Below are 115,343 nucleotides of genomic sequence, written 5' to 3'. Positions count from 1 at the left end.
AAACGCCTGGTACAGGGTGAACAGGTGCGAGTTGTCCGGGTCCTTGGCTTCGCCGGGCGCGCGGGAGTCGGTGACGATCCGCGAGATGGCGTCCTTCATGTCCTTGGCGCTGGTGAACAATGGGATGGTGTTGTCGTAGCTCTTGGACATCTTGCGGCCGTCCAGGCCCGGCAAGGTGGCGACGCTTTCTTCGATCAACGCCTCGGGCATGGTGAAGAACTCTTTACCGTTGCCGAAGAGATGGTTGAAACGCTGGCCGATGTCGCGGGCCATTTCCACGTGCTGGATCTGGTCGCGGCCCACCGGTACCTTGTGCGCGTTGAACATCAGGATGTCCGCCGCCATCAGCACCGGGTAGCTGTACAAACCCATGCTGATGCCTGCATCCGGGTCTTCGCCGGTTTCCACGTTCTTGTCCACCGAGGCCTTGTAGGCGTGGGCGCGGTTGAGCAGGCCCTTGGCAGTCACACAGGTCAGCAGCCAGGTCAGCTCGGGAATTTCCGGAATGTCTGACTGACGATAGAAGGTCACCCGGTTCACATCCAGGCCACCGGCCAGCCAGGTCGCGGCGATTTCCATACGCGAGCGCTGGATGCGCTGCGGGTCATCGCATTTGATCAGGGCGTGGTAGTCGGCCAGAAAGTAGAAGGAGTCGGCATTGGCGTCCTGGCTGGCAAGGATCGCCGGGCGAATCGCACCGGCGTAGTTGCCCAGGTGCGGCGTGCCAGTGGTGGTAATGCCGGTGAGGATGCGGGTACGAGTCGTCATGGGTATTCGCTTATCAGACTGCTATCAATTGGAGAGACGCGGTAGCACCAGACCCTTGAGGTCGGTCAGCTTGCCATGAAAAAAGTGTCCGCATTCTGCCACTTTCAGCAGCTCATGGGGGCGATTCAAGGCGGCGGACCAGTCGTAGACGGTCTGCGGGTCGACCACTTCGTCGGTTTCCGGCTGGATCAGGGTCAGCGGGCAGCCTTGGGGCAGCACATCGGTATCGCGCAGGCGCATCACCGCGGCGGCGACCATGAACAGGTGCGCGAGCTTTTCGCCCTTGGCTTCCAGACGGCCACCGAGGCTGGCGGCCACATAGCCACCGAAGGAGAAACCGAGCAAGGTGATCGGCAGATCGGGGTGTTTTTCCCGCAACCAGGTGGCGGCCGCTTCGGCATCGTCCACTTCACCGGTGACCATGTCGTGGCTGCCGGCACTGGCGCCGACGCCACGGTAGTTGAAACGCAAAGTGATCAAACCGGCATCGCGGGCGGTGCGTTGCAGGGTCGAAACGACTTTATTGAGCATGGTCCCGCCCTGCACCGGGTTGGGGTGGCAGATCAGCGCCAGGCCACGTGGCTCGGGGTGATCCAGGTACAGGGCTTCCAACTGGCCCACCGGGCCATCGATCAAAACGGGGGTTTCACGCATGAGCAAGAGATGAACTCCGTGACCTCTCAAAGGGTCGACTCGTCTAGCTAAAAGTCTGTGCATGGCATCATTGCGAGCTTAATCGCGGTATACAGCGCAGGTCCGAGCCGTTAACGTAAAGCAAAGCCGTTTATAGAGGAAGGACTCGTGGAACACTCGCTCTTAGTTTGGTTGTTGCCGACTCTTGCCCTGGTTGCCGGTGTCGCCATTGGATTCCTGGTTGCTCGCCTGCTGCCGAATGCCGCGCCTAACCGCACGCAGCGTCAGTTGGATGACATTCAGGAACGTTTTGACAGTTATCAGAACGAGGTTGTTACCCACTTCAACAGCACCGCGACCCTGGTCAAGAAGCTCACCCAGAGCTACCAGGACGTACAGGATCACCTCGCCGATGGCGCCAATCGCCTGGCCCTCGATGACATTACCCGTCAGCGCCTGCTGGCCGCGTTGCATTCCGATGCACCGCAAACGCCACGCGAGCGGCTGACCCCGCCCCGGGAAAACCAGGAACCGCCACGGGACTACGCGCCAAAAACGCCAAACGCCCCGGGCATGCTGGATGAGCATTACGGCTTGAAGAAGTAAGTCGCTTCAAGCAATCAAAAAGCCCGGCTGATCGATGATCAGCCGGGCTTTTTGTTGAGTCTCAGGCCACAGGCTGCTCCTGCAACCACCCACCCTCGATGCGCACATGCCGCCCATGGAAACGCTTGAGGCTGCTGCGGTGCCCGACACTGACGATGCTAAGGCCCGGCAGCTCATCGATCAGTGCCTGGTACAACGTCGCCTCATCCTCCTCGTCCATGGCCGAGGTGGCTTCGTCCATGTACAGCCATTGCGGCGCGAACAACAATGCGCGGGCAAAGGCCAGGCGTTGTTGCTCACCCGGCGAGAGCATGCGTTGCCAGTGGTTGGCCTCATCGAGACGCCCCACCAGGTGCGCCAAGCGGCAGGTCTCCAGAACCTGTGCATAACGTTGCGCCGGGTACACGCTCTCGTCTTGTGGATAACTTAATACTGCCGCCAACGTGCCAATCGGCAGGTACGGCTTCTGCGGCAGGAACAGGTAACGCGCCGCCGGCAGGCGAATGCTGCCGTGGCCCGCCGGCCACAGGTGGCCCATTGCACGCAGCAAGGTGCTTTTGCCGCTGCCGGAGCGACCACTGAGCATCAGGCGCTGGCCCGGCTCGACAATCATGTTGGCGTCGGTAAGCAAGTGACGGCCATCGGACAGGTTCATGCCCAACCCCTGCACCACCAGGCGCTCGCCTTGCGCACTCACATCGATGGCCGCCGGGCGTTGCTCGTTGTCAGTCATGGCCTGCTGAAAACTCAATAGACGGTCGCTGGTAGCGCGCCAGCCGGCCAGGTCGGAGTACGCACTGATAAACCAGCTGAAGTTGCCCTGCACGTTGCCGAACGCCGAGTTGATTTGCATCAGCTCGCCCAACTCGATCTTGCCGGAGAAATACCGCGGCGCCGCGACAATAAAGGCGAAGACGATCGCAATCTGTTCGTAGCCCGCAGTGAAGAATGTCAGGCGCTTGGAGACTTTCATGATGTCCCAGTAGTTATGCCAGACCTTACCGAACCGTGCGCTCAGACGCTGATTCTCGTTTGGCTCACCGTTGTACAGGGCGATGCTCTCGGCATTTTCCCGCACCCGCACCATGGAGAAGCGCAAGTCCGCTTCGAAACGTTGTTGCTGGTTGCTCAAACCGATCAAACGGCGACCGATCAGGTGCGTCAGCCAACTGCCGACGGCGGCATAGAGCAACGCACACCAAAACATATAGCCTGGGATGGTGATGCCGAACACCTCAACGCTGCCCGACACCCCCCACAGGATGACGGAAAACGACACGAGGCTGACGACATTACGCAGCAACCCAAGGCCGAGGCCCAACGTGTTCAGGGTAAAGCTGTTGAGGTCTTCGGAAATTCGCTGGTCCGGGTTATCGGTGTAACCGCCCTGCTCAAGCTGGTAGTAGTTTTTGTTGCCAAGCCAGCGTGCAAAGTACTTTTCGGTGAGCCACGCCCGCCAGCGAATGGTCAGCATCTGGGTCAGGTAGAGGCGGTAGACCGCGCCGAGAATCGCCACCGTCGCGATACCGCAGAAATAGAGGATCTGCTGCCAGAAGGCTGCGGTGTCCTTTTTCTCCAGGGCGTTGTAGAAGTCCTTGTACCAATGGTTGAGCCACACGGAAATTGCCACGCTGAACAGCGACAGGCCGATCACCACGGCGAGCAACAACCAGGCCTTGCCCTTCTCTTCGCTGCGCCAATAGGGTGTGATCATCGTCCAGGTTCGGCGAAAAAATTGCCCACGCACCGCGTCGTTGACCGCGGAGTACTCAGCGTTCTGATTCATCGTTCAGGCTCGGTAGGAAAATTTTACAAGCGTATGAACCGATCATAGAGGGTCGGTTCAGGTGTCCGTGCGGCCTGAAGCAGTCTGTTCAGCTTAGGTTCAGCGCGAAACAGAACGCTTTGAATAGCTTCGGCGGGGCCTATAGGAAAAAAGCTCAAAATCAATTGAAAGACTAAAAAGGATGACAGCGATAGTGGAACCTCTCTTACGTCGCGACCACACAGGATAGGAATATCCATGTCGCACATATAGAGATGTCTTTTATGCAAATAGGCCCTCCATTTAATTCCCCTTACACTGCATTGCCCAGACATCAGCGGTCACCCAGCAACGACAGCCAGCAACAATCCAATGCAAACCAGCGCCATAGACGCTCAATTGATCCCAAGCCCCCCATAGAGCAAGAACTGGTGCAGCAGGTTGTGCCGGACCCCCAATCACCAGGCGATTATAGGGAGCAAAGCGTTAACCCGGATCCGGGCAAAAAAGTTGGGCAGGGGCAAAAAAATATAATACCCACAGACATAGGTCCTAATATCAATGTTGACCCAGTCGTGCAAAAAATTTCCGATTCGTTCAAATCAGTCACGCAAGAAGCGTCTATTTTCTTGAAGAAAAAATTTGCCGAAATGGCAGAAAAAGCCAAGACACCCGCCGAGAAAGAAAAATGGAACATAGATCCCGATAACACCTACCTCGTAACATTCGATTACAACACCACCGGCGAAAAACCCTATCCTGCGAAAGTCATCAAGAGAATCTCATTAACCGAGGCGCTCATCACCAACGCACAAGACACGCCAAAAGGAAAAGGTTATCCAATACCCTTCTTTTCAGGCGGCCCCAACGTCATCGTCAAGCCCGACTTGAAGGCGCATAAACCTGGCATTTTCGATTTCTCCAGTCGCTTCAGTCCATACAATGAAAAAGCCGACATCACGCATACTTATCAGGGGATCTACAAAGAATCCGACACATCGTCGGCGACCGTTTACAACGAAAAAAACCAAAGTTCAATCACGCCTGCGCAGTTCAAGGAACTGATTTGGAAAGCCGACTATGAAAAGCCCTACGGAAAATTCCTGGATGATTTCTGGAGCAGCCACAAGGAGAAGTACCCGACGCTGGCCAAAGCGTCGCTGGTGAAATCAGCCATGGCCCAGCATCAGGAAGGCAGCCTGACTGCGCAGGGCCGCGAGTTGATCATGCGGGCCGCCGGCTTGGCAGGCCATCAGGAATCCTGGCCGGATATCACATACGAGTCCCTTCAAAAGAACCCGCCGAAAGATCCCACTATTGAAGTGGGGCTGCTCAAGCTCGGGCATTATCAATCCACCGACCTTATGTACATAACAGATACCAAAGTTAAGTTCGATGCGCAGGGTAATAAGGTTCCTCCGCTCACCCTGCTTTATATACCCGGCAATAGCTCGCCCATTCATACCTTCAAGAGCCAGGCCGAAATGAAGGACTGGCTCGCCAAGCAAATGGCTGACCCCGCCAAACGTGCTGCGTTGGCGGGGCACTTCCCCCAGAAAGATAAACCTAACGGGTACGCGCGGGCCGGTATAGACGAGACGCTGACTGGACTTGGTACCTGGCCTGAGAAGCGTGAAATTCCAGGAGGACTATTTTCCTATAATAATCGGGCTTTCAGCGGCTATTGGAATCCGCAGGAATTTATTACTACAGAACCCACTAAATTGCCGTTCGATGAAATCACCAAACGTCAAAAAGAGCGCTCTTATTCGGATGCTACCGTCACCATAACCAGTGACGCAGATGTCACCAAAAAAACGATCCTCTCCGGGCTGGAAAAGGCTGCCAAAGTGGCAATGTTCCTGACTCCGCTGGCTCTTGCGATGCCTGAAGTGGCGCTGGCGCTGGATGCTTTTTACCTGGCCAGTGGAGTCACCGAAGCAGGCATCGGTGTCGACGACGCCATAAAAGGCAAACCGCAAGGCACCGAGCGAATAGTATTCGGCCTTTTCAATGCGGCGCTGGTGGTGGCCCCACGCATCTTGAAGCCAGCAAGTAAGGGCGAAGGCATCGCAGAAGAGATCGAGCCTACTGAAGTCGGCACTCGCGATGATCCCGAGCCTGCGAACGAACCCGTCGCCGCTGAAGATGAACCTGCGATTGAAAGTTCGCAAACCGAGCCTGGAAACCCACTGCGACCCAGCCAAGCCGGGAATATCAGCGCCTATGCCATAGCCGATGGAAAAAAGTTGATCAGTACGGCTACACGCAACAGCAAAGGCATTTATCAGGTCAAGGGCGGCGAGGGAGACAGATGGTTCATCACATTGAAGGATGATAAAAACGTCGAGCGCGTATTTGAAATAGACAGCCGTTTCAAGCTAAGTGACGATTATGTTCAAATCATAGACCCAGCGACTCGAAAACCAGCGGTGACGGCGCATTCGACCCACGCTGGAAATTGGACATTAGTCAACGGCCCAGGCGGTATCAACCTGCCCTGGGGCCGAGCGGCGGTTGCGAAAAAACAACTGAATGAAATGATCAAGAACATCGAGACCCCCACGGAGTCACTCTCTGAAGCCGACAGAAAGAAATTCTCTGATGAGCTAACCGATTTGATACAAAAGTCCAAGGCCGAAGAATATCAGAGCTTGTCCGAGTACACAGAGGCGGGTTCCGATGAGATAAACGATGTCCTTCGAAAACAAACAAACCCCGATCTGTACCCGCAGAATGTAAAAGAGTTTTTATCCGACTTTGCCAAGCAAAGTGACTATAACGGCGTGTCTTATCGTTACGCCCATGTTTCCCCTGAAGGTGCAAAAAGCCTGAAATCGGGCGTAGGGAAAGTGTTCCGAGACACTGGCGTGCAATCGGCGTCGACCCAAGCGAGCAATGCCAAGGATTGGAATATCTGGGCGGACAACATTAAACCCGCCGAAAAAACCATACCCGTCGTCTACATATTTGACGAATATATCCCCAAGAAAAACTTGTCCAACTCCATGTTGCCGGATCATGTAGCGGTTCCACCTGACACTTCGCTCGAAGTGCTGGCAACCAAGGAAAAAAATGGCGTGCTGTATGTGTACTTTGGAGGACCTACCAAAATGCCCAAGCAACGATACAACTTGTTTGACGGCAGCGTTGCATGGCCGTTCTGAAACGGCCATCAAAACCTGTAACGGGCCACCGACGAGGGCGATAGTCTTGCAATAACGAATGCACCCAACAATAAAAACGGCGCGGCCTTTGTAAATCCGCGCCTTTTGTCGGGCGTAGTTCTCAGCCCTTTAGAGGGCTCAACGCCGTACCGGGCGTTTCTGCAACTTGCGCTGCAGGGTGCGGCGGTGCATGCCCAGGGCACGCGCGGTGGCGGAGATATTGCCTTCGTGTTCGGTCAGCACGCGCTGGATGTGTTCCCACTGCAAGCGGTCTACCGACATCGGGTTTTCCGGCACCAGGGTGTCGAGATCGGCGTGCTCGGAAAGCAAGGCGGCCAGTACATCATCGGCATCCGCCGGTTTGCACAGGTAGTTGCAGGCGCCACGCTTGATCGCCTCGACAGCGGTGGCGATGCTGGAGTAACCGGTGAGGATCACCACGCGCATTTCCGGGTCGAGCTCCAGCAGCTTGGGCAGCAGCACCAGGCCGGAGTCGCCGTCCATTTTCAGGTCGAGTGCAGCGTAGTCCGGCAGGTCGGCCTGGGCGATGGCCAGGCCCTCTTCGGCGGAGCCTGCGGTGCTCACGCGAAAACCGCGACGGCTCATGGCGCGCGCCATCACGCGGGTAAAGGTGGCATCGTCATCTACCAGCAACAGGTGCGGCAGTTCTTCGCCTTCGACTTGGATCTCGTCACTCATCGATATCTCCTCGTGCGACACGGGGCAGGCGCAGCTCGGTGAGCGTGCCGCCTTCCTCATGACTATAGAGCTTCACTGAGCCGCCCGCGCGGGTCACGCTGGCCTTGCTCAAAAACAGGCCGAGGCCGAAGCCTTTGCCTTTGGTGGTAAAGAACGGTTTGCCGATCTGCTCGGCAATGGCCAGCGGCACGCCCGCACCGTGGTCACGAATACTGATGGTGACGTTTTCCAGGTCCCAGTCCAACTGCACGCCCAGGCCTTCGGGGCAGGCGTCGGCGGCGTTATTGAGCAGGTTGAGCAGCGCCTGGGTCAGATCCGGGGGTGGCGCCATGCGCGGCACAGTGCCCTGCCCCAACAGGTGGAAACGGTAACTGGCTTCGGGGCGCATCAGGTGCCAGCGGTTCAGGGCTTCGTCGAGCCAGCGGGTGACGTCCTGCATCTCGACCGCCAGGCGGCGATTGGCTTCGGCGGCGCGCACCAGCTGCTGCAAGGTCTGCTTGCACTGCTTGACCTGTTCGCGCAGTACGCCGAGGTCTTCCTGCAGTACAGGGTCGTGATGGTCCTGAGTCATTTCGTTGAGCAAAACGCTCATGGTGGCCAGCGGCGTGCCCAACTCATGAGCGGCCCCGGCGGCCTGGGTGGCAACGGCCAGCAGTTGCTGGTCACGCAAGCCTTCTTCACGGCGAATGGCGCGCAGCTCTTCCTGTCGGCGCAGCTCTTCGGCCATGCGTGCGGCAAAGAAAGTGATGACCGCCGCAGACAGCGCGAAACTCAACCACATCCCATAGATCTGCAGGTTTTCCCGCGCGATGGGAAAGGTCTGCAAGGGATAGAACTGCGCCAGCAGCAGGGTGTACAGCGTCAGGGCGATGCCCGACAGCACCACCGAATAGCGCCACGGCAAGGTCACCGCCGCGATGGTCAGGGGCACCAGGTAATAAGAAACAAACGGGTTGGTGGAGCCGCCGGAGAAATACAGCAACACACTGTGGATAAACAGGTCACAGGCCAATTGCAGCGCGTATTCCAGCTCGGTCACCGGCCACGTGGTGCGCAGGCGAATGGCGGTGAACGCACAGAGAACGATGGAAAAACCGAGGGTCACGCCCAGTTGCAGCCAGGGCAGCGGCAACAGGTCGAACCAATAGGCAAGGCCAACCGAACCGGCCTGCGCGGCCAGTACCAGGGTACGAATGAACGTCAGTCGCCAAAGGTTCTGGCGGGTGGCGGAAGTCAGTTTTACGGCGGCGAGCATGAGCTCTCCCGGTGAGCGCTGCAGGCGGATCGGCAGGAGTATAAACGAAGCCGACCGGCTCACACGGCGCGTGTGGCTCTTTGACGCAGGCCGGCTGAATAACCGTTCGTCGGACGCAAAACAACATGTAGAGAATGTGTAAACCCGAAGAACCTGCCACCACCGTCTACAGTCTTACCGAACACGACTATCTCAAGGAGCTCTCATGTCTCGTTTCACTCGCAGCGCAGCCCTCATCACACTCGGCGCAAGCACCCTGGCCAGCCTCCCGGCCATCGCCGCCGATGAGTTGCATTACAACCAGATCGCCCTGCGCGCCGAAGTCAGCCAGGAAGTGGCCCGCGACAAGATGATCGTGACGCTCTACACCGAATCCCAGAACGCCGACCCGGCCAAGCTCGCCGCCGAAATCACCACCACCATGAACCAGGCCCTGGGCCAGGCCCGCGAAGTCAAGGCCGTGACCCTGCGCCAGGGCAGCCGCAACAGCTACCCGATCTACGACAACAAGAACCAGAAGATCACCGGCTGGCGCGAACGCGCCGAACTGCGCCTGGAGAGTGCGGACTTCCCGGCGCTGTCCAAGCTCACCGGCGAGTTGCTCAATACCCTGAAAATGCAAAACATGGACTTCGCCATCGCCGACACCACGCGCAAGTCCAGTGAAGATGCGCTGCTCAAGGAGGCGGTCGCCGCGTTCAAGGCGCGCGCCCAACTGGCCACCGATGCGTTGGGTGGCAAGGGTTACAAGATCGTCAACCTGAACTTCAACACCAATGGTTATCCACAGCCATACGCACGCGGTGGGATGATGATGAAAGCCGCCATGATGGATTCAGCGCCGGTGCCGGAGGTGGAAGCCGGTACCAGCCAGGTGAGCATGAGTGCCGACGGGGTGATCGAAGTGCTGCAATAAACACTTCACTCGACCAACAAAGGCGCAGCCCTCAAGGGCTTGCGCCTTTTTTATGCTTCATCCACCCGGCTACGTCATATCAAGCGGCATATTCGGTGGAATCAAACACGCGGTTTTCGTTACGAAAATAGCGCCGCGGCTAACAGGGAGTGCTGTGTCGGTATCTATTTAATTCACGAGAACTGCGAATATGAGCCTATCTCCCAGCAGTACCCCCGCCCCTCTTCAGCAACACACCCACCTATTCTCGAACAGCCCGGCAACACAGACCGAGCAGCCCCCCACCAAGGCACCCAACGACACGCCCGCCCCCCAAGCCTCCCCCCACGAGGCAGCGCTGCTTGACGCCTACCTCGCAGCGGTGCAGACCAAAGTGCAGGGCAAGACGCCCAAGCTTGTAAAGGTGCCGCCCGAGAGCACATTGGGCCAATGGCTCGAGGTGTATCGGGCGCAATTGGAGCATCCGGTCGTTCAAGCGTGGATGCGCGAGCAGAAGATCGACCAGACCCCGCTTTTAACCGTCAACCCCCGCACGGGCGCACTGACCGCCAACGTAAGGGGCGAGACGAAAACCTTCACCCTCACGGACAACTCGGGCTGGGGCCAGGTCAGTGGCCCGCTTGTAGCGGCAGCCAAAGTGATCGCTCCGGGCAATGTTGAAAAGTTGCAGATGCGCTTTGGCGATGACTACACCGTGGTCCGCGCGGGCGTGGTCGCCAACTTCTACGGGGAACGCCTTCCCACGTCACTGGCCGAAGCTCGAACACAGATCCGGCGACTGGAACACAACCAAGCCTTCGACCCCATCCCACCGGATGATCGTTTGCGCTCTGCCAGCAGCCGCTCGGCCCAGTCCCTCGAACAGCTCAAGTTGAACGCCGAGACGTTCTACACCCAGGCACCTCAAGCATTGGCGTATAAACGCCTGGCGATGGAGGTTGCTGACGAACTGCCAAATGTGCGCGCGCAGGCAAAACTCTGGGCGGAGTCGGTCATTTTCAAACTGACCGGCAAGCAGGTGGATGCCGATACACTTTATTTGAACCGTTTCAGTGGTTCACAAAGCGCATCAACCGCTACCGGGTGGGAACACGTGAACGAAGAGCCTGCGTCCTCCCTGCGCCTGCCGGATGCATTGCTGAAAAACTTCTCCGAACACGATTGGGTCCCAGGCAATCTGGACGTGGAAGCGGGTATCTACACAGACGGCCCGGGTCAGAGCCAGAAGGACGGATACGGCGCACATAACCAGTTCCCGCTGGCGCCATCGGCTCTTATGCACGCGAGTTGGAAAACCGACTTTCAAACACAGATGACCCAGAAAATCGACAATTTCTGGAACGCCCACGGCGATGATTACCAGACGGCAATCAAAGGCGAGTTTACTTATCAAGCTCGAAAGCAACTGAAGGCCTCAGAAGCGAGGCTGCCTGCAGAACAAGCACTGCAAGCCCCCGAACATCGATTCAGCCGGGAAGACTATCGGTTGGTCATGGCTGCGGTGCCCAATCTTCCACTTAACGAAAATACACCGCTGAGCATTGAACAACTCAAGGCCAAAGCCCCGCTCAACGGCGATGTCCAGGTACACGCTTTCAATATCAAAGGCTTCTTGTCCAACGACATCGTGCGCTTCAGCGCTGCCGACGGTGGTCGGCAGGTCCTCTATATCCCTGGTGCCGAACCGGCATTTCTAAGGTTCGATTCCCTGGAGAAGCTGGATCAGTGGGTGATAGACCAAACCAAGGACCCAAAAAAGCGCGAGGCCCTGCTTGCTCATTTTCCATTGATCAGCCGCCAGGACCATGAACCGGGCAAGATTGAACGCTTGACCAAGGTGTTCATGCCCGTTTTGTGGTTCACGAATGCCGGCACCAAAACAGACGGTCTGGACACGATCACCAAAAACCTCGCCAGCGGAAAAGCCAAAGACCCGACGTTCGATGGCGACGGGTCGCACATCAAGGAGGACGTCTTCTCTGCCATGGCATCGGCCAGTAAAGCGCGCATGACCAGTGATGCCGACGTCATGATCAAATCCAACAGCGAGGTGACGCGCGACACTTGGCTTAACGATATTACTGTCGCTGCGGGCCTGCTGACCAAGCTTGCCCCGATTGCGGCGCCCGTTGCGGTCGCGGCAGCCGCTACCGGCTTGACCGAACTGGCACTGGGCGCGGAAAAACAGGCATCCGGCGATACGCTCGCCGAGCGTAACGACGGCGCCTCCAAGGCCTTCGACGGTTTACTGAACACCTTGTTCTCGGTGGGCGCCAGTGCAACGGCCGACGACCCGTTCACCCCTCCTGGAGAATCCTCGGCCGCCCCCAAACCCGCCGCCGAAACGTTTCCCATCGAAAACCCGGGAAACGCGAGCGTCATCAACCGTCTGCGGCCCAGTCAGGTGGGTACTATCAGCCAATACGCGGTGCCGAACGGGGAGCAGCTCATCGAAAATGCCACCCGCAACGCGAAGGGCATGTACCAGGTTAAAAATGCCGCCACCGACACGGACCAGTGGTTTATCCGCTACACCGACGCCACCGGCGTTCGCCAGGTATACGAGATCAAAAGCGACTTCAAACTGAGCGACGACTATGTGCAGATCATCGACCGCGACACAGGTAAACCGGTGTTGACGGTACACGCCGACGGCAACGGCGAGTGGGTACGTGCCTCGGCCAGTGGCGGGCTGAAGTGGCCATGGCAACGCTCCGATTCGCCGACGTCGGGCAGTGAATCACCGAGTGCAAGCCGGATCGCGCAGCGCTTTCTCCAAGCCGACGGGTCGAGCGCCGAAGGCGCGGAGAAGTTCGACGATTACCTGAACCTGAACGAAGGCACCGACTATGTCTTCAACAATACCCTTTATCAGGATGGCCCGACCGTCAGGCGCAAGCTCATCACTTCGTGGCAAGTGGACGATGGCGCGTTCAGTGTTTCCGAGGGTGAAAAGGCCCAACCGAGCACGTTCTCCAACGATGACTACTCCTCCAGTTTTGCACCTGATCTGAATCGTGAGCGCTACAGCGTGGTCACCAAGCAACCCGGTGGAGACGTGCGCACCAAGCTCGACTATCGCGGTGACACATTCGAGGACACCATCGAACACAGGATCGCGACCTTTGAACGAACCATTCCTGATCCAGCGCTACGTGCGCGTATCTCTGAAGTTGCCCACCAGGGCAGTTCGTTCCCGGCCCTCATGGAGTTATCGCCACCGGCCCTCAAAGAAGGGTATGCCGTGAACGCCGGGGAGAAAAGCTTCGTCATCACCTATGACCCCATAGGCAAGGTTCATACAGTGAAGGCCTCAACCCAATGGCAATTGCGGCAGATCACGGATGACGGACTGATCAACGTCAGAGACCTGGATATTGTCAGTACCAGGACCTTCACACTACGTGAGAGTAACGAATTGAACAGTGGCGGCTACAGCATCGACCCCACTGCACCGACCAAGATAGAGGTATCAACGCCCTCTGTAGTGTAGGCAGCGGAACCTGTGCAGATAGCGATTCGTCCTACCTGATGCCCCACAAACGGCGGTAACCTCGGTTATCGTCGTTTTTTGTTCGGGCAGCTTTACTGCCTGCCACCTCAGGGGTCTCCATGGAAAGAATCGCCTTAAAACCGCTCCTCCTCACCGCGGGCCTGCTGGCCGTTATGCCGATGGCCCAGGCGGCCAGCACCCTGGTCTATTGCTCCGAAGCCAGCCCCGCCGGCTTCGACCCCAGCCAGTACACCAGCGGCACCGATTTCGACGCCTCCGCCGAAACCGTGTTCAACCGCCTGACCCAGTTCAAGCGCGGCGGCACCGAGGTCGAACCGGGGCTGGCGACGCGCTGGGACATTTCCCCTGACGGCCTGAGCTATACCTTCCACCTGCGCGAGGGCGTCAAGTTCCACACCACCGATTTCTTCACCCCGACCCGCGACTTCAATGCCGACGATGTGCTGTTTACGTTCAATCGCCTGATGGATGCCCAGAGTCCGTTCCGCAAGGCCTACCCTTCCGAGTCGCCGTATTTCACCGACATGGGCTTGAACACCACGATCAAGAGCGTTGATAAAGTCGACGAGCACACCGTGCGTTTCAACCTGAACAACGTCGATGCCTCGTTCGTGCAGAACCTGGCCATGAGCTTCGCCTCGGTACAGTCCGCCGAGTACGCCGCGCAGTTGTTGAAAGAAGGCAAGGCCGAGGACATCAACCAGAAGCCCATCGGCACCGGGCCATTCGTGTTCAAGCGCTACCAGAAGGACTCGCAGATTCGCTACGTCGCCAATAAACAGTATTGGAAGCCCGAGGACGTAAAACTCGACAACCTGGTGTTCGCCATCACCCCGGACGCCGCGTCGCGCCTGCAAAAACTCAAGGCCGGTGAATGCCAGGTCAGTGGCTACCCGCGCCCCGCCGATATCGAAGTGATGAAGCAGGACCCGAACCTGCGCGTGCTGCAGCAAGCCGGCTTCAACCTGGGCTTCCTGGCCTACAACGTGACCCATCCACCACTGGACCAACTCAAGGTGCGCCAGGCCCTGGACATGGCCATCGACAAACCGGCAATCATCAAGGCGGTGTACCAGGGCGCCGGGCAATTGGCGCAGAACGCGCTGCCACCGGCGCAGTGGTCTTATGACCCGACAATCAAAGATTCCCCGTACGACCCGACCAAGGCCAAGGCGCTACTAAAAGAAGCAGGAGTTGCACCTGGTACCACCATCAATCTGTGGGCGATGACCGTCCAACGCGCGTCCAACCCGAATGCGCGCATGTCGGCACAAATGATCCAGCAGGATTGGGACAAGGTGGGCATCAAGGCCAATATCGTCAGCTATGAGTGGGGCGAATACATCAAGCGCGCCAAAAATGGCGAGCACGATGCGATGATTTATGGCTGGACCGGCGACAACGGCGACCCCGATAACTGGCTCGGCGTGCTCTACAGTTGTGCCGCGGTCAAGGGCAGCAACTACGCCAAATGGTGTAACCCGGCCTATGACAAACTGGTACAGCAGGCCAAGGTCAGCAACGACCGCGAACAGCGCATCAAGTGGTATCAACAGGCACAAAAAATACTTAAGGAACAAGTACCTATAACGCCTATTGCGAACTCGACGGTTTTCCAGCCACTGCGCAAGGAAGTCCACGATTTCAAGATCAGCCCCTTTGGGCTGACGCCGTTCTACGGCGTGAGTCTAGATAAGTAACAGCAACGCCCCAACCGAGTGCGCCAGACGCCTCGGTCGGGCTTTTTTGGTGCGCTCGCCGCACCGAAAAAAACCTCTAAATCAATGCAAATATGTCTAAACTTTCATAATTGCGACATTCATGTACGTTCGTACCACTCTTTCCGCCTTGCAGTGGTTCAGCATCTTGCAATGGGTATGGCGCCTGCATAAGTATCCGCAGGCCGACTCACGAGGTCGCCCTCACCACCAAAAATGACAACAAATCATGAGGCCAACATGCTTAAACACGCAGTCCTTCCGTTATTAGTGAGCGCTGGCCTTATGGCCGCCGCCCCTGCAGCCCTCGCGGCAACTAACCTGGTGTTCTGCTCCGAAGGGAGCCCGGCCGGTTTCGATCCAGGCCAGTACACTACCGGAACAGACTTCGATGCCTCGGCCGAAACCATGTTCAACCGTCTGAGCCAGTTCGAACGCGGCGGCACCGCCGTGGTTCCTGGCCTGGCCACCAGCTGGGACGTGTCCCCGGATGGCCTGACCTACACCTTCCACCTGCGCGAAGGCGTCAAGTTCCACACCACCCCGTACTTCAAGCCCACTCGTGAATTCTCGGCTGACGACGTACTGTTCACCTTCAACCGAATGATCAATAAAGACGATCCATTCCGTAAGGCCTACCCCACCGAGTTCCCGTACTTCACGGACATGGGGATGGACACCAATATCAAGAACATCGAAAAGATCGATGACCACACCGTCAAGTTCACCCTTGGCACCGTGGACGCCGCCTTCATCCAGAACCTGGCAATGAGCTTCGCGTCGATCCAATCGGCCGAATATGCCGCCCAACTGCTGAAGAACGGCACCCCGCAGGACATCAACCAGAAGCCGATCGGCACCGGCCCGTTCGTGTTCAAGAGCTACCAGAAAGACTCGAACATTCGCTACACCGGCAACAAGGACTACTGGAAACCTGAAGACGTGAAGATCGATAACCTGATCTTCGCCATCACCACCGACCCATCGGTGCGTATCCAGAAGCTGAAGAAAAACGAATGCCAGGTCACCCTGTTCCCACGCCCTGCCGACCTCAAGGCACTGGAAGCCGATAAAGACCTGAAACTGCCGCACCAGGCCGGTTTCAACCTGGGTTATATCGCTTACAACGTCATGGACAAGGTCAAGGGCAGCGACCAGCCGAACCCGTTGGCCGACCTGCGCGTGCGCCAGGCACTGGACATGTCGGTGAACAAGCAGCAGATCATCGACTCCGTCTACCAGGGCGCCGGCCAACTGGCCGTCAACGCCATGCCGCCGACTCAATGGTCCTACGACACCACCATCAAGGACGCCAAGTACGACCCTGAAAAAGCCAAAGCGCTGCTCAAGGAAGCCGGCGTCAAGGAAGGTACCGAGATCGTCCTGTGGGCCATGCCGGTTCAGCGTCCGTACAACCCGAACGCCAAGCTGATGGCTGAAATGCTGCAGAACGACTGGTCCAAGATCGGTCTGAAGGTCAAGATCACCAGCTACGAATGGGGCGAGTACATCAAACGCTCCAAAGGCGGCGAGAACCAGGCCATGATCATTGGCTGGAGCGGCGACAATGGTGACCCGGACAACTGGCTGAACGTGCTGTTCGGCTGCGATTCGCTGGCCGGTAACAACTTCTCCAAATGGTGCGACAAGAAATTCGATGGCATCGTGAAGGAAGCCAAGGCCACCTCGGATGTCGCCAAACGCACCGAGCTGTACAAGCAGGCGCAACATATCCTCAAAGACGCAGTCCCGATGACACCTATCGCGCACTCGACGGTGTATCAACCCATGCGCAACACCGTACAGGACTTCAAGATCAGCCCGTTTGGCTTGAACTCCTTCTATGGCGTGAGCGTAAGCGGCAAGTAAGGATCGATAACGGCGACGTCTCAACACGTCGCCGTTATTACATCCACCAGACCCGTAGGAAACAGCCCACGCTCGCAGTCGTTGCTTCTTACAGCAACGAACTGCGATACGCAGCTCCATTGCCTACAGGGTCAATCCGATTTGGCGCATTTACTGCGAAGTCCGCGACCCATAACGTCGTAGGACAGCAGACGCCGCCATTTGGGAAATGCACTTGCTGTGCGTGGGATCAGTGATGTCCCCCTGGCCGCAAGCCAGGGTGATTGCTCGCTGATGACAACTACAAACAAGGATCGGGATCGTCATGCGCCATACCACCGTTCTATCCGCTATTTTTGGCACCAGCCTGTTGGCTGCGGCCACGATGAGCCAGGCCGCCGACAAGAAGAGCCTGGTGTTCTGCTCCGAAGGCAGCCCGGCGGGGTTTGACACCGCGCAATACACCACCGCCACTGACAACGATGCGGCCGAGCCGCTGTACAACCGCCTGGTTGAGTTCGAAAAGGGCGCGACCAATGTGGTACCAGGGCTGGCAACTAAGTGGGATATTTCCGAAGACGGCCTGACCTATACCTTCCACCTGCGCGAAGGGGTGAAATTCCACAGCAACAAGGAGTTCAAGCCGACCCGGGACTTCAACGCCGACGACGTGCTGTTCACCTTCAACCGCATGCTGGACCCCGAGCACCCGTTTCGTAAGGCTTACCCTACCGAGTTCCCGTATTTCAACGGGATGAGCCTGAACAAGAACATCGCCAAGGTCGAGAAAACCGACCCGCACACCGTGGTAATGACACTCAACACAGTCGACGCCGCGTTCGTGCAGAACATCGCCATGAGCTTTGCCGCCATCCTGTCGGCCGAATACGCCGAGCAGTTGCTCAAGGAAGGCAAGCCCAGCGACATCAACCAGAAGCCGATCGGCACTGGCCCCTTTGTCTTCCAGCGCTACCAGAAAGACTCACAGATCCGCTATGTGGGTAACAAACAGTACTGGGACCCGAGCAAGGTCAAGCTGGACCAGCTGATTTTTGCCATCAACACCGACGCCTCGGTGCGCGTGCAAAAACTCAAGGCCGGCGAATGCCAGATCACCCTGCATCCGCGCCCGGCCGACGTCGACGCGCTCAAGGCCGACCCGAAGCTGCAACTGCTGACCAAGCCCGGTTTCAACCTCGGCTACATCGCCTACAACGTGCGCCACAAGCCATTCGACCAGCTCGAAGTGCGCCAGGCGCTGGACATGGCGGTGAACAAGCAGAGCATCCTCAACGCCGTGTACCAGGGCGCGGGGCAGTTGGCAGTCAATGCCATGCCGCCGACCCAATGGTCCTACGACGACAGCATCAAGGACGCCGCCTACAACCCGGAAAAAGCCAAGGAACTGCTCAAGGCTGCCGGCGTGAAGGAAGGTACCGAGATCACCCTGTGGGCGATGCCGGTGCAACGTCCGTACAACCCCAACGCCAAGCTGATGGCCGAGATGCTGCAAAGCGACTGGGCCAAGATCGGCCTCAAGGTCAAGATCGTCAGCTACGAGTGGGGCGAATACATCAAGCGCACCAAGAACGGTGAGCACGATGTGAGCCTGATCGGCTGGACCGGCGACAACGGTGATCCGGACAACTGGCTGGGCACCCTCTACAGCTGCGACGCCATCGGCGGGAACAACTACTCCATGTGGTGTGACCCGGCGTACGACAAGCTGATCAAGCAAGCCAAGGTCGTGACCGACCGAGAACAACGGACTGTTCTGTACAAACAGGCGCAGCAACTGCTCAAGCAGCAGGTGCCGATCACGCCCGTCGCCCACTCAACGGTCAACCAGCCGTTAAGCGCCAAAGTCGAAGGCTTCAAAGTAAGCCCCTTCGGCCGCAACGTATTCTCGGGCGTCAGTATTACCCCATAAGAAAATAACCGGATTGCAGAGAGCGAAGTTGGCTCTCTCGCAAACGCGCAGCCTTTTGTTGGGATTTTTCCTACAGCAAACGTTTGCACCAGCTTGATCGAGTTACACACCCAATAGCCGGATCACCAAAAAAGACCGGCATTAAAAAGAGAACCAAAGGAGCTTCAACCCATGAAACTGAGCAGCAAAGCGCTTCTGGCCTTGGCCATCAGCAGCATCACCGCAACCGCCTTCGCTGAACCCGCCAGCCAGGACTTCGTTCCAACCACGTTGGCCGGCACCAGCGCCCAAAGCGAGGCCAAGGGATTTATCGATGGTCAAAGCCTGGGCGGTACCACGCGTAACTGGTACTCCAGCGAACAGCGCTTCCGTGGCCAGAACTTCAGCTACACGAAACACGGCCAAACCCTCACGGATTCGCGCCGCGAGAACTGGGTACAAGGCACCATCCTCAACTACTCCTCGGGCTTCACCCAAGGCACCGTGGGCGTGGCGACCGAAGTCGCGGCCTACAATGCTCTGGTCCTGGACCGTAGCAAGCGCGACATCAAGGGCGGCTCCAACCGTACCTTGGCCGACTCCAATGGCGATGCAGTAGACCAATGGAGCAAGCTGGGCCTGGCCAACGTCAAGTTCCGTGTCTCGAACACCACCTTGACCGCCGGTCGCCAGAACTTCAGCAGCGGCATCGTCGACACCATCGGCAACCGTGCCCTGCCGTCGAGCTTCGAAGGCGTGAGCTTCAACAGCGAAGAGCTGAGCAACCTGTCGTTCCAAGGCGGTATTTTCGATCGCGTTTCGCCGCGTACCGAGCAGAGCCTGACCAAATTCGTATCCGAGTACGGCAATGGCCAGAAAACCGACAAGGTCAAAACCCTGGGCTTCAACTACCAGCCGTTCAAGAGCCTGAAGACCAGCGTTTTCGCCGCTAACGTCGAAGACTTCTGGAACCAGTACTACTTCGGTGCCACCCACGAATTGGGTGATGCACAGACCCTGGCACTGACCACCGGCCTGAACTACTACAAGACCACCGACACCGGCAGCAAGAAGATGGGCAACATCGACAACGACACTTACTCGTTGTCCCTGGGGCTGACCCACCAGGCTCACAGCCTGACCTTCTCGTACCAGGAAGTTAACGGTAACGAGTACTTCGACTACCTGCACGAAACCAACGGCATCTACCTGGCCAACTCCCTGACGTCCGACTTCAACGCCCCGAACGAGAAGTCCTTCCAGGTCGCCTACGGCATCAACATGGCCGAATACGGCGTGCCAGGCCTGAAGTTCAACATCTACTCGGCACGCGGCTGGGGCATCGACGGTACCCACTACACCGGCACGGCCTATGGCACCGCTGGCAAGTCCCGCAGCGACCTGCGTCTGATGGACGGCGAGAAGCACCAGGAATACGGCGTTGGCACCTCCTACGCGATTCAGAGCGGCCCACTCAAGGCCACCACTATCCGTGGCACCTACGTGACTCACCGCGCCAGCGCAGAACAGCCTGACGGCAACATCAAAGAGTTCCGTCTGGTCACCACCATCCCGTTCAACATTCTTTAATTAGCGCCAGGTAGACGGCGGGCTCAGGACGAGCCCGCCGTTTACGCTTGTCTGGTCCCATCGATTGCAGAGGGCTCTGAATGAAAATGCTCCCGCTACAAGCTGCTGTTGCCGCTGCGCTGTTAAGCGTGGCTATCGGCGTATCGGCCAAACCCCTGGTGGTCTGCACCGAAGCCAGCCCGGAGGGTTTCGACCCGGTCCTGTACACCACCGCCGTCACCGCCGATGCCGCGGCTGAAACCATGTTCAACCGTTTGGTGGACTTCAAGCCCGGCACCACCGAAATCGTGCCAGCGCTCGCCACTTCCTGGGAAATCAGTGACGACGGCCTGACCTATACATTTCACCTGCGCGATGACGTCAAGTTCCACACCACCGACTACTTCAAACCCACGCGCAACATGAATGCCGACGACGTGCTCTGGAGCTTCCAGCGCCAGCTGGACCCGAAACACCCGTGGCACAACAAGTCCAGCGTGGGCTACCCGTACTTCGAGAGCATGGGCTTCAAGGAACTGCTCAAGAGCGTAGAGAAAACCGACGATCACACCGTCGTCTTTACTCTGACCCGTCCTGAAGCACCGTTCCTGGCCGACCTGGCCATGGCGTTCTCCTCGATCCACTCCGCCGAATACGCCGATCAATTGCTCAAGTCCGGCAAGACCGATGACCTGAACGCCAAGCCGATCGGCACCGGCCCGTTTATCTTCACCCGCTACGCCAAGGACGCCCAGGTGCGCTTCAAGGCCAACCCGGACTACTTCCGTGGCAAGCCGCCGGCCGACCCGCTGATCCTGGCGATCACCACCGACAACAACGTGCGCCTGCAGAAGCTCAAGGCCAACGAGTGCCAGATCGCGCTGTACCCCAAGCCCGATGACGTGCCGAGCATGAAGGCCGACCCGAACCTGAAGGTCGCGGAACTGGCGGCGATGACCACCGCCTACACCGCGCTGAACACCACCCACAAGTACATGAGCGACGCGCGGGTGCGTCACGCGATCAACATCGCGTTCGACAAGAAGGGCTACAACGAATCCCTGTATGGCAAAGGCAACGCCGTTGACGCCACCGGCCCGTACCCACCGACCCTGCTGGGCTTCAACGACAAGCTGAAGAACCCGCCACGCGACTTGGACAAGGCCCGCGCCCTACTCAAGGAAGCCGGTGTACCGGAAGGCACCGAGTTCACCCTGTTTACCCGAAACGGCGGCGGCCCGACCAACCCCAACCCGATGCTCGGCGCCCAGCGCATGCAGGCGGACCTGGCGCAGATCGGCCTGAAGGTCAATATCAAGGTCATGGAATGGGGCGAGATGCTCAAGCGCGCCAAAGCCGGTGAACACGACATGGTTTCGGCCGGTTGGGCCGGCGATAATGGCGACCCGGATAACTTCCTCACCCCAAACCTGAGTTGCGATGCAGCCAAAAACGGCGAAAACTACGCGCGCTGGTGTAACAAAGAGTTTCAGGACTTGATCGACAAGGCGCGCGCCGATGCTGAACCCCAGCAACGGACCGCACTCTATGAACAAGCACTGGACGTTTTCGCCAAGGACCAACCGTGGATTCCCATGGCTTACCCGAAAATGTTCACCGCCATGCGTAAAAACGTCGAGGGTTATACCCAAAGCCCTCTGACCACCAATAACTTCGCCACCACCCAGGTGAAGTAAATAAGAGAAACGCTCGGCACCGCCCACCAGGACGGTGCCGAACCTGCCTAACCGGCTGATTGAGGTACACACCAAGATGTTTAGTTTTATTGCCCGCCGACTGGGGTTATTGATCCCCACGTTCTTCGGCATCACGTTGCTGACGTTTGCGTTGATTCGCATGATCCCCGGCGACCCCGTCGAAGTCATGATGGGCGAACGACGAGTCGACCCCGAGATGCACGCACAGGCAATGGAACGCCTTGGCCTTAACAAGCCGCTGTATGCGCAATACCTGGACTACGTCGGCAAGCTCGCCCACGGCGACCTTGGCGAATCGCTGCGTACCCGCACCAGCGTGTGGACCGAATTCACCGCCCTTTTCCCGGCGACCCTGGAACTGTCCATGGCCGCCCTGTTGTTCGCCGGTATCCTGGGCCTGCTGGCCGGGGTGATCGCGGCCTTGAAGCGAGGGTCCCTGTTCGACCATGGGGTCATGGGCATCTCCCTGGCGGGCTATTCGATGCCGATCTTCTGGTGGGGCCTGATCCTGATCATGTTCTTCTCCGTAAGCCTGGGCTGGACCCCGGTTTCCGGGCGGATCGACCTGCTCTACGACATCGAGCCGCGCACCGGCTTCATGCTCATCGACACGCTGCTGGCTGACGAGCCGGACGCGTTCTTCGACGCCCTGCACCACCTGATCCTGCCGGCCATCGTGCTGGGCACTATCCCGCTGGCAGTGATCGCGCGGATGACCCGCTCGTCGATGCTTGAAGTGCTGCGCGAAGACTACATCCGTACCGCCAAGGCCAAAGGCCTCTCGCCAGCACGCGTGGTGTTCGTACACGGCCTGCGTAACGCGCTGATTCCGGTGCTCACCGTGGTCGGCCTGCAAGTCGGCACCCTGCTGGCCGGCGCGGTCCTGACCGAAACCATCTTCTCGTGGCCCGGCATCGGCAAATGGCTGATCGAAGCCATTGGCGCGCGGGACTACCCGGTGGTGCAGAACGGCATCCTGCTGATCGCCTGCCTGGTGATCCTGGTGAATTTCGTGGTGGATATCCTCTACGGCTTCGCCAACCCACGCATCCGTCACCAGCGCTGAGATCATGACCATGACCACACCTACACAAGCGTCGGCAGTCGATCAAAGCCTGCTGTACCCGTCCCCGTACAAAGAATTCTGGCAAGCCTTCTCCAAAAACAAAGGCGCGGTTGCCGGCCTGCTGTTCATGCTGCTGATCGTGTTCTGCGCGATCTTCGCCCCGTGGGTGGCGCCGCATAACCCCAGCGAGCAATACCGCGACTTCCTGCTGACCCCGCCGTCGTGGCTGGAAGGCGGGCAGATCCAGTTCCTGCTCGGCACCGATGAACTGGGCCGTGACCTGCTGTCGCGCCTGATCCAGGGCTCGCGCCTGTCGCTGCTGATCGGTTTGTCGTCGGTAGTGATGTCGCTGATTCCGGGCATCCTCCTGGGCCTGTTCGCCGGGTTCTTCCCGCGCCTGCTCGGCCCGACCATCATGCGCTTGATGGACATCATGCTGGCCCTGCCGTCGCTGCTGCTGGCCGTTGCCATTGTCGCGATCCTCGGCCCTGGCCTGATCAACACCGTGATCGCCATCGCTATCGTCTCGCTGCCGTCCTACGTCCGCCTGACCCGTGCCGCGGTGATGGGCGAACTGAACCGCGACTACGTGACCGCCGCGCGCCTGGCCGGTGCCGGCCTGCCGCGCCTGATGTTCATCACCGTGCTGCCCAACTGCATGGCACCGCTGATCGTTCAGGCCACCCTGAGTTTCTCGTCGGCGATTCTCGATGCCGCCGCACTCGGCTTCCTTGGCCTTGGCGTGCAACCGCCAACCCCGGAGTGGGGCACCATGCTGGCTTCGGCCCGTGACTACATCGAACGCGCCTGGTGGGTGGTAAGCCTGCCGGGCCTGACCATTTTGCTCAGCGTGCTGGCAATCAACTTGATGGGCGACGGCCTGCGCGATGCGCTGGACCCGAAACTCAAGAACGCCGCCTGAGGAGATTCCCATGTCACTGTTAGAAATCAAGAATCTCAACGTCCGCTTCGGCGACAAGACCGCCGTGCCGGTGGTCGATGGCCTCGACATTTCTGTCGACAAAGGCGAAGTCCTGGCGATCGTGGGCGAGTCGGGCTCGGGTAAATCCGTGACCATGATGGCGCTGATGGGCCTGATCGAGCACCCCGGCATCGTCACCGCCGATGCGCTGAACTTCGACGGCAAGAACATGCTCACGCTGAGCAACCGCCAACGCCGCCAGATCGTCGGCAAAGACCTGGCGATGGTGTTCCAGGACCCGATGACCGCGCTGAACCCCAGCTACACCGTGGGTTTCCAGATTGAAGAAGTGCTGCGCCTGCACCTGAAAATGTCCGGCAAACAAGCGCGCAAGCGTGCCATCGAGCTGTTGGAAAAAGTCGAAATCCCCGGCGCCGCCAACCGTATGGACGCTTACCCGCACCAACTGTCCGGCGGCATGAGCCAGCGTGTGGCAATCGCCATGGCGATTGCCGGCGAGCCCAAACTGCTGATCGCCGATGAGCCGACCACCGCGTTGGACGTGACCATCCAGGCGCAGATCATGGATCTGCTGCTGGCCCTGCAAAAGGAGCAGAACATGGGCCTGGTGCTGATCACCCACGACCTCGCGGTCGTGGCGGAAACCGCCCAGCGCGTATGTGTGATGTATGCCGGCCAAGCTGTGGAAGTCGGCCAGGTGCCACAACTGTTCGACATCCCCGCACATCCTTACAGCGAGGCGCTGCTCAAGGCGATCCCCGAGCACAGCCTTGGCGCCACACGCCTGGCCACGCTGCCAGGTATCGTGCCCGGCCGCTATGACCGCCCGCAGGGTTGCCTGCTGTCGCCGCGTTGCCCGTATGTGCAGGAAAGCTGCCGTCAGACCCGCCCGGGTCTGGACCCTAAATCCAACAGCCTCGCGCGCTGCTTCTACCCCTTGAACCAGGAGGTGGCGTAATGGCCGTCGTTCTTACCGCCCGCGACCTGACCCGTCACTACGAAGTGTCCCGTGGCCTGTTCAAGGGCCATGCGCTGGTACGCGCGCTTAATGGTGTGTCGTTTGAACTGGAAGCCGGCAAGACCCTCGCGGTTGTAGGCGAGTCGGGTTGCGGCAAATCAACCCTGGCCCGCGCACTGACGCTGATTGAAGAGCCGTCGTCCGGTTCCCTGAAAATCGCCGGCCAGGAAGTTGCCGGCGCCGACAAGGCCCAGCGCAAGCAATTGCGCAAAGACGTGCAGATGGTGTTCCAGAGCCCGTATGCCTCGTTGAACCCACGCCAGAAGGTCGGCGATCAACTCGGCGAGCCGCTGCTGATCAACACCAACCTGTCCGCCGCCGAACGCCGCGAGAAAGTGCAGGCGATGATGAAGCAAGTGGGCCTGCGCCCCGAGCACTATCAGCGCTACCCGCACATGTTCTCCGGTGGCCAGCGCCAGCGCATCGCCCTGGCTCGCGCCATGATGCTGCAACCCAAGGTGCTGGTGGCGGATGAGCCGACCTCAGCACTCGACGTGTCGATCCAGGCCCAGGTGCTCAACCTGTTCATGGACCTGCAGCAGGAATTCAACACCGCCTACGTGTTCATTTCCCACAACCTCGCGGTGGTGCAGCACGTCGCTGACGATGTGATGGTGATGTACCTCGGCCGCCCGGTTGAGGTCGGCCCCAAGGAAGACATCTACGCACGTCCCCTGCACCCGTACACCCAGGCGTTGCTGTCGGCCACCCCGACCATTCATCCGGACCCGAACAAACCGAAGATCAAAATCGTCGGCGAGTTGCCTAACCCTTTGAACCCGCCGCCCGGCTGCGCCTTCCACAAGCGCTGCCCGTACGCGACGGCACGCTGCAGCACCGAGGAGCCGCAACTGCGCGCCTTGGACAACCGTCAGGTGGCTTGCCACTACGCGGAGCAGTTTGTGGCCTGATCGCCACAAAAAAGGCTCCGGGTTTCAATCCAGAGCCTTGCTTGAGTTCTACAGCCCTTCCCATCAGGTTGCGCATCAGCCTGGCGGGAGGGGCTTTCTTTTGGTTCTTCACGGAATCCCGGGAAACACAGAAACAAGAACGCCGATTTGATGGATGATGTTCGTGCGAGCAAACACATCTAAAAAACCGGCGTTCTTATGCGCGATATTAATACTTTCCTTCCCTTTTGGGAGGGCTTTTCTGTCGTCGCGATCAAACCTGACGGCGATGCCCTTCAAATCGACCTGATCCCCCAGGCCACGCGATTTCCCACCTGTGGTGGCTGCCAAAAGCTCTGTCCAACAACTCATGAATACTGCGATCGAGTCGTGCGTGACTTGCCGATTCTCGGTCGCGCAGTCCGCCTCAACGTGCAACTCAGGCGTGTTGGCTGCCGTGATTGTGGCAAGCGCATGGAGGTCGTCAGTTGGCTGGATCGCTATGCCCGCATGACGCGCCGGCTGGCAGAGGCCGTTATTCAAGCCTGCGAACGCCTTCCTACACTGCATGTTGCGCAAATGTTCGGGCTGCACTGGGACACCGTTCGGTTGCTGGAGCGGCGCGCTCTGCAAGCGGCGTTGAGTGCCTTACCCAAGGCCCAGCCACGGCGCTTGATAATGGACGAGTTCGCGTTATTCAAAGGTCATCGCTACGCCAGCGTGGTGTTGGACGCTGATACTCGGCGAGTGCTTTGGATCGGCGAAGGCCGTAGCCGAGCGGCAGTCAGACCGTTTTTCGAAGAGCTGGGGCCAGAAGGGTGCGCCCGAATTGAAGCGGTAGCGATGGACATGAACACGGCTTATGACCTGGAGGTTCGCCAACACTGCCCAAAAGCACGGGTGATTTATGACCTTTTCCATGTGGTCGCCAAATATGGCCGAGAAGTGATTGATCGTGTTCGCGTTGACGAGGCGAACCGACTGCGCCATGACAAGCCCGCTCGAAAGGTCATAAAGCAAGCGCGATGGTTGCTATTGCGTAACCCGGAGAACCTGAAAAAGCCGGAACAGCAGGTTCATTTACAGGATCTGCTGGCCGCTAACCAATCGTTAATGACGGTCTACTTGATGAAGGCCGAGCTCAAAATGCTCTGGGCGCCGAGCGATGCCTGGGACTGGAGATCAGCCTGGAAGCAGTGGCTGCGTCACGCTCAAGAAAGCGAAATACCCGCACTGATCCAGTTCGCAAAGCGACTAAAGGGCTACTGGCGGGGCATCGTGAGCCGGGTACGCTGGCCAATGCACACTGGTCAGTTGGAAGGAATAAACAATCGAATAAAGGTCATCAAACGAATGGCGTACGGTTACCGGGACAGCGAATTCTTTTTCATGAAGATCAAGAGCGTCTTTCCCGGCAATCCGTGAAGAACCTTTCTTTTTTGGCCACTCCTGAGCCTCGTGAAGATCAACAATGAAACACTGACACGCCCCGCCACTTGCTCACAAGGGATCTTTATGCGTAAGGACTACCTGGCCTTTTTCACCTCGCTGTTTCTATCGAGGCTGGCGGATCAAATTCTGTTGTTTATGGTTCCGCTGGTGGTGTTCCAAACCACCAACAGCGCTTCCTGGGCCGGACTGGCGTTTTTCGTCGAATCCCTGCCGCGATTTCTCGCGTTTCCGTTGTGCGGCGCCCTGTGCGACAAGTACTCGCCTATCAGGATCCTGCATATCAGCCAGATCTACCGGGCGTTGCTTTGTGTGGTGGCGATGGTGCTCTATGCAGTATCGGGTGGCATCGCCTGGTTAGTGGTGCTGTCAGCATTGTGCGGGGTGCTGACCACGCAAGGCATCATGGCCCGCGAAGTGCTGATGCCGTCTATTTTTGAACACTACAGTTACACCAAGACCCTGTCCTACTCCCAGATTGCCGACCAGACCGGGCTGGTGCTCGGGCCGCTGGTGGCGGCGCTGATGCTGGAGGTATGGGCTTGGCACTGGGTGGTGCTTTGGATCGCCGGGCTGTTCCTGCTGGCAGACCTGAGCATGCTCGCGTGGCAACGCCTCAGCCGCATTACGCTGCCGGTGTTCGAGCAACATCAAGACCTCTGGCTGCAACCTTTGCGTATCGCTTTCGCGCATATCCGTCATTTGGCAGCATTGAAAAAGATCATCGTTCTGGCGGTCGGAGTCAATCTGATCGTCGGCGTCACCTTGGCCACTTCGGCGGCGATGGTGATCGGCCAGTACAGCGCCGGCAAGGATGCCTATGCGGGATTGCAAGCGGCCGGCGCAGTGACAACGATCCTGATCCTGTTTTTTCTCGCTCGGGTGGATCTGCCTCTACGGGTCTTGGGCTGCATCGGCTATTCATTGATTGCCATAGGGGCATTCATTAGCGCCCTGAGCCCGAATTTGATCGGCTATGTGCTCGGTTTTTTGTTGATTGTTGGCTTCGATAAAATGTTCAACGTCTACATGCGCACTATCCGGCAGCGGGTGATTCCACCTCAAGACTTCGGCAAGACCGTCGGCGTGATCACGTTGCTGAACAACATCTCGCAGCCTTTGGCGGGTTTGCTGGTGGCATTGCTGGCAGCACCTTTGGGCACGCAGCCGGTGATCCTGATCCTGGCTGTGCTGACAACCCTGCTTGGGGCAGCCACGTTGTGGTGGTTTGCAACAAAAACGAAGCCCACCCCCGAACTTGATTGTTGAGGCTGAGCAGGAATCGGCCTTTTATTGCGCCAGGGGATAAGGTGAAACTCATTTCGTAAAAAAGGGCGAAGCCATCACAGCTTCGCCCTTTTCTGTACCGCTCAGACCTTAGTGGTGTTCACGGGTCGCACGGAATTTCACATCCGGCCAACGCTCTTCCATCAACGCCAGGTTGACCCGGGTCGGGGCCAGGTAGGTCAGGTGACCACCACCGTCCACCGCGAGGTTTTCCACAGCCTTGTTGGAGAACTCTTCCAGCTTCTTCTTATCGCTGCACTCGATCCAGCGCGCGGAGTACACGGTGATCGGCTCGTAGGAGCATTCGACCTTGTATTCCTCTTTCAGGCGGCTGGCGACCACATCGAACTGCAGCACACCGACGGCGCCGAGGATGATGTCGTTGCTGCGCTCGGGGAAGAACACCTGGGTGGCGCCCTCTTCCGCCAACTGCTGCAACCCCTGGCGCAGTTGCTTGGATTTCAGCGGGTCGCGCAGGCGTACGCGGCGGAACAGTTCCGGGGCGAAGTGCGGGATGCCGGTGAAGCCCAGGGTTTCGCCTTCGGTGAAGGTGTCGCCGATCTGGATCGTGCCGTGGTTGTGCAGGCCGATGATGTCGCCGGCGTAGGCCTCTTCGAGCTGTTCACGTTCGGAGGAGAAGAATGTCAGCGCGTCGCCGATGCGCACGTCCTTGCCGGTGCGCACGTGGCGCATCTTCATGCCTTTTTCGTAGCGGCCGGAGCAGATGCGCATGAAAGCGATACGGTCGCGGTGCTTGGGATCCATGTTCGCCTGGATCTTGAACACGAAGCCGCTGAACTTCTCTTCCACCGGCTCCACGGTGCGCTCGTTGGCCACGCGGGCCAGCGGGCGCGGGGCCCAGCCGACCACGGCGTCGAGCACGTGGTCCACGCCGAAGTTGCCCAGGGCGGTACCAAAGAACACCGGGGTCAGTTGGCCGTCGAGGAACTCCTGCTGGTTGAACTCATGGCAGGCGCCCTGCACCAGTTCCAGTTGGTCGACAAAGCGCTCGTACTCGTCACCCAGGTGGGCGCGGGCTTCGTCGGAGTCGAGTTTCTCGATGATTTTCACATCGGTGCGTTCGTGACCGTGGCCGGCGGTGTAGACAATGATGTAGTCGTCGGCCAGGTGGTACACGCCCTTGAAGTCGCGATAGCAACCAATCGGCCAGGTGATCGGCGCGGCCTTGATCTTCAGCACGGCTTCGATTTCATCCAACAGCTCGATCGGGTCGCGGATGTCGCGGTCGAGTTTGTTGATGAAGCTGACGATAGGGGTGTCACGCAGACGGCACACATCCATCAGGGCGATGGTGCGCGGCTCTACGCCCTTACCGCCGTCGAGGACCATCAGGGCCGAGTCCACCGCGGTGAGGGTGCGGTAGGTGTCTTCGGAGAAGTCTTCGTGGCCCGGGGTGTCGAGCAGGTTGATCATGTGATCGCGATACGGGAACTGCATGACCGACGTGGTAATGGAAATACCCCGTTGTTTTTCCATTTCCATCCAGTCGGAGGTGGCATGGCGGTCGGATTTGCGCGACTTCACCGTGCCGGCCACTGCGATTGCCTTGCCCATCAGCAACAGCTTCTCGGTGATGGTGGTTTTACCGGCATCGGGGTGGGAAATAATGGCGAAAGTGCGGCGTTTCGCGACTTCGGCGGCCTGGTGGGTCATGGGAAATCGCCTGGCAGGTGAGTCAAAAAAGGGCGGCGAGTATAGCGCAAACCCAGGGAGACGGACCACCGTTCACCCCATCGGGGGTGGCTAAATGCAGCCAAGTGTGGAACCTTTTAAAAGGTAGAGACGTCCACTCCCCTGCTATCGCACTCGGAACAGGGGCTGATAAATCAGCAAGTTAGCCTGACGAGGCTGCGCTTATGGCTCGAACTCATGCCGCTTTTGACGGCATTGGCGAGCTGCATTTCGCGACCACCTTTCGCTGACAGCCAGCAATGGCATGCCACGCGGGGATGTGTTCGTCGACAAAAAAAGGAGTCCGCCTGTGGCTATCCGCTATGGCAAAGGGCTTATGGGAGGTGCGGTTGTCGTCGCGCTCCTGGCCCTGCTGATCCACTGGATCGGCATCAATACGATTGAACTGTACCGCGACGATTTGTTGTTTTACCTGCAAGCTCATCTGATCCTCGTTCTTGTCTCCATGCTGGCTGCCCTGATTGTGGGCATACCCGCGGGTATCCTGCTGAGCCGACCGAATTGGGTCGGGCGCGCAGAACGCTTCATGCAGATCTTCAATATCGGCAACACCGTCCCTCCTCTGGCCGTATTGGCCATCGCCCTCGGCGTCCTCGGCATCGGCAGCGGCCCGGCCATCTTCGCGCTGTTCCTCGCCTCGTTGTTGCCCATCGTGCGCAACACCTACGAAGGCCTCAAAAACGTTCAAGGCTCACTGAAAGAAGCCGCCACCGGTATCGGCATGACGCCGCGCCAGGTGCTGTTTCGCGTCGAGTTGCCCAACGCCGTGCCGATCATCATCGGCGGTGTGCGCGTGGCCCTGGCGATCAACGTCGGTACCGCGCCGCTGGCGTTCCTGATTGGCGCCAACAGCCTCGGCAGCCTGATCTTCCCCGGCATCGCCCTGAACAACCAGCCGCAACTGCTGCTCGGCGCCGCGTGCACCGCGTTGCTGGCACTGCTGCTGGACGGCCTGGTGACCATGGCCAGCCGCCTTTGGCTGGAACGCGGGTTGCGTCCGTCTTAAGGCTCGGTAAGGAATCGACATGAAAAAACTAAGCTTGATATTAGGCTGCATCCTGCTGTTTGCAGGTATTGCACAAGCCGCTGAAAAACCGGTGATTCGCATCGGCGCGCGGGTGTTCACCGAACAGACCCTGCTGGCCGAAATCACGTCCCAGTACCTGCGCGCCAAAGGCTACGACGCCCGGATTACCGGCGGCCTGGGCAGCAACCTGGCACGCAGTGCCCAGGAAAGCGGGCAACTGGACCTGCTCTGGGAATACACCGGCGTATCGCTGGTGGCTTATAACCACATCGACGAAAAACTTAACAGTGAACAGTCCTACGCACGAGTGAAAGAACTCGACGCGAAAAAAGGCCTGGTCTGGCTATCGCCGTCGCGCTTCAGCAACACCTACGCCCTGGCGCTGCCCGAAAAGGTGGCCGAGGAGCATCCTGAGATCAACAACATCAGTGATCTCACCCAAGCCATGGCGCAAGACACCCGGGAACACCGCCTGGTGGCCCTGGACACAGAGTTCGCCAACCGTTCCGACGGCCTGGCGGGCATGGTCAAGCTGTACGACATGAACCTCACACGCAAAAACACCCGGCAGATGGACGCCGGCCTGGTCTATACCGCCCTGCGCAATGGCCAGGTGTTTGCCGGTTTGGTCTACACCACCGACGGCCGCCTGAATGCCTTCAAATTGAAGCTGCTGGAAGACGACAAGCACTACTTCCCGGACTACACCGCCGCGCCGGTGATCCGCCAGGCGTTTCTCGACCAGCATCCGCAACTGGCGGCCGAACTCAAGCCGCTCGCCGATCTGTTCGACGACAAAACCATGCGCGAACTGAATGCGCGGGTCGACGTCGAGCATGAAAGCCCATCCGCCGTGGCCGCCGACTTCCTGCGCCAACACCCCATCAACTGAAGAGGAAAAGACATGGAATTTTTAAACGCCTTTTCCCATCTGGATTGGGCCCAAGTCCTGCACCTGACCTGGCAGCACATCACCCTGGTCGGTATCGCGGTGATCCTGGCGATCTTTATCGGCGTGCCCCTGGGCATCCTGATGACGCGCTTCCCAACCCTCGCCGGCCCCCTGCAAGCCAGCGCCACGGTGCTGCTCACCGTGCCGTCCATCGCCCTGTTCGGCCTGCTGCTGCCGTTCTACTCCAAGTTCGGCCAGGGCCTGGGGCCGATGCCGGCGATCACCGCCGTGTTCCTCTACTCCCTGCTGCCGATCATGCGTAACACCTACCTGGCCCTCACCGGCGTGGAACCGGGCATCCGCGAAGCCGCCAGAGGCATCGGCATGACGTTCGGCCAACGCCTGCGCATGGTCGAACTGCCGATCGCCGTGCCAGTGATCCTCGCCGGGGTGCGCACCGCCGTGGTGATGAACATTGGTGTGATGACCATCGCCGCCACCATCGGCGCCGGTGGCCTGGGTGTACTTATTCTGGCTTCCATCAGCCGCAGCGACATGTCGATGCTGATCGTCGGCGCCGTACTGGTCAGTCTCCTGGCCATCTTCGCCGACCTGCTTCTGCAATGGCTGCAACGCTCGCTGACGAGTAGGGGGTGTTCGCCGCAAATGGCGGGCGCGCCGTCGCCCCACAAAGCGCAAGACTAAGCGCGAGGAGAGAGATTTGGTTTCTTCAAATGAACGACGAGCAACGACGTATTGCGCTTTGTGGGGCACGGCCCTCCGGGTTGGAGCTGTGATCCCGCCGGGCTGCGTTGTGGGACTTGAAAAGGAAACGACATTTCCTGCGTCCCACGCCTTGCCCGGCGGGATCACAGCTCCAACGCGCTCCGCCATTTGCGGCGAACACCCCCTACTAGGATTGCTCAAATGATCGAACTTCAAAATCTGTCCAAGACCTTTCAAAGCAACGGCAAGACTGTGACTGCCGTCAACGATGTCAGCCTGACCGTCAATGAAGGCGAGATTTGCGTATTCCTCGGCCCCTCGGGCTGCGGCAAGAGCACCACGCTGAAGATGATCAACCGTCTGATCAAGCCCACTTCGGGCAAGATTCTGATCAACGGCGAAGACACCACCGACCTCGATGAAGTGACCCTGCGTCGCAACATCGGCTATGTGATCCAGCAGATCGGCCTGTTCCCCAATATGACCATCGAGGAAAACATCGTGGTGGTGCCCAAGCTGCTCGGCTGGGACAAACAGAAATGCCACGACCGCGCCCGTGAGCTGATGAGCATGATCAAGCTCGAACCCAAGCAGTATTTGCACCGCTACCCGCGTGAATTGTCCGGCGGCCAGCAACAGCGCATCGGCGTGATCCGCGCGTTGGCGGCCGATGCGCCGCTGCTGCTGATGGACGAACCGTTCGGCGCGGTCGACCCGATCAACCGCGAGATGATCCAGAACGAGTTCTTCGAGATGCAGCGCGCGCTGAACAAGACCGTGATCATGGTCAGCCACGACATCGACGAGGCCATCAAGCTGGGTGACAAGATCGCGATCTTCCGCGCCGGCAAGCTGTTGCAGATCGACCACCCGGACACACTCTTGGCGCACCCGGCCGACGAATTCGTCAGCAACTTCGTGGGCCAGGACAGCACGCTCAAACGCCTGCTGCTGGTGAAGGCCGAAGACGCGGCAGACAACGCCCCGTCGGTCAGCCCGGAAACCCCGGTGGCCGATGCCCTGGAGCTGATGGACGAACATGACCGCCGCTATGTGGTGGTCACCTGTGCCGAGAACAAGGCCCTCGGTTATGTGCGACGTCGTGACCTGCACCGCCAGGCCGGTACCTGTGGCCAGTACCTGCGCGAGTTCAACGCCACGGCGGCGTATGACGAACACCTGCGCATCCTGTTGTCGCGCATGTACGAGTTCAACCGGTCGTGGTTGCCGGTGATGGATGCCGAGCGCGTGTTCCTGGGTGAAGTGACCCAGGAGTCGATTGCCGAGTACCTGAGCTCCGGTAAGTCCCGTGGCGGCAAGACCAGTATTGTGTCGCCCGCGGAAACCGCCCTGGCTTGATCTGACACCACTCAGCTCAAACTGTGGGAGCGGGCTTGCTCGCGAATACGCAGTGTCAGTCACTGAATATATTGACTGATACACCGCTTTCGCGAGCAAGCCCGCTCCCACACTTGGCTCTGATGTACCAGGGAAATCCCACCGATTAGCCTCAACCGGGGAACATCATTCCGTCACACCGGTCGGTTACATAAGTAGCTGCACGCGGCTCTGCGACGAACGCGTGCAAAAACGCGACATTTTTAGTTGATCTCAAGCCCCTCACGCCCTAAAGTTCGCGCCGAACGTCCATGCTGGAAACGATCCATCCGGCTCAAGTACTGACGACGAGACAGCAAGGCCAAGGGCAGCTTTACGCCCATGGCCTTTTTGCTTTCGGCGACATGCCTTGGGAAGTAGGCGAACCAAAGTGGGGATACGGAGGACGTTCATTTGCACCCATTGCTAATTTCAGTTTGCCCTTAGGAGTTCCCAGCATGTCGATCAACGTCGAAGATTATTTCGCGCGCGCCACTTTTGACAAAATGAAGGCGTTCGCCGACAAACAGGAAACCCCGTTCGTGGTGATCGACACCGCGATGATCAGCCAGGCCTATGATGACCTGCGCGCCGGTTTCGAATTCGCCAAGGTGTATTACGCGGTCAAGGCCAACCCGGCTGTCGAGATCATCGACCTGCTCAAGGACAAAGGCTCGAGCTTCGACATCGCCTCGATCTACGAGCTGGACAAGGTCATGGACCGTGGCGTCAGCGCCGACCGTATCAGCTACGGCAACACCATCAAGAAATCCAAGGACATCCGCTACTTCTACGAGAAGGGCGTGCGCCTGTTCTCCACCGACTCCGAAGCCGACCTGCGCAACATCGCCAAGGCCGCACCGGGTTCGAAAGTGTATGTGCGTATCCTCACCGAAGGCTCGACCACGGCCGACTGGCCTTTGTCGCGCAAATTCGGCTGCCAGACCGACATGGCCATGGACCTGCTGATCCTGGCCCGCGACCTGGGCCTGGTACCGTACGGCATCTCCTTCCACGTCGGCTCCCAGCAGCGTGACATCAGCGTGTGGGACGCGGCGATCGCCAAGGTCAAAGTGATCTTCGAGCGCCTGAAGGAAGAAGACGGCATCCACCTCAAGCTGATCAACATGGGCGGCGGCTTCCCGGCCAACTACATCACCCGCACCAACAGCCTGGAAACCTACGCCGAAGAAATCATCCGCTTCCTCAAGGAAGATTTCGGCGACGACCTGCCGGAGATCATCCTGGAGCCGGGCCGTTCGTTGATCGCCAACGCCGGCATCCTGGTCAGTGAAGTGGTGCTGGTTGCACGCAAATCCCGCACCGCCGTCGAGCGTTGGGTATACACGGACGTGGGCAAGTTCTCCGGCCTGATCGAAACCATGGACGAAGCCATCAAGTTCCCGATCTGGACCGAGAAGAAAGGCGAGATGGAAGAAGTGGTCATCGCCGGCCCTACCTGCGACAGCGCCGACATCATGTACGAAAACTACAAGTACGGCCTGCCGCTGAACCTGGCGATCGGTGATCGCTTGTACTGGCTGTCGACCGGTGCCTACACCACCAGCTACAGCGCGGTTGAGTTCAATGGCTTTCCGCCGTTGAAGTCGTACTATGTTTAAAAGCAGCGGCAAGCTTTAAGCGACAAGCGACAAGAAAAGCCCACGACCTGTCGTGGGCTTTTTTGTGCGTAAAAAGGAATGCTTCTCGACAACTCCGGGCATAATGCGCGCCTTGGCATTCATATCCAGATAGACGAGGCAGCCCGACGTGTTGAAGAAAACCCTGTTCCAGTTGCACTGGTTCTTCGGCATCACTGCCGGGCTGGTGCTGGCCTTGATGGGGATCACCGGGGCTGCGGTCTCGTTTCAGGATGAAATACTGCGCGCGCTCAACCCCGGCGTATTGAGTGTCGAGAAACGCGCAGCCGGCGTGCTGCCGCCCGCCGAGCTGGTGCGCAAGCTGGAAGCTACCGAAGGCAAGACCGTGTCCATGCTGTGGGTAGAGCGCGAAAGCGGCAACGCCGCGCGCGTGATCTTCACCCCACCGCCGGGTGAGCGACGTGGCCAGATGCGCTATTTCGATCCCTACACCGGCGACTACATGGGCGATGCCGTCGGCGAGGATGTGCTCGACTTTATCCTGCAATTACACCGTTTCCTGGCCATGGGTGAAACCGGTCGGCAAATCACCGGGGCCTGCACGCTGATCCTGGTGTTCTTCTGCCTCTCGGGCTTATACCTGCGCTGGCCGCGCCAAGTGGCGAACTGGCGCGTATGGCTGACCCTGGACTGGCGCAAAAAGGGCCGCAGCTTCAACTGGGATCTGCACTCGGTGTTCGGCACCTGGTGCCTGCTGGCGTATCTGTTGGCGGCGCTGACCGGCCTGTATTGGTCCTACGACTGGTACAACAGGGGCCTGACCCAACTGCTCTCCGACGCCCCGCAAAACGAGCGCATGCGCAAGCGTGTCCCGGCCCCCGAAGGCCCGGCGCCGGTGGCCAACTACGAGGCCATCTGGAGCAGCATCTACAGCAACGCCGGCCCCGGCTTGAGCACCTACAACATCCGTATGCCAGCGGTGGCCGGGCAGCCCGCCATCGTCTACTACCTGCTGGAAAACTCGCCCCATGACCGCGCGCTGAACCAGATCAACCTGGACCCGGCCACTGGCGAGGTGCATTCCCACGATCAGTACGCCAGCAAACGCTTCAAGTCACAGTTGCTGACCAGCCTCTACGGGCTGCACACCGGCAGTTACTTCGGCCTGATCGGGCGAATTGTCCTCACCTTCAGCTCAGTGCTGATGCCGCTGTTCTTTATCACCGGTTGGCTGCTGTACCTGGACCGGCGGCGCAAGCAGCACCAGATACGCGACGCCCGCAAAGGCCTCGCGCCTCACCACGGCGATGCGCCAGCCTGGCTGATCGGCTTTGCCAGCCAGAGCGGTTTTGCCGAACAACTGGCCTGGCAGACCGCCGGGCAATTGCAGGCGGCCGGCTTGCCGGTGAAGGTGCGACCTCTGGGGAGCGTCAGCCAGGACGACCTGCGCCGGGCGCACCATGCACTGTTTGTGGTGAGCACCTTCGGCGACGGCGAAGCGCCCGACAGTGCCCGTGGTTTCGAGCGCAGCGTGCTTGGCCAAAACCTGTCCCTCAAAGGCCTGAACTACTCAGTGCTGGCCCTGGGTGATCGCCAGTACGAGCACTTCTGCGGCTTTGCCAGGCGCCTGCATTTCTGGCTGACCAACCAGGGCGGCAACCCGCTGTTCGCCCCGGTGGAAGTAGACAGCGGCGACACCGCCGCGCTGCTGCACTGGCAACAACAGCTGGCGCAACTGACCGGCCACGCGCCCGCAACGGCATGGCCCACCGAGCAGTACGAACACTGGACGCTCAGCCAGCGCCGCCTGCTCAACCCGCACAGCAGCGGCTCGTCTGTGTACTTGCTGGGCCTCGCCCCGCCCACGCCGCACACCTGGCAAGCCGGTGACCTGGTGCAAGTGCTGCCGCGCAATAGCCTGTGGGCCATCGAGCACTTCCTCGAAGGCATGGGCCTGGCCGGCAGCGACGGCGTGCTGATCGATGGCCTGGCGCAACCCCTCAGCCAGGCCCTCGCCAACCGTCAACTGCCGGACAACCGCACCCATCTGGTCGGCCTGCACGCCCAGGCGCTGGTGAACGCCCTGGTGCCGTTGGGCATGCGCGAATACTCCATCGCCTCGATTGCCAGCGACGGTGTACTGGAACTGATCGTGCGTCAGGAACGCCACCCCGACGGCAGCCTCGGCCTGGGGTCGGGTTGGCTCACCGAATACGCCGCGATCGGCTCGGGCGTCAGCCTGCGCCTGCGCCGCAACAGCGGCTTCCACCTGCCCGACGCGCCGGTGCCGTTGATTCTGCTGGGCAATGGCACTGGCCTCGCCGGCCTGCGCAGCCTGCTTAAGGCACGCATTGCCGACGGCCAGCAGCGCAACTGGCTGGTGTTCGGCGAACGCAATATCGCCCACGACTTCCTGTGCCGGGATGAGTTGCTAGGCTGGCTGGCCAGTGGTGATCTGGCGCTGCTGGATCTCGCATTTTCCCGGGATCAGGAGGAGAAAATATACGTGCAGGATCGGCTGCGCGAATCCGAGGATGTACTGCGTAAATGGCTGGCCGATGGCGCGGGGATTTATGTGTGTGGGAGCTTGCAGGGGATGGCGACGGGCGTGGATCAGGTGCTGCGCGATGTGCTGGGCAGCGAAGCGGTGGAGCGCTTGATCGAGCAAGGCCGTTACCGTAGAGACGTGTACTGACGCGATTGATCGTTCCCACGCTCTGCGTGGAAATGCCGCCCTGGACGCTCTGCGTCCGCTCTTAGAGGCACGACGCGGAGCGTCACAGGATGCATTCCCACGCAGAGCGTGGGAACGATCGTCTATTTCAGGTCATACCGGTTGCAGTTTTTGTTCGAATACCGAGACCCCATCCAGGTCGCGCAAAATCACAGTCAACTCCGCCGTCTGCCCATCAATCTGCACCTCGCCAAAAAACTGAAACCCGGCAAACGGCGAGGTGTTCTGCGCCGGCGGGGCCTTCTCGAACACCACTTGCGGGCCAAAGGTTTTATCCAGCGGATTGGGGCCGAAGCTGCCCGCATTCAGAGGCCCGGCGACAAACTCCCAGAACGGTTCGAAATCCTGGAACGCCGCACGATCCGGGTGGTAGTGATGGGCCGCGCAGTAATGCACATCCGCCGTCAGCCACACATGGTTGCGCACCTTTTGCGCGCGCAGAAAGCCCAGTAATTCGGCGATTTCCAGCTCGCGGCCTTGCGCCGGGCCTGGGTCATTGTTGGCGACGGCTTCCCAGCGCGGCACGCCGGGGCTGACTTCGCCGTCGGGCACGCCGAGGCCGATGGGCATGTCGGCGGCGATCACCTTCCACTGGGCCTGGGAGGCCTTGAGTTCGCGCTTGAGCCAGTCCAACTGCTCGCGGCCAAGGAAGGGTTTGGCGCCACCCAGGTTGTCATCGTTGCCGCCGCGATAGCTGCGCATGTCGAGCACGAACACATCCAGCAACGGGCCGTAGCTGAGCTTGCGATAAATCCGCCCGCCGCCGTCGGCGCTCTGCCGGCGCATGGGTGAATATTCCAGCCAGGCCTGGCGTGCACGGCCGACCAAGGCATTGATGTCCTTGGTCTGGTAGCGCTCATCGAGCTGCTTGCTGGGCGACCAGTTATTCACCACTTCGTGATCGTCCCACTGCCAGATCTGCGGCACTTCGGCATTGAAGCGACGCACGTTTTCATCCAGCAGGTTATAGCGGTAGTTACCACGGTATTCGTCGAGGGTTTCGGCGACTTTGCTCTTGGCTTCGGTGGTGATGTTGCGCCAGATGCGCCCGCCCTCGGTGGGCAATTGCGCGGGTACCGGGCCATCGGCGTAGATGGTGTCACCGCTGTGGATAAAGAAGTCCGGCAAGCGCAGGCGCATGGCTTCATAGATACGCATGCCGCCAATGTCCGGGTTGATGCCGAAGCCCTGGCCAACGGTGTCGCCACTCCACACAAACCGGATGTCGCGACGCTGTTGCGGCACGCTGCGCAGGTGGCCGAACCACGGCTCGCTGGCGGTGCCGCTCTGAGCGTCTTCGAAGTGCACGCGGTAGAAAATCGCCTGGTCGGCGGGCAACCCGGTGAGCTCGACGCGGGCGGTGAAGTCGGTGCGGTGGTCGGCCAGGGGCGAGACGAATCGGCGCGGGTTGCTGAATACGCTGCGGGTGTCCCACTCCACCACCATCCGCGCCGGGCGGTCGCTGCGACTCCAAATCATGGCGCGGTCGCCAAGCAGGTCGCCGGACTGCACACCGTCGGTGAGTTGCGGCCGGTCCTTGACCGACGCGATCACCGCCGGGGCCAGGCCAGGCAGTAAAAGGCCGGCGCCCACGACTTGCATCACGCGGCGACGGCCCAGATCGAAGTGGCTCATGCAGGTGCCCTCTTGAGAACCAAAAGGGCACTACACCACGCGCTTATGACACCGGTGCGACAGCCAGGTCAGCCGCTTCCGGTCGCTTGATCAGGGCGTACACCAAACCGGTCAACAGGCTACCGGCGACGATGGCCAGCAAGTACGGCAGCGGGTGGTTCATCGCATTCGGAATCACCAGCACAAACAACCCGCCATGGGGCGCCGCCAGCACACAGCCGAAATACATCGACAAGGCACCGGTCAAGGCGCCGCCGGCGATGCTGGCCGGGATCACGCGCAGCGGGTCTTTGGCGGCAAACGGGATCGCCCCTTCGGAGATAAAACACAGGCCGAGAATCATCGCGGCCTTGCCCGCCTCGCGTTCGGTCTGGGCGAATTTGCGTCGCGCCAGAAACGTGGCGATGCCCATGCCAATCGGCGGCACCATGCCGGCCGCCATGGTCGCGGCCATCGGCGCGCCGCTCGACGCCGCCAGCAAGCCGACCGAGAACGCGTACGCCGCCTTGTTGATCGGCCCGCCGAGGTCGACACACATCATGCCGCCCAGCAGGATACCCAGCAGCACCGCATTGGTGGTGCCCATGGTACTGAGGAAGTCCGTCAAGCTGGTGAGCATGCGCGCCACCGGCGGGCCTACCAGATAGATCATCGCCAGGCCCGTGAACAGGCTCGCCAGCAACGGGATGATCAGGATCGGCTTGAGTGCCTCCAGGCTTTGCGGCAATTGCACCGCGCGGGTGATCAACTTGACGCAGTAGCCCGCGAGAAAACCGGCCAGGATGCCACCGATAAACCCCGCGCCCAGCGTCCCCGCCAGCAGGCCGCCGATCATGCCGGGCGCGATGCCGGGACGGTCGGCAATCGAGTAGGCGATGTAGCCCGCCAGCAGCGGCACCATCAGCATAAATGCACGGTCGCCGACGGTTTTCAGCGCCGCCGCCAGGGTGCCTTCCTGTTCAAACGCATGAATGCCGAACACGAAGGACAAAGCGATCAACAGCCCCCCGGCCACCACCATCGGCAGCATGAACGACACACCGGTGAGCAGATGCTTGTAGACACCGGTCTTTTCCTTCTTGGCCACCGCGCCGCTGGCCGCACTTTCCACCGCGCCTTCGGCCAGGGCCTTGTTCAGGGTGGCTTCGGATTGCTTGAGGGCAATGCCGGTGCCGCAGCGATAGATCTTCTTGCCGGCGAAGCGCTCGGTGGCAACTTCGATGTCCGCCGCCAACAACACTACGTCGGCGTCGGCGATGGCCTGCGGACTCAATGGCGTGCGTGCGCCCACCGAGCCTTGGGTCTCGACCTGCAAATCGTAACCCAGGCGTTTGGCCGTTTGCTGCAAGGCCTCGGCGGCCATGAAGGTGTGAGCCACGCCAGTGGGGCAGGCGGTAATCGCCACGATACGCGGGGCATTTTTTGTCGTCGTCGGTGTTTGGCTGGCCACATACACCTGAGCCTCTTCGGCGCCGCGGCGCAATACCGCTTCGACATCCGCCAGCGCCTGAGCCGGGGTACTCTGGAACACACGCTTGCCGACAAACCGCTGCATATCCACCGGGGTGCTGCTGACCAGCAATACCCACTCGGCATCGTTGAGCGTCGCCTCGGACAATTGGCGTTCCGGATGCTGCACATCCACCACTTCGACGCTGGTGCTCCATCCCTGGCGCTGCGCAGCGGCGTCCAACAAGCGGGCGCACAGCACACTGGTGACCATGCCGTTCGGGCAGGCAGTAACAATGGCTAACTTCATCACAATCCCTCTTATTGTTCTGTCAACGTGCGTACAGCAACGCCGCTTTCGAGACGCGCCAACTGCGCGTCGTCGCTGATACCAAAACCGATCTGCGTCACCGCCATCGCGGCAATCGCCGTGGCGCGGCGCAGGGTCTGCTCCGGCGTATCGCCACTGAGCAAACCATGGAGCATGCCGGCCAGCAGCGAGTCGCCGGCACCGACGGTACTGGCCACCGTCACCTTGGGCGGCGTGGCATGCAGCGTCGCACCCGGGCCGTACCAGCTCACGCCGGCGGCACCGTCGGAGACCACCACGTGCTCCACACCCATTTGATGCAGCTGACTGACAGCATCCGAGGCATTGTCCAGCGCATCGGCCAGCTCTTCGGTATTGGGCTTGACCATCCACGGGCCCGTCTGCAAACCGGCGCGCAGCGCCTCGCCGCTGGTGTCCAGGGCGACTTTCAAGCCAAGGTCTTTCAATTCCAGCAGCATGTTCTGAAACCACTGCGGGCTGACGCCACGTGGCAAGCTGCCGGCCACCACCACCGCATCGAATTCGGGGCCGATGATTGCGATCATCTTGAGCAAATCTTTTTGCGCCTGCTCACTCACCATTGGCCCCGGCGCATTGATATCGGTGACCCGGCCATCCTGTTCAGCAATCTTGATATTGCTGCGGGTTTCGCCCAGCACGCGCACGAACGCGTCGCCAAACCCACGGCGGGCGATCAGCGCCTCGAACGCCTCGGGGTTCGCCGCACCGAGAAAACCGCCCACGCTCACCTGATGGCCCAAATCGGCCAGCACCTGCGCCACATTCACACCCTTGCCGGCGGCGTGGGTGAGCAGGGTTTCGCTGCGGTTGACTTCACCCGGTTGCAGGCGCGTCAGGCGTACCGTGAGGTCCAACGCCGGGTTCAGCGTCAGGGTTAGAATCCTTGCCATTTACACGGCCTCCACTAGGGCTCGCACTTCGGCGGGCGAACCCACCACAAGGGCTTTTTGCGCCAGGCCCTGGGCCTCGCTCAGACTGAACTCGCGCACCCGCGCCTTCACTTCAGGAATACTGCGCGCCGACACGCTCAACTCGTCCACACCCAGGCCGATCAGCACCGGCACCGCCAGCGGGTCCGCCGCCAGCTCGCCGCACACACCGACCCATTTGCCATGGGCATGGGCCGCGCGCACGGTGATGTCGATCAGTTGCAACACCGCCGGGTGCAGGCCATCGGCCTGGGCCGACAAGGTCGGGTGGCCACGGTCGATGGCCAGGGTGTACTGGGTCAGGTCGTTGGTGCCGACGCTGAAGAAGTCGACTTCCTTGGCCAGCACCGGCGCCAACAGCGCGGCGGACGGTACTTCGATCATGATGCCCAGTTGCAGGTCGGCCACGGGGATTTCCAGGCGCAGGCGCTCGGTCATGTCGCGGGCCGCGCGCCATTCATCCACGCTGCCGACCATGGGAAACATGATACGCAGCGGGCGGCTGTCGGCAGAGCGCAACAGCGCGCGCAACTGCGCTTCCATGATCTGCGGGCGCTGCAAGGTCAAACGAATGCCACGCACGCCAAGGAACGGGTTTTCCTCCTCGGCGATCGGCCAGTAAGGCAACGGCTTGTCGCCCCCCACGTCGAGGGTGCGCACCACCAGCGGGCGCCCGCCGAGGCCGTCGAGGACGCGGCGGTATTCGGCTTCCTGGGTGGCCTCATTCGGGGCTTGGGAGTGGGCCATGAAAATCAGTTCGGTGCGCAGCAAACCGATGCCTTCGGCGCCCTGCTCCACGGCGTTGGCGACACCGGCGCTTTCGCCGATGTTGGCGAACACTTCAACGGCATGACCGTCACGGGTCAGGGCCGGCTCGTGGCGCTGGGCCGAGGCGGCTTGCAAGCGTTGCTCGCGGGTGTCGCGCTCGACAGTGGCGCGTTGCAGAGTGGCGGCGTCGGCGTCCACATGCAGGCGGCCGCGCTGGCCGTCGAGCAACAGCGGCGTGCCGGCGGCCAGCAGCAACACGGCCGGCCCGGCCCCCACCAGCGCGGGGATGCCCAGGGCACGGGCGACGATGGCGCTGTGGGCGGTCGCCCCGCCACGGGCGGTGAGGATACCGGCGACGCGGGCCGGGTCCAGGCGCGCAACATCCGAGGGGCCGACCTCGTCCATCACCAGGATGTAGGGTTCGTTCGGCTCCTGGGCGGTGTCGACACCGCACAGTTGCGCCAGTACACGACGGCCGATATCACGCAGGTCGGCGGCGCGCTCGGCGAGCAAGGCGTCCTGCAGCGACTCCTGCTGCCTGGCGGCGGCTTCGATCACGCTCATCCACGCCGCTTCGGCGCTTTCGCCTTGTTTGAGACGAGTGTCGACTTCGTCGGTCAGTTCCGGGTCGTCGAGCATTTCCTGGTGGGTGATGAAAATCTCGCGGATGGCTTTGGACGTGCTGCGTTCGATCAGACCCTGAATATCACCGCGCACCTCGGCCAGGGCCGCGTGCAGGCGCTGGCGTTCGACCGCAGAGGACTCGCCGCGCAAGGGGTAGTCGAATACTTGCTGGACCTGGATATGCGCCGGGCCGATAGCAATGCCCGGCGCGGCGGCAATGGCCTGGACCTGGCTGCCGGACGCCGGCGCGCTGAGCACGGGTTCGATATCCGGCACCGCCGCCTGAGCGCTCACGGTCGGCAGCGGCTCGACTTCTTCACCGAGGCCTTCTTCCACCGCCGCCAGCAAGGCGGGCAGCGCATCGTCGGCAACGCTTGGCTCGGCGACAAACTCCAGCACTTGCCCGCGCCGCGCACCGAGGCTGAGCAACTTGCTCAGGCTTTTCACCGACACAGCGCCCACCGGGCCATCGACGATGCGTACACGAACATCGCCTTCAAAGCTTTTCGCCAGTTGCGCGAGGATCTTCGCCGGTCGGGCGTGCAGGCCGTGGGCGTTGGCCAGGGTGATACGGGCGCTCGGCCAGTCCGGCGGCAGTTCGCCGCCCAGCACTTCAAGCACCGCGCGGCTGCTGGTGGCGCGGCCCAATTCCTGGCCGCGCCCTTCAATCAGCAGGGCACACAGGCGTTCGAGCAGCGCCTGATGCGCCTCTCCCAGGCTGGCCAGGCAGAACAGGCCGTTGAGCGGCTGGCCGAGGTAACGCATGGGTTTATCCGGCGTGACAAACGCCAGGCCCGGACGCTTGACCGTTTGCTCGCTGTGCAACCACCACAGGCCATCGCCCAAGGGTAGTGCATCGACCTGCTGCAGCACGGCGGCAAAGCCATTGCTCACGCAATCGGCCTGGCGCAACAGCCGCGCGCCGCGCCATACCAGCTCTTCGAAGTCATCGGCAGACACGCCCAGGCTGATCATCTGCGCGTCCAGCGCCAGTTCCTGCGGCGCGCCTTGCAGCAGTTTCAGCAAGGCTTCGGCGGAGCCGGCACGGCGCAACGCCTGGCCCAGGTCGGTTTCACCGAGGGCGCGGGTCAGTAGTTGCAGCAGGCGCAGGTGTTCGTCGGATTGGGCGGCAATGCCGATGGCCAGGTAGACCATTTGGCCATCGCCCCAGTCCACCCCGTCGGGGAATTGCAACAGGCGCACCCCGGTGGAGAACACCTGGTCGCGGGTTTCGGGGGTGCCGTGGGGGATGGCAATACCTTGGCCGAGAAAGGTCGAGCCTTGGGCTTCACGGGCTTGCAAGCCGCTGAGATAACCCTCTGCGACCAGGCCATCGGCCACCAGTTTGTCAGCGAGCAGGTGCAAGGCAGCAGACTTATCCACAGCCACCTGGCCGATGGATATCTGCTCTACGGTGAGCTCAAGCATGCCGTTCTCCTAGTTAGTGCGAGGGGTGCACTAGGTATTGTTTTGAATAAACAGTGTAAGGGTAGTGAAAAGTCACTGACTGAGCAGTCGATTGGCAGTAGCTCCTCAGTCGCGAACGTCGTAAAAATACGCTGGCTGAAACGTTTAATCTAGAATTTAAGGCAGATTACGCGTTAATTGTGCATCCTTGAAGAACCACTCGGCACTTGAGCTGGGACATGGGTCGTATGCTGGAATCGGTTACGATTGGACAAAATGTCGGGGCAAGCTCCAAAAAACAAGGAAATCCCGCTTTGAAACTCAGTGATATCGCACGCCTGGCCGGTGTGTCCGTGACCACCGCCAGCTACGTCATCAATGGCAAGGCCGAACAGCAACGCATCAGCAACGCAACCGTCGAGCGGGTGCGTGCCGTGGTCGAGGCGCATGGCTTTACCCCCAACCCCCAGGCCGCCGGCTTACGCAGCCGGCATACGCGCACCTTGGGCTTTATCCTGCCCGACCTGGAGAACCCCAGTTACGCACGGATCGCCAAGCTATTGGAACAGGGCGCCCGCGCACGTGGCTATCAGTTGCTGATCGCCAGCTCCGACGATGACGCCAACAGCGAACGCCAATTGTTGCAACTGTTCCGCGCCCGGCGCTGCGATGCGTTGTTCGTGGCCAGTTGCCTGCCCGCCAGCGATGACAGTTACCGCGAGCTGCAAGCCAAGGGCTTGCCGGTGATCGCCATCGACCGGGTGATGGCGCCTGGGCAGTTCTGCTCGGTGGTCAGCGACGACCGCCAGGCTTGCCTGCAATTGACCAGCAGCCTGCTGCACCCCTTGCCCAAGCAGATCGTGCTGATCGGCGCGCGGCCAGAGCTGAGCATCAGCCAGGAGCGCGCCGCGGGTTTCCGTGAAGCGCTGCAAGGTTTCGCCGGCGAGGTGATCGTCGAGCATGGCGAAGCCTTCAGCCGCGACTGTGGCCGACAGCTGATGGAGCAACTGCTGCATCGCCTGGGGCATTTGCCCGACGCACTGGTGACTACATCCTACGTGCTGCTGCAAGGCGTGTTTGACGCGCTGCATGACTTCCCGCTCAAGTCGCGACCGTTGCGCCTGGGCACCTTTGGTGACACGCAGTTGCTGGACTTCCTGCCATTGCCAGTCAATGCCATGGCCCAGCAACATCAGTTGATTGCCGACACGGCCCTGCGCCTGGCCCTGGCCGCCATCGAGGAGGAGCACTACCAACCGGGCGTGCATGCCATCGGCCGGACCTTCAAGCAGCGCATTCACGAGGCGTGAACGTGGAGCTGATCGACACCCATACCCACCTGGATTTCCCGGATTTCGACAACGACCGCCGGGACGTCCTCGCCCGCAGTCGTGCGCTGGGCGTGCAACGCATGGTGGTACTGGGGGTGTATCAGCACAATTGGCAACGGCTGTGGGACCTGGTACAGACCGATGAAAACCTGCTCGCCGCCTTCGGCCTGCACCCGGTGTATCTCGACGAGCACCGCCCCGCCGACCTCACGGAACTGGGCGACTGGCTGACCCGCCTGCACGGCCACCGGCAACTGTGTGCGGTGGGCGAAATCGGCCTGGATTACTTTCTCGAACACCTTGACCGCGAGCGCCAGCAAAGCCTGTTCGAAGCGCAACTGCGCCTGGCGGTGGACTTCCAGCTCCCGGCACTGCTGCATGTACGCCGCAGCCACGCGGCGGTGATCGCCACCCTCAAGCGCATCCGTGTGCCACGCGGCGGCATCATCCACGCGTTTGCCGGCAGCCGGGAAGAAGCCCGCGAGTACATCAAGCTGGGGTTCAAGCTCGGCCTGGGCGGTGCGGCCACCTGGCCCCAGGCCCTGCGCATGCACAAGGTACTGGCGCAGTTGCCCTTGGACGCGGTGGTGCTGGAAACCGATTCACCCGATATGGCCCCGGCCATGTACCCCGGCCAGCGCAATAGCCCGGAGCACCTGCCGGACATCTGCATCGTCCTGGCCGAGCGCATGGGCATAAGCCCCTTATTGCTGGCCGAGGCGACTACACGCAATGCCCGCGATCTGTTCAACGGGTAGCGCCGGACTGACCGCTTGCAAGTTCAAGGTCATCCGCTGCCGATGACGGGCGTAGCGCAACGCCAGGAAATGCACCAACAGCACCACCAGCGACACGTTGAACTGCCCGACCAGGCTGATCAGCCCTACCCACTCCGCCACCAGTGCCACGATCAGCACCACGCTGGTCAGCACCACCATGCTCGGGCGCACCAGCGCCCAATGATCGAGCGCCTTGAAAAGGCGCAACTGTTGCGGGCAGTTCAGTTCCAGGACCCGCTGGCAATACGGGCAATCGAACGGTTCTTCGATGGCGATGGCATTCAACTGCCAAGGCTTGAGCTCGAACGTGATATCGCAGTGGGCACAGCGCCCTCTGATGCCGATTGCAGTGGCCATCGTCGTGCCTCCCCGGTCTGTGATTAAGTGAAATAAATTCTCACTCATTCGCGCGGCTAAAAATGATCCGCTGCAAAATCCAGATAAGCACTACCCCAAGCAACGCCATGTCCTACTCCGGCGCCTTACACGCGAAAGGCGCCGATCAATTGCTTCAACTCGATCACCTGCTGGGATAGCTGGCGGCTTGCAGCTTCGGTCTGATGCGCGCCCTGGGCCGCATGCTCGCCAGCCCGGTTGATTTCGACGATGTTCTGGTCGATATCCTGGGCGACAGCAGTCTGCTGTTCGACGGCGGCGGCGATCTGTTGGTTCTGATCGACGATCATGCCGACAGCACCGAGGATATTTTCCAAGGCCTGCTGGACCTTTTCTGACTGCCCCACCGTGGCATTGGCCATTTCGTGGCTGGTCCCCATCGCCTTTACCGCCGCCCCCACCCCGCTGTGCAAGCGGCCGATCATCTGCTCGATTTCTTCAGTGGAATGCTGAGTGCGCTGCGCCAGGGTGCGTACCTCGTCGGCCACCACGGCAAATCCGCGTCCCTGCTCACCGGCCCGCGCCGCCTCGATCGCCGCATTGAGTGCCAGCAGGTTGGTTTGCTCGGCGATGCTTTTGATCACCTCCAATACGCTGCTGATGGACTGGCTGTCGGTGGCCAATTGGTTGATCACCCGCACCGACTGGTCGATCTCCGAAGCCAGCCGCGCCATGCTGCCCTGTTGGGATTGCACCAGGCCACGGCCGTTGACGGTTTCATCGTTGACGCTGTGGGCACTGCTGACGGCCGCCGCGGCGTTGCGCGCCACTTCCAGAGCTGTGGAAGACATCTGGTTCATGGCCGTCGCCACCTGCTCGATCTGTGTGCGCTGGCCGCAGACCGCCTGATTGCTCTGGGCCGAGATCGTTTCCACCTGGCCGGCCTGGAGTTCGACCTGGCTGACGGTGTGCCCGACGCGCTCGATCAAGTCATGGATTTTCGCCACGGTGCCATTGAATACCTGACCCAGGTCGCCCAGTTCATCTCGGCTGCGGGCGACAAAGGTGACGGTCATGTCGCCGGCCGCCACTTTGTCCATCATCGCGCCCAGACGCCGCAGCGTCGTGCGCGTGGAGGCGTAGAAGCCCGCGTACAGATAGAAGATCAGCAGAAACACCGCCGTCAGCGCCGAAACCAACACCACCATGTGCGTGCGGTTCTGCGCCAGGCGCTGCTGCAACTGCTGCCCGAGGAAGGTCAAGGTGGCATCGTCGAGTTGGTAGGTGTTAGCCATCAACTGGCTGACACCGTCGTAGAACCCCTGCCAGGGCGCGTCGAGCGTCTCGGCCATCACCACCTGCTCTTCAAACAGCTCGCTGCCTTGCTTGAGGCTGGCCTGGCTGGCCTTGGCCAGGTTGTCGAGCGCCGCGTGGGCGGCGGTGCTGGAGCCGAGGGCATCCTGCAGTTTCAGGCCATATTCAGCCTGGAGTTTTTCCAGTTGCTGCAAGAGTTCGTCAAAACGGGTACTGGACGATGAATTGAGAAAGCCCTGGCCCAGGGAGTACGCGCCCATCGCCCGACCTTCGCCCAAGGTCTGGGTGACTTGCGGGGTGACGCTGGTGATCAGTTCGCTGAGTTGGCGTAAGTCGCTTTGGGGGTCGCGACTCAGGCCGGACTGGCTGGCAATGATCTGGCTGAGCATCTGCGCCTTGTTCAGCAATTTGCCGATCAGCGCGCTTTTGCTCAGCAGCGAGCGCTCCTGTTGCTGGGCCTTGAAGGCGGCGATCAACTCGTCGCGCTTGCCTTCAAAGGCGCTGATTTGCTCGGGCTCGGTGGCCACGGCGTTGAGGCCTAGCAGGCGGTTCAGCACGCTCTGTTCCAGAGCGCCGATCTTGCCTTCGAGGTCGCCGGCCTTGCCGGACTGGCCGAGGGTCGCGTTGATCTGCACCTGGTTGTTGAGGGTTTCCAGATCACGGCGCAGGACCAGGCTGCTGCGAAGCAGGTCGAGGCTTTGCAGTTCGACACGGGTGCCCTGGAATTCGCGCCAGGAATCGCGCACCAGGTAATAGTTGGTTGCCAGCATCGGCAGCAGGAACAACACGCTGATCAGGCTGAACTTCATGCCGAAGCTCAGGCGGTTCATCAGCGCGACGGCGGGATAGAGCAAGCTCTTCACAGGTGAACTCCCTTCCTATTATTTTTATTTGAGGCGCAGGGCCGCGGCAGAAAGCCACTATGGGGCGCTCTGTCTGTATAGCTCAAATTGGAAGGGAGTTTTGTAACGTAAAGTTAACGAGTGGAAATGGGGGGCTGCTACGCAGCCCGGCGCGGGATCAGGGCAACACCGTCCAAATGGCAAACCCGGCGTACCAGAGCACCGCCGCGCGCAACAACAGTTCCCACAGGCGATCCAGGCTGTTGATGCCGTCAGCGCCCACCAAGGGCGGCGGGATTTCGGCGGCGGCCAGGCCGACTTTTTCCACCAGTTGCGCGGCGCTGATGTCCCAGCTCAGTAACTCGTGGAGCATCACGCGGCTGACCGCGACGAAGTTGCCCACCAGGGCAAAGCTGGCCGCGAGCAGGCGTACCGGCAACCAGTCAAAGGCATGCCGCAATTGCCCGGCGCGCTCGGCCACCAACGGGTTCTGGCTGTGCTCACTGGCCAGCGCCAACAGGCGATAAGCCAAGGCGGCGACCGGCCCCAGCAGGAAGTACCAGAAAATCACCGCAAAGAAGCTCTGGTATGCCTGCCACAACAGATGGGCCTGGACACGTTCCAGCAACTGCTCGCCACTGTCGGCACCCAGCGCCAGATCACGCTCGGCCACATGCTCGGCGGCTTGCAGGTCACCACGCCGCCAGGCATCGCGAAACGGTCCGAGCCCGGCCAATAGGTCACCACGACCCAGGCTGTAGATCACCACCAGCAGGTGCACCGGCAGCGCCAATAAACCGTAGGCCACCGGTTCCAGCACCAGCAGCAACAGTGCCAGCAACGCTACCGGCAACAACACCAGTACAACGAGAATCAACCAAGGCTGCTTGCCCATGCGCGGGCTCGATTCCAGCCTGGTCAATTCACGCAACCAACCGCCATCGCGCTGCAACCGCTGACGCATGGCCGAGAACTTCTCGATCCATACGGCCAGCACCAACACCAGAAAACTCATCGTGGGTGTCCTCCATCCTGCAGGGCGCTGCGAAAGCGCCTCCAATCAAAAGCGGGACCGGGATCGGTCTTGCGTCCCGGTGCAATATCACTGTGGCCACAGATGCGCTGTGGGGTGATGCCTGGGTAGGCCACCAGCAACTGCCGGGTCAGGTCGATCAGCGCCGCATACTGGGCGTCGCTGAACGGCAGGTCATCGGTGCCCTCCAGCTCTATTCCCAAGGAAAAGTCATTGCAGGTGTCACGCCCTTCGAAGCTTGAGACCCCGGCATGCCAGGCACGGTCGAGGCAGGACACAAACTGCGTCACAGTGCCATCGCGCTCAATCAGGAAATGCGCAGAGACCCGTAGGTCGGCAATCCCTTCAAAGTAGGGATGTTCCGTGACATCCAGGCGATTCTGGAAAAACTCCTGCACTTTACCGGTGGCGAACTGCGCCGGCGGCAGGCTGATGTTATGCACCACCAACAGTGAGATTTCGCCTGCGGGGCGCTCGTTGAAGTTGGGTGAAGGGCAATGGCGAATGCCCTGGCACCAACCGCTGGTGGGGTCCAACTGCATACAGGTTCCTTGCAACGAAACAAAGTGTGACCAGTATGCCGCGTTAGCCCCTGTGGTTGCGATCACTTGCCGCGATTGAGTTGACGCAATTTACCTACCACCGCCGCCAACGCACGCTCGAACAGCGGCCCGTCATCCAGGGTATGCAGCGTGCCACGCTTGAACGCCAGCGCCAGTTGGCCGGCGTTTTTCTCCAGGACCTTGAGCCCCGTGCGGCTGACAAAGACATAAGTGTTGGCCGGCGCCATGATCGCCGTCAGCTTGCAGCGCAGGGCCTCGGCCTGGTGCTGCTCGAACATGACCCAGCCTCCGATCCGCAGCTGGCGCACCCTGAGCAAGTCGGGATCATCCGCCGGCAGGCCTTCCGTCGAGTCGGGCGGCACTGCGCTGAACACAAAGGGCTCGCGCACTTCGATCAACGCGTCGACGCCTTCGGCCGGCTGCACATGCAGGGCCTGCAAGCGAACAAAGAAGTCTCGGGTGCTGAAGGGGTCGAACGCGGCGCTGGTCAACCCGTCACGCAACGCTCTGAGCAAGCCAGGCAACTGTTCGAGCAAGTGGCGCCCGGCTTCGCTGTCTTCCTGCAGGCTGACGCTCCAGATCAGCTCATCCATGGTACGCAGCCCCGCCTGCCACTGCACCGACTGCTCACCGTGCTGGAGGGCGGCCAGCAACAGCACCTGGCTCCATGCCTGTTGCAGAAACTGCACCACCGCCTGCGGCAACACCTTGCCCTGCAGCCGTCGATTCAGCGCGTCGGCCACGCGTTGGCGGGCGGCTTCGGTGCGCACGCGCCCCGCCTCGGCGTCGCGGGTGTGCTGCTCAAGCAGCTCGCTGCGGCGCCGCTCATCGGCGCTGAACGCGCTGAATTCGGTGAGCAATTGGGTAAAAATCAGCGGATCTTCGACAAATTCGTTGAGCAAGCGCTGCACCACCTGCTCGATGCGCAGGTACAGGCTGTCGCGCGGGTAGTCATCGAGGGGGCTCCAGCTCATGGCCGCCAGGGCGATTTCGTTCAGCAGGCGCCGCGCCGGGTGGCTGGCGCGACTGAAAAAACGCTTGTCCAGCACCGCCACCTTCAGCATTGGGATCTGCAAACGGGCGATCAAGGGCTTGAAGGCGTCCGGCACGGTGCGGTCATTGAGGATAAATTCGAACAGCATAGCGATCAGGTTGATCACGTCTTCATCCGCCTCCTCTACCACCCGTGACTTGCCACTTTTGACGCTGACCCGGGTGAGCAATTGCTCAAGCTGGTTACGCAGGTCGAAGTCGTCTTCGGACTCAGGCGTCGGCACGTACTGCTGCAGATGGGACAACATGCGCAGCAGGTCGCGGGTGGCAATGGGCTGGGGTTGGGCGCAGGCTTCCAGGGTGGGCGCCACGCCGCCGCGCACCGCTGCGAGCAAGATCTGCAAACCCGCGAAAGCCTCCTGGCCGGTTTCATCGATGGGCTGCTCGGCGTTCGGCACCGCCTCTTCGCGCTGCTGATCACGGGCCGCACGCCCACCGGGGCGACGGGATGGCACGACCTTGAGTTCGGGCAACACGCCCGTCGCCACCAGCAACTGATTCGCTTCGCCATACAACTGGTCGGCGTCACTGAGTACGTATTTTTCAAAGAGCTTGAGCATGATCAGCTTGACGCGGATCTCCACGCCCAAGCTGCGTCCCGCCTGCAGGAAGAACTCGCATAGCAGCGCCGGGCCCAGAGGGTTTTCGCGCTCATCCAGGTGGTTACCCAGCAACGCGCTCAAGCGTGCCGTCAGTTGCGACAGTGCCAGGCCATCGCGGTGGCGTACCCGCTCCAGCATGGCCTCAAGCGCGATGGCTTTTTCCTGGGCATCCCTGGAGGTACTTACCGTCGTGTCATACGACACCACCGGCACCAACTGACGCTCAACCCGCCCCGCCTGGCCCAGGCAGGCAAAGGCTTCGAACAGCCGCTCCATGAACACACGCTCGAAATTCTTGCGCTTGAGGCGCAGGTCGCGCATGGCTTCAAAGAAAATATGGTGATCGACGTTGCTGCGGGCCTTGTCGGCCATTTCGAACAGCGTGTCGTCGGCATTATCGAACAGTTCCTGCAACCCCTGCTGCAACTGTTGCGCAGCCTTGTCGCGGACCTGCAGCAATACCACCGGCAGGCGGGCGAGCGGCGATGGCGTAGCGTGTGCCTTGTTGATGGGCACCACCTTTCCGTCATTGTGCATCCTGGCCTCCTGAAACGGCGGTATTGAGTTGGGCAACGATCGGCTACAGGCCCGTCGGGGCCCTATGAAAACCGGTTATCGCCAGGACGTCAAAGCTATGACGCCAATTGCAAGGCGCGAGATTATCTTGCAAATGAGGGCCGTTGCGCCAGCAAACTCTGACATTGCGCGGTAAATGAGCGGCGAGCCTGGGTTCGAACGCGCACTGCCCCTATAATCGGGGCACTTTGTTTGTGGAGCCTGTTATGCCGAATCTCCGTCTTGCCGACCTCACTGCCGAAATCGAAGCCAACGTGCGCCGCGCACTGCTCGAAGACATCGGCAGCGGCGACATCACCGCGCAATTGATCCCGGCCGAACGGCTGGCCACGGCCACCATCATTACCCGCGATGCCGCGGTAGTCGCCGGCACGGCATGGGTGGACGCGGTCTTTCGCCAACTCGACCCCAGGGTCGCCGTGCATTGGCAGGTGACCGACGGTGAGCGCGTCAGCCCCAACCAGGTACTGTTCCACCTCGAAGGCCCGGCGCGTTCGCTGCTCAGCGGCGAACGCTGTGCGCTGAACTTCCTGCAATTGCTGTCCGGGGTAGCCACGCGCGCCCGGTTCCTGGCGGATTTTGTCGCCAGCACTCAAGTCAAACTGCTGGATACCCGCAAGACCTTACCGGGCCTGCGCCTGGCGCAGAAATACGCAGTGACCTGCGGTGGCTGTCACAACCATCGCATCGGTTTGTACGACGCGTTCCTGATCAAGGAAAACCACATCGCCGCCTGCGGGGGCATTGCCCAAGCCATCAGCGCCGCGCACAAGATCGCACCCGGCAAGCCGGTGGAAATCGAAGTGGAAAACCTGGATGAGCTGCGTGAGGCGCTGGCGGCAGGCGCCGACATCATCATGCTCGACGAATTGAGTCTGGAGGATATGCGTGAAGCCGTGCGCCTGAACGGCGGCAAGGCGAAGCTGGAGGCCAGTGGCGGGATCAATGAAAGCACCCTGTTACCCATCGCCGAAACAGGGGTGGACTACATCTCCATCGGCGCGATGACCAAGGATGTGAAGGCGGTGGATTTGTCGATGCGCCTCAGTATCTGAGGCCAACTTCAGTCCTATTGTGAGCGGGGCAAGCCCGCTCACGACAGAAGCCTGGGTCAGACGACCAGGTTATTCATCTCGCAATACTCTTCCCATTCGACACCCAGCACCTCGGCTGCTTCCTTGTGCAGGACCAGCCGTGCCGCTTCGAACTCCTCCGGTGTCGAGGTGTACTTGAGGGTCAGTTCCCAAGGCTGCAGGCTCTGGCTCTCGGCCTCGTCTTCGAATGCCCACTGGATCTGGTCGCGCTGATCATCGGCGCTCAGGTCCTTGATCTCTTCTTTAAGCTGCGGCGATTCCTTGAGGTATTTTTCAAGCGCTTCTTCGTGCCGTGCTTCCTGGGTCTTTTCAGTCGTGGTCATGTTGTTCTCTTAGATCGAGGAATGGGGATGCATCTGGGTCATCAAGGTTGCGCAGATACAAAAGAGCGGGCACAAATACCAGCTCGTCTGGCCTTCAGAACCATTCTGGGATCATCTGAAAACATTGCCTTTGAAACAGTGTTGCCTTGGTGCCCGAGACAGGAATCGAACCTGCGACCTTCGCGTTACGAGTGCGCTGCTCTACCGGCTGAGCTACACGGGCGGTGGACTTAAGCTAGCACCGCATCGGGCGTCCGGCAACTTGCGCCCTCAGCGGGCAATGACCCCTTGGGCCCAAAAGCGCGGTTGCAGGTGCCTGCCCTCGGCGCGCAGGTACTCCTGCTGGGCTTGCTTTAAGTGCGGCACATCGCGTACCGCGACAAATACCAGCAGGCCAACGGCCAACACACTCAAGGCCTTCCACGCCAACCCGGCCAACGGCAGCGTTGCCGTGGGGGGCACACGCCAAACATGCAGTGCCATCAGCCAACCCACCACGAGCGCCAGCCAGACCTGGGAATTGGGCATCACGATGACACCGTCGACCATGGACTGCACCAACGCCCCGACCAACCCCGCAAACAGGCATAACCGCAGGAGGTCCGCGCGCTCGGTGGTCAACGCGCGCTCGCGCAACACGCCGAACGTCGCCCAGCCGGCGCGCCATGCCAGGACGATCACGCACAGGGCCGACGGCACACCCCATTCGCAGGCCCACTGCAAAACGGACTGGTGGGGGTGGGCGGCGATTTCGTTAGCGACATCGGCAAAATGCATCGGCCCGAAGCCCAGCCATGGGCGCTCGATCAGCATCTGCCACCCTTGCGACCAGATCGGGCCACGCCCTGACAGCGTGGTGGTGAGGCGATCCGCGGCGGCATTGGAAACCTGGATGCCCAGGTAATCCGCCAGCACCGTGAATACCCCCCAGTACAGCAACAAGCCGCCCAGCACGGCGGCCAGTTGCCAACCCAGCCATCGCCGCCCCCACGGGCCCAGCACCGCCAGCACGACTCCGGCCGCTGCCATGCCGAGCCAGGTACCGCGCGTACCGCCGCTGATTGCGATCAACCACCAGACGCACAGCAGCGCAAACGCCGCAGCGCGCAAGGAGCGGGAGACTGTGGGCAGCAGCAACGGCAGTGCCAGCAACGGCAGCGTGAATGTCTGGAACTGGCCATAGAAGCGCTTGTTGGAAAAGCCCGACAGCAGTCGATCAGGGTCCAGCGTGTGCCCGCCGCTGGTAAACGCGAGCGTGCCCGCATACAGGTACTGGAGCGACTTGATCAGGCAGAGCAATGCCACCACCAGGATCAGCGTACGGTCCAGCGCCTCGCCGCCCTGGCGGCGAAGCGAGGCAAACGCCACGGCGATCGCCGCGCAGCTGACAAACAGCGCCACTTCGGTAAGCGCCCACAATGGCTGATGGGCCCGCGCCGAAGACAGCAGGCCCAGCCCGATGATCAGCGCCAGGCCCAAGGCCGTGGGCCGATCCACCAAACGTTCAGCCGGGGTCAGCGCCAGCCCATACAGCACCGCGCAAACACCGATGGCTATCTGCATTGTGCGCTGTACATCATGCCCACTGAACGGCGCGCAGATCCCAAAGGTCAGCAGGCAAACGACTGCTACCAGGAAAATACCGCCTCGTTGCTGCAGGGGTAACGCCATTGGCCGCCTCGACTTCCCTATGGCTGGTTCAGCCGTTATGCCCCGTCGGCGCCACAGCCTTTAGCCGCGTATTTCGGGTCAGCAGTGGTGGTGCATTTCCAGCCAGTGGTGGCGTTGCGCGTCAGGCTGATGGTCTTGCCCAGCACCAGTGCCGGCGCGTCGAGTATTTCGCAACTGATGGCGCCCGCACCGGTGGCCACATCGCCTGCCACCTCGATCCTGCAGTGGGCGGTGGGGCTGGTACCACCGATCAATGCCAGGGTGGGCACGGTGCCCTGGTTAATGGCATCTTCATAGCCGGCCTTTAACGCGGTGATTTCAGCCAGGCCGGCGGTGAACTTGGCCTTGGCCTGGTGGGTGGTGTACATGGGCAAGCCGATGGTGGCCAAAATGCCGATGATTGCCACGACGATCAACAACTCGATCAAGGTGAAGCCTTTCTGACGTATCACATTCACTCTCCAGAATAAAACTCATGACAAGGCGCTTCCTGCGCCCCGTATTTTGCAGCGGCGCCAGTGTACTGATGGGCAAGCAGTCAATCGCGTACAAGACGCACATTCTGACATTTTATCCGTCATCGCCAGGCTGCCCTAATCCGTCACCTGACTACGCTATAAATCTTCGACGACCTGTGTGCGGAACCGTGACATGAACAACGCTTCGACGATCTACGCCTGGGAAGGCATCAACCGCAAAGGGCGCAAGGTGTCCGGCCAGGTCGTCGGGCACAACCCTGCCCTGGTCAAGGCGCAGCTGCGTCAGCAAGGGATCAGCCCAGGTCGGGTGCGCAAGAAGTCTCCACTGCTGCCAGGCCTTGCTCCAGCGATCAAAGCGGCCGACATCACCCTGCTCACCCGCCAGTTGGCCACGTTGTTGAAGGCCGGGATTGCGCTGCTGCAGGCCTTCGACATCATCAGCGAAGGCTTCGATAACCGCCCCATGCGCGAGCTCGTACAAGGGCTTAAACAAGCGATTGCCGCCGGCAACAGCCTGGCCGAGGCATTGCGCAAGCAACCGCGGTATTTCGATGAGTTGTACTGCAACCTGGTGGCTGCCGGCGAACAGGCCGGTGCGCTCGAGACCCTGCTCGAACGTGTGGCGATCCACCGGGAAAAGAGTGAAGCACTCAAGACCAGGATCAAAAAGGCCATGACCTACCCAGCCGCAGTCCTGGTGGTCGCCGGCCTGGTCACTGGCGTGCTGTTGATCCACGTGGTGCCGCAGTTCCAGAACCTGTTTGCGGGGGTGGGCGGCAAACTGCCGGATTTCACCTTGCAGGTCATTGCCCTGTCGGCATTCATGCAACAAGCCTGGTGGATGCTGCTACTGGGTCTCGGCGCAGGCACCGTGGCGCTACGCCAGGCCTACCGGACCTCGCCGAGTGTTCACTACTGGCTGGATGCCGGTTTGTTGAAAGTGCCGCTGGCAGGCACACTGCTGAAGAAATCAGCCGTGGCCCGCTACGCCCGTACGCTTGCCACGACCTTCGCCGCCGGCGTACCACTGCTGCAAGCACTGGACTCGGTGGCCGGAACCGTAGGCAATGATCCGTTCAAACAGGCAATCGAGCATATGCGTCGCGATGTCTCCACAGGCATGCAATTGAATCAATCCATGGCCACCAGCGGCCTGTTCTCTGGCATGGCGATCCAGATGACGGCGATCGGCGAGGAGTCGGGCACGCTGGAGTACATGCTGGAGAAGGTCGCCAGCCACTATGAGAGCGAGGTGGATAACCAGGTCGATCACCTCACCAGCCTGATGGAACCGCTGATCATGGTGGTATTGGGCGGGATCGTCGGGGCACTGGTCATCGCCATGTACTTGCCGGTCTTCCAGCTGGGGAGTGCATTTTGAGCATGGTACTGAGCGAGACCCCGTGGACGTTCGTCATGCTGGCGATTGTACTGGGGCTGATCGTCGGCAGTTTTCTCAATGTGCTGGCGTGGCGCCTGCCCAAGATGCTCGAGCGGGAATGGCGCGCCCAGGCCCACGAAGTGCTCGGTTTGCCTGGCGAACCGGTGGGACCCACCTACAACCTGATGCATCCCCACTCCCACTGCCCGCACTGTAATCACCCGATCCGTCCGTGGGAAAACATCCCGGTGCTCAGCTACCTGATACTCAGGGGCCGTTGCGCCCATTGCCAGGGAACCATCAGCCCGCGCTACCCGCTCACCGAACTCGCCTGCGGGATGCTCTGCGGCCTGGTGGCCTGGCATTTCGGCTTCGGCTGGCAAGCGGGGGCGGTGCTGGTGCTGAGCTGGGGGCTGCTGGGAATGAGCCTGATCGATGCGGAGCACCAGTTGCTGCCCGATGTGCTGGTACTGCCATTGCTTTGGCTGGGGCTGATCGTCAACAGCTTTGGGCTGCTGACGACATTACCCGACGCCCTATGGGGCGCGATCATCGGGTACCTGAGCCTGTGGAGCGTGTTCTGGCTGTTCAAGCTGGCCACCGGCAAGGACGGCATGGGCTACGGCGACTTCAAGTTACTGGCGCTGCTCGGCGCCTGGGGTGGCTGGCAAATACTGCCGATGACACTGTTGATATCGTCGCTGGTCGGTGTGTGTGGCGGCTTGATCCTGATGCGCCTGCGCAAGACCCAGGCGTCGACGCCGATGCCGTTTGGTCCGTATTTGGCGATTGCCGGCTGGATTGCTTTGCTCTGGGGTGGTCAAATAACCGACTTCTATTTGCAGTCTGTCGGTTTCAGATGACCACTTCTGTTGCAACACCCTGGATTCTTGGCCTCACCGGCGGCATCGGCAGCGGTAAAAGCGCGGCGGCCCAGCACTTTATCGACCTGGGCATTGACCTGGTAGATGCCGACCACGCCGCCCGCTGGGTGGTCGAGCCCGGCCGGCCGGCACTGGCACGTATAGCCGAGCACTTTGGCTCTGGCGTGCTGCAGCCTGACGGCCGATTGGACCGCGCCGCGTTGCGCAAGCTGATCTTTGAAGTCCCCGAAGAGCGCCTTTGGCTCGAAGGCCTGCTGCACCCGCTGATCGCCGAGGAGATACGCAGCCACTTGGCGCGCGCGCGTTCGCCCTACGCGATCCTGGTGTCACCGTTGTTGATCGAATCCGGCCAGTACAGCATGACCCAGCGCATCCTGGTGATCGACGTGCCGCAATCGCTGCAGATTCAGCGTACCCTGCAGCGCGACGGCATCAGCGAACAACAGGTGCAAGCGATCCTCAAGGCCCAATCGAGCCGTGAAGACCGCCTGAGCCATGCCGATGACGTTCTGGTCAATGACAAGGACCTTGCCTGGCTGCACAACGAGGTCGAGCGACTGCACCACTTTTACCTTACTTTGCGTGGAGGCCGATCATGAGCCAACCCTTGACCGTCGACTGCCCAACCTGCGGTGCACCCGTGGAATGGAAAGCGACCAACCTCAACCGACCGTTCTGCTCGGACCGCTGCAAACTCATCGACCTGGGTGCCTGGGCCGCTGAAGAACACAAGATTCCCGTGGCGCCGGACGCCGAAGACGAGCTGTTTTCCGAAGACCTGCCGCCGCGCCATTAAGGCCGCATAAAGGCGTATTCCTGCTCGTCGTCGAGGTTCTCTGCAAGGTATTGCAGCTCGTCGGCCAGGTCTTCGAAACTGCGTACGCCCTTGCTCTGCTGCACCACCGCACTGAGCATGGCGCGCAGCGTCAAGCCTGGGTCAAAACCGATTTCCTGTGCCGCGTCCTGGCTTCTGCGTAGCTCTTGCCGTGCCCACTCATACACACTCATGATCCATGCTCCCGCGTGACTCATATTAAGTTTTGCAGAGCATGGGCCCGCCCGTTCACCCAGGATTTGATTTGGGTCAACGCGATGAATCATCATCCTTCCAGGGCGCCGAGAGGTAACGCGTGCGGTTGAACGTCTCAAGCCATTCCGGACAAAACACCACCAGGGCGCTGATCACCATGCCGTTGATGAAGGCTTCGGGAAAGATGATCAGCCACAGGTAGCCGACAAAATCCTCCAGCCATTCCGGCATGGCAAAACGACCGTCGAACCACAGCAACCCCAGCCCCAGCAGCAGGCAAAGCAAGGCCGACAGCGCGGCGGCAAAAAAACCGGAACAGAAGATATACACAAAGGGATTACGTGGCCGCGCTCGCTCGACCACCAGCGCACAACCTTCGGTAACCAGCACCGGCAGCACGATCAGCAGCAGGCCATTGACGCCCACGGCCGCCAGGTCCTGGCGCCCCATCAACACCAACCCGAGTTGAGCGGCAAAGCCTCCGACGACGGCCAGAGGCCAATCCAACAGCAGGGTCACGGCGGTCATGCCGATAAAATGGTAGGACACACCGGTGTCGAAATCCCGCCGTACCAGCCACAACATAAACAGTGCGAACACCGTACCGAAGAGCAAATGCTGGCGCCGCCGGTCGGCAAACAACTCGACCCAAGGCGAACGCAGCATTGCCCAGATCACCACCGGCGCATACAACAGCCAGCCGACACCCAGAGTTTGCGGCGCCAGCACGGCGGCGCTGATCACGGCTTCACCTGCTCCAGAGCCTCACGCAGTTCGGCGGCGGTGCCATATTCACGCTCGGCAACCAGCTTGCCGTTATCCAGTTGCAACCACAGCACTTTATCCACAGGCCCGGGATAGCGCGGAGCGACGCGCGCGTCACGATCCAGCATGATCCGGTAGTGGTAGGACTGCATGGCCGGCACCGCGAACATTTTGGCGATCAATCGAGGCATGCGCTGGATGTCAGCGACGAACACCGCATGCCGTGCTTCGAGATAGCCCTTGGCTTGCCCCTGCAACGCCGCGTCGACCAGCTTGGCGGCGTCCATGCCGCGCGCGACCAATAGAACCTGCGCCTGGTTATCCAGGGTGTAGGCCTGGTCGAATTGATCGAGCAAGGTCCAGGGAACAAGGCGCTCCCCCACTTCAACAGCCTGGGCCCATACCGGTAAAAGGCTCAGGAACAGCATCACGAAAAACTTCACTGCACACTCCTCATAGGGGGATCCACGCTTGAAAGGCCAGTTTACACCCGGGCTTTGGGTGCGGATCTTCCTGTGGTCATCATTTGGACGCTAAGCTGCAAGCATGGATGACTCAGATTATTTGCGCCTGCTCACCGTAGCGGCCGAACAAGCCAATGCGTTCCTGTCCAATGCCCGCAAATGGGAGCGTGAGCGTTGGGTCTGCCAGCGCCTGCTGCAAGGCTTGAATGTGCCCTACCGCGCCGAGGAGTTTCATGCCGCCGGGCAAGAGCCACCCGATGTGCTGTTCCGTGATGCCAGTTTCGAGGTGTTTTTCGTATTGGATGAAGGCCGGCGCCTTAATGATGAATGGCGCGACGAATTGCTGCGCCGACGCAATGCGTTCTCCCTGAGCCAACTGGTGCGGCGCGAAGCCAAGCCGCGACGCATCCCCGCTCATGAATTTTTGCTGCGCCTGGCGCCTACGCTGCGCAAAAAGGCACACAACTATAAAGAGCGTGGGATGGACCTGGGCGAACTGGATATCGTCGCCTTCGCCAGCCTCAAGCGCGAAGTGCTTGACCTCAACAGTCACTTTCCACCGCCCACCGAATACCTGCGCCAGGGCTGGCGCTCGCTGTCGCTGGTGGGGCCGACGTTCGCGCGGGTGCTGTTCGCCCACCCGGACGCACCGGATTTCTTGCGCAACAACCTGGGTCGCAGCATAGTGTTCGACGTGGGCATCAGCCTCTGATCCCCACGATCTGTAACGTGGCGCCCTTCTGCAACGTCTAGCTGACGAGGCCTTATATGACCAGCCGCCTGAACCCCGATGACCAACAGCATGTCGAAGAGTACCTGCAACTCTCCCAGAACAAAGTCGAGCGCAAGCCTTTCCGGCCCTGGCTGCTCCTCTGTGTGGTGCTGGTGGTGGTGATCGGGCTCGGCCTGCTGAGCCGCCTTTTGAGTTACCTGACGCTATGAGCTGCCTGGCGCTCGCGAGGGTAACTGCTCCGATTTCTTTTAGCCTTGCGAGATACCCCCATGACCCATCGTATTATTATCGTCGGCGGCGGCGCCGGCGGCCTGGAGTTGGCTACCCGCCTGGGTAAGACTCTGGGCAAGCGCGGTGTTGCCAGCGTCACGCTGGTCGACACCAACTTGACCCACATCTGGAAGCCCCTGCTGCACGAAGTGGCCGCCGGGTCGCTGAACTCTTCGGAAGATGAACTCAATTATGTCGCCCAGGCCAAATGGAACCACTTCGAGTTCCAACTGGGGCGCATGAGCGGGCTTGACCGCGAGCAAAAGAAAATCCAGCTGGCCGCCACCCTCGACGAAGAAGGTCGCGAGCTGGTGCCCGCGCGCGTGTTGGGTTATGACAGCCTGGTGATCGCGGTCGGCAGCACCACCAACGATTTCGGCACCGAGGGTGCGGCGCAGCACTGCCTGTTCCTCGACACGCGCAAGCAGGCCGAACGCTTCCACCAGCAACTGCTCAACCACTACCTGCGTGCCCATGCCGGGCAGACCGATGTGGTGGAGAAGATCAGCGTCGCCATCGTTGGCGCTGGCGCAACCGGCGTTGAACTGGCCGCCGAGCTGCATAACGCCGCCCATGAACTGGCAGCCTATGGCCTGGACCGCATCAAGCCGGAAAACATGCACATCACCCTCATCGAAGCCGGGCCACGGGTATTGCCCGCCCTGCCGGAGCGTATCGGCGGGCCTGTACATAAAACCCTGGAGAAACTCGGCGTGACCGTGCTGACCAACTCGGCCGTCAGCGAAGTGACCGCCGACGCACTGATCACCAGCAGCGGCCAGGTCATTCCAGCCAGTTTGAAAGTCTGGGCCGCCGGGATTCGCGCACCAGCGTTCCTCAAGGATATCGATGGGCTGGAAACCAACCGCATCCACCAGTTGCAAGTGCTGCCGACGCTGCAAACCACCCGTGACGAAAACATCTTTGCCTTCGGCGATTGCGCCGCCTGCCCGCAACCGGGCACTGACCGTAATGTGCCGCCACGGGCCCAGGCCGCTCATCAGCAAGCGTCATTGCTGGCCAAGTCACTGAAACTGCGGATCGAAGGCAAGGCGCTGCCAACCTACACATATACTGACTACGGCTCGCTGATCTCGCTGTCGCGCTTCTCGGCAGTGGGTAACCTGATGGGCAACCTGACCGGCAGCGTGATGCTGGAGGGTTGGCTGGCGCGGATGTTCTATGTGTCGCTGTACCGCATGCACCAGATGGCGCTGTACGGTTTCTTCCGTACGGCGATGCTGATGCTGGGGAGCAGGATTGGACGCGGGACTGAACCGCGCCTCAAGCTTCACTGACCACACATACCCCATGTGGGAGCAAGCGTCGCACCGCCGCTCCCACATTTGCCCTGCGGCGGCGCCTTTAATATTTCAGCAAGCAAAAAAAATCCCCGTATCTTTCGATACGAGGATTTTTAATATGGTCGGGGTAAGGGGATTCGAACTCCTGACATCCTGCTCCCAAAGCAGGCGCGCTACCGGACTGCGCTATACCCCGGTAATAAAAAGGCGACCTTTCAGTCGCCTTCTTCGATCAGTGCTTTTGGCCTCTGATCTTAAGATTCGATTCCAGCGTTAACTGGTCTCAAAAATGGTGGGTCGTGTGGGATTCGAACCTACGACCAATTGGTTAAAAGCCAACTGCTCTACCAACTGAGCTAACGACCCAAATATGGTCGGGGTAGGGGGATTCGAACTCCCGACATCCTGCTCCCAAAGCAGGCGCGCTACCGGACTGCGCTATACCCCGGTTTGAAATTGGCTCCGTGACCAGGACTCGAACCTGGGACCCAATGATTAACAGTCATTTGCTCTACCGACTGAGCTATCACGGAACTACATATTTCAAAGTACTACTTATTTCAAAGCATGTTTACTGCGGTGAAACCTTCTCTTCGACCCTGTCCGTATCACTACGTTAGCGTCTCTGAGGCGCGCTATTCTACAATCTTAAAAACCCCTGTCAACCCTTTAAATTGCTTTTAAGACAATGATTTGCGCTTCTTTCTGATTTCTTCTTGGGGAGAAGAAACCCGTGGGCTGACGTTGCTGCGGGGCGCACTTTACAAGCCTTTGCCTTACAGTTCAACGCCCTATCGAAAAAAAAGACCCCGCAATGCGGGGCCTTCTGTTTTTGCTATGCCGTCCGAACTCAGTGAAAGACGATTTCGTCGTTTTCCACAGTCGCCTCAACGCTGCTACCCGGCATGAAGCTGCCCGACAGAATCAACTGCGCCAGCGGGTTCTCGATCCAGCGCTGGATCGCACGCTTCAATGGCCGCGCGCCATACACTGGGTCGTAACCAACCGCGATCAGCTTGTCCAACGCCTCGCGACTCAGCACCAGCGACAACTCGCGCTCGGCCAGGCGAGCACGCAGGCGGCCCAACTGGATCTCGGTGATGCCCGCGATCTGATCCCGTGCCAATGGCTCGAAAATCACCACTTCATCGACCCGGTTGATGAATTCCGGACGGAAGTGACTGGTCAGCGCATCCATTACCGCCGCGCGCTGGGCCTCACGATCGCCCACCAGCTCCTGGATCTGCGTCGAGCCCAGGTTGGAGGTCATCACGATCACCGTGTTGCGGAAATCCACGGTGCGCCCGTGACTGTCTGTCAATCGACCATCTTCCAGCACTTGCAGCAAGATGTTGAACACATCCGGGTGAGCCTTCTCGACCTCATCCAGCAGGATCACCGAGTAAGGCTTGCGCCGCACGGCTTCGGTCAGGTAACCACCCTCCTCGTAGCCCACGTAGCCGGGTGGAGCACCGATCAGGCGAGCCACCGAATGCTTCTCCATGAATTCGGACATATCGATCCGCACCATGGCCTCTTCAGTATCAAAGAGGAATTCGGCCAGCGCCTTGCACAACTCGGTCTTACCCACGCCGGTCGGGCCGAGGAACATGAACGAGCCGCTCGGACGGTTGGGATCGGACAAACCGGCCCGGGAACGCCGTACCGCATTGGACACCGCCACGACCGCCTCTTCCTGGCCGATCACGCGCTGGTGCAGCAGGTGCTCCATCTTCAGCAGCTTATCGCGCTCGCCTTCGAGCATTTTCGACACAGGAATGCCGGTCCACTTCGAGACGACTTCGGCAATTTCTTCCTCGGTCACCTTGCTGCGCAGCAGCTGGTTTTCGCTATGACCGTGCTGGTCAACCATCTGCAGGCTGCGCTCCAGGTCCGGGATCACCCCGTACTGCAACTCGGCCATGCGGTTCAGGTCGCCTTTACGGCGCGCTGTTTCCAACTCCTGACGCGACTGCTCGATCTTTTGCTGGATCTGGGCGGAACCCTGCACTTCGGCTTTTTCCGAGGTCCAGATTTCTTCGAGGTCCGAATATTCACGCTCCAGGCGCAGGATTTCTTCCTGGAGTTTTTCCAGGCGCTTCTTCGCCGCGTCGTCCTCTTCTTTCTTCAGGGCCTGGGATTCGACTTTCAGTTGAATCAGGCGCCGATCCAGGCGGTCGAGCACCTCCGGCTTGGAATCGATTTCCATACGAATGCGGCTGGCCGCCTCGTCGATCAAGTCGATGGCCTTGTCCGGCAATTGACGGTCGGTGATATAGCGATGGCTCAATTTGGCCGCAGCTATGATCGCGCCGTCAGTGATCGCCACCTTATGGTGGACCTCGTAGCGCTCTTTCAAACCACGCAGAATGGCGATGGTGTCTTCTTCACTCGGCTCTTCCACCAGGACTTTCTGGAAGCGACGTTCAAGCGCCGCGTCCTTTTCAATGTACTGGCGATATTCGTTAAGCGTGGTAGCACCAACGCAGTGCAGCTCACCCCGAGCCAACGCGGGCTTGAGCATGTTGCCGGCGTCCATGGAGCCCTCGCCTTTACCGGCGCCGACCATGGTGTGCAGTTCGTCGATAAACAGAATGACCTGCCCTTCCTGCTTCGACAGCTCATTAAGCAGGGATTTGAGGCGCTCTTCGAACTCGCCGCGGAACTTGGCACCGGCGATCAGAGAGCCCATATCCAGGGACAGCAGGCGCTTGCCTTTGAGGCCGTCCGGCACTTCACCATTAATAATGCGCTGGGCCAGGCCTTCGGCAATCGCGGTTTTACCCACACCGGGCTCACCGATCAGCACCGGGTTGTTCTTGGTGCGACGCTGCAGGACCTGGATGGTGCGGCGAATCTCATCGTCACGGCCGATCACTGGGTCAAGCTTGCCTTCTTCGGCGCGTTTGGTCAGGTCGACGGTGTACTTGTCCAGGGCCTGGCGCGACTCCTCGTGGTTAGGGTCGTTTACCGCGTCGCCGCCCCGCAGGTTGTTGATCGCGTTTTCCAGGGCTTTCTTGCTCACCCCCTGGCCCAGCAACAACTTGCCGAGTTTGCTGTTTTCATCCATGGCGGCGAGCAGCACCAGCTCGCTGGAGATGAACTGGTCACCCTTTTGCTGGGCCAGGCGATCGGCCTGATTCAGCAGGCGAGCCAGGTCCTGGGACATATTCACGTCGCCGGTCGGGTTCTGGATTTTTGGCAATTGGTCGAGTTCTTTACTCAACTCTTTGCGCAGGCTGCTGACATCGAAGCCCACCTGCATCAGCAAGGGCTTGATAGAACCACCTTGCTGCTCCAGAAGCGCCTGCATCAAGTGCGCAGGCTCGATGGCCGGATGGTCGAGCCCCACTGCCAACGATTGGGAGTCCGATAAGGCCAACTGTAATTTGCTGGTTAAACGATCAATACGCATTAGTCACCTTCCTTTTGAGCAGGCCGGAGCTATAAACACATCCTGAATGAAGAAACCTGCCAGATACCCCTGTAGATGGGGGGGATTCTGGAAGATTCAAGCGAGCGGCGGTTGATATGGATCAGCATTGACCCAGATCAGGAGAGTTTAGCGTTCCAGCCAGATAAGCGAGGCGAATCGACCGGTGCGCGGGCTGCGACGGTAAGAAAAGAAGCGTGGGTCGGTGACAGTGCAGAGACCGCCACCATAGACCGCCATGACACCCCGCGCAGCCAGACGCAGGCGCGCCAACTGGTAGATATCGGCCATGAACTTGCCCGGGTTGCGGCTCGGCACAAAGGCTTGGGCGGTGACCGGCAGTTGCTGCACGAAGGCTTCGCGCACTTCAGGGCCGACTTCAAAGGCTTGCGGACCGATCGCCGGCCCCAGCCAGACCAGCACATCGGCGGGCTCGGCCTCAAGGCTTTCAACGGCGGCTTCCAGGACACCCGCCGCCAAGCCACGCCAACCGGCATGGGCAGCCGCGACGCGGGTACCGGCACGGTTGCAGAACAACGCAGGCAGGCAATCGGCGGTCATCGCGGTGCAGGCGATGCCGGGGGTGCTGGTCCAGCTGCCATCGGCTTCAGCCGTGCGACCAGGGTCGGCCTCGACCACGCACACGCCGTGCACTTGGCGCAGCCAGGCCGGTTGAATATGGAAGGCATCGGAAAGACGACGGCGATTCTCAAGAACAGCCTCAAGGTTGTCCTCGACGTGATCGCCCAGGTTGAGGCTATCGAACGGCGCCAGGCTGACGCCGCCCGTACGGGTAGTTACGCAGGCTTTCACCCCGTCTGGCGCGGGCCAGTCAGGAATCAGCCAGTCATTCATCCGACAAACGCCTCGCGATCCTGCTTGAGCAGCGACAGCAACCAGACAAAATCGTCCGGAAGTGGCGATTCCCAGCTCATGCGCTTACCGCTCGTCGGATGATCCAGCTCCAGAAAGCGTGCATGCAACGCCTGGCGCGGGAACGTTTTGAGCGATTCGACCATGGTCTGGCTGGCCGCGGGCGGAATGCGGAAGCGCCCTCCGTAGGCAGGATCGCCGACCAACGGGAAGTTGATGTGGGCCATGTGCACGCGAATCTGGTGGGTACGGCCGGTTTCCAGCTTGACCCGCACATGGGTGTGGGAACGAAAACGCTCCAGCACACGGTAGTGGCTCACTGCCTGCTTGCCACCTTCCATCACCGCCATGCGCTGGCGCTGCTGGCCATGGCGACCGATAGGGGCGTTGATCTTGCCACCGGCCACGACCACACCGATCACGATGCACTCGTAGATACGGCTGACGCTGCGGCTCTGCAACTGAGTAACCAGTTGCGTCTGAGCCTGAATGGTCTTGGCCACCACCATCAGACCGGTGGTGTCCTTGTCCAGACGGTGCACGATGCCGCAGCGCGGCACATTGATGATGTCGGGGATGTGGTGCAACAGGGCATTGAGCAAGGTGCCATCAGCGTGCCCGGCCGCCGGGTGAACCACCAGGCCCGCGGGTTTGTTGATGACCAGGATGTCGTCGTCTTCGTAGACGATATCCAGCTCGATGTCCTGGGCGACCCATTCTCCCTGGGCTTCCTGCTCGGCAGTCAGCTCAAGAATCGCACCGCCATGGACTATGTCTCGCGGGCGGATAACCGCTCCATCCACAGTCAGGCGGCCGTCTTTGATCCAGGCGGAAAGGCGCGAGCGCGAGTGCTCAGCGAATAATTGTGCGGCGACTTGATCGAGGCGTTGGCCGCCCAATTCGGACGGCACCTCTGCGCGAAGTTCAATTTTATCGGACATGCTCAGACTAGGCGTGGCACAGCCTTTGGTTTCGGCTGCGCGCTTGTGGTTAAATACGGCGTCTTTTGCCCCGAGGCTTTCAACGGGGCGCTCATCATAACAGGACGGCCCCGCCCAAGACAGCGGCCGTCATAGGGACGCAAGCCGCCATGCAAGTGAAACACCTGCTGCTGATCGCCATCCTCGCCATGACTGCTGCTTGCTCGTCAACAAAGGAAGTCGTCGACGAAAACCTGAGCGAAGTCGAGCTGTACCAACTGGCTCAGAAAGACTTGGACAATAATAGCTACACCAGCGCCACAGCGAAGCTGAAGGCACTGGAGTCGCGCTATCCGTTCGGGCGCTACGCCGACCAGGCCCAGCTTGAGCTGATCTACGCCAACTACAAGAACGCCGAGCCGGAAGCCGCCAAGTCCGCCGCCGAGCGCTTCATCCGCCTGCATCCGCAACACCCGAACGTGGATTACGCCTACTACATGAAGGGCCTGACCTCGTTCGACCAGGACGTGGGCCTGCTGGCGCGCTTCCTGCCGCTGGACATGACCAAGCGCGACCCCGGCGCCGCCCGCGACTCCTACAACGAGTTCGCCCAGCTGACCAGCCGCTACCCCAACAGCCGCTATGCGCCGGACGCCAAGCAGCGCATGATCTACCTGCGCAACCTGCTGGCTTCCTACGAAATCCACGTGGCCCACTACTACCTGACCCGTCAGGCATATGTGGCAGCCGCCAACCGTGGCCGTTATGTCGTAGAGAACTTCCAGGAAACCCCTTCGGTGGGTGACGGCCTGGCCGTGATGACCGAGGCTTACCAGCGTCTGCACCTGGACGAACTGGCCGCTACCAGCCTGGAAACCCTCAAGCTCAACTACCCGGATCACCCTAGCCTGAAAGACGGCCAGTTCGTGCCTCAGGTTGCCGAAGCAGACAACCGTTCGTGGCTGAGCAAGTACACCCTGGGCCTGATCGAGTCCCGCCCACCGTTGCCGCCGGGCGAAACCCGCGCCAACCAGGACGTGCTCAAGCAGTTCCAGGACGCCAAGGACGCGATTCCTTCGGACCTCAAGCCGCACGACGAAAACGGCGACGTGATCGAAGAACAGGAACCGCAGGCCCTGGGCAACAACCAGGACCGCTCGTGGTTCAGCTACATGACGTTCGGTCTGTTCGACTGATCAGTCGGCGCAACGCAAAAGGGAGCCCCTCGAGGCTCCCTTTTTTGTGGCTCAGCATTATTGCTCTGTGCGCCCGCCATGTCCTTGGCTAAACTGGCGCATTCCCTGTCGAGAAACCGCCTATCATGCTTCGTCTTCTGTTCTGGATTGCCGTTATTGCCGCTGCGGTATGGTTCTGGCGCAAATTCAAAAGCCCGGCCGCCAAACAGCAACGTGCCAGCGAACCCGGCGCCGCGTTGATGGTGCGCTGTGCCCACTGCGGCGTACACCTACCCCAGGATCGTGCCCTACGCTCGCAAGAGGCGTGGTACTGCACTCAGGCGCACCTGGAGCAAGGCCCGAAATCTATCCAGCGCTGATCCGACCTTCGGGTGCGTACGGCGCCGAGTCGATAACCGGTGCACGCCCCAGCAGCAAATCGGCCAATAACTGGCAGGACGCCGGCGCCAGGACCAGGCCGTTGCGGTAATGCCCGCAGTTGAGCCACAGCCCGTTGAAGCCGGGCACCCTGCCGATATAGGGGATGCCTTCCGGCGAGCCGGGCCGCAAGCCGGCCCAATGTCCCACGACCTGCGCGTCCGCCAGGGCAGGAATCAGCTCCACAGCCGAGGCCTTCAGGCTCTCCAATGCGGTCTCTGTAGGCGTCTTGTCGAAGCCCTCATGCTCCAGGGTACTGCCAATCAGGATGTGCCCGTCGCGTCGGGGAATTGCATAACGCCCCTTGGCCAGGACCATGCTCGAGAGAAAGTCCGAAGCGCACTTGTACAGGATCATCTGGCCCTTGACCGGTTCTACCGGCAACGCCAGGCCCAGCGTACCCAACAACTCACCGCTCCACGCCCCCGCCGCCAGAACAACCTGCCCCCCCGTAATCGGGCCATCGGCGGTATCCACACCCACCACATCGCCACCGTTTAGAATAAACCCGGTCACTTCGCACTGCTCATGAAGGGTCACGGCCGGCAACGCCAATAGCGCAGCCTTGAGGGATTTGACCAGGCGCGGGTTGCGCACATTGGCCACATTCGCCATATAGATCGCCTGGGCGTACCCGCTCCCCAGCACCGGAACCGCATCGTGGACGGCCGACACGTCCACCTTGCTCAAGGGCCTGCCTTCACGGGCCGCCCAGGCCAGCGCCTCGGCTTCATCGTCCAGGTCCAGCCAGTACAAACCCGTGGTGTGAACCTGCGGGTCAACGCCCGTATCGGCATACAGGCGCTCCGCCAGTTGCGGGTAAAAATCCTGGGACCAATGGGCCAGCGCAGTGACGGCCGGACTGTAGCGCCACGGATACAGGGGCGACACAATGCCACCACCCGCCCAGGACGACTCCTGCCCCACACCTGCGCGCTCCAGCAGCACCACCGCCCGCCCCTGGGTCGCCAGGTTATACGCCGTCAACAGGCCGATGACTCCGCCACCGACGATCACCACTTGCTCTTGCTTAGCCATTATTCGATCCAGCCGATAAATAGGAACAAGCGCGCTTGGCGCCCAATCATCCAGCTTCCTCATCATTGCCCCCAGCACGCCTGACGCGACATATCCGATGCCGCGCCCGGATTGTCCCGAACACCGGTGCTGGTCAGGCTGAAGTCGCCGCAAGGGTCGCCGGCCATCACCGAGTCGGCGACAGGCGTCGCCACCAGGTAGAAGTCCTGAGGGTTCAATGCAGCGGTGATTCTATAGCGATCATCGCCCGCACTGACGCCACTGGCATCAATAAAAGTACCGTTCCTCGTATAAAAACGTTCCAGGTGCTGGGCCTGTTCCGTCAGCAGCGCAACGATCTGCGCGCGGTAGACCTTTTTTACATGGCCGGTGTAACCGGGGTAAGCGATCCCGGCCAGACATGCGATGATCGCCACGGCGATCAGTAACTCGATCAGGGTAAAACCTCGACTGTCCATGCCCATCCCACCGCTCTCCTTATTGAAGTTGCCGCCATGACACGCGCCGAAACCGCGCGCCGCCCTCCTCTTCCACCCGCGCATAGACGCTCTCCAGCACCGTACGCGCTTGGCCACTGAACCCGACCGCTGTCACCCGGTACACCATCGCCGGGGTTTGCGGCGGCAAATTCGCCAGCCCCACACCAGGTCCCAGGGACTGCACGCCATAAAGGCCGCCCTTGAAGGCAACCCAGGTCACCGCCGAGACAGGATGGGTACCGGCGCCGATTACCGAATACGCTTCGTTCGGCGGTGCGCAGGTCATGACTGACTGGCATAACGGCAGCGTCGCTGATGCCCGCTGGATGGTCGATTCCCCCAGCCTCAAGCCGCTTTCTGCATGCTGAAATGATTGGTTGCCATGCCAGAGGCTGCCGGCGATCTTTTGCTGGGCCACCGCTCCCTGTATCGACGACAGGCCAATCAGCGACAGCAGCAGCAGGAACACCAGGCTGATCAGCAGGACCATGCCCCTCTGCCGCGAAAACACACCCTCGCCAAGCGTCATGATCGCCCTACCCCAGACGGTTGCGCAGCGCCGCGACAACGCTGTAGGTTTGATCCCTGACCAGGCCCGTGGGGTCCTGCAGCGCCAGGCGGATGCGCACACTGCGGATCAAGGACTCGTCCGCCGGGCGGGTGTCGTAGCGCACCACCTGGGCCGATTCCGGCTTGGCCGCCACGCCGAAACTGATATCGAACGCCTGTACGTTTTCCACCAGCACCGCCTTGGCCGGCGCGGCGAGCGTGCTCACCTTTAACTGTCCCGTCTCGAAGGTGTAGGTACGTTGACGTATCGCCAAACGCATCTGCCCAGGCGCCGGAGGCGGTGAACTGCCGGCGTAGGCCTGAGCGGCCCCGGTGCAGTCGGACAGCACCGTCCAGTCAGGCTTGCCGCCTTCATCGCCAACATCGGCGATGACCAGCACCAATGACATTGAGCTGCCCCCGTCACTCCAGCCGACAGGCCGATCAAAGGCCGCAGGCGCGTTTTCGATAAAAGCCGGAGCCAAACAGCCAAACATGCCCGCCTGGCGAATGTCCTGGATCATCTTGCCCAGCACAAACCGCGCATCATCCTGCAGTAATGTGGCCGCCTGCTGGCTGGCGTGGGTCGTTCGTGAGCTGATCCATACCTGGCTGACCCCAAGCACCAGTACCAGCCCGACGACCAGCGCCAACAGCAACTCCATCAGGCTGAAACCCCGAGCCAGCGCTCTCATTGCCCCACCCGCGACTCACTGCCAATACGGCTGGTGAGGGTAAAAGTTTCCCGCGCACCGGGGGTGCTCGTACCCCGGCTGTTATCCCAACTGATGCTGACGGTCACCTCATTTGCACTGATGGTGACCGATCCTTTGGCGCTCTCTCCGGCAAAACCGAGGATATTCGTCTCGAAATCGTGCAGGTCCAGGTCGCGCACGCTGGTTGCGGTACTGCTCACAGCCCTTTCGGCTCGCGCCCATGAGTAGTCAGCCCCAGGGTTGGCGCGGATTCGGTCGAGCATGTCGTAGGCGATGAAACTGGCCTGACTCACCATCCGCGAGCTGTCGGTGTACTTGAGGGCATTGAGCTGGAGCACTGCCGCACCGGACAGGCCAACGGCGAGAATCAGCACCGCTACCAGCACCTCGATCAACGTCATGCCGATTTGTTGCCGGGGCAAAGGGTGGCGAAAACAAGTGTTCGGGCAAGCAAGCATTACCGTCGTCATCCGTGTCGAAGGTCGAAAAAAAGCAGGCGACGCCTGCGGTACGGCCCAAGACTAGCGCCGGTTTTTCGCCCGTGCCGCTCCCGGAACAAAGGGAAATACTTTGGACATAAGGGCCATCATTCGGTACCCCGACCTGGGCGCTATACCTATGTCTCAACCCGATAACACCCCACGTCCACGGAGGGACGAGCCATGGATCAACGCGGTTTTACCTTGATCGAGTTGCTACTCGCACTGATGCTGAGCGGCATCCTGGCGCACCTGGCAGTGCCCAATTTCAAGCACCTGCTTGAATCACAGCGGCGCCACAGTGCGGCGCAATCACTGGCGAGCGGGCTTCGCTTTGCGCGCACGGAAGCCATCGCGCGCAATCGGGCGGTGGTCATTCACGCACTGGACGATGATTGGAGCCGGGGTTGGCGGGTAATCGTGGATATCAGCGGACGCGGCCATCTGGACGAGAACAATCCGGTGCTGCTGGAACGCCAGGGTAGCGGGCGCGTACCGATTGTCGGCAATGGGCCGGTCAAGAGCCTGGTTCGCTTCAGCGGGTTGGGCGAACCGGTGTTTTCAGGAGGCGGTTTTCGTGCTGGCACTGTGCATGTGTGCACCAAGGACCCGGCGCAAAGCCTGCACCAGGTGGTGCTGGCGCCCAGCGGGCGCATAAGCCTGCGCAGCGATAGAGCCGAGCAGGCATTGTGCCGGAGCTATTCCGCCACCCCGGCGCTCAGAGCAACGAGCGAACCCGCAGCTCCTTGGGCATGGAGAAAGTGATGTTCTCTTCGCGCCCAGCCAGTTCATCGGCGCCGGTGGCACCCCAGGCGTGCAATTGCTGGATAACCCCGCGCACCAGCACTTCCGGCGCCGATGCGCCTGCGGTAATACCGATACGTTCGACACCCTCGAACCAGCTGCGCTGCATATCTTCGGCACCATCGATCAGGTACGCCGGGGTCGCCATGCGCTCAGCCAGCTCGCGCAGGCGGTTGGAGTTGGAGCTGTTAGGGCTGCCGACCACCAGAACCACATCGCACTCATCGGCCAGTTGCTTGACCGCATCCTGGCGATTTTGCGTGGCGTAGCAGATGTCGTCCTTGCGCGGGCCACCGATGGCAGGGAACCGGCTGCGCAGGGCATCGATCACGCGGCTGGTGTCGTCCATGGACAAGGTGGTCTGGGTCACGAAGGCCAGGCGATCGGGGTTTTGCACCTGAAGGTTGGCAACGTCTTTTTCGTCTTCCACCAGGTAGATGGCGCCACCGTTGCTGGCATCGTACTGGCCCATGGTGCCTTCAACTTCCGGGTGGCCAGCGTGGCCGATCAGGATGCATTCACGGCCATCACGGCTATAGCGCGCGACTTCAATATGGACCTTGGTAACCAGCGGGCACGTTGCATCGAATACTTTAAGACCACGGCCTGCCGCCTCGGTACGCACAGCCTGGGAAACGCCATGGGCACTGAAGATAACGATAACGTCGTCCGGCACCTGGTCCAGTTCTTCGACAAAAATGGCGCCGCGGGCACGCAGGTCTTCGACCACGAACTTGTTGTGGACGACTTCATGACGCACGTAGATCGGCGGGCCGAAGACTTCCAGGGCGCGATTGACGATTTCGATCGCCCGGTCCACGCCGGCGCAGAAGCCACGGGGGTTGGCGAGTTTGATTTGCATGCTGTGCCTCGTGTCTTGCAATGCAAGAAATTGGATCAACTCAGCTCTAGTAAGAACGAGCCTTTGTGGGAGATGGGCTTGCCCGCAATGCAGCCAACTCGGTGCATCAGGCACACACCGAGGTGATGCAATCGCAGGCAAGCCAGTTCCCACACAAGCCCGCACCCACAGGAACCGGCTTCGTCAGTCAGATCGCTTTAACGTCGATGATTTCAACATCAAACGTCAAGGTTTTACCGGCCAACGGGTGATTGAAGTCGATGGTCACTTGCGCGTCGTCGAAGGCCTTGACCACACCCGGCAGCTCGGTATTCGCCGCATCGTTGAAAATCACCAGCAGGCCTTCCGACAGGTCCATGTTCTGGAACTGCGAACGCGGGATGATCTGTACGTTTTGCGGGTTGGGCTGGCCGAAGGCGTTTTCCGGCAGGATCTGCAGGGTGCGTTTGTCACCCGCCTTGAAACCGAACAGTGCCGCTTCGAAACCCGGCAGCAGGTTACCGTCGCCGACCTTGAAGGTCGCCGGGGCTTTGTCGAACGTGCTGTCGACCGTATCGCCGTTCTCCAGGCGCAGTGCGAAATGCAAAGTGACTTCCGTGTTCTGGCCGATGCGTTGCTCAGCCAATACCTGATCAGTCATTGACGGTCTCTCCGGTTTTCTTACTTTTGAACATATCCAGCGCCAGCATGATTGCACCGACGGTGATAGCACTGTCGGCGAAGTTGAACGCAGGGAAGTACCAACGGTTCTGCCAGTGCACGAGGATGAAGTCGATCACATGACCCAGGGCAATGCGGTCGTAGAGGTTACCCAGCGCACCGCCCAGCACCAGGGCCAAGGCAATGGCCAGCCAGGTCTCATCGCGGCCCAGGCGCTTGAGCCAGACCACCAGCACCGCACTGACCACCACGGCGATCAGGGCAAACAGCCAACGCTGCCAGCCGCCACTGTCAGCGAGGAAGCTGAAGGCTGCGCCGGTGTTGTAGGCCAGGGTCCAGCTGAAGTAATCCGGGATCACCACGATTTGCTGGAACATTTCCAGGGAGCCCTCGAAGTGAGCCTTGCTGACCTGGTCAATGACCAGGACCAGCACGCTCAGTACGAGCCAGCCCAGACGTCCGAAACGACTGGCTGCATTAGGCATAGTGGCGAACCTCGCCAGCACCGCTGATGTTGTCGACACAACGACCACAGATTTCCGGATGCTCAGGGTTTACGCCAACGTCTTCACGGCAGTGCCAGCAACGGGCGCACTTGGGAAAGGCCGACTTGACCACTTTGAGCTTGAGGCCCGGAACTTCGGTGGCCACGGCGTCCGCCGGCGCCAGGGCAAACGGTGCCAGGCTCGCGGTGGAAGTGATCAGCACGAAGCGCAGCTCGTTGCTCAGCTTGGCCAGGTCGGCGGTCAGGCTTTCTTCGGCGAACAGGGTGACTTCGGCCTGCAGGTTGCCGCCGACAGCCTTGGCCGCCCGCTGCACTTCCAGCTCCTTGTTCACCGCAACCTTGACGGCCATCACGCCTTCCCAGTACTCGCGGCCCAGTTCGAAGTCGGCCGGCAGTTCGGTCAGGCCTTCGTACCAGGTATTGAGCATCACCGATTCGTTACGCTCGCCCGGCAGGTATTCCCACAGTTCGTCGGCGGTGAAGGCCAGGATCGGCGCGATCCAGCGCACCAGCGCTTCAGAGATGTGGTACAGCGCGGTCTGCGCCGAACGGCGCGCCTTGCTGTTGGCGGCGGTGGTGTACTGGCGGTCCTTGATGATGTCGAGGTAGAAACCGCCCAGCTCCTGCACGCAGAAGTTGTGGATCTTCGAGTAGACGTTCCAGAAGCGGTATTCGCCGTAGTGTTCCTGCAACTCGCGCTGCAGCAACAGGGTACGGTCCACGGCCCAACGGTCCAGGGCGAGCATGTCCTCGGCCGGCAGGATGTCGGTGGCCGGGTTGAAACCGGTCAGGTTCGACAGCAGGAAACGTGCGGTATTACGGATGCGACGGTAGGCATCGGCGCTGCGGGCCAGAATCTGGTCCGAGACAGCGATTTCGCCCGAGTAGTCGGTCGACGCGACCCACAGGCGCATGATGTCGGCGCCCAGGGTGTCGTTGATCTTTTTCGGCTCGATCACGTTCTTCAGCGACTTGGACATCTTGCGGCCCGTCTCGTCGACGGTGAAGCCGTGGGTCAGCAGTTCGCGGTACGGAGCGTGGTCGTCGATGGCGCAACCGGTCAGCAACGAGGAGTGGAACCAGCCACGGTGTTGATCGGAGCCTTCCAGGTACAGGTCGGCACGCGGGCCGGTCGCGTGGCCCATCGGGTGCGAACCGCGCAGCACGTGCCAGTGGGTGGTACCCGAGTCGAACCACACATCGAGGGTGTCGCTGATCTTGTCGTACTGCGGCGCTTCATCGCCCAGCAATTCGGCGGCGTCCAGCTTGAACCAGGCTTCGATACCTTCCTGCTCGACGCGTTGGGCGACGATTTCCATCAGTTCGACAGTGCGCGGGTGCAGCTCTCCGCTTTCCTTGTTCAGGAAGAACGGGATCGGCACGCCCCAGTTACGCTGGCGAGAGATGCACCAGTCCGGGCGGTTGGCGATCATCGAATGCAGACGCGCCTGGCCCCAGGCCGGCACGAACTTGGTGTCTTCGATAGCCTTGAGCGAGCGCACACGCAGGGTGTCGCCGCGGGTCGGTTCTTTGTCCATGCCGATGAACCACTGCGCGGTGGCGCGGTAGATCAGCGGGGTCTTGTGGCGCCAGCAGTGCATGTAGCTGTGCTTGATCGTGTCGGTCTGCATCAGCGCGCCGACTTCACGCAGTTTTTCGATGATCGCAGGGTCGGCCTTGAAGATGAACTGGCCGCCGAAAAATTCCAGCGATGGCACGTACACGCCATTGCTTTGCACCGGGTTGATGATGTCATCGTTAACCAGGCCGTACTGCTTGCAGATCACGAAGTCGTCCACGCCATAGGCGGGCGAGCAGTGAACCACACCGGTACCCGAACCCAGCTCGACGTAGTCAGCCAGGTACACCGGCGACAGGCGGTCGTAGAACGGGTGACGGAAATTGATCAGCTCCAGCGCGGAACCGGTGGTGGTAGCGATCACCGAACCTTCCAGCTCGTAGCGGGCCAGGCACGACTCGACCATTTCCTCGGCCAGTACCAGCAGGCGATCACCGACGTCCACCAGGGCGTAGGTGAATTCCGGGTGCACGTTCAGAGCCTGGTTGGCGGGGATGGTCCACGGGGTAGTGGTCCAGATCACGATGGCGGCCGGCTTGGCCAGGCTTGCCAGGCCGAACGCCTGGGCCAGCTTGGCCTCGTCGGCGATGGGGAAGGCCACGTCGATAGTCGAGGATTTCTTGTCTTCGTACTCGACTTCCGCTTCAGCCAGGGCCGAACCGCAGTCGAAGCACCAGTTCACGGGCTTGAGGCCCTTGAACACGAAACCGCCCTTGACGATTTCGGCCAAGGCACGGATTTCACCGGCCTCGTTCTTGAAGTTCATGGTCTTGTACGGGTTATCCCAGTCACCCAACACGCCCAGGCGGATGAATTCGGACTTCTGCCCTTCGATCTGCTCGGTGGCATAGGCACGGCACAGTTCGCGGGTTTTATCGGCGCCCAGGTTCTTGCCGTAGGTCACTTCGACCTTGTGTTCGATCGGCAGGCCGTGGCAGTCCCAACCCGGGACATAAGGCGCGTCGAAGCCCGAAAGGGTTTTCGAACGCAGGATCATGTCCTTGAGAATCTTGTTCAGCGCATGACCGATGTGAATCGTGCCGTTGGCATAAGGAGGGCCGTCGTGCAGGACGAATTTCGGACGATCCTTGCCAATCTCGCGCAACTTTCCGTACAGGCCAATACTGTCCCAGCGCTGCAGGATCTGCGGTTCGCGCTGTGGCAGGCCGGCCTTCATTGGGAAGGCGGTGTCCGGAAGGTTTAGCGTGGCTTTATAGTCGGTCATTTAAGGCTCTTCGGTTAGCGATGGGCGCTAGGTGCGGCTAGTGCACGGGCGGCGGCGACATCCGCATTGATCGCCGTTTTCAACGCCTCGAGGGAGGCGAAACGCTGCTCTTCACGCAGCTTCTGGTGGAAAACCACCGTCAAACGCCGGTCATACAAATCACCGGCAAAATCCAAAAGGTGAACCTCCAGGTGGGCCTTGCCATCACCTGCAACCGTGGGTCTGACGCCTATGTTGGCGACTCCCGGCCACGATTGGCCGTCGATGTCGACGCTCACCAGGTAAACCCCGGTCAGCGGCACACGACGGCGCTTGAGCTGCACGTTGGCGGTTGGCGTGCCCAGTTGGCGCGCCAGCTTCTGGCCGTGCAGTACCCGCCCGGCAATGCGGAACGGGCGACCGAGCAAGCGCTCGGCCAAGGCGAAGTCGGCAGCGGCCAGGGCATTACGCACCTGGGTACTGCTCACGCGCAGGCCGTCCAGTTCGACGGTTTGCGCGGCTTCGACGGTAAAACCCTGGGTTACGCCGGCGTGCTGCAGAAAATCGAAATCGCCGACCCGATCACAGCCGAAACGGAAGTCGTCGCCGACCTCCAGGTGCTGTACGCCCAAGCCATCCACCAGGATACGGTCGACGAACTCGGCGGCGCTGAGGCTGCGCAAACGCTGGTTGAAGGCCAGGCCCAGCACACGATCCACGCCCTCCTCGGCCAACAGTTGCAGCTTGTCGCGCAAGCGGGCCAGGCGCGCTGGCGCCGTTTCCGGAGTAAAGAATTCCCGCGGCTGTGGCTCAAAAATCACCACGCAGCTGGGCACGCCCAACTCGACCGCGCGCTCACGCAGGCGGGCCAGGATAGCCTGGTGGCCACGGTGAACACCGTCAAAGTTGCCAATAGTGGCGACGCAGCCCCGATGCTCGGGGCGCAGGTTGTGGAGACCTCGAACCAGCTGCATAACGCGCTTCTTGCTCATAAAGTGGTCGATTATAACCACACCCGGCCCCGGACGACAGGCAACAGCACAGGGCAAATGGCTCGAATCGATAAAACTGCCGCTTTATCGCGGCAAACTCTCTACCCCAGCGACTTGCGATTGAAATCCCGCAGGCGGAAACCCTGCAGCAGCAACATCCCGAAGTACACCACCACACCGGCCACGACCAGCACGCCCAGACGCATGAAGCGCTCCAGCATATGGCCTTCGTCCCAGGCGGGCATCACGTGCATCAGGCCCAGCAGCACCACCGACATCACGCCGACCGCCACCAGGAGCTTGAGGGCAAACAGACCCCAACCCGGTTGTGGCTGAAACATCTGCTGTTTACGCAGCTGATAAAACAGCAGGCCGGCGTTGATGCAGGCACCCACGCTGATCGCCAGCGCCAGGCCGGCATGGGCCAACGGACCGATAAACGCCAGGTTGAGCAGTTGCGTGACGACCAGGGTGAAGATCGCGATTTTCACCGGAGTGCGGATGTTCTGTTGCGCGTAGAAGCCCGGCGCCAGCACTTTGATCACGATGATGCCGAGCAGGCCGACGGAGTAGGCCACCAGCGCATGCTGGGTCATTAATGCGTCATGCGCGTCGAATTGCCCGTATTGGAACAACGAGACCGTCAGCGGCTCGGCCAGGATCCCCAAGGCCAGGGAGCACGGCAGCACCAGCACGAAGCACAGGCGCAGGCCCCAATCCAGAATCCGCGAATACTCCTGGCGATCCTTGCTGGCGTACGTGCGCGCCAGGGTCGGCAACAGGATCGTGCCCAAGGCCACGCCGAGCACGCCGGACGGCAGCTCCATCAGGCGGTCGGCGTAGTACATCCACGACACCGAGCCTGATACCAGCAATGAGGCAAAGGCGGTGTTGATGATCAGGGAGATCTGGCTGACCGACACGCCCAGGATCGCCGGCAACATATTGCGCATCACGCGCCAGACGCCGGTGTCCTTGAGGTTCAGGCGCGGCAGCACCAGCATGCCGATCTTTTTCAGGTGCGGCAGCTGGTAGAGCAACTGCGCCAGGCCGCCGGCCAGTACGGCCCAACCCAGAGCCATTACCGGCGGGTCGAAGTATGGCGTCAGGAACAGTGCGAAAATGATCATGCTGACGTTGAGCAGGGTCGGTACGAACGCCGGCACCGAAAAACGGTTCCACGTGTTGAGGATCGCTCCGGCCAGGGACGAAAGCGAGATCAGCAATATATAAGGAAAGGTCACGCGCAGCAGATCAGTGGTCAGCGCGAATTTTTCCGGCGTATTGGCGAAACCCGGCGCCGTAGCCCAGATCACCCAGGGGGCGGCCAGCATGCCGACAATGGTCACCAGCATCAGCACCAGGGTCAGCAAGCCCGAGACGTAGGCAATAAACGTGCGGGTCGCCTCCTCGCCCTGCTGGGTCTTGTACTCGGCGAGAATCGGCACGAACGCCTGGGAAAATGCGCCTTCGGCGAATATCCGCCGCAACAGATTGGGCAATTTAAACGCAATAAAGAAGGCATCCGTGGCCATGCTGGCGCCAAAAATGCGCGCCAGCAGGGTGTCACGCACAAACCCCAGAACCCGGGAGATCATTGTGATAGAGCTGACAGCGGCCAACGATTTGAGCAGATTCATTGAAAGAGTTTGCGCCTATAGATAAAGAGCAGGCGAACAAAGCGCCCACTTATGCGATACTGCGCGCCTGCAACAGCACAGAGCCAAAGCTCGCGAGTTTACAGGTCAAGCGCCGGAAATAAATCACCCGCCTCTTCAGATCGACCACTCAGCAGTTCGCATCAGCCGCCCTTGACAACCCATCAAGTCATCGGCATGATTCGCGGCCTATTTTGTTTGCTATTTCCTAAAAAGTCTTTCGAGGAGCTCGACGGTGGCCAACACACCTTCCGCCAAAAAACGTGCAAAACAGGCTGAGAAGCGTCGCAGCCACAACGCCAGCCTGCGTTCCATGGTTCGTACCTACATCAAGAATGTAGTTAAAGCCATCGACACCAAAGACGCTGAAAAAGCCCAAGCTGCTTACGTTCTGGCAGTGCCGGTTATCGACCGTATGGCCGATAAAGGCATCATCCACAAGAACAAGGCCGCTCGTCATAAGAGCCGCCTGAATGGCCACATCAAGGCTCTGAGCGTTGCTGCCGCAGCCTGAGTGGTAACAACTGCAACGCAGCCCAGGTTGCGAAACAGTTAAGAAATGCCCCGTACCGAAAGGTCCGGGGCATTTTTGTTTGGGCCTGAAAATCACCACAGCTCTATCTGTGCTTGCCCCCTTTCACATTTTTCAGGCAAAAAAACGCCCCGAACCAGTCGGGGCTTTTTTTTGTTACCGCTTGATCAAACCATCAATCAATGGTGATGACCGCCTTCACCGTGGACGTGGCCGTGAGCCACTTCTTCCTGGGAAGCGTCGCGGATAGCAACGATCTTCACTTGGAAGTTCAGGCGCTGACCCGCCAGTGGGTGGTTACCGTCAACGGTTACGTTATCGCCCTCGAGGTCGCTGATGGTGACGATCTGCATTTGGCCGTCTGGCGCGGAAGCGTGGAACTGCATGCCCACTTCCAGCTCATCCACACCTTCGAACATGCTGCGGCTCAGGGTGCTGACCAGTTCAACGGAGTATTCACCGTAGGCATCTTCAGGTGCTACGACCACTTTCAGCTCATCGCCGACGGCCTTGCCTTCCAGAGCCTTTTCCAGGCCTGGGATGATGTTACCCGCGCCTTGCAGGTAGACCAGCGGCGCGCCGCCGGCTGAGCTGTCGATGACATCACCAGCGTCGTTGGTCAGGGTATAGTCGATGGAGACAGCCTTGTTAGCGGCGATCGTCATGGGGCGAGACCTTTTGCATAAGAATGAAGAACGGACAAGTCTAAACAAGGATTTGCCCGAAAGCGAACGGAACCCGGACGGACGGGACCGATCAACGGTCACGATCGTCGGTTTTTATCAGGACGAAGATGGCCACTGGGTGGCCGAGTTGTCCTGCGGCCACACCCAGCACCTGCGGCACCAACCGCCATGGCAGTCCCGCGCCTGGGTGCTTGACCCCGCACAGCGCCTGGAAAAAATAGGTCAGCCCTTTGCGTGCGGCTGGTGTGCTCAAGAGCCGAATAACGATAACCTTGGCGCCTGATTCCCGGTAGGCACTCAGCCATAGAGCGCCACCGAAGCCATGCACCTCCAGAGAATTCGCATGCAGACTTTTTTTATCGCGCCCACCGATTTTGGTGTGGGCCTGACCTCCATCAGCCTTGGGCTGGTGCGCACCCTTGAGCGGGCCGGGCTGAAAGTCGGCTTCTTCAAGCCAATTGCCCAGCCACACCCTGGCGATACCGGCCCCGAGCGCTCTACCGAACTGATCGCGCGCACCCACGGCCTGAAACCACCACAGCCCCTCGGCCTGGCCCACGTAGAGCGCATGTTGGGCGACGGCCAGCTTGACGAGTTGCTCGAAGAGATCATCACGCTGTATCAGCAGGCCGCCGTGGGCAAGGACGTGCTGATCGTCGAAGGCATGGTGCCGACCCGCAGCGCCAGCTACGCAGCCCGGGTCAACCTGCACTTGGCCAAGAGCCTGGATGCGGAAGTGATCCTGGTCTCGGCCCCGGAAAACGAAGTGCTCACCGAGCTCTCCGGCCGCGTGGAATTGCAGGCCCAACTGTTCGGCGGCCCGAAAGACCCGAAGGTACTCGGCGTAATCCTCAACAAGGTGCGCACCGACGAAAGCATGGAAGCCTTCTCCGCGCGCCTTAAAGAACATTCGCCCCTGCTGCGCAGCGGTGATTTCCGCCTGCTCGGCTGCATCCCTTACCAGCCGGAACTCAACGCGCCGCGAACCCGCGACGTCGCCGACCTGATGGGTGCGCAGATCCTCAACGCCGGCGATTACGAAACCCGGCGCATGACCAAGATCATCATTTGCGCCCGCACCATGCGTAACACCGTGGAGCTGCTCAAGCCCGGCGTGCTGGTGGTGACCCCCGGCGACCGCGACGACATCATCCTCGCCGTCAGCCTGGCCGCGATCAACGGTGTGCCCCTGGCCGGCCTGCTGCTGACCAGCGACACCCTGCCCGACCCGCGCATCATGGAGTTGTGCCGTGGCGCCTTCCAGGCCGGGCTGCCGGTGCTGTCGGTGAGCACCGGCTCCTACGAGACCGCCAACCTGCTCAACAACCTGAACAAGGAAATCCCCATCGATGACCGCGAGCGTGCCGAGATCATTACCGATTTTGTCGCCAGCCATCTCGATGCGCGCTGGCTGCACCAACGCTGCGGCACGCCACGGGAGATGCGCCTGTCGCCGGCGGTGTTCCGCTACCAGTTGATCCAGCGCGCCCAGGCCGCCAACAAACGCATCGTGCTGCCCGAAGGCAGCGAGCCGCTGACCGTGCAGGCCGCCGCCATCTGCCAGGCGCGCGGCATTGCCCGCTGTGTATTGCTGGCCAAACCGGCGGATGTGGCAGCGGTCGCTCGCGCCCAGGGCATCGAATTGCCCGAAGGCCTGGAGATTCTCGACCCGGACCTGATCCGCCAACGTTATGTCGAACCCATGGTTGCATTGCGCAAGAGCAAGAGCCTCAACGCCCCCATGGCCGAGCAGCAACTGGAAGACACCGTGGTGATCGCCACCATGATGCTCGCACTGGATGAAGTCGACGGCCTGGTCTCCGGGGTGATCCACTCCACCGCCAACACCATCCGCCCCGCCTTGCAGTTGATTAAAACCGCGCCAGGCTGCACGTTGGTGTCATCGGTATTCTTCATGCTGTTCCCCGAGCAGGTGCTGGTATACGGCGACTGCGTGATGAACCCGCACCCGAGCGCTGCCGAACTGGCTGAGATTGCCCTGCAAAGCGCCGACTCGGCGGCGGCATTCGGCATCACCCCGCGGGTGGCGATGATCAGCTATTCCAGCGGCGACTCGGCCAGCGGCGAGGAAGTGGAGAAAGTACGCGAAGCCACCCTGCTCGCCCACGAGCAACAAAGCTCGCTGCTGATCGACGGCCCGCTGCAATACGACGCCGCCGCCAACGAAAACGTAGCTCGACAACTGGCGCCCAACAGCCAGGTTGCCGGCAAGGCCACGGTATTTGTGTTCCCGGACCTGAACACCGGCAACACCACCCATAAGGCCGTGCAACGCAGCGCCGACTGCGTGAGCCTGGGGCCGATGCTCCAGGGCCTGCGCAAGCCGGTCAACGACCTGCCGCGTGGCGCCCAGGTAGACGACATTGTGTACACCATCGCGCTGACTGCGATCCAAGCCGCCAACCGACCTATGGATATCTAAATGCTGGATTTTCTGCCTGCCACCGTGCGCGGGGTGATCGCTTCGCTGCTGTTGGCCCTGAACACGATCCTGCTGTGCTCGTTCCTGTTTATCGTTGCGCTGTTCAAGGCGTTGCCGTTCGCCAAGCGCTTCAGCGAATGGCTGATGAACCACACACACGAAGCCTGGGTTACCAACAACAAGGGCTGGATGAACCTGGTGCAACACACGCGCTGGCACCTCAAAGGCCTTGAGGGCCTGGACTACGAGCACTCGTACCTGGTGACCAGCAACCACCAGAGCTGGGTCGACATCATGGTGCTGCAATACGTACTCAACCGACGCATTCGCCCGCTGAAGTTCTTCCTCAAGCAGGAGCTGATCTGGGTGCCGGTGATTGGCCTGGCGTGGTGGGCACTGGGCTTTCCGTTCATGAAGCGCTACACCAAGGCCTACCTGGAAAAACACCCGGAGAAGAAAGGCAAAGATCTGGAAACCACCCGCAAGACCTGTGCGAAGTTTCGTGACAATCCGGTGGGGATTTTCAACTTTGCCGAAGGCACGCGTTTTACCCCAGGCAAGCATGCGCAGCAGAACTCGCCGTTCCGTTACCTGCTCAAGCCCAAGGCCGGCGGGATTGCGTTTGTGCTGGATGCCATGGGCGAGCAGTTGAAGTCACTGGTCAATGTGACCATCCACTACCCCGCCGGCCGGCCGGGTTACTGGGATTTGCTCTGCGGCAAAGTGCAGGACGTGGTGGTGCAGTTTGAAGAAGTGCAGATCCCGGCTGAGTTCATTGGCAAGAATTATGAGCAGGATGGGGCTTATCGGTTGGCGTTCCAGGGCTGGATCAACCGGTTGTGGGAAGACAAGGATGCTTTGCTGGACAAGCTGCACACGCAATACCCAGGCAGCCACATTTGACCGAGTTGTTTTCAAAATCCCACAAAAAAGCCCGCCACCGAGTGATCAGTGGCGGGCTTTCATCTTGTAGCTTTTATTAAAGCTTGCCGCTGACCCGCAACAGCTCCAGCACTTGCTTGACGCTGTCTTCCAGCGACAGGGCCTGGGTGTCGATTACCAGGTCGGCATTCAATGGCACGTCGTATGGGAACGACTCGCCGGGGATGTTATCCCCACCGGCAGCGTACAGGCCCTGCGGATCACGCTCGGCACATACCAGCGGCGAAGCCTGCAAGTACACCGTCAGCAGACGGTCGCTGCCAATCAGTGCCTTGGCCTGTTCGCGGCCTTCGGCATCCGGAGCGACAAACGCGGCCAGTGTCAGCAGGCCGGCTTCGTTGAACTGGCGCGCCACGTGAGCGGCGCGACGCCAGTTTTCGGTACGCCCGGCGCGGTCCTGTGGCAGACCTTTGTTCAGGTCATGACGCAGGTTCTGGCCGTCCAATACGAACACGGCACGCCCCATATCGAACAGCTTGCGCTCAACCGCGTAGGCCAAGGTGCTCTTGCCGGCGCCGGACAGGCCGCTGAACAGCACGGTGGCTGGCTGCTGGCCGAAACGCAGAGCACGCTCCTCGGTGGCGACATGGGCCAACTTGCCGTGCTGCGCCGCGCTGCCGTGGGTGACCGGCGGTGCGATGATCATGCCGGCGGCCACGGTGCCGTTGGTCAAACGGTCGATAACGATAAACGCGCCGGTGGTGCGGTTGCTGTCGTAACCGTCCAAGGCGATGGCCGCATCGAGGCTGACCTTGACCCGGCCGATCTCGTTCAACTGCAGCGCACTCGCCGGGCCTTCGGCCAGGGTATTCACGTCCACGCGGTGCACGATGCTGGTGATGGACCCCGGCACATAGCTGGTGGCGCGCTTGATGTCGTATTTCTTGCCCGGCAGCATCGGCTCTTCGGCCATCCACACCAGCATGGCGTCGAAGGCGTCGGTCACTTGTGGCACGTTGTCGGCATGCACCAGCAGGTCGCCACGGGAGATGTCGATCTCGTCTTCCATGGTCAGGGTCACGGCCTGGCCTGGGCCGGCGTGTTCCAGTTCACCGTCGAACGTGACGATGGACTTGACGCGGCTGCTCTTGCCCGACGGCAGCACCACGACTTCGTCGCCCTTGTGCACGATGCCGCTGGCCAGGGTGCCGGCAAAACCACGGAAGTTCAGGTTAGGACGGTTGACGTACTGCACCGGAAAACGCAGGTCGGTGTAGTTGCGGTCGTTGGCGATCTCGACGGTCTCGAGGATCTCCATCAGCGACTGACCGGTGTACCAAGGCGAATGCTCGCTCTTGTTCACCACGTTATCGCCCTTGAGCGCCGACATCGGCACGAAGGCCAGGGTGCTCGGCTTGAACGCGATACCGTCGGCGAACTTCAGGTAATCGGCCTTGATCGACTCGAATACGCTTTGGTCAAACCCATTGATGTCCATCTTGTTGACGGCCACCACGATGTGCTTGATGCCCAGCAACGAGGCGATGAAGCTGTGGCGACGGGTCTGGGTCTGCACACCGTAGCGGGCATCGATCAGGATAATCGCCAGGTCACAGGTCGACGCACCGGTGGCCATGTTGCGGGTGTACTGCTCATGGCCGGGGGTGTCGGCGATAATGAATTTGCGCTTGGCGGTAGAGAAGTAGCGGTAGGCAACATCGATGGTGATGCCCTGCTCACGCTCGGCCTGCAGGCCATCGACCAGCAGGGCCAGGTCGATGTCGTCACCCGTGGTGCCGGACTTCTTCGAATCGCGGGTGATGGCTTCCAGGTGATCCTCGTAGATCATCTTGGAGTCGTGCAGCAGGCGCCCGATCAGGGTGCTCTTGCCGTCGTCGACGTTGCCGCAGGTCAGGAAGCGCAACATCTCTTTGCGCTCGTGCTGGCCCAGGTAGGCGAGGATGTCCTCGCTGATCAAATCAGATTGATGGCTCATTGTGTTCAAGCTCCGAGCTGTAAGCTGCAAGCGGCAAGCTTGTCGGCGTACAGCTAGTCAGAAATTTTGTTGATCAAGCCGCAGAGCATTTTTGAGAGCTCGCGAGTTTCTGCGATCCAGTTGTCAGCCAGCGGTTGGGCGATGTAAGCAATGTCGCTGCCGATGAGAATCTGTGTTCGTAGCTCTCCACAAGAGGCCTTGGCAATCCAAAGAAAACGGATCTTTTCTCTGGCACTGCAACGCTCCATGCCTTCAGCAATGTTGGAGGGCACCGAAAGCGCTGAGCGGGTAATCTGATCCTTGAAACCCAGATCCCGGCACTGCGCAAACTCTCGATAGATTCCCACCGCTAAACACTTGCTTCTCTGCCAAACAACCAACTTCTCGAAATCCATTACGAGTCACTCAATCGCGGCTCGCAACAACCGGCTGCAAGCACCAAGCTACAAAATTACGCATACCGCCCTTAACTTGCAGCTTGCCGCTTGTAACTCGAAGCTTAGAAATACCCCTGCCGTTTTTTATCTTCCATCGAGCCTGCACCATCGTGGTCGATGACACGGCCCTGGCGCTCGGAAGTTCGCGTCAGGAGCATTTCCTGAATGATGTCCGTCAGCGTCTCGGCTTCGGACTCCACGGCGCCCGTCAACGGGTAGCAGCCAAGGGTACGGAAACGTACTTTCTTTTTGACGATGCGGGCTTTGTCTTCGTCGGACAGGTGCTCGAGGATGCGCTCGTCGTCGATCATGATCAACGTGCCGTTCTTCTCGATCACGTCGCGCTCGGCGGCGAAGTACAGCGGCACGATCGGGATGCCTTCCAGGTAGATGTACTGCCAGATGTCCAGCTCGGTCCAGTTCGACAGCGGGAACACGCGGATCGACTCGCCCTTGTTGACGTTGCCGTTGTACACATTCCACAGCTCGGGACGCTGGTTCTTGGGGTCCCAGCGGTGCTTGCTGTCACGGAACGAGTACACGCGCTCCTTGGCGCGGGATTTCTCTTCATCGCGACGGGCACCGCCGAATGCTGCGTCGAAACCATGCTTGTCCAGCGCCTGCTTGAGGCCTTCGGTCTTCATGATGTCGGTGTGCTTGGCGCTGCCGTGGGTGAACGGGTTGATACCCTGCGCCACGCCGTCCGGGTTGACGTGGGTGATCAGGTCCAGGCCCAGTTCTTCAACCATGCGGTCGCGGAACCTGTACATCTCCTGGAATTTCCAGCGAGTGTCGACGTGCATCACCGGGAACGGCAATTTGCCTGGGAAGAAGGCCTTGCGCGCCAGATGCAGCATCACGGCGGAGTCTTTACCGATCGAGTAGAGCATCACCGGGTTGTCGAACTCGGCGGCGACCTCGCGGATGATGTGGATGCTTTCCGCCTCCAGCTGTTTCAGATGCGTCAGTTTGTCGACCATGGCTACTCACGGAAAAACGATCTTATGGACGGCCAGCGGGCCGTGTTCGAGCGAGGCATGCTAGCACAGCATCTTCTTCTATTCAGGGAGCCGAATAGATCGAAACGGTATATGAATATACCTCGGGGTTTGGGCTTACCCGCACACGCATTTTGCCCTGCCATCAGGCTTAGATCGGGTTGGGGCAATCGATGAACAGATGTTCCAGGGCGAAACGTCGCGCCAGGTAATCGCCCAGTGCCTGCACGCCGTAGCGTTCGGTGGCGTGATGGCCGGCGGCGATAAAGCTGATGTCGTTTTCGCGGGCACTGTGGAAGGTCTGCTCGGAGGCTTCACCGCTGAGGAACAGGTCGACGCCGGCGGCAATCGCGTCGTCGATATAACCTTGGCCACCGCCGGTGCACCAGCCGACACGGCGGATCATCGCGCTGCCTTCGATCAGCAGCGGTTCGCGGCCCATGACGTCCTGCACGCGGCGGGCGAAATCGCGCGGCGACAATGGCTCGGCGAGCGAGCCCACGAGGCCGACGACCTTGAGGTTGTCCGGGTCCAGCGGGCCTTCGACGGTGATCTCCAACTGACGAGCCAGTTGCACGTTGTTGCCGACGTCGGGGTGCAGGTCCAGGGGCAAGTGGTAGGCCAGCAGGCTGATGTCGTGCTTGAGCAAGGTTTTCAGGCGGCGCTGCTTCATGCCGGTGATGCAGGGGTTTTCACCTTTCCAGAAATAACCGTGGTGCACCAGGATCAGATCGGCCTGGGCTTGGACGGCGGCGTCCAGCAGGGCTTGGCTTGCGGTCACGCCGCTGACGATGCGCGTTACCTGCGGGCGGCCTTCGACTTGCAGGCCATTGGGGCAATAATCGGCAATTTTTGCGCTGCCGAGGTAACGGTCCGCTTCCTCGACGAGGGTGCTCAGGGGGACGGCCATAAAAGACTCCTAAATATCCCGTTCAGAGGCGCTCACAGCCTCGTATAATGCGCGACATTATGGGCGCTCTCCCGCCCCCTGCAACCTGTCAGGATGTACTTGATGCTCAAGGCACTGCGTTTTTTTGGATGGCCATTGCTGGCTGGCGTGCTGATCGCGATGCTGATTATTCAGCGTTTCCCCCAGTGGGTGGGCTTACCGAGCCTTGACGTAAACCTGCAACAGGCACCGCAGACCAGCGCGGTGGTGCAAGGCCCGGTGACTTACGCCGACGCGGTGGTCATTGCCGCCCCGGCTGTGGTCAACCTGTACACCACCAAGGTCATTAACAAGCCGGCGCATCCGCTGTTTGAAGACCCGCAATTTCGCCGCTATTTCGGTGACAACGGGCCCAAGCAGCGTCGCATGGAATCCAGCCTGGGTTCCGGGGTGATCATGAGCCCCGAAGGCTACATCCTCACCAATAACCACGTGACCACCGGCGCCGACCAGATTGTGGTGGCCCTGCGTGACGGGCGTGAAACCCTGGCGCGCGTAGTCGGCAGCGATCCCGAAACCGACCTGGCGGTGCTGAAGATCGACTTGAAGAACCTGCCCTCCATCACCCTCGGCCGCTCCGATGGCCTGCGAGTGGGGGACGTGGCGCTGGCCATCGGCAACCCGTTCGGGGTGGGCCAGACCGTGACCATGGGCATCATCAGCGCCACCGGGCGTAACCAATTGGGCCTTAACAGCTACGAAGACTTTATCCAGACCGATGCAGCGATCAACCCGGGCAACTCCGGTGGCGCACTGGTGGATGCCAACGGCAACCTGACCGGCATCAACACGGCGATTTTCTCCAAGTCGGGCGGCTCACAGGGTATCGGTTTTGCGATTCCGGTGAAGCTGGCGATGGAGGTGATGAAATCGATCATTGAGCACGGTCAGGTGATTCGCGGCTGGCTGGGCATTGAAGTGCAGCCGTTGACCAAAGAGCTGGCCGAATCGTTTGGCCTGACCGGGCGCCCAGGTATCGTAGTCGCCGGGATCTTCCGCGACGGCCCGGCGCAGAAAGCCGGCCTGCAACTGGGGGACGTGATCCTCAGCATCAATGGCGAACCGGCCGGCGATGGCCGCAAGTCGATGAACCAGGTGGCGCGGATCAAGCCCACCGACAAGGTGGCGATCCTGGTGATGCGCAACGGCAAGGAGATCAAACTGTCGGCGGAAATCGGCCTGCGTCCACCGCCCGCTCCGGTGAAGGAAGAGGAATAAACCACCTCGCTCGGGTGCCTGCTTGCGGGCACTTGTAAATTAACATTTCAAAGCAACTCATTCTCATTGGTCATGTTATATTGTTTCAATATGGTTTTTGGAACGCTCTATCATGCCGTCTCGAAGAATTGCCCCATTGGCTGGTCTGGCCTTGGGTTTGCTGCTCGACCCCGCCTTTGCCGAAGAAAACACCCTGGAACTGGACACCATAAGCGTCACCAGCGAGGCTTATGAATCGGCCACCGGCCCGGTCACAGGCTACCGCGCGACCCGCTCGGCCAGCGCGACAAAAACCGACACGGCCCTGCGCGACATCCCACAATCCATCAGCGTCATTCCCGCCACAGTGCTCAAGGACCTGGGCAGCACCAGTGTGGAACGCGCGCTGGAATTTGCCGGCGGCGTGTCCAAGCAAAACAATTTCGGCGGCCTGACCCTCTACGAATACAGCGTGCGCGGGTTCACCACCTCGGAGTTCTATCAGGACGGCTTCAGCGCCAACCGTGGCTACCCGAGCACGCCGGACACGGCCAACATCGAGCGCATCGAAGTGCTCAAGGGCCCGGCGGCCAGTCTGTATGGGCGTGGCGACCCAGGCGGCACAGTGAATATCGTCACCAAAAAGCCTCAGCCTGAAGCCTTCACCACTCTGCAAACCAGCGCCGGCAGCTGGGACCGCTATCGCACCGCCCTCGACGTCAACACGCCACTGGACAGCGAGGGCAGCGTACTGTCGCGGGTCAACCTGGCGGTGGAAGACAACAACAGCTTCCGCGATCACGTCCAGAGCAAACGGGTGTTTGTCGCGCCCTCGTTCAGCTGGCAGCTGAGCCCGGACACCAGCCTGTTGGTGGAAAGCGAATTCGTGCGCCACAGCTCGACCTTCGATCGCGGCATCGTCGACGCCCCCGGCGTGTCACGCTCCACCTTCCTCGGCGAGCCCAACGACGGCGACATCGACAACCACAACAACCGCCTCCAAGTAGCCCTCGAACACCACCTCAACGACGCCTGGACACTGCGCCTGGCCAGCCATTACAAACAAGGCAGCCTATGGGGTGACGCTTCGGAAAACCGCGCACTGAATGCCGATGGCCACACCCTCAACCGTCGCTACCGCGAACGCTCCACGGGTTGGCACGACAGCATCACCCAGCTGGAACTGCGCGGCCTCTTCGACATTGGCAGCTGGCAGCACGAACTCCTGGTGGGCACCGAATATGAGGACTACCGCAAGAAAGAGCGTGTCACCACCATCCCCGGCAGCCCTTACGCCATCGACCTCTACAACCCGGTCTACGGCCAGCCCAAACCTAATGGCATACCCTCAGGCACCGATTTCTTCGAGCAGACCAAAAGCCACGCGCTGAATCTGCAAGACCAGATCATCTTCACCGACCACCTGCGCGGCATGGTCGGCGCACGCTTCGAACATTTCGAACAAACCGTCGACGACTTCAACCGTAACGCACCACCCAGCCGGCAAACCCACGACGCCCTTACCCAACGCGCCGGCCTGCTCTACCAGCTCACACCCGAAGTCGGCGTATTCGCCAACGCTTCCACCTCGTTCAAGCCCAACAGCGGCCTGGACGCCACGGGCCAAACCTTCAAGCCCGAAGAAGGCGTGGGTTATGAGGTAGGGATCAAGAGCGAACTGTTCGACGATCGTCTCAGTGCCACCCTCGCCGCGTTCCATATCGAAAAGGAAAACGTGCTGGCTCTGGACCCGGCCACCAACACCAACCGGGCGATGGGCAAGGCCCGCAGCCAGGGTGTCGACCTGCAACTGACCGGGCAAGTGACCGACGCGGTGCGGGTGATCGGCGCCTTGGCCTACATCGATGCCGAAGTGACCAAGGGCGACAAGGCCATACCTGCCGGCAGCCGCATTCTCGGCGTGGCCAAGCGCAGCGGCAGTCTGTTGGGCGTGTATGAGTTCCAGGATGGCGCATTGCGCGGTTCAGACCTGGGCGCGGCGTTCACCTATGTGGGCGACCGCTCAGGTGAAGCCGGCGGCAGCTTTGAACTGCCCGCCTACCACACCGTCGACCTGCTGGCCCATTACAAAGCCACTGAAAACGTCACCGTGGGCCTCAACCTCAACAACCTGTTTGATGAGAAGTACTACGAGCGCTCGTACAGCAACTACTGGGTCAACCCTGGTGAACCGCGTAACTTCACGGTGAGCCTGACCCTCAATTTGTAATGCGTTAAAACCAGTGTGGGAGCGGGCTTGCCCGCTTCCACAGTTGGATCTTCACTCGGCTCGAGTCATAGCGCCACTGGCGCTCGTTCGCACAAGGTATTGAGTGCAGCGGCCCACTGCGGGTCATCATTCAAGCACGGCACCAGCACCAACTCCTCGCCCCCCGCTTCACGGAACTGCTCGCGGCCGCGATCACCGATCTCTTCCAGGGTCTCGATGCAATCGGCGACAAACGCCGGGCACATCACCAGCAGCTTTTTCACGCCTTGCCGGGCCAGCGCCTCCAGGCGCGCTTCGGTGTAGGGTTCGATCCACTTCGCACGGCCCAGGCGCGACTGGAACGCCACCGACCATTTACCCTCCGGCAAGCCCAGGCGCTCGGCGAAATCCCGGGCAACGCTGAAGCATTGCGCGCGGTAGCAGGTGGCAAGCACTTCGGGGGAAGCGTTTTTGCAGCAGTCAGCATTCTTGAAACAATGTGCGCCGGTCGGATCGAGTTTGGTCAGGTGCCGCTCGGGCAAACCGTGAAAACTCAGCAACAAGTGATCGTACGGCTGCTCGACATACGGCCGCGCACTCGCCGCCAAGGCGTCCAGGTATTCGGGCTGATCGTAGAACGGCTGCAGGATCGAGAGTTTCATGTTGAGTTTCTTGTGGCGCACCACGCGCCACGCTTCTTCAATCACGGTGGTCACGGTGCTGTCGGCAAACTGCGGGTACAACGGCGCCAGGGTCACGTTCTGAATACCCTGGGCGGCCAGGCGGGTGAGCGTCGTTTCCAGGGAAGGCTCGCCGTAACGCATCGCCAACTCCACCGGCCCCTGGGTCCACTGCGCGGTCATCTGCTGTTGCAGGCGACGGCTGAGCACTACCAGCGGCGAGCCTTCGTCCCACCAGATCGAGGCGTAGGCATGGGCCGACTGCTCGGGACGCTTGATCAGGATCAGCGACACCAGCAGGCGCCGTACCGGCCACGGCAGGTCGATCACATAAGGGTCCATCAAAAACTGATTGAGGTAGCTGCGCACATCGGCCACCGAAGTGGACGCCGGTGAACCCAGGTTGACCAGTAACAACGCGTGATCCGTCATGCAACATCCTATCTCTAGAGGCGGCTGGACAAGTCGTCCAAAGCCGCACGCAACTCAGTGAACTGAAAGGTGAAACCGTCGGCCAGCAACCGTTCGGGTACCGCCTTCTGCCCGCCCAGCAACAACCCCGACAACTCGCCCAACCCCACCTTCAGCGCAAAGGCCGGCATCGGCATGAACGCAGGGCGGTGCAGCACCTGGCCCAGGGTCTTGGCAAACTCGCGGTTACGCACCGGGTGCGGCGCGCACGCATTATAAGGACCGCTGGCGTCAGGCTTGTGCAGAAGAAAATCAATCAGGGCGATTTGATCCTTGATATGCACCCATGGCATCCACTGCCGACCATTACCGATCGGCCCGCCCAGCGCCAGCTTGAATGGCAGCAACAGCCGCGACAAAAAGCCGCCCTCGGCCGCCAGCACCAGCCCGGTACGCACCAGCACCACGCGGATACCCAAGGCTTCGGCGCGTTGGGCGGTTTCTTCCCAGGCGATGCACAGTTGGCTGGGGAAGTCGTCCACCACCGGGCCACTGGCCTCGGTCAACTCGCGTTCACCGCCGTCGCCGTACCAGCCCACCGCCGAACCCGAGATCAACACCGCCGGTTTTTGCTCCTGGCCTTCCAACCAGGCCAGCAAGGTTTCGGTAAGGCCGATACGGCTGCTCCACAACAGCGTCTTGCGTTTTTGCGTCCACGGACGGTCGGCGATCGGCGCGCCTGCCAGGTTGACCACCGCGTCGACCACGCCGGTCACCTCTTCCAAACGAGCCACGCCCAGCACCTGGGCGCCGCACAACGAAGCGACCGCTTCAGGATGGCGGCTCCACACGGTCAGGCGATGACCCTGGGCCAGCCAGTGCTGGCAGAGTTGGCGACCGATCAAGCCGGTACCGCCGGTCAGCAAAATATGCATGGGACGCTCCTCATGTAACGTTCGCCGCCGATCACTGGTCTATTTTATAAGCAGGGATCAATTTATTAATCGGACATAACGTTGGTTTAGCCTTAGCTTAACCATAGGTCACCCACAACGATCAGGTACGCCAAAACTTATACCAAAAAACAATATTGTACAGCTATTGGTGTCGGCGTAGCCTGTACGCAACGGTAAATGAGGCCCACCATGACTTTACCCATCGCGATTATAGGTACCGGTATCGCCGGACTCTCCGCCGCCCGAGCGCTGAAAGACGCCGGGCATCTCGTACAACTCTTCGATAAAAGCCGCGGCAGCGGTGGTCGCATGTCCAGCAAGCGCAGCGACGCCGGCGCATTGGATATGGGCGCCCAGTATTTCACCGCCCGCGACCGTCGCTTCGTCAACGAAGTCCAGCGCTGGCAGGCGCAAGGTGTTGTCGCCCAGTGGCAACCGCAGCTTTACCACTTCAAATCCGGTCGATTCACCCCTTCCCCCGATGAACAGATCCGCTGGGTCGGTACACCGCGCATGAGCGCGATCACCCGCGCCCTGCTGGATGACTTGCCGGTGGAGTTTGGCTGCCGCATCACTGAAGTATTCCAAGGCACGCAGCATTGGAACCTGCTGGATGCCGACGGCGGCGGGCACGGCCCGTTCAGCCATGTGATCATCGCCACCCCCGCGCCCCAGGCCACCCCCCTGCTCGCCGCCGCGCCCAAGCTGGCAAGCGCGGCCGCCGGCGTGAAGATGGACCCGACCTGGGCCGTCGCCCTGGCGTTCGACACGCCGCTGGATACGCCGATGGAAGGCTGCTTCGTGCAAGACAGCCCCCTCGACTGGCTGGCGCGCAACCGCAGCAAACCCGAGCGCGACACCACCCTCGACACTTGGGTACTGCACGCCAGCAGCGCCTGGAGCAAGGCGCACCTGGACCTGTCCAAGGAGGCCGTGATCGAACATCTGCATGGAGCCTTTGCCGAATTGCTGCACAGCGCCATGCCCGCACCGTCCTTCAGCCTCGCGCACCGCTGGCTCTACGCACGACCGTCCAGCGCCCATGAGTTCGGCGTGCTGGCCGATGCCGACCTGGGCCTCTACGTGTGTGGTGACTGGTGCCTGTCCGGCCGCGTGGAGGGCGCCTGGCTCAGCGGCCAGGAAGCCGCGCGGCGCTTGATCGAGCATCTGCGATGAACCGCATCAACCCCGCTAAATTGCTGCTGTCGAAGTGGACAGCAGCACGCCCCCGCAACAAGGAAAAACATTTCCTGGTCACCGAACTGTTTTGTGACGAGGACGGCACTGTGCTGGAAGTCGAGCTGCAAGCCGTCATGACCCGACGAGGCGAACGCCTGCCGTGGCAGGCCCTGCAAGACACGCAAGCGTGGACAATTGGCTGGAAATAGTGGCGCCAGCAAATACTTGTACAAAGTGTTTGACTTGTACAAGATCAAGCCTATGATGAGATTTAGTTGTACAGCAAATAAAGCTTGTACAGGAATCTTGCAGAGGTTTGGCCATGTCCAGCACCGCAAAACCGAAGATCGCCATCAGCGCCTGCCTACTGGGCGAGAACGTGCGCTTCAACGGTGGGCATAAACAATCCCAGTTGTGCAGCCAGACCCTCAGCGACTATTTCGACTTTGTGCCGCTGTGCCCCGAAGTCGCCATCGGCCTGGGCATCCCACGCGAACCGATCCGCCTGGTGGGCGACCCCGCCCAACCTCAGGCCGTGGGCACCGTCAACCGCCAACTCAACGTGACCCGGCCGCTGGACGACTACGGCCAGCAGATGGCCCTGGAACACACCGACCTGTGCGGCTACATCTTCATGCAAAAGTCGCCGTCCTGCGGCCTGGAGCGCGTCAAGGTCTACCGCGAAAACGGCACTCCGGTGGACGGCGGCGGGAGCGGCATCTACGCCCAGGCATTCTGCGCGCAGCAGCCCAACCTGCCTGTCGAAGAAGATGGCCGGTTGAACGACCCGGTGCTGCGAGAAAATTTCCTGGCCCGCGTATTCGTCTACGCCAGTTGGCAACAGCTGCTGGCCGAGGGCCTGACGCGCGCTCGCCTGCTGGCCTTTCACTCGCGCTACAAATACCTGCTGATGGCCCACAGCCCGGCGCATTACAAAAGTCTCGGCTACTTGCTGGGCAGCATGGACAAGGGCGACAACCTTGATGAGTTGGCCACCTGCTATTTCAGTGACCTGATGTCCGGTCTTAAAAAATGCGCCACCCGCGGCACCCACACCAACGTGCTGCAACACATCAGTGGTTATCTCAAGCAAGTCATCAGCGCCGACGACAAGCAGGAAATGCAGACGGTGATCGGCCAGTACCATCAGGGCATCGTGCCGCTGGTGGTGCCGCTCACCCTGCTCAAACATCACTTTCGCCAGCACCCGGATCGCTACATAGCACAGCAGGCGTACCTGCAGCCGCACCCGGAAAAACTCAGCCTGCGCAATGCAATTTAGCCCATGAAAAGCCTCATGAAAGCAGCCCTGCAAGACGACGCCGACGAAGACATCACCCAAGCTCTCGAAGATGGCTGGCTGCCGATCCGCGAAGTGGCGCGCCAGACTGGCGTCAACGCCGTCACCCTGCGCGCCTGGGAACGCCGCTATGGCCTGATCGTGCCCCAGCGCACGCCCAAGGGCCACCGCCTGTTCAGCGCCGACCATGTGCAACGCATCCACACCATCCTCACCTGGCTCAATCGCGGCGTGCCGGTCAGCCAGGTGAAACACCTGATCGATTCCGCCCAGGCCGTTCCCGACACGGTCGAAAATGAATGGCACACCCTGCGCCTGACCCTGGTGCACGCCATCAGCGAACTGGCCGAGCGCCGAGTCGACGATGCCTTCAACCGAGCCATGGCGCTGTACCCGCCGCGCACCTTGTGCGAGCAACTGCTGCTGCCGTTGATCAGTGAACTGGAGCAGCGCTGGCAAGGCCAGTTCGCCGCCCAGATGGAGCGGGTATTTTTCCTGTCCTGGCTGCGCAGCAAATTCGGTGCGCGCATCTACCACAACAACCGCCAGGTCCACGGTGCACCGTTGCTGTTGATCAACCATTCGGACCTGCCCATGGAGCCGCACCTGTGGCTCAGCGCCTGGTTGGCCAGCAGCGCCGATTGCCCGGTGGAAGTGTTCGACTGGCCACTGCCCGCCGGCGAACTGACCCTGGCAGTCGAACACCTGCAGCCACGCGCCGTGCTGCTGTATTCGAGCAAAGCCCTGAACCTGCCGACGCTGAGCAAAGTGCTGGGCGGCGTGAACTGCGCCAAGTTGATCGTCGGGCCAACCGTGTGCATCCACCAGGCCGAGTTAAGCCTACTCGCCCATGACACCCCTGAATTGTTCGTCGCCGAAGACCCGTTATCGGCCCACCAGCTACTGATCCAGCGTGGACTCCTGTAAATGCATTTGATCTGGTTGCGCACCGACCTGCGCCTTCACGACAACACCGCCCTGGCCGCCGCATGCCAGCGCGGCCCGGTTGCCGCCGTGTACCTGATCACGCCCGGGCAATGGCTGGCCCACGACGATGCACCGTGCAAAGTGGATTTCTGGCTGCGCAACCTGCGGACCCTGAGCCACACACTGGGCGAGCTGAACATTCCCCTGCTGATCCGTACCGCTGCGACCTGGGACCAGGCGCCCACCGTACTCAGCCAACTGTGCCGCGAACTGTCGGTGACGTCGCTGCACGTCAACGAGGAATACGGCATCCACGAAAGCCGTCGCGATGCGGCGGTGGCTGAGGCATTGCAAGCCTGCGGCGTGACCTTCCACTGCTACCTGGACCAACTGCTTTTCCGACCAGGCAGTGTGCTGACCAAAACCGGCACCTATTTCCAGGTGTTCAGCCAGTTCCGCAAAGTCTGCTACACGCGCCTGCACAGCGCGGTGCCGCGCCTGGTCGCCACCCCAAAGGCCCAGGCAAAGCTCGCCTTCAACAGCGATCCGGTGCCGCAAACCGTCGAGGGTTTCGAGCCACCCCGCGACACCTTGCGCGCCCTGTGGCCGGCCGGCGAAGACGAAGCTCGGCGCCGCCTCGACACCTTCGCCGACCAGCAGATCAGCAACTACAAAGACGAACGCGACTTCCCCGCCAAGCCTGGCACCAGCCAGCTCTCGGCGTACCTCGCCGCCGGAGTGATTTCGCCGCGCCAGTGCCTGCACGCCGCGCTGCAAAGCAATCAGGGCGAGTTCGAAAGCGGCGACACCGGCACCATCATCTGGATCAACGAGCTGCTGTGGCGCGAGTTCTACAAGCACATCCTGGTGGGCTACCCACGCGTATCCCGCCACCGCGCATTCCGCCCCGAGACCGAAGCCGTGGCCTGGCGCAATGCGCCAGAGGACCTGGCCGCCTGGCAGCAAGCGCGTACTGGCCTGCCGATCATCGACGCGGCGATGCGCCAACTGTTGGACACCGGCTGGATGCACAACCGTCTGCGCATGGTAGTGGCGATGTTCCTGACCAAGAACCTGCTGATCGACTGGCGTGAGGGCGAGCGCTTCTTTATGCGCCACCTGATCGACGGCGACCTGGCGGCCAACAACGGCGGCTGGCAGTGGAGTTCGTCCACCGGTACCGACGCGGCGCCGTACTTCCGGATTTTCAGCCCCTTGAGCCAATCGGAAAAATTCGACAGCGAAGGCGTGTTTATCAAGCACTGGCTGCCGGAACTGGCCGCGCTGAATAAAAAGGACGTGCACAACCCCCAAGTCGTCGGCGGCCTGTTTGGCGTGGCGGATTATCCGCGCGCCATCGTCGACCTGAAACAATCCCGCGAGCGCGCATTGGCCGCCTTCCGCCGCCTGCCTTCTCGCCAGGAGGCAACCGAGCATGAGTGACTTCCTGCGCCGCTTCGCCCACACCTTTGCCACGCTGGACAAGCACAACCTGCGCCTGCTCGACAGCCTGTACAGCAAAGACATCGCCTTCACCGACCCATTGCACGAGGTCCAGGGCCTGACCGCGCTGCACAGCTACTTCGAGGCGTTGTACAGCAATGTCAGCCAACTGCGTTTCGACTTCCACGGTTTCGATCAGGTCGCCGAAGGCGAAGGCTACCTGCGCTGGAAAATGAGTTTTGCCACCCGCGCCTGGCCAACGGCCAAGTCATTCGGGTGGAGGGCTGCTCGCACTTGATGTGGCGGGACAAGGTGTACCGCCACCGCGATTATTTCGATGCAGGCGCCCTGCTTTACGAACACGTGCCGGTCCTCGGTCGAGTTATCCATTGGCTGAAAAGGAATATGGGATGAACACAGTGACGCCCCGCCGTTATTGGCTGACCGGCGCGAGCAGTGGCATCGGTGCCGCCTTGGCCGTGGAATTGCTCGCCAGTGGCGCCCATGTGGCGTTGAGCTCCCGCACTCGAGCACCGCTGGATGCACTCGCCCAACGCTATCCTGGCCAAGTGCTGGTGGTGGCCGGCGACCTGACCAACAGCCAGACGGTGCGCGAGATCGGCGAACAGATCGGCGCAACCTGGGGCTCGCTGGACACTGTGATCCTCAATGCCGGCACCTGTGAATATGTGGACGCGCGGCAGTTCGATGCGTCGATCATCGAGCACGTGGTGCGCACCAATCTGCTCGCCAGCAGCTACTGTATCGAGGCCGCCCTGCCATTGTTGCGCGCCGGACGTACTCCCCACCTGGTGGGCGTGGCCAGCGCCGTGACCTACCTGCCGATGCCACGCGCCGAAGCCTACGGTGCGTCCAAGGCAGGCCTGCGCTACCTGTTCGAGTCGCTGCGTATCAGCCTGTCGTCAGAAAATATCGACGTCACGGTGATCAGCCCGGGGTTTGTCGACACACCACTGACCGAACGCAACGACTTCCCCATGCCCCTGAGTTGGCCGGCCGACAAAGCCGCTCGGCACATCTTCGCCAAACTGGAAAAACGCCCGCTGGAGATCGCCTTCCCGGCTCTGTTCATTGCCACCCTCTGGCCGCTGTCCAAGCTGCCCAACCGTGCGCAATTGATCATCGGCAAACGCATGCTGCGCAGCCCGCCACCGAAAAAGGACGACCTGTGAAGATCGCCATTATCGGCAGCGGCATCGCCGGGCTGACCAGCGCCTACCTGCTCAGCCGCCAGCACGACATCACACTGTTCGAAGCGGGCGACCGCATCGGCGGGCACACCCACACGGTCAATGTCAGCGTCGAAGACAAGCGCTACGCAGTGGACACTGGCTTTATCGTGTTCAACGACTGGACCTACCCCAACTTCATACGCCTGCTGGGGCAGATCGGGGTGCGCTTCAAACCCACCGAAATGAGCTTTTCGGTGTGCGATGAACACGCAGGGTTCGAGTACAACGGCAACACCCTCAACAGCCTGTTCGCCCAGCGTCGCAACATTCTGTCGCCGGGCTTCTGGGGCATGTTGCGCGACATTCTGCGCTTCAACCGCGAGGCGCCGCTGGACCTGCAAGCGCAACGCATCAGCGCCGAGATGACCCTGGGTGACTACCTCACCGCCGGTGGCTATGGCGAGCGCTTCGTGCGGCATTACATCGTGCCGATGGGCGCGGCGATCTGGTCGATGTCCCTGGCCGATATGCTCGGCTTTCCGTTGCAGTTCTTTGTGCGCTTCTTCAAGAACCATGGCTTGCTCTCGGTGAACAACCGTCCGCAGTGGTGCGTGATCGAGGGCGGCTCCAACTGCTATATCGAACCGCTGACCCGCGGCTTTCGCGAGCAGATTCGCCTCAACTGCCCGGTGCATCTGGTCGAGCGTGATGCCGAGGGCGTGATTATCCACAGCGCCGCCGGCACTGAAAGTTTCGACAAAGTGGTGTTCGCCTGCCACAGCGATCAGGCCCTGGCGCTGCTCGGCGACCCGAGCCAGGCCGAACAGGAGATCCTCGGCGCCCTGCCCTACGCCGACAACGACGTGGTCCTGCACACCGACACCCGTCTGTTGCCCGAGCGCAAACTGGCCTGGGCCAGTTGGAACTACCGGCTGACCGGCAGCACCCAGACTCAGGCAGCGGTCACCTATGACATGAACATCCTGCAGGGCATCAACAGCGCCACCACCTTTTGCGTCAGCCTCAACCAGACGCCGATGATCAACCCGCTGAAGATCCTCGCGCGCTACACCTATGCCCACCCGCAATACAGCCTGGCGGCGGTGGCCGCGCAAAACCGCTGGGAAGAATTAGCCGGTACCCGCCACACCTTTTACTGCGGTGCCTACTGGGCCAACGGCTTTCACGAAGACGGCGTGGTCAGCGCACTGCGCGTGGCCCAGGCCTTTGGGGAAACCCTGTGAACAGCGCCCTGTACAGCGGCTGGATCGCCCATCGCCGGTTTGCGCCCAAGGCCCATGCCTTTCGCTACCGCATCGGCCTGCTGTACCTGGATTTGAGCGAAGAAGAGGCCGTGCTGGGGCTGTCGCCCTTGGCCGGGCACAGCCGCCTGGCCCCCTTCGGCTTTCGCCAGCAGGACTACCTGCGAGAATTGACGCGCCACGGCATGCGCTTGAGCGATGCCGTGCGCCAGGAAGTCGGCAAGGCACTGGGGCATACACCCCAGGGCGTTATCTGCCTACTGACCCAGGCCCGCAGTTGGGGCCTGGCTTTTAATCCGGTGAGTTTCTTCTACTGCTTCGAGGCCGACGGGCAACTGGCCGCGATCCTGTGTGAAGTGACCAACACCCCATGGCGCGAACGCTATCACTACGTGCTGCCCGCCCAGCCGCTGGGTGCGGATGAGCACCAGCACTTTGCCGTGGCCAAGGGGTTTCATGTGTCGCCGTTTTTGCCTCGCGACCTGGAATACCGCATGAGCTTCAGCCCGCCCGCCGCCAAGCTCGGCGTACACATGGCCGACTGGCAAGGCGAGCTGAAAGTCTTTGATGCAACCCTGAGCCTGCAGAAGGAGGCGCTGAGTCGCGCCAGCCTGCACCGCTACCTGTGGCGCTTCCCCTGGATGACTGCCAAGACCTGCCTGGCGATTTACTGGCAGGCCACGCGCCTGCTGCTCAAACGCACACCGATATTTTCCCACCAGGCCGCCGATGGCGGCTCCAGTACCGCAGTCGGGTATACCAAGGATCACCGCCATGAAACCCTCTAGCTTATCGGGCAAGGCCAACCGCCTGAACGTTAACGGCATGACCACCGCGCTGTTGCGCAAGGTCGTGCTTCGCCAACTCAGCCAACTGCGTCATGGGCAACTGGTGATCATCGAGGACGGCGAACGCCAGGTTTTCGGCGCACGAGAAGCGCATTTGCTGGGGGAAATCCAGATTCTCGATTCGGCCGTATGGGGCCTGGTGGCGGCCAACGGTTCCATCGGCGCGGGCGAGGCGTTCATCCACGGTTACTGGAGCAGCCCGGACCTGACGGCGGTGGTGCGCGTAATGGTCAGCAACCTGGACGTGCTCGATGCGATGGAAGGGGGTCTGGCACGCCTGGCGCGACCATTCACCCAGGGTTTGCACTGGCTCAACCGCAACACGCGCAAGGGCTCGCAGAAAAACATCGCGGCCCACTACGACCTGGGTAACGACCTGTTCGAAGCATTCCTCGACCCGACCATGATGTACTCGGCGGCGCAATTCATGAGCCCCGACGACACCTTGGAAGAGGCGCAACTGAACAAACTGGAACGCATCTGCCAGAAGCTCGTGCTCAAGCCCACCGACCACTTGCTGGAAATCGGCACCGGCTGGGGCAGCATGGCGCTGTATGCGGCGCAATACTCTGGCTGCAAGGTCACGACCACGACCTTGTCCAAGGAACAGTTCGCCTATACCAAAAAACGCATCGTCGCCCTGGGCCTGGAAGACCAGGTCACCTTATTACTGCAGGACTACCGCGACCTCACCGGGCAATACGACAAGCTGGTGTCGATCGAGATGATCGAAGCGGTGGGCCATCGTTTCCTGCCCACCTACTTCAAGCAATGCGCGCACCTGCTCAAGCACGATGGGTTAATGCTGCTGCAAGCCATCACCATTCGTGAGCAACGTTTCGAGCAGGCCAGGAACAACGTCGACTTTATCCAACGCTATATCTTCCCCGGCGGTGCCCTGCCCTCTGTACAGAACATGCTGCAGATTGTCAGCCGCGACACCGACATGAACCTGCTGCACATGGAAGACTTCGGCCTGCATTACGCGCGCACCCTGCGCCTGTGGCACGAGAACTTCCGCCGCGCCCAAGGCCGCCTCGCCGAATCGGGCTACGACGAATACTTCCTGCGGTTGTGGGAGTTTTACCTGTGCTACTGCGAGGGTGGCTTTATGGAACGCAGCATCGGCACCGCGCAACTGTTGCTGGCCAAACCGTCGGCCATCATCCCGCCGCTGCTGGGGCGATTCAGTGCTTAAAACCCTGGCCAATGCCGTGCTGTTCCAGTGCGGGTGGTTTGCCTGTGTGCTCGGCGGCGACAGCCCATGGCTACTGGTAGGGTTGGCAGTATTGGTCGTCCACCTGCGGTGGATAAGTTCCTGGGCCGCGGACGGCAGGCTGATCGTCAGCGTCGCGCTGGCCGGCACGGTGCTTGACACACTGCTGCAAACACTGGGGGTTTTGCAGTTCCGCGAGCCGGGGCCATTGATTCCCTTTTGGTTGATGCTGCTGTGGGCATTGCTGGCGACCACCTTGCGCCACTGCCTGGCCTGGAGTACCCGGCCCTGGTGGCGCGCCGCGCTGCTTGGCGCGGTGGGCGGGCCATTGTCGTATTACGCGGGAAGCCAATTGGCAGGTGTGCGCTTCGGCTACGGCCTCGCGCCAACAATGGCTGGGCTGGCCGTGCTGTGGGCGATTGTTTTCACCTGCCTGGCAGGCGCCGCGACAGGCAGAAGATGAAGCCGGTCGGCTTCTACTTGCAGCTTGCAGCGTAAAGCTTGAAGCTGCCGCCCATGACCAACATCCCCCACACCCAAATTACCGAGCCCGCCGTCACCTGTTCGACGTGCGCGGCCTGCTGCTGCCAGCTGGAAGTCATGCTGATCACCGACACCGGCGTGCCTGAACGCTATATCGACACGGATGATTGGGGCGGCGAAGTGATGTTGCGCCTGGACGACGGCTGGTGCGCGGCGCTGGATCGGGACACGATGATGTGCACGATCTATGAGCGTCGGCCGTTGATTTGCCGGGAATTCGAGATGGGCGCGCCGGAGTGCCTGGAAGAGCGCCAGGGGATTGCGACGGCGTATCGCTGAACATCTGTGTGTGGCTTGCCTGCGATACAGGCATTTGGTGCATCAGTGAGACCCAGGTGATGCAATCGCAGGCAAGCCAGCTCCCACAATGGTCGCAGTATTGGGGAGAATTACAACGGCATGGTGTAGTGCAGCGAGTAGCTCTCTACCCCATCGTTATGACTGCTCAGGCCGGCGTTGGAATAGTGCATGACACGAATGCCCACCTCATGCCCGCCGGTGAAGCGCAGGCCGAAACCCAGACGGTCTTCGAACTGAAAAGCTTGGCCAATGTTGTTGTCTTCCAGCCTGGTACGGGAGAACGCCGCCACCCCGATCCCGGCTTCGATGTAGGGTTTGACCGACTGCCCGGCGAACTCATACACAAATACCGGCGAGAACGACAGGCTGCTGGCGCCTGCACGGTCATCCCCCTCCCAATAGGTATATGCGCCGCTCCAGTAGCCGGTCAGGCGACCGACATCGCTCTGCATCCAGCTTTTATCCCAATCCGAAGTCAGACCCAGTCGATAGGTCAATGTCGAATCGCTGGTGCTCCCCAGTCCAAATTCCAGGCCAGCGGCCTGTGCCGAAACCGAGTGTCCCACCACTACGGCCGCAAACGCGGCCAAACAGAACAAGCGCTTCATAAGAAACAGTCCTTTGAAAACGAAGTTGTATGGTTTTGTACAAGCCATCTCGCTATAGAAGCTGGCGCACAGTCAGAAGTTCAGCGACATTTCACGAAATTTTCACGAGCCGAAGCTTCGCACAACTCCGGAATGTTTCCATAGTGTCGGTAGGATATTTCTGAGATGACACACATCGCCGCTGGTCCAGAACTGTGCAGGTTCCGGCGTGCCGACGGCCAACAGGTCGCGCTCGCCCAGCAAACGCTTGAGCTGGCGCGCCACGGCGGCGCCGGTGTCAATGAGGATGATGCCAGGGGGAAGCATCTGTGCCAGGAGGGGCTTGAGGAAGGGATAGTGGGTGCAACCGAGGATGATGGTGTCGCAGCCGGCGCTGAGCAGCGGGTCGATATAGCCCTGCAACAACGGGCGCAGGGCCGGGCTGTTCAGGTCACCGGCTTCAATCAGCTCCACCAGGCCCGGACAGGGCTGGGTGATGACCCGTACATCGGCGGCGAAACGATCGAGCAGCGCCGCGAACTTGGCACTTTGCAGGGTACCGGTGGTAGCCAGCACACCGACCACGCCGCTGCGGGTAGCGGCAGCCGCGGGTTTGACGGCGGGCTCCATCCCCACCAGCGGCCAGTCGGGGTAGTCTTGGCGTAAATCGGCCACGGCCGCGACGGTCGCGGTGTTGCAGGCGATCACGAAAGCCTTGGCGCCGCGCTCGCGGAAAAAACGGGCGACCAACCGCGAACGTTCGCGAATAAACGCCGGGGTTTTCTCGCCATAGGGAATATGCCCGCAGTCGGCCACATACAGCAGCGACTCGTGGGGCAACAGCTGCTGAATTTCATCCAGCACCGACAAGCCGCCGACGCCGGAATCGAACACACCAATCGGCGCGTCCTTAACCATGCTGCGTCCCGCAGACACTGCAACCGGGATCACGCTTGACGCGCAACTCACGAAAGCGCGTGGTCAACGCGTCGATCAGCAACAGGCGGCCCACCAGCGGCTCGCCGAAACCGGCCAGCAACTTCAAGGCCTCCAAGGCTTGCAGGCTGCCCACCACCCCCACCAGCGGACCGACCACCCCGGCTTCGCTGCAAGTGAGTTCGGTGTCGCTGCCATGCCCATACAGGCAGTGGTAACACGGGCTTTCAGCCCGGCGCGGGTCGAAGACCGACAATTGCCCTTCAAGGCGGATCGCCGCGCCGCTGATCAGCGGCTTGGCGGCGGCTACACAGGCCGCGTTGACCGCTTCGCGGGTCGAAAAGTTGTCGCTGCAATCGAGCACCACGTCCACCCCCGCAACGGCGGCGGCCAGGGTGTCGATGTCCAGCGCGGTGCGGTGGGCGACCAACCTGATGCCAGGGTTGATCGCCGTCAGGCGGCGCATGGCCGAGTCGACCTTTGTCTGCCCGACGCTGTCGGTATCGTGGATGATCTGGCGTTGCAGGTTGGTCAGGTCGACGGTGTCGAAATCGGCCAAATGCAACTCGCCCACGCCGGCCGCTGCCAGATACATCGCAACCGGGGCACCCAGGCCGCCGAGCCCCACAATCAACGCACGAGCGTTTTTCAGGCGCAATTGGCCGTCGATGTCGACATGCTGCAACAAAATCTGTCGGCTATAACGCAACAGCTCCTGATCGGTCAGCACGGGCGATGTCCCAGGCTGATGCGCTCGTGGCCGCCCAGATCAAGGCGGCTGTGTACGTTTTCAAAGCCCTGGCTCAGTAACAGGTCACGCACGGCCAAGGCCTGGTCGTAACCATGCTCGAGCAATAGCCAGCCACCGGCATTCAAGTGGGCCGAGGCCTCTTTGATAATCTGGCGCAGGTCGTCCAAACCATCCTGGCCTGCCACCAGGGCACTGGCCGGCTCGAAACGCACATCACCCGCGACCAGGTGCGGGTCGTTAGCGGCGATGTACGGCGGGTTACTGATGATCAGGTCGTAAGTGTGGTCATCCAAGGCACTGAACCAGTGGCTGTTGAGCACCGTGGCGTTATTCAGGTGCAGGCGCTGGCGGTTGCGTTCGGCCAGGGCCACGGCCTCCAGCACGCGGTCGACGGCAGTGACCTGCCAGGCCGGGCGCTCACTGGCCAGGGCCAATGCGATAGCGCCACTGCCGGTGCCCAGGTCGAGGACCTTGGTGGGCGTGGCCGGCAACAACTCCAAGGCAGTTTCCACCAGCAATTCGGTGTCCGGGCGCGGAATCAGCGTGTGCGGGGCCACCTCCAGATCGAGCTTCCAGAAACCTTGCTGGCCCAGGATATAAGCCACCGGCTCGCCCGCGCGGCGGCGCTGCAGGTAGCCGGCAAAGGTCAGCGCGTCGTCACTGTTGACGATTTTTTCCGGCCAGGTATGCAGGTAGCTGCGCGATTTACCCAGGGCCGCGGCCAGCAGCAATTCGGCATCCAGGCGCGCGGTGGGCGAATCCGGCAGGTCGGCGGCGCGCAGCAGGCTGGCGATGATGGTCATTTATTCACCTATCGCCGCCAATTGATCGGCCTGGTATTCGGCGAGCAACGGCTCGATCACCGCATCGACGCCACCGGCGAGAATCTCGTCGAGGGAGTACAGGGTGAGGTTGACGCGGTGGTCGGTGACCCGGCCCTGGGCGAAGTTGTAGGTACGGATGCGCTCGGAACGGTCGCCCGAGCCCACCAGCAATTTACGCTCGCTGGCAATCGCATTCGCGGCGGCGCTGGTCTGCTGGTCGTTGAGCTTGGCCGACAGCCAGGACATGGCCCGTGCGCGGTTTTTGTGCTGGGACCGTTCTTCCTGGCATTCCACCACGATGCCCGACGGCAAGTGCGTGATGCGGATCGCCGAGTCGGTCTTGTTGACGTGCTGGCCACCCGCGCCCGACGAGCGGTAGGTGTCTACCCGCAAGTCCGCCGGGTTGATCTCGATGGCTTCCTGCTCGTCCGGCTCGGGCAACACCGCCACGGTGCACGCCGAGGTGTGGATGCGGCCCTGGGACTCGGTCGCCGGCACCCTCTGCACGCGGTGCGCGCCGGATTCGAATTTCAGCTTGCCGTAGACGTTATCGCCCTCGACCCGCGCAATGACTTCTTTGTAGCCGCCATGCTCGCCTTCGTTCTCGGACAGGATCTCGACGCGCCAGCCACGGCGCTCGGCATAGCGCGAGTACATGCGGAACAGGTCGCCGGAGAAAATCGCCGCCTCGTCGCCACCGGTTCCGGCGCGGATTTCGAGGAACACGTTGCGCCCATCGTTAGGGTCCTTGGGCAGCAACATGCGTTGCAGATCGCCTTCCAGTTCGGCGAGCTTCTCCTTGGCTTCGCGAACTTCTTCCACGGCCATTTCGCGCATGTCCGGGTCGCTGTCCTTGAGCAGCGCCTGGGCGCCTTCAAGGTCGGCCTGCACTTTCAGCAGGTTTTTGTAAGTAGCGACCACGGGCTCAACTTCGGCGTATTCCTTGGAATAGGCACGGAACTTGGCTTGATCGGAGATGACCTCGCCATCGCCGAGCAAGGCGGTCAGTTCTTCGAAACGGTCCTGGAGCACATCCAGTTTATTGAGCAGTGACGCTTTCATTGCGGTTTTTTATCCGAAGAGCTTTCTGACGCGCCCTCACCGAGGGCAAAGAGTTCCTGGGCCATGGCCAGCGCATCGAGGCGGCCTTCGGCAGTCAATTTTTTAAGCTGTACGCTGGGGGCGTGGAGCAGCTTGTTGGTAAGGCCACGGGCCAGTTGCATCAGCACCTCTTCGGCGCTGCTGCCATTGGCCAGCAAGCGCTGGGCCTTGATCAGCTCCTCGTCGCGCAGGCGTTCGCCCTGTTGACGATACGCCTTGAGCACGTCCACCGCCGCCAGCTCACGCAGGCGCACCATGAAATCTTCGGCACCGACGCTGACCATTTCCTCAGCGGCCTGGGCTGCGCCCTGGCGACTCTTGAGGTTTTCGGCGACCACTTCATGCAGATCGTCGACGCTGTAGAGATACACATCGTCCAACTCGCCGACTTCGGGCTCGATATCCCGGGGAACGGCGATATCGACCATGAAGATCGGTTTGTGCTTGCGCAGCTTCAGCGCACTTTCCACCGCGCCCTTGCCGAGGATCGGCAATTGGCTGGCGGTGGAGCTGATCACAATATCGCTGCGCACCAGTTCGGCCGGAATATCCGCCAGCAGCACCGCGTGGGCACCGAACTGTTCGGCCAGGATACTGGCACGCTCCAGGGTACGGTTGGCCACCACGATACGCTTCACGCCCAGGTCATGCAGGTGGCGGGCGACCAGGGTGATGGTCTCGCCGGCGCCGATCAACAGCGCCTGGCTGCGTTGCAGGTCGCTGAAAATCTGCTTGGCCAGGCTGACCGCGGCAAATGCCACGGACACCGGGTTTTCGCCGATAGCCGTGTCGGTGCGCACCTGCTTGGCGGAATTGAACGTGGCCTGGAACAGGCGACCCAGCAGCGGGCCGACGGTACCGGCCTCCCGCGCCACCGCGTAGGCGGATTTCATCTGGCCCAGAATCTGCGGCTCGCCCAATACCAGCGAGTCGAGACCGGCCGCCACACGCATCATGTGACGAACGGCCGCATCGTCTTCGTGTACATAAGCGCTGGCGCGCAGCTCGTCGAGGCTCAAATGATGATAATCGGCCAGCCAGCGCAGCACGACATCCGCGCAAAGATGCTCCTGCTCTATATAAAGCTCGCTGCGATTGCAGGTCGAAAGGATCGCAGCTTCGCGGCTGTCGGTGAGCCGGCAGAGCTGCTGCAAGGCCTCAACCAACTGCTCTGGCGTAAACGCCACGCGCTCGCGCACGTCTACGGAGGCAGTCTTGTGGTTAATACCGAGTGCGAGGAAGGCCATTCAATATCGCTGATGATGTCGGGAAGCCGGCAATTGTCCTACTTCGAAAGATTCAGAACAACCACCGTCGTCTATTGTCCTAGTAGCTTATGCCTATAAAAAGGCCATCTGTAGGCGCAAGCCTGCTCGTGATGGTCGTGAACCATGACGCGGCCTCCTGATAAAACGCGTTGTCCTCAGGCTTTTCGCGAGCAAGCTCGCTCCTACACGGTTATGTTTGGCCGAAGGCTTGTGTCATGATGATCCGACCGCAGGTTAGTCGTCCTCTTCCTATATGAATAGATCCTCCGCGTTGCTCCTTGCTTTTGTCCTCCTCAGCGGCTGCCAGGCCATGGCCCCCGTGTCGCCGGACGGTACGCCGCCGGTGGAAGACAGCACCCCCGCCCCTGAAAAGCCCAAGGTTTATTCCTCGTTCAGTGAAGAAACGATCTTCAGCCTGTTGAGCGCCGAACTGGCCGGCCAGCGCAATCGTTTCGATATTGCGCTGGATAACTACGTGACCCAGGCCATCAACACCCAGGACCCAGGGATCTCCGAGCGCGCGTTTCGCATCGCCGAATACCTGGGGGCCGACCAGGCAGCGCTGGACACCTCGCTGATCTGGGCGAAGAACGCACCGGACGACCTGGAGGCGCAGCGGGCGGCGGCCATTCAGTTGGCGCGCGCGGGGCGTTATGACGACTCCATGACTTATATGGAAAAGGTCCTGCAAGGCAAGGGCGACACCCATTTCGACTTCCTTGCGCTGTCGGCTGCCGACACCGACCAGGACACCCGCAATGGCCTGATGAAGAGTTTCGACCGCCTGCTGCAAAAGCACCCGAAGAACAGCCAGCTGATTTTCGGCAAGGCCTTGCTGCTGCAACAGGACGACGAAACCGAAGCCGCCCTTAAGCTTCTTGAGGCGAACCCGCCGGAAGAAGGCGAGATCGCGCCGATCCTGTTGCGCGCACGCCTGCTGCAGAGCCTCAACCGTGGCAAGGAAGCGATTCCGCTGCTGGAAAAAAGCATCAAGAAATACCCGGAAGACAAGCGCCTGCGCCTGACCTATGCGCGCATGCTGGTGGAACTGGACCGCATGGAGGACGCCAAAGTGCAGTTCGCCAACCTCGTCCAGCAATACCCCGACGACGACGAACTGCGTTACTCCCTGGCGCTGGTGTGCCTGGAAGCCAAGGCCTGGGATGAGGCCCAGGGTTACCTGGAACAGCTGATCGCCCGGGAAAGCCATGTGGACTCTGCACACCTGAACCTGGGCCGTATCGCTGAAGAGCGCAACGACCCACAGACCGCCCTGCTCGAATACGCCCAGGTCGGCCCGGGTAACGATTACCTGCCGGCCCAGTTGCGCCAGGCCGACATCCTGATGAACAACGGCCGCACCGACGAAGCGGAAAAACGCCTGGCCGCTGCCCGCGATGCCGAACCGGACTACGCGATCCAGCTGTACCTGATCCAGGCCGAGACGTTGTCGGCCAACAATCAGGGCGAACGCGCCTGGAAGGTTTTGCAACAAGCCTTGTTGCAATTCCCCGACGATTTGAACCTGCTGTACACCCGCGCCATGCAGGCGGAAAAACGCAACGACCTGGCGCAGATGGAAAAAGACCTGCGCCTGATCATCAAGCGCGATCCGGACAACGCCATGGCCCTCAATGCCCTGGGTTACACCCTTTCCGACCGTACCACGCGCTACGACGAAGCCAAGGTGCTGATCGAACAAGCGCACAAGCTCAACCCCGAAGACCCGGCCGTGCTCGACAGCCTGGGCTGGGTGAATTACCGCCTGGGCAACCTCGACGAGGCCGAACGCTTGCTGCGCCAGGCGCTGGAGCGCTTCCCCGATCAGGAAGTCGCTGCGCACCTGGGCGAAGTGCTGTGGGCCAACGGCAAGCAGCGCGAAGCCCGGCAAATCTGGGCAAAATTCCTCAAGGAACAACCCGAAAGCCCCATCCTGCGCAGCACCATCAAGCGCCTGACCGGATCCGAGACCCTTTAAGCTTATGTTCTTGCGCCACGTTATCGTTTTCAGCTTTATCGCCCTGCTCGCCGGTTGCGCGGGTGTAGGCAACCGTGAATCCGTTGAAGGCCAGGGCAACCCGGCACAATGGAAACAGCACAAGGATCAGCTCAGCAGCATCGACGGC

At 60.8% G+C, this 115,343-nt stretch carries 101 protein-coding genes, 5 tRNA genes and 1 pseudogene (2 of these 107 only partly in view); 54 read left to right on the top strand and 53 right to left on the bottom strand.

What is annotated here, in order from left to right:
• Nucleotides 1–768 carry the 5' portion of a tryptophan--tRNA ligase gene (locus AB4O05_RS09110; protein ID WP_460131503.1) on the bottom strand. It extends 588 nt beyond the left edge of the window, so only the first 768 of its 1,356 coding nucleotides appear in the window; its start codon is at nucleotides 766–768; its stop codon lies beyond the left edge, outside the window.
• Nucleotides 769–792: 24 nt separating this feature from the next.
• Entirely contained in the window at nucleotides 793–1,422 is a 630-nt protein-coding gene (locus tag AB4O05_RS09105) for an alpha/beta hydrolase (RefSeq protein WP_460131504.1), read from the bottom strand.
• A 147-nt stretch (nucleotides 1,423–1,569) separates the two neighbouring features.
• Here AB4O05_RS09105 and AB4O05_RS09100 point away from each other — a divergent pair, with 147 nt between their 5' ends.
• On the top strand, nucleotides 1,570–2,007 hold the full coding sequence (locus AB4O05_RS09100; RefSeq protein ID WP_460131506.1) for a Z-ring associated ZapG family protein: 438 nt from the start codon (nucleotides 1,570–1,572) through the stop codon (nucleotides 2,005–2,007).
• Nucleotides 2,008–2,068: 61 nt separating this feature from the next.
• Here AB4O05_RS09100 and AB4O05_RS09095 read toward each other — a convergent pair whose 3' ends face one another.
• A complete protein-coding gene (locus AB4O05_RS09095) occupies nucleotides 2,069–3,793 on the bottom strand; it encodes an ABC transporter ATP-binding protein/permease (protein ID WP_460131508.1) in 1,725 nt (574 codons plus the stop codon).
• Nucleotides 3,794–4,056: 263 nt separating this feature from the next.
• Between AB4O05_RS09095 and AB4O05_RS09090 the strand changes: the two genes are divergently transcribed.
• Nucleotides 4,057–6,939, top strand: coding sequence for a dermonecrotic toxin domain-containing protein (locus AB4O05_RS09090; RefSeq protein WP_460131509.1), 2,883 nt, complete (start codon nucleotides 4,057–4,059; stop codon nucleotides 6,937–6,939).
• Between the two features lie 138 nt (nucleotides 6,940–7,077).
• Here the strand turns inward: AB4O05_RS09090 and AB4O05_RS09085 are convergent, their stop codons facing one another.
• Together AB4O05_RS09085 and AB4O05_RS09080 are read right to left on the bottom strand one after the other, a co-directional pair.
• Nucleotides 7,078–7,638 (bottom strand): response regulator transcription factor, encoded by a 561-nt coding sequence (locus AB4O05_RS09085; RefSeq protein ID WP_010565532.1) that lies wholly within the window; start codon nucleotides 7,636–7,638, stop codon nucleotides 7,078–7,080.
• Nucleotides 7,631–8,893: an ATP-binding protein gene (locus tag AB4O05_RS09080; protein ID WP_460131511.1), complete on the bottom strand. Its 1,263-nt coding sequence runs from the start codon at nucleotides 8,891–8,893 to the stop codon at nucleotides 7,631–7,633. The genes AB4O05_RS09085 and AB4O05_RS09080 overlap by 8 nt, the downstream gene beginning before the upstream one ends.
• A 205-nt stretch (nucleotides 8,894–9,098) precedes the next feature.
• On the opposite strand from AB4O05_RS09080, the gene AB4O05_RS09075 reads away from it, so the two are divergent.
• The 13 genes from AB4O05_RS09075 to AB4O05_RS09015 all read left to right on the top strand — a co-directional run bounded on the left by AB4O05_RS09075 (nucleotide 9,099) and on the right by AB4O05_RS09015 (nucleotide 28,720).
• A complete protein-coding gene (locus tag AB4O05_RS09075) occupies nucleotides 9,099–9,809 on the top strand; it encodes an SIMPL domain-containing protein (RefSeq protein WP_460131513.1) in 711 nt (236 codons plus the stop codon).
• A gap of 190 nt (nucleotides 9,810–9,999) precedes the next feature.
• Complete coding sequence (locus AB4O05_RS09070; RefSeq protein ID WP_460131515.1) at nucleotides 10,000–13,302, top strand: dermonecrotic toxin domain-containing protein; 3,303 nt, start codon at nucleotides 10,000–10,002, stop codon at nucleotides 13,300–13,302.
• 119 nt (nucleotides 13,303–13,421) lie between these two features.
• Nucleotides 13,422–15,023 carry an ABC transporter substrate-binding protein gene (locus AB4O05_RS09065; protein WP_460131516.1) on the top strand — a complete coding sequence of 534 codons (1,602 nt, stop codon included), beginning with the start codon at nucleotides 13,422–13,424 and terminating at the stop codon, nucleotides 15,021–15,023.
• A gap of 258 nt (nucleotides 15,024–15,281) precedes the next feature.
• On the top strand, nucleotides 15,282–16,910 hold the full coding sequence (locus AB4O05_RS09060) for an ABC transporter substrate-binding protein (protein ID WP_460131517.1): 1,629 nt from the start codon (nucleotides 15,282–15,284) through the stop codon (nucleotides 16,908–16,910).
• 304 nt (nucleotides 16,911–17,214) lie between these two features.
• On the top strand, nucleotides 17,215–18,819 hold the full coding sequence (locus tag AB4O05_RS09055; RefSeq protein WP_460131518.1) for an ABC transporter substrate-binding protein: 1,605 nt from the start codon (nucleotides 17,215–17,217) through the stop codon (nucleotides 18,817–18,819).
• A 171-nt stretch (nucleotides 18,820–18,990) separates the two neighbouring features.
• On the top strand, nucleotides 18,991–20,388 hold the full coding sequence (locus AB4O05_RS09050; protein WP_460131519.1) for an OprD family porin: 1,398 nt from the start codon (nucleotides 18,991–18,993) through the stop codon (nucleotides 20,386–20,388).
• A gap of 80 nt (nucleotides 20,389–20,468) precedes the next feature.
• Complete coding sequence (locus AB4O05_RS09045; RefSeq protein ID WP_460131520.1) at nucleotides 20,469–22,064, top strand: ABC transporter substrate-binding protein; 1,596 nt, start codon at nucleotides 20,469–20,471, stop codon at nucleotides 22,062–22,064.
• Nucleotides 22,065–22,140: 76 nt separating this feature from the next.
• A complete protein-coding gene (locus tag AB4O05_RS09040) occupies nucleotides 22,141–23,151 on the top strand; it encodes an ABC transporter permease subunit (protein ID WP_010565541.1) in 1,011 nt (336 codons plus the stop codon).
• A gap of 10 nt (nucleotides 23,152–23,161) precedes the next feature.
• The gene (locus tag AB4O05_RS09035; RefSeq protein ID WP_017530134.1) at nucleotides 23,162–24,073 is read left to right on the top strand and encodes an ABC transporter permease subunit; all 912 of its coding nucleotides are present in this window, start codon (nucleotides 23,162–23,164) and stop codon (nucleotides 24,071–24,073) included.
• Between the two features lie 10 nt (nucleotides 24,074–24,083).
• Nucleotides 24,084–25,052 (top strand): ABC transporter ATP-binding protein, encoded by a 969-nt coding sequence (locus AB4O05_RS09030; protein WP_460131521.1) that lies wholly within the window; start codon nucleotides 24,084–24,086, stop codon nucleotides 25,050–25,052.
• Nucleotides 25,052–26,023, top strand: a complete 972-nt coding sequence (locus AB4O05_RS09025) for a peptide ABC transporter ATP-binding protein (RefSeq protein WP_016976250.1) — start codon at nucleotides 25,052–25,054, stop codon at nucleotides 26,021–26,023. Before AB4O05_RS09030 ends, AB4O05_RS09025 begins: the two co-directional genes overlap by 1 nt.
• Before the next feature lie 198 nt (nucleotides 26,024–26,221).
• A complete protein-coding gene (locus AB4O05_RS09020; RefSeq protein WP_460131522.1) occupies nucleotides 26,222–27,427 on the top strand; it encodes an ISL3 family transposase in 1,206 nt (401 codons plus the stop codon).
• A gap of 90 nt (nucleotides 27,428–27,517) precedes the next feature.
• Nucleotides 27,518–28,720 carry an MFS transporter gene (locus AB4O05_RS09015; protein ID WP_460131524.1) on the top strand — a complete coding sequence of 401 codons (1,203 nt, stop codon included), beginning with the start codon at nucleotides 27,518–27,520 and terminating at the stop codon, nucleotides 28,718–28,720.
• A gap of 108 nt (nucleotides 28,721–28,828) precedes the next feature.
• Here the strand turns inward: AB4O05_RS09015 and AB4O05_RS09010 are convergent, their stop codons facing one another.
• Nucleotides 28,829–30,412 carry a peptide chain release factor 3 gene (locus AB4O05_RS09010; protein WP_460131525.1) on the bottom strand — a complete coding sequence of 528 codons (1,584 nt, stop codon included), beginning with the start codon at nucleotides 30,410–30,412 and terminating at the stop codon, nucleotides 28,829–28,831.
• Between the two features lie 283 nt (nucleotides 30,413–30,695).
• Between AB4O05_RS09010 and AB4O05_RS09005 the strand changes: the two genes are divergently transcribed.
• The 6 genes from AB4O05_RS09005 (at nucleotide 30,696) to AB4O05_RS08980 (ending at nucleotide 38,769) form a co-directional block, all read left to right on the top strand.
• Entirely contained in the window at nucleotides 30,696–31,457 is a 762-nt protein-coding gene (locus tag AB4O05_RS09005; RefSeq protein ID WP_460164865.1) for an ABC transporter permease, read from the top strand.
• 19 nt (nucleotides 31,458–31,476) lie between these two features.
• A complete protein-coding gene (locus tag AB4O05_RS09000) occupies nucleotides 31,477–32,370 on the top strand; it encodes a glycine betaine ABC transporter substrate-binding protein (RefSeq protein WP_460131526.1) in 894 nt (297 codons plus the stop codon).
• A gap of 12 nt (nucleotides 32,371–32,382) precedes the next feature.
• Nucleotides 32,383–33,075, top strand: coding sequence for an ABC transporter permease (locus AB4O05_RS08995; RefSeq protein WP_460131527.1), 693 nt, complete (start codon nucleotides 32,383–32,385; stop codon nucleotides 33,073–33,075).
• Between the two features lie 222 nt (nucleotides 33,076–33,297).
• A complete protein-coding gene (locus tag AB4O05_RS08990; protein ID WP_003188471.1) occupies nucleotides 33,298–34,455 on the top strand; it encodes an osmoprotectant ABC transporter ATP-binding protein OsmV in 1,158 nt (385 codons plus the stop codon).
• A 476-nt stretch (nucleotides 34,456–34,931) separates the two neighbouring features.
• On the top strand, nucleotides 34,932–36,095 hold the full coding sequence (locus tag AB4O05_RS08985; RefSeq protein WP_071485924.1) for a type III PLP-dependent enzyme: 1,164 nt from the start codon (nucleotides 34,932–34,934) through the stop codon (nucleotides 36,093–36,095).
• A 148-nt stretch (nucleotides 36,096–36,243) separates the two neighbouring features.
• Nucleotides 36,244–38,769, top strand: a complete 2,526-nt coding sequence (locus AB4O05_RS08980) for a PepSY domain-containing protein (protein ID WP_460131530.1) — start codon at nucleotides 36,244–36,246, stop codon at nucleotides 38,767–38,769.
• A gap of 132 nt (nucleotides 38,770–38,901) precedes the next feature.
• Here the strand turns inward: AB4O05_RS08980 and AB4O05_RS08975 are convergent, their stop codons facing one another.
• Genes AB4O05_RS08975 through ptsP form a run of 4 tightly spaced genes read right to left on the bottom strand, consistent with a single transcriptional unit; the run spans nucleotide 38,902 to nucleotide 45,993 of the window.
• Entirely contained in the window at nucleotides 38,902–40,443 is a 1,542-nt protein-coding gene (locus AB4O05_RS08975; protein WP_460131531.1) for an alkaline phosphatase D family protein, read from the bottom strand.
• A 43-nt stretch (nucleotides 40,444–40,486) separates the two neighbouring features.
• Entirely contained in the window at nucleotides 40,487–42,202 is a 1,716-nt protein-coding gene (locus AB4O05_RS08970) for a PTS fructose-like transporter subunit IIB (RefSeq protein WP_460131532.1), read from the bottom strand.
• Nucleotides 42,203–42,213: 11 nt separating this feature from the next.
• Nucleotides 42,214–43,134 (bottom strand): 1-phosphofructokinase, encoded by a 921-nt coding sequence (pfkB, locus tag AB4O05_RS08965; RefSeq protein ID WP_460131533.1) that lies wholly within the window; start codon nucleotides 43,132–43,134, stop codon nucleotides 42,214–42,216.
• On the bottom strand, nucleotides 43,135–45,993 hold the full coding sequence (ptsP, locus tag AB4O05_RS08960; RefSeq protein ID WP_460131535.1) for a phosphoenolpyruvate--protein phosphotransferase: 2,859 nt from the start codon (nucleotides 45,991–45,993) through the stop codon (nucleotides 43,135–43,137). It abuts the gene before it with no gap.
• 293 nt (nucleotides 45,994–46,286) lie between these two features.
• On the opposite strand from ptsP, the gene cra reads away from it, so the two are divergent.
• On the top strand, nucleotides 46,287–47,282 hold the full coding sequence (cra, locus tag AB4O05_RS08955; protein WP_460131536.1) for a catabolite repressor/activator: 996 nt from the start codon (nucleotides 46,287–46,289) through the stop codon (nucleotides 47,280–47,282).
• A 2-nt stretch (nucleotides 47,283–47,284) separates the two neighbouring features.
• A complete protein-coding gene (locus AB4O05_RS08950; RefSeq protein WP_460131538.1) occupies nucleotides 47,285–48,061 on the top strand; it encodes a TatD family hydrolase in 777 nt (258 codons plus the stop codon).
• On the opposite strand, the gene AB4O05_RS08945 is transcribed toward AB4O05_RS08950, so the two are convergent.
• From AB4O05_RS08945 to AB4O05_RS08925, 5 genes are all read right to left on the bottom strand, one after another.
• Nucleotides 48,008–48,439: a hypothetical protein gene (locus AB4O05_RS08945; protein ID WP_460131540.1), complete on the bottom strand. Its 432-nt coding sequence runs from the start codon at nucleotides 48,437–48,439 to the stop codon at nucleotides 48,008–48,010. The genes AB4O05_RS08950 and AB4O05_RS08945 overlap by 54 nt on opposite strands.
• Nucleotides 48,440–48,564: 125 nt before the next feature.
• On the bottom strand, nucleotides 48,565–50,595 hold the full coding sequence (locus AB4O05_RS08940) for a methyl-accepting chemotaxis protein (RefSeq protein WP_460164864.1): 2,031 nt from the start codon (nucleotides 50,593–50,595) through the stop codon (nucleotides 48,565–48,567).
• 157 nt (nucleotides 50,596–50,752) lie between these two features.
• A complete protein-coding gene (ampE, locus tag AB4O05_RS08935) occupies nucleotides 50,753–51,589 on the bottom strand; it encodes a regulatory signaling modulator protein AmpE (RefSeq protein ID WP_460131541.1) in 837 nt (278 codons plus the stop codon).
• Nucleotides 51,586–52,149 carry a 1,6-anhydro-N-acetylmuramyl-L-alanine amidase AmpD gene (gene ampD, locus AB4O05_RS08930; RefSeq protein WP_460131542.1) on the bottom strand — a complete coding sequence of 188 codons (564 nt, stop codon included), beginning with the start codon at nucleotides 52,147–52,149 and terminating at the stop codon, nucleotides 51,586–51,588. Before ampD ends, ampE begins: the two co-directional genes overlap by 4 nt.
• A 62-nt stretch (nucleotides 52,150–52,211) precedes the next feature.
• Complete coding sequence (locus AB4O05_RS08925) at nucleotides 52,212–54,362, bottom strand: DUF1631 domain-containing protein (RefSeq protein ID WP_460131543.1); 2,151 nt, start codon at nucleotides 54,360–54,362, stop codon at nucleotides 52,212–52,214.
• A gap of 245 nt (nucleotides 54,363–54,607) precedes the next feature.
• On the opposite strand from AB4O05_RS08925, the gene nadC reads away from it, so the two are divergent.
• Nucleotides 54,608–55,456, top strand: a complete 849-nt coding sequence (gene nadC, locus AB4O05_RS08920; protein ID WP_460131545.1) for a carboxylating nicotinate-nucleotide diphosphorylase — start codon at nucleotides 54,608–54,610, stop codon at nucleotides 55,454–55,456.
• A gap of 56 nt (nucleotides 55,457–55,512) precedes the next feature.
• Here nadC and AB4O05_RS08915 read toward each other — a convergent pair whose 3' ends face one another.
• The 4 genes from AB4O05_RS08915 to AB4O05_RS08900 all read right to left on the bottom strand — a co-directional run bounded on the left by AB4O05_RS08915 (nucleotide 55,513) and on the right by AB4O05_RS08900 (nucleotide 57,938).
• Nucleotides 55,513–55,818, bottom strand: a complete 306-nt coding sequence (locus AB4O05_RS08915; RefSeq protein ID WP_460131546.1) for a DUF6388 family protein — start codon at nucleotides 55,816–55,818, stop codon at nucleotides 55,513–55,515.
• A 147-nt stretch (nucleotides 55,819–55,965) separates the two neighbouring features.
• A tRNA-Thr gene (locus tag AB4O05_RS08910) sits at nucleotides 55,966–56,041 on the bottom strand.
• Between the two features lie 47 nt (nucleotides 56,042–56,088).
• Complete coding sequence (locus AB4O05_RS08905) at nucleotides 56,089–57,489, bottom strand: O-antigen ligase family protein (RefSeq protein WP_460131548.1); 1,401 nt, start codon at nucleotides 57,487–57,489, stop codon at nucleotides 56,089–56,091.
• 35 nt (nucleotides 57,490–57,524) lie between these two features.
• Entirely contained in the window at nucleotides 57,525–57,938 is a 414-nt protein-coding gene (locus AB4O05_RS08900; RefSeq protein ID WP_460137636.1) for a pilin, read from the bottom strand.
• 202 nt (nucleotides 57,939–58,140) lie between these two features.
• Between AB4O05_RS08900 and AB4O05_RS08895 the strand changes: the two genes are divergently transcribed.
• Genes AB4O05_RS08895 through yacG form a run of 4 tightly spaced genes read left to right on the top strand, consistent with a single transcriptional unit; the run spans nucleotide 58,141 to nucleotide 61,029 of the window.
• A complete protein-coding gene (locus AB4O05_RS08895) occupies nucleotides 58,141–59,349 on the top strand; it encodes a type II secretion system F family protein (protein ID WP_460131550.1) in 1,209 nt (402 codons plus the stop codon).
• Complete coding sequence (locus AB4O05_RS08890) at nucleotides 59,346–60,212, top strand: prepilin peptidase (RefSeq protein ID WP_460131551.1); 867 nt, start codon at nucleotides 59,346–59,348, stop codon at nucleotides 60,210–60,212. The genes AB4O05_RS08895 and AB4O05_RS08890 overlap by 4 nt, the downstream gene beginning before the upstream one ends.
• On the top strand, nucleotides 60,209–60,832 hold the full coding sequence (gene coaE / locus AB4O05_RS08885; protein WP_460131553.1) for a dephospho-CoA kinase: 624 nt from the start codon (nucleotides 60,209–60,211) through the stop codon (nucleotides 60,830–60,832). The genes AB4O05_RS08890 and coaE overlap by 4 nt, the downstream gene beginning before the upstream one ends.
• Nucleotides 60,829–61,029 carry a DNA gyrase inhibitor YacG gene (gene yacG / locus AB4O05_RS08880; protein WP_003188437.1) on the top strand — a complete coding sequence of 67 codons (201 nt, stop codon included), beginning with the start codon at nucleotides 60,829–60,831 and terminating at the stop codon, nucleotides 61,027–61,029. Before coaE ends, yacG begins: the two co-directional genes overlap by 4 nt.
• Here the strand turns inward: yacG and AB4O05_RS08875 are convergent.
• The 3 genes from AB4O05_RS08875 to AB4O05_RS08865 all read right to left on the bottom strand — a co-directional run bounded on the left by AB4O05_RS08875 (nucleotide 61,026) and on the right by AB4O05_RS08865 (nucleotide 62,471).
• Nucleotides 61,026–61,241 carry a hypothetical protein gene (locus AB4O05_RS08875; RefSeq protein WP_460131554.1) on the bottom strand — a complete coding sequence of 72 codons (216 nt, stop codon included), beginning with the start codon at nucleotides 61,239–61,241 and terminating at the stop codon, nucleotides 61,026–61,028. The two genes, yacG and AB4O05_RS08875, sit on opposite strands and share 4 nt — an antisense overlap.
• Nucleotides 61,242–61,317: 76 nt before the next feature.
• Complete coding sequence (locus tag AB4O05_RS08870; RefSeq protein WP_460131555.1) at nucleotides 61,318–62,007, bottom strand: energy-coupling factor ABC transporter permease; 690 nt, start codon at nucleotides 62,005–62,007, stop codon at nucleotides 61,318–61,320.
• Complete coding sequence (locus AB4O05_RS08865; RefSeq protein WP_460131556.1) at nucleotides 62,004–62,471, bottom strand: FAD/FMN-containing dehydrogenase; 468 nt, start codon at nucleotides 62,469–62,471, stop codon at nucleotides 62,004–62,006. Before AB4O05_RS08865 ends, AB4O05_RS08870 begins: the two co-directional genes overlap by 4 nt.
• Nucleotides 62,472–62,574: 103 nt before the next feature.
• On the opposite strand from AB4O05_RS08865, the gene AB4O05_RS08860 reads away from it, so the two are divergent.
• The 3 genes from AB4O05_RS08860 to AB4O05_RS08850 are packed head-to-tail and all read left to right on the top strand — an operon-like array spanning nucleotide 62,575 to nucleotide 64,793.
• A complete protein-coding gene (locus tag AB4O05_RS08860; RefSeq protein WP_460131557.1) occupies nucleotides 62,575–63,204 on the top strand; it encodes a DUF1780 domain-containing protein in 630 nt (209 codons plus the stop codon).
• Nucleotides 63,205–63,260: 56 nt separating this feature from the next.
• Nucleotides 63,261–63,434 carry a DUF3094 family protein gene (locus AB4O05_RS08855; RefSeq protein WP_460131558.1) on the top strand — a complete coding sequence of 58 codons (174 nt, stop codon included), beginning with the start codon at nucleotides 63,261–63,263 and terminating at the stop codon, nucleotides 63,432–63,434.
• A 60-nt stretch (nucleotides 63,435–63,494) separates the two neighbouring features.
• Entirely contained in the window at nucleotides 63,495–64,793 is a 1,299-nt protein-coding gene (locus AB4O05_RS08850) for an NAD(P)/FAD-dependent oxidoreductase (RefSeq protein ID WP_460131559.1), read from the top strand.
• Nucleotides 64,794–64,918: 125 nt separating this feature from the next.
• Here the strand turns inward: AB4O05_RS08850 and AB4O05_RS08845 are convergent.
• The 7 genes from AB4O05_RS08845 to rluD all read right to left on the bottom strand — a co-directional run bounded on the left by AB4O05_RS08845 (nucleotide 64,919) and on the right by rluD (nucleotide 70,046).
• Nucleotides 64,919–64,995: transfer RNA gene (locus tag AB4O05_RS08845), tRNA-Pro, on the bottom strand.
• Between the two features lie 94 nt (nucleotides 64,996–65,089).
• Nucleotides 65,090–65,165: transfer RNA gene (locus tag AB4O05_RS08840), tRNA-Lys, on the bottom strand.
• Between the two features lie 5 nt (nucleotides 65,166–65,170).
• Nucleotides 65,171–65,247 (bottom strand) — tRNA-Pro (locus tag AB4O05_RS08835).
• 9 nt (nucleotides 65,248–65,256) lie between these two features.
• Nucleotides 65,257–65,332: transfer RNA gene (locus tag AB4O05_RS08830), tRNA-Asn, on the bottom strand.
• A 317-nt stretch (nucleotides 65,333–65,649) separates the two neighbouring features.
• Nucleotides 65,650–68,214 (bottom strand): ATP-dependent chaperone ClpB, encoded by a 2,565-nt coding sequence (gene clpB, locus AB4O05_RS08825; RefSeq protein WP_460131560.1) that lies wholly within the window; start codon nucleotides 68,212–68,214, stop codon nucleotides 65,650–65,652.
• A 147-nt stretch (nucleotides 68,215–68,361) separates the two neighbouring features.
• Nucleotides 68,362–69,087 carry a peptidoglycan editing factor PgeF gene (pgeF, locus tag AB4O05_RS08820; RefSeq protein WP_460131561.1) on the bottom strand — a complete coding sequence of 242 codons (726 nt, stop codon included), beginning with the start codon at nucleotides 69,085–69,087 and terminating at the stop codon, nucleotides 68,362–68,364.
• Nucleotides 69,084–70,046: a 23S rRNA pseudouridine(1911/1915/1917) synthase RluD gene (gene rluD, locus AB4O05_RS08815; RefSeq protein ID WP_032886184.1), complete on the bottom strand. Its 963-nt coding sequence runs from the start codon at nucleotides 70,044–70,046 to the stop codon at nucleotides 69,084–69,086. Before rluD ends, pgeF begins: the two co-directional genes overlap by 4 nt.
• Nucleotides 70,047–70,195: 149 nt before the next feature.
• On the opposite strand from rluD, the gene AB4O05_RS08810 reads away from it, so the two are divergent.
• Nucleotides 70,196–71,221: an outer membrane protein assembly factor BamD gene (locus AB4O05_RS08810; RefSeq protein WP_460131562.1), complete on the top strand. Its 1,026-nt coding sequence runs from the start codon at nucleotides 70,196–70,198 to the stop codon at nucleotides 71,219–71,221.
• 125 nt (nucleotides 71,222–71,346) lie between these two features.
• On the top strand, nucleotides 71,347–71,580 hold the full coding sequence (locus AB4O05_RS08805) for a PP0621 family protein (protein ID WP_460131563.1): 234 nt from the start codon (nucleotides 71,347–71,349) through the stop codon (nucleotides 71,578–71,580).
• Here the strand turns inward: AB4O05_RS08805 and thiO are convergent.
• The 5 genes from thiO to pilV form a co-directional block, all read right to left on the bottom strand.
• On the bottom strand, nucleotides 71,567–72,676 hold the full coding sequence (gene thiO / locus AB4O05_RS08800; RefSeq protein ID WP_460131565.1) for a glycine oxidase ThiO: 1,110 nt from the start codon (nucleotides 72,674–72,676) through the stop codon (nucleotides 71,567–71,569). The two genes, AB4O05_RS08805 and thiO, sit on opposite strands and share 14 nt — an antisense overlap.
• Nucleotides 72,677–72,738: 62 nt before the next feature.
• Complete coding sequence (locus AB4O05_RS08795; RefSeq protein ID WP_460131566.1) at nucleotides 72,739–73,140, bottom strand: type IV pilin protein; 402 nt, start codon at nucleotides 73,138–73,140, stop codon at nucleotides 72,739–72,741.
• Between the two features lie 13 nt (nucleotides 73,141–73,153).
• Nucleotides 73,154–73,684: a pilus assembly PilX family protein gene (locus tag AB4O05_RS08790; protein WP_460131567.1), complete on the bottom strand. Its 531-nt coding sequence runs from the start codon at nucleotides 73,682–73,684 to the stop codon at nucleotides 73,154–73,156.
• Between the two features lie 7 nt (nucleotides 73,685–73,691).
• Nucleotides 73,692–74,399 carry a PilW family protein gene (locus AB4O05_RS08785; protein WP_460131568.1) on the bottom strand — a complete coding sequence of 236 codons (708 nt, stop codon included), beginning with the start codon at nucleotides 74,397–74,399 and terminating at the stop codon, nucleotides 73,692–73,694.
• Nucleotides 74,396–74,878, bottom strand: coding sequence for a type IV pilus modification protein PilV (gene pilV, locus AB4O05_RS08780; RefSeq protein ID WP_460131570.1), 483 nt, complete (start codon nucleotides 74,876–74,878; stop codon nucleotides 74,396–74,398). Before pilV ends, AB4O05_RS08785 begins: the two co-directional genes overlap by 4 nt.
• Before the next feature lie 204 nt (nucleotides 74,879–75,082).
• Here pilV and AB4O05_RS08775 point away from each other — a divergent pair, with 204 nt between their 5' ends.
• Nucleotides 75,083–75,664, top strand: a complete 582-nt coding sequence (locus AB4O05_RS08775) for a GspH/FimT family pseudopilin (RefSeq protein WP_460131572.1) — start codon at nucleotides 75,083–75,085, stop codon at nucleotides 75,662–75,664.
• On the opposite strand, the gene ispH is transcribed toward AB4O05_RS08775, so the two are convergent.
• From ispH to murJ, 6 genes are all read right to left on the bottom strand, one after another.
• Complete coding sequence (gene ispH, locus AB4O05_RS08770) at nucleotides 75,618–76,565, bottom strand: 4-hydroxy-3-methylbut-2-enyl diphosphate reductase (protein WP_460131573.1); 948 nt, start codon at nucleotides 76,563–76,565, stop codon at nucleotides 75,618–75,620. The genes AB4O05_RS08775 and ispH overlap by 47 nt on opposite strands.
• Nucleotides 76,566–76,752: 187 nt before the next feature.
• The gene (gene fkpB / locus AB4O05_RS08765; protein ID WP_460137638.1) at nucleotides 76,753–77,190 is read right to left on the bottom strand and encodes an FKBP-type peptidyl-prolyl cis-trans isomerase; all 438 of its coding nucleotides are present in this window, start codon (nucleotides 77,188–77,190) and stop codon (nucleotides 76,753–76,755) included.
• 7 nt (nucleotides 77,191–77,197) lie between these two features.
• Entirely contained in the window at nucleotides 77,198–77,710 is a 513-nt protein-coding gene (gene lspA / locus AB4O05_RS08760; RefSeq protein ID WP_460131574.1) for a signal peptidase II, read from the bottom strand.
• The gene (ileS, locus tag AB4O05_RS08755) at nucleotides 77,703–80,534 is read right to left on the bottom strand and encodes an isoleucine--tRNA ligase (RefSeq protein WP_460131575.1); all 2,832 of its coding nucleotides are present in this window, start codon (nucleotides 80,532–80,534) and stop codon (nucleotides 77,703–77,705) included. Before ileS ends, lspA begins: the two co-directional genes overlap by 8 nt.
• A 14-nt stretch (nucleotides 80,535–80,548) precedes the next feature.
• A complete protein-coding gene (ribF, locus tag AB4O05_RS08750; RefSeq protein ID WP_460131576.1) occupies nucleotides 80,549–81,487 on the bottom strand; it encodes a bifunctional riboflavin kinase/FAD synthetase in 939 nt (312 codons plus the stop codon).
• Nucleotides 81,488–81,606: 119 nt separating this feature from the next.
• Nucleotides 81,607–83,145 carry a murein biosynthesis integral membrane protein MurJ gene (gene murJ, locus AB4O05_RS08745; RefSeq protein WP_460131578.1) on the bottom strand — a complete coding sequence of 513 codons (1,539 nt, stop codon included), beginning with the start codon at nucleotides 83,143–83,145 and terminating at the stop codon, nucleotides 81,607–81,609.
• A 253-nt stretch (nucleotides 83,146–83,398) separates the two neighbouring features.
• On the opposite strand from murJ, the gene rpsT reads away from it, so the two are divergent.
• Nucleotides 83,399–83,677, top strand: a complete 279-nt coding sequence (gene rpsT / locus AB4O05_RS08740) for a 30S ribosomal protein S20 (protein WP_016976313.1) — start codon at nucleotides 83,399–83,401, stop codon at nucleotides 83,675–83,677.
• A 197-nt stretch (nucleotides 83,678–83,874) separates the two neighbouring features.
• Here the strand turns inward: rpsT and AB4O05_RS08735 are convergent, their stop codons facing one another.
• Nucleotides 83,875–84,360, bottom strand: a complete 486-nt coding sequence (locus AB4O05_RS08735; protein WP_460131580.1) for an FKBP-type peptidyl-prolyl cis-trans isomerase — start codon at nucleotides 84,358–84,360, stop codon at nucleotides 83,875–83,877.
• On the opposite strand from AB4O05_RS08735, the gene AB4O05_RS08730 reads away from it, so the two are divergent.
• Genes AB4O05_RS08730 through AB4O05_RS08720 form a run of 3 tightly spaced genes read left to right on the top strand, consistent with a single transcriptional unit; the run spans nucleotide 84,329 to nucleotide 87,727 of the window.
• On the top strand, nucleotides 84,329–84,664 hold the full coding sequence (locus AB4O05_RS08730; RefSeq protein ID WP_460131581.1) for a DUF3565 domain-containing protein: 336 nt from the start codon (nucleotides 84,329–84,331) through the stop codon (nucleotides 84,662–84,664). The two genes, AB4O05_RS08735 and AB4O05_RS08730, sit on opposite strands and share 32 nt — an antisense overlap.
• A 60-nt stretch (nucleotides 84,665–84,724) precedes the next feature.
• A complete protein-coding gene (gene pta, locus AB4O05_RS08725; RefSeq protein WP_460131583.1) occupies nucleotides 84,725–86,824 on the top strand; it encodes a phosphate acetyltransferase in 2,100 nt (699 codons plus the stop codon).
• On the top strand, nucleotides 86,825–87,727 hold the full coding sequence (locus tag AB4O05_RS08720; protein WP_460131584.1) for an acyltransferase: 903 nt from the start codon (nucleotides 86,825–86,827) through the stop codon (nucleotides 87,725–87,727).
• Between the two features lie 76 nt (nucleotides 87,728–87,803).
• Here AB4O05_RS08720 and cysN read toward each other — a convergent pair whose 3' ends face one another.
• The 4 genes from cysN to AB4O05_RS08700 form a co-directional block, all read right to left on the bottom strand.
• The gene (gene cysN / locus AB4O05_RS08715) at nucleotides 87,804–89,702 is read right to left on the bottom strand and encodes a sulfate adenylyltransferase subunit CysN (protein WP_460131586.1); all 1,899 of its coding nucleotides are present in this window, start codon (nucleotides 89,700–89,702) and stop codon (nucleotides 87,804–87,806) included.
• Nucleotides 89,703–89,755: 53 nt separating this feature from the next.
• On the bottom strand, nucleotides 89,756–90,097 hold the full coding sequence (locus AB4O05_RS08710; protein WP_460131588.1) for a four helix bundle protein: 342 nt from the start codon (nucleotides 90,095–90,097) through the stop codon (nucleotides 89,756–89,758).
• Nucleotides 90,098–90,201: 104 nt separating this feature from the next.
• Entirely contained in the window at nucleotides 90,202–91,119 is a 918-nt protein-coding gene (gene cysD / locus AB4O05_RS08705) for a sulfate adenylyltransferase subunit CysD (RefSeq protein ID WP_460131589.1), read from the bottom strand.
• Nucleotides 91,120–91,288: 169 nt separating this feature from the next.
• Complete coding sequence (locus tag AB4O05_RS08700) at nucleotides 91,289–92,047, bottom strand: Nif3-like dinuclear metal center hexameric protein (protein ID WP_460131591.1); 759 nt, start codon at nucleotides 92,045–92,047, stop codon at nucleotides 91,289–91,291.
• Between the two features lie 102 nt (nucleotides 92,048–92,149).
• Here AB4O05_RS08700 and algW point away from each other — a divergent pair, with 102 nt between their 5' ends.
• Together algW and AB4O05_RS08690 are read left to right on the top strand one after the other, a co-directional pair.
• The gene (algW, locus tag AB4O05_RS08695) at nucleotides 92,150–93,304 is read left to right on the top strand and encodes a Do family serine endopeptidase AlgW (RefSeq protein ID WP_460131593.1); all 1,155 of its coding nucleotides are present in this window, start codon (nucleotides 92,150–92,152) and stop codon (nucleotides 93,302–93,304) included.
• A 112-nt stretch (nucleotides 93,305–93,416) separates the two neighbouring features.
• The gene (locus tag AB4O05_RS08690) at nucleotides 93,417–95,513 is read left to right on the top strand and encodes a TonB-dependent siderophore receptor (RefSeq protein ID WP_460131594.1); all 2,097 of its coding nucleotides are present in this window, start codon (nucleotides 93,417–93,419) and stop codon (nucleotides 95,511–95,513) included.
• Between the two features lie 65 nt (nucleotides 95,514–95,578).
• Here the strand turns inward: AB4O05_RS08690 and hemH are convergent, their stop codons facing one another.
• Together hemH and AB4O05_RS08680 are read right to left on the bottom strand one after the other, a co-directional pair.
• Entirely contained in the window at nucleotides 95,579–96,604 is a 1,026-nt protein-coding gene (gene hemH / locus AB4O05_RS08685; RefSeq protein WP_460131596.1) for a ferrochelatase, read from the bottom strand.
• Between the two features lie 14 nt (nucleotides 96,605–96,618).
• Complete coding sequence (locus AB4O05_RS08680; protein ID WP_460131597.1) at nucleotides 96,619–97,518, bottom strand: TIGR01777 family oxidoreductase; 900 nt, start codon at nucleotides 97,516–97,518, stop codon at nucleotides 96,619–96,621.
• Nucleotides 97,519–97,728: 210 nt separating this feature from the next.
• On the opposite strand from AB4O05_RS08680, the gene AB4O05_RS08675 reads away from it, so the two are divergent.
• From AB4O05_RS08675 to AB4O05_RS08620, 12 genes and pseudogenes are all read left to right on the top strand, one after another.
• Nucleotides 97,729–98,715 carry an NAD(P)/FAD-dependent oxidoreductase gene (locus AB4O05_RS08675; RefSeq protein ID WP_460131598.1) on the top strand — a complete coding sequence of 329 codons (987 nt, stop codon included), beginning with the start codon at nucleotides 97,729–97,731 and terminating at the stop codon, nucleotides 98,713–98,715.
• Nucleotides 98,712–98,927: a TIGR02450 family Trp-rich protein gene (locus AB4O05_RS08670; RefSeq protein WP_460164863.1), complete on the top strand. Its 216-nt coding sequence runs from the start codon at nucleotides 98,712–98,714 to the stop codon at nucleotides 98,925–98,927. The genes AB4O05_RS08675 and AB4O05_RS08670 overlap by 4 nt, the downstream gene beginning before the upstream one ends.
• A gap of 113 nt (nucleotides 98,928–99,040) precedes the next feature.
• A complete protein-coding gene (locus AB4O05_RS08665) occupies nucleotides 99,041–100,000 on the top strand; it encodes a YbgA family protein (protein ID WP_460131600.1) in 960 nt (319 codons plus the stop codon).
• 15 nt (nucleotides 100,001–100,015) lie between these two features.
• Complete coding sequence (locus tag AB4O05_RS08660) at nucleotides 100,016–100,945, top strand: MerR family transcriptional regulator (protein ID WP_460131601.1); 930 nt, start codon at nucleotides 100,016–100,018, stop codon at nucleotides 100,943–100,945.
• Complete coding sequence (gene phrB, locus AB4O05_RS08655) at nucleotides 100,946–102,388, top strand: deoxyribodipyrimidine photo-lyase (RefSeq protein ID WP_460131603.1); 1,443 nt, start codon at nucleotides 100,946–100,948, stop codon at nucleotides 102,386–102,388.
• A pseudogene (locus AB4O05_RS08650) lies at nucleotides 102,381–102,802 on the top strand (nuclear transport factor 2 family protein). Before phrB ends, AB4O05_RS08650 begins: the two are co-directional and overlap by 8 nt.
• Nucleotides 102,799–103,581, top strand: a complete 783-nt coding sequence (locus tag AB4O05_RS08645; RefSeq protein WP_460131606.1) for an SDR family NAD(P)-dependent oxidoreductase — start codon at nucleotides 102,799–102,801, stop codon at nucleotides 103,579–103,581. The pseudogene AB4O05_RS08650 and the gene AB4O05_RS08645 overlap by 4 nt, the downstream one beginning before the upstream one ends.
• Nucleotides 103,578–104,825, top strand: coding sequence for an NAD(P)/FAD-dependent oxidoreductase (locus AB4O05_RS08640; protein WP_460131608.1), 1,248 nt, complete (start codon nucleotides 103,578–103,580; stop codon nucleotides 104,823–104,825). Before AB4O05_RS08645 ends, AB4O05_RS08640 begins: the two co-directional genes overlap by 4 nt.
• Nucleotides 104,822–105,631, top strand: coding sequence for a DUF1365 domain-containing protein (locus tag AB4O05_RS08635; protein WP_460131609.1), 810 nt, complete (start codon nucleotides 104,822–104,824; stop codon nucleotides 105,629–105,631). The genes AB4O05_RS08640 and AB4O05_RS08635 overlap by 4 nt, the downstream gene beginning before the upstream one ends.
• Entirely contained in the window at nucleotides 105,618–106,889 is a 1,272-nt protein-coding gene (locus tag AB4O05_RS08630; protein WP_460131611.1) for a class I SAM-dependent methyltransferase, read from the top strand. The genes AB4O05_RS08635 and AB4O05_RS08630 overlap by 14 nt, the downstream gene beginning before the upstream one ends.
• Nucleotides 106,882–107,370 (top strand): DUF2878 domain-containing protein, encoded by a 489-nt coding sequence (locus tag AB4O05_RS08625; RefSeq protein ID WP_460131612.1) that lies wholly within the window; start codon nucleotides 106,882–106,884, stop codon nucleotides 107,368–107,370. The genes AB4O05_RS08630 and AB4O05_RS08625 overlap by 8 nt, the downstream gene beginning before the upstream one ends.
• A 53-nt stretch (nucleotides 107,371–107,423) precedes the next feature.
• The gene (locus AB4O05_RS08620; protein ID WP_056859129.1) at nucleotides 107,424–107,729 is read left to right on the top strand and encodes a YkgJ family cysteine cluster protein; all 306 of its coding nucleotides are present in this window, start codon (nucleotides 107,424–107,426) and stop codon (nucleotides 107,727–107,729) included.
• Between the two features lie 110 nt (nucleotides 107,730–107,839).
• On the opposite strand, the gene AB4O05_RS08615 is transcribed toward AB4O05_RS08620, so the two are convergent.
• From AB4O05_RS08615 to hemA, 6 genes are all read right to left on the bottom strand, one after another.
• On the bottom strand, nucleotides 107,840–108,358 hold the full coding sequence (locus AB4O05_RS08615) for an acyloxyacyl hydrolase (protein WP_460131613.1): 519 nt from the start codon (nucleotides 108,356–108,358) through the stop codon (nucleotides 107,840–107,842).
• Nucleotides 108,359–108,460: 102 nt separating this feature from the next.
• Nucleotides 108,461–109,255 (bottom strand): glutamate racemase, encoded by a 795-nt coding sequence (gene murI, locus AB4O05_RS08610; RefSeq protein WP_460131615.1) that lies wholly within the window; start codon nucleotides 109,253–109,255, stop codon nucleotides 108,461–108,463.
• Nucleotides 109,248–110,003 (bottom strand): molybdopterin-synthase adenylyltransferase MoeB, encoded by a 756-nt coding sequence (moeB, locus tag AB4O05_RS08605; protein ID WP_460131616.1) that lies wholly within the window; start codon nucleotides 110,001–110,003, stop codon nucleotides 109,248–109,250. Before moeB ends, murI begins: the two co-directional genes overlap by 8 nt.
• Nucleotides 109,997–110,827: a peptide chain release factor N(5)-glutamine methyltransferase gene (gene prmC / locus AB4O05_RS08600; RefSeq protein WP_460131618.1), complete on the bottom strand. Its 831-nt coding sequence runs from the start codon at nucleotides 110,825–110,827 to the stop codon at nucleotides 109,997–109,999. Before prmC ends, moeB begins: the two co-directional genes overlap by 7 nt.
• The gene (prfA, locus tag AB4O05_RS08595) at nucleotides 110,828–111,910 is read right to left on the bottom strand and encodes a peptide chain release factor 1 (protein ID WP_460131619.1); all 1,083 of its coding nucleotides are present in this window, start codon (nucleotides 111,908–111,910) and stop codon (nucleotides 110,828–110,830) included. It lies immediately after the preceding gene.
• Nucleotides 111,907–113,196: a glutamyl-tRNA reductase gene (gene hemA, locus AB4O05_RS08590; protein WP_460131620.1), complete on the bottom strand. Its 1,290-nt coding sequence runs from the start codon at nucleotides 113,194–113,196 to the stop codon at nucleotides 111,907–111,909. The genes prfA and hemA overlap by 4 nt, the downstream gene beginning before the upstream one ends.
• Nucleotides 113,197–113,470: 274 nt before the next feature.
• Between hemA and AB4O05_RS08585 the strand changes: the two genes are divergently transcribed.
• Nucleotides 113,471–115,195 carry a tetratricopeptide repeat protein gene (locus AB4O05_RS08585; RefSeq protein ID WP_460131621.1) on the top strand — a complete coding sequence of 575 codons (1,725 nt, stop codon included), beginning with the start codon at nucleotides 113,471–113,473 and terminating at the stop codon, nucleotides 115,193–115,195.
• A gap of 4 nt (nucleotides 115,196–115,199) precedes the next feature.
• Nucleotides 115,200–115,343: the 5' end (the start) of a lipoprotein insertase outer membrane protein LolB gene (gene lolB, locus AB4O05_RS08580; protein WP_460131622.1), read on the top strand. It continues 474 nt past the right edge of the window; only the first 144 of its 618 coding nucleotides appear in the window; it begins with the start codon at nucleotides 115,200–115,202; its stop codon lies beyond the right edge, outside the window.

Source organism: Pseudomonas sp. S1_G07 (assembly GCF_054668565.1).
This window is presented reverse-complemented; position numbering and strand designations above follow the sequence as displayed.

Bases quoted from the DNA above. Each gene is read 5' to 3' on its own strand.
- AB4O05_RS09010 (WP_460131525.1), bottom strand. From the start codon at position 30,412: ATGACCCACCAGGCCGCCGAAGTCGCGAAACGCCGCACTTTCGCCATT.
- AB4O05_RS09065 (WP_460131516.1), top strand. From the start codon at position 13,422: ATGGAAAGAATCGCCTTAAAACCGCTCCTCCTCACCGCGGGCCTGCTG.
- AB4O05_RS09030 (WP_460131521.1), top strand. From the start codon at position 24,084: ATGTCACTGTTAGAAATCAAGAATCTCAACGTCCGCTTCGGCGACAAG.
- AB4O05_RS08615 (WP_460131613.1), bottom strand. From the start codon at position 108,358: ATGAAGCGCTTGTTCTGTTTGGCCGCGTTTGCGGCCGTAGTGGTGGGA.
- hemH (WP_460131596.1), bottom strand. From the start codon at position 96,604: ATGACGGATCACGCGTTGTTACTGGTCAACCTGGGTTCACCGGCGTCC.
- AB4O05_RS09060 (WP_460131517.1), top strand. From the start codon at position 15,282: ATGCTTAAACACGCAGTCCTTCCGTTATTAGTGAGCGCTGGCCTTATG.
- hemA (WP_460131620.1), bottom strand. From the start codon at position 113,196: ATGGCCTTCCTCGCACTCGGTATTAACCACAAGACTGCCTCCGTAGAC.
- murI (WP_460131615.1), bottom strand. From the start codon at position 109,255: ATGGTTAAGGACGCGCCGATTGGTGTGTTCGATTCCGGCGTCGGCGGC.
- prfA (WP_460131619.1), bottom strand. From the start codon at position 111,910: ATGAAAGCGTCACTGCTCAATAAACTGGATGTGCTCCAGGACCGTTTC.
- AB4O05_RS09040 (WP_010565541.1), top strand. From the start codon at position 22,141: ATGTTTAGTTTTATTGCCCGCCGACTGGGGTTATTGATCCCCACGTTC.
- AB4O05_RS08810 (WP_460131562.1), top strand. From the start codon at position 70,196: ATGCAAGTGAAACACCTGCTGCTGATCGCCATCCTCGCCATGACTGCT.
- ispH (WP_460131573.1), bottom strand. From the start codon at position 76,565: ATGCAAATCAAACTCGCCAACCCCCGTGGCTTCTGCGCCGGCGTGGAC.
- coaE (WP_460131553.1), top strand. From the start codon at position 60,209: ATGACCACTTCTGTTGCAACACCCTGGATTCTTGGCCTCACCGGCGGC.
- nadC (WP_460131545.1), top strand. From the start codon at position 54,608: ATGCCGAATCTCCGTCTTGCCGACCTCACTGCCGAAATCGAAGCCAAC.
- AB4O05_RS09000 (WP_460131526.1), top strand. From the start codon at position 31,477: ATGAAAAAACTAAGCTTGATATTAGGCTGCATCCTGCTGTTTGCAGGT.
- AB4O05_RS08855 (WP_460131558.1), top strand. From the start codon at position 63,261: ATGACCAGCCGCCTGAACCCCGATGACCAACAGCATGTCGAAGAGTAC.
- AB4O05_RS08985 (WP_071485924.1), top strand. From the start codon at position 34,932: ATGTCGATCAACGTCGAAGATTATTTCGCGCGCGCCACTTTTGACAAA.
- algW (WP_460131593.1), top strand. From the start codon at position 92,150: ATGCTCAAGGCACTGCGTTTTTTTGGATGGCCATTGCTGGCTGGCGTG.
- AB4O05_RS08730 (WP_460131581.1), top strand. From the start codon at position 84,329: ATGGAGACAGCCTTGTTAGCGGCGATCGTCATGGGGCGAGACCTTTTG.
- AB4O05_RS09105 (WP_460131504.1), bottom strand. From the start codon at position 1,422: ATGCGTGAAACCCCCGTTTTGATCGATGGCCCGGTGGGCCAGTTGGAA.
- ampD (WP_460131542.1), bottom strand. From the start codon at position 52,149: ATGCAGTTGGACCCCACCAGCGGTTGGTGCCAGGGCATTCGCCATTGC.
- cysD (WP_460131589.1), bottom strand. From the start codon at position 91,119: ATGGTCGACAAACTGACGCATCTGAAACAGCTGGAGGCGGAAAGCATC.
- AB4O05_RS08680 (WP_460131597.1), bottom strand. From the start codon at position 97,518: ATGCATATTTTGCTGACCGGCGGTACCGGCTTGATCGGTCGCCAACTC.
- AB4O05_RS09005 (WP_460164865.1), top strand. From the start codon at position 30,696: ATGCCACGCGGGGATGTGTTCGTCGACAAAAAAAGGAGTCCGCCTGTG.
- AB4O05_RS08720 (WP_460131584.1), top strand. From the start codon at position 86,825: ATGCTGGATTTTCTGCCTGCCACCGTGCGCGGGGTGATCGCTTCGCTG.
- AB4O05_RS09070 (WP_460131515.1), top strand. From the start codon at position 10,000: ATGAGCCTATCTCCCAGCAGTACCCCCGCCCCTCTTCAGCAACACACC.
- AB4O05_RS09025 (WP_016976250.1), top strand. From the start codon at position 25,052: ATGGCCGTCGTTCTTACCGCCCGCGACCTGACCCGTCACTACGAAGTG.
- AB4O05_RS08735 (WP_460131580.1), bottom strand. From the start codon at position 84,360: ATGACGATCGCCGCTAACAAGGCTGTCTCCATCGACTATACCCTGACC.
- AB4O05_RS08905 (WP_460131548.1), bottom strand. From the start codon at position 57,489: ATGGCGTTACCCCTGCAGCAACGAGGCGGTATTTTCCTGGTAGCAGTC.
- AB4O05_RS09015 (WP_460131524.1), top strand. From the start codon at position 27,518: ATGCGTAAGGACTACCTGGCCTTTTTCACCTCGCTGTTTCTATCGAGG.
- clpB (WP_460131560.1), bottom strand. From the start codon at position 68,214: ATGCGTATTGATCGTTTAACCAGCAAATTACAGTTGGCCTTATCGGAC.
- AB4O05_RS08665 (WP_460131600.1), top strand. From the start codon at position 99,041: ATGTCCAGCACCGCAAAACCGAAGATCGCCATCAGCGCCTGCCTACTG.
- AB4O05_RS09035 (WP_017530134.1), top strand. From the start codon at position 23,162: ATGACCACACCTACACAAGCGTCGGCAGTCGATCAAAGCCTGCTGTAC.
- AB4O05_RS09055 (WP_460131518.1), top strand. From the start codon at position 17,215: ATGCGCCATACCACCGTTCTATCCGCTATTTTTGGCACCAGCCTGTTG.
- ileS (WP_460131575.1), bottom strand. From the start codon at position 80,534: ATGACCGACTATAAAGCCACGCTAAACCTTCCGGACACCGCCTTCCCA.
- AB4O05_RS09045 (WP_460131520.1), top strand. From the start codon at position 20,469: ATGAAAATGCTCCCGCTACAAGCTGCTGTTGCCGCTGCGCTGTTAAGC.
- pfkB (WP_460131533.1), bottom strand. From the start codon at position 43,134: ATGGCAAGGATTCTAACCCTGACGCTGAACCCGGCGTTGGACCTCACG.
- AB4O05_RS08875 (WP_460131554.1), bottom strand. From the start codon at position 61,241: ATGAGTGTGTATGAGTGGGCACGGCAAGAGCTACGCAGAAGCCAGGAC.
- AB4O05_RS08805 (WP_460131563.1), top strand. From the start codon at position 71,347: ATGCTTCGTCTTCTGTTCTGGATTGCCGTTATTGCCGCTGCGGTATGG.
- thiO (WP_460131565.1), bottom strand. From the start codon at position 72,676: ATGGCTAAGCAAGAGCAAGTGGTGATCGTCGGTGGCGGAGTCATCGGC.
- AB4O05_RS08990 (WP_003188471.1), top strand. From the start codon at position 33,298: ATGATCGAACTTCAAAATCTGTCCAAGACCTTTCAAAGCAACGGCAAG.
- AB4O05_RS08925 (WP_460131543.1), bottom strand. From the start codon at position 54,362: ATGCACAATGACGGAAAGGTGGTGCCCATCAACAAGGCACACGCTACG.
- murJ (WP_460131578.1), bottom strand. From the start codon at position 83,145: ATGAATCTGCTCAAATCGTTGGCCGCTGTCAGCTCTATCACAATGATC.
- AB4O05_RS08970 (WP_460131532.1), bottom strand. From the start codon at position 42,202: ATGAAGTTAGCCATTGTTACTGCCTGCCCGAACGGCATGGTCACCAGT.
- yacG (WP_003188437.1), top strand. From the start codon at position 60,829: ATGAGCCAACCCTTGACCGTCGACTGCCCAACCTGCGGTGCACCCGTG.
- prmC (WP_460131618.1), bottom strand. From the start codon at position 110,827: ATGACCATCATCGCCAGCCTGCTGCGCGCCGCCGACCTGCCGGATTCG.
- AB4O05_RS08790 (WP_460131567.1), bottom strand. From the start codon at position 73,684: ATGACGCTTGGCGAGGGTGTGTTTTCGCGGCAGAGGGGCATGGTCCTG.
- AB4O05_RS08630 (WP_460131611.1), top strand. From the start codon at position 105,618: ATGAAACCCTCTAGCTTATCGGGCAAGGCCAACCGCCTGAACGTTAAC.
- AB4O05_RS09050 (WP_460131519.1), top strand. From the start codon at position 18,991: ATGAAACTGAGCAGCAAAGCGCTTCTGGCCTTGGCCATCAGCAGCATC.
- AB4O05_RS09080 (WP_460131511.1), bottom strand. From the start codon at position 8,893: ATGCTCGCCGCCGTAAAACTGACTTCCGCCACCCGCCAGAACCTTTGG.
- AB4O05_RS08915 (WP_460131546.1), bottom strand. From the start codon at position 55,818: ATGACCACGACTGAAAAGACCCAGGAAGCACGGCACGAAGAAGCGCTT.
- ptsP (WP_460131535.1), bottom strand. From the start codon at position 45,993: ATGCTTGAGCTCACCGTAGAGCAGATATCCATCGGCCAGGTGGCTGTG.
- pilV (WP_460131570.1), bottom strand. From the start codon at position 74,878: ATGCTTGCTTGCCCGAACACTTGTTTTCGCCACCCTTTGCCCCGGCAA.
- AB4O05_RS09085 (WP_010565532.1), bottom strand. From the start codon at position 7,638: ATGAGTGACGAGATCCAAGTCGAAGGCGAAGAACTGCCGCACCTGTTG.
- AB4O05_RS09095 (WP_460131508.1), bottom strand. From the start codon at position 3,793: ATGAATCAGAACGCTGAGTACTCCGCGGTCAACGACGCGGTGCGTGGG.
- lspA (WP_460131574.1), bottom strand. From the start codon at position 77,710: ATGCCTAATGCAGCCAGTCGTTTCGGACGTCTGGGCTGGCTCGTACTG.
- AB4O05_RS08670 (WP_460164863.1), top strand. From the start codon at position 98,712: ATGAACCGCATCAACCCCGCTAAATTGCTGCTGTCGAAGTGGACAGCA.
- phrB (WP_460131603.1), top strand. From the start codon at position 100,946: ATGCATTTGATCTGGTTGCGCACCGACCTGCGCCTTCACGACAACACC.
- AB4O05_RS08660 (WP_460131601.1), top strand. From the start codon at position 100,016: ATGAAAGCAGCCCTGCAAGACGACGCCGACGAAGACATCACCCAAGCT.
- AB4O05_RS08995 (WP_460131527.1), top strand. From the start codon at position 32,383: ATGGAATTTTTAAACGCCTTTTCCCATCTGGATTGGGCCCAAGTCCTG.
- AB4O05_RS09090 (WP_460131509.1), top strand. From the start codon at position 4,057: ATGCAAATAGGCCCTCCATTTAATTCCCCTTACACTGCATTGCCCAGA.
- AB4O05_RS08585 (WP_460131621.1), top strand. From the start codon at position 113,471: ATGAATAGATCCTCCGCGTTGCTCCTTGCTTTTGTCCTCCTCAGCGGC.
- AB4O05_RS09020 (WP_460131522.1), top strand. From the start codon at position 26,222: ATGCGCGATATTAATACTTTCCTTCCCTTTTGGGAGGGCTTTTCTGTC.
- pgeF (WP_460131561.1), bottom strand. From the start codon at position 69,087: ATGAATGACTGGCTGATTCCTGACTGGCCCGCGCCAGACGGGGTGAAA.
- AB4O05_RS08620 (WP_056859129.1), top strand. From the start codon at position 107,424: ATGACCAACATCCCCCACACCCAAATTACCGAGCCCGCCGTCACCTGT.
- AB4O05_RS08700 (WP_460131591.1), bottom strand. From the start codon at position 92,047: ATGGCCGTCCCCCTGAGCACCCTCGTCGAGGAAGCGGACCGTTACCTC.
- pta (WP_460131583.1), top strand. From the start codon at position 84,725: ATGCAGACTTTTTTTATCGCGCCCACCGATTTTGGTGTGGGCCTGACC.
- AB4O05_RS08850 (WP_460131559.1), top strand. From the start codon at position 63,495: ATGACCCATCGTATTATTATCGTCGGCGGCGGCGCCGGCGGCCTGGAG.
- AB4O05_RS08945 (WP_460131540.1), bottom strand. From the start codon at position 48,439: ATGGCCACTGCAATCGGCATCAGAGGGCGCTGTGCCCACTGCGATATC.
- AB4O05_RS08675 (WP_460131598.1), top strand. From the start codon at position 97,729: ATGACTTTACCCATCGCGATTATAGGTACCGGTATCGCCGGACTCTCC.
- AB4O05_RS09075 (WP_460131513.1), top strand. From the start codon at position 9,099: ATGTCTCGTTTCACTCGCAGCGCAGCCCTCATCACACTCGGCGCAAGC.
- AB4O05_RS08645 (WP_460131606.1), top strand. From the start codon at position 102,799: ATGAACACAGTGACGCCCCGCCGTTATTGGCTGACCGGCGCGAGCAGT.
- rluD (WP_032886184.1), bottom strand. From the start codon at position 70,046: ATGTCCGATAAAATTGAACTTCGCGCAGAGGTGCCGTCCGAATTGGGC.
- ampE (WP_460131541.1), bottom strand. From the start codon at position 51,589: ATGAGTTTTCTGGTGTTGGTGCTGGCCGTATGGATCGAGAAGTTCTCG.
- ribF (WP_460131576.1), bottom strand. From the start codon at position 81,487: ATGCAGCTGGTTCGAGGTCTCCACAACCTGCGCCCCGAGCATCGGGGC.
- AB4O05_RS08795 (WP_460131566.1), bottom strand. From the start codon at position 73,140: ATGGGCATGGACAGTCGAGGTTTTACCCTGATCGAGTTACTGATCGCC.
- AB4O05_RS08690 (WP_460131594.1), top strand. From the start codon at position 93,417: ATGCCGTCTCGAAGAATTGCCCCATTGGCTGGTCTGGCCTTGGGTTTG.
- AB4O05_RS08710 (WP_460131588.1), bottom strand. From the start codon at position 90,097: ATGGATTTCGAGAAGTTGGTTGTTTGGCAGAGAAGCAAGTGTTTAGCG.
- AB4O05_RS08975 (WP_460131531.1), bottom strand. From the start codon at position 40,443: ATGAGCCACTTCGATCTGGGCCGTCGCCGCGTGATGCAAGTCGTGGGC.
- AB4O05_RS08775 (WP_460131572.1), top strand. From the start codon at position 75,083: ATGGATCAACGCGGTTTTACCTTGATCGAGTTGCTACTCGCACTGATG.
- AB4O05_RS08785 (WP_460131568.1), bottom strand. From the start codon at position 74,399: ATGAGAGCGCTGGCTCGGGGTTTCAGCCTGATGGAGTTGCTGTTGGCG.
- AB4O05_RS08860 (WP_460131557.1), top strand. From the start codon at position 62,575: ATGGATGACTCAGATTATTTGCGCCTGCTCACCGTAGCGGCCGAACAA.
- cysN (WP_460131586.1), bottom strand. From the start codon at position 89,702: ATGAGCCATCAATCTGATTTGATCAGCGAGGACATCCTCGCCTACCTG.
- AB4O05_RS08895 (WP_460131550.1), top strand. From the start codon at position 58,141: ATGAACAACGCTTCGACGATCTACGCCTGGGAAGGCATCAACCGCAAA.